Here is a 90502-nt window from a genome sequence, read left to right on the forward strand (position 1 = left end):
GTCCGGGCGGTCCCGGCCCCGAGGGGGGCGGGGCGGGGTCCGCCCGGACGGAGAGGGTGCCGGTCAGCCCGCGACGGAGCGGAAGACCGGGTAGTAGCCGCCGGACTGGCCGGCCGCGGTCGGGTGGTACGAGACGCCGAGGCTGGCGTAGTTGAGCGCGTGCAGCCACTTCTCGCCGTAGCTGCACAGCTGGTGCCCGACGAACTGCGACCGCACGTCGGCGAACTTGAAGCCGGCGGCGACGGCGGCGCTGCGGGTGATGTCGTCCACCAGGTTGATGCCCTCGTTGATCTTCGCCCGCGAGGTGGCGCTCAGGCCGACGCAGACCGTGCCGAGCTGGTAGAAGACCGGGTAGCCGACGACCACCACGCGGGCGTTGGGGGCCCGGGTCTTGATGCCGTTGTAGACGTTGCGCAGCAGGCCGGGCAGCTGGGCGCGGGCCTTGTCCTCGGCGGCCTGGACGGCGGCGACGCACTGGGTGGTGCCCTGGAGCACGCAGGTGGACATGATGCTGGCGAACCCGACGTCGTTCCCGCCGACCGTGACACTGACCAGGGTGGTGGTGGAGCTGAGCGCCGACAGCTGCGTGTTGATCACGCTGGTGGTGGTGGCACCGGAGCAGGCGACCGAGCGGTACGACGCCGGCTTGATGTTGGCGGCGTACAGGGCCGGGTAGGCGTTGGTGCTGCGCTGGCAGGAGCCGCTCTCGCTGGTGTAGCTGCCGGCGCCCACGCCCGAGGCGTACGAGTCACCGAGCGCCACGTAGCGGTCGGTGGCTGCGGCCTGGGCGGGCGCGGCCAGGGTGAGGCTGACGCCGAGAGCCGTGGCCAGGCTCAGGGCGAGGGAAACGAGACGGGTTCTCCGCACGTCGCACTCCGGGGGTAGGAGGAATCGAGTGCGAGATTGATATCACCGAATATTTGTGAACGAAAGATCTTGCCGAAAGATTTAGGGGTAGCGGCAAAGATGTACCGGGTTTCCGTACCCGGGCCGCCCGCCGGCAGGGGTGGCACGCCCCGGACCGGGGCCTCGGCCGTACGCCGGTTGCGGGGCTCACGGCTCGACGGGGGCGGCCCCGGTCCAGGGGTGCGCGGGCGGGCGGAACGTCAGCGGGACGAACCGCCCGGGCCGGCGGCCGTCGCCACGAACATCGTCTGCACCTGCTCGCTGGCGTCGAGCCCGGGCACGGCGTGCGCCTGCACGTCGACGAAGCCGGCCCGGCCCAGCGCGGCCCGCCAGCCCGCCACGTCCAGCAGCGGGGACGCCGCCAGCCGCGGCTCGTCGTCCGCGTGCCGCCACCACCCCTCGGCCAGGCCGAAGGTCAGCGTGTTGTAGTCGAGGCGGCTGGTCATCTCGTTGACCACCAGGATGCCGCCCGGCTTGAGCAACGCGTGGCAGTGCCGCAGCGCGGCGGAGATCCGCAGGGTGGCGTGCAGGACGTTGCTGGCCAGGACGACCTCCATCGAACCGGGCTCGAAGCCCTGGTCCTCGGGCGCCCCCTCCACGTTGTAGCGGGCGAAGTCGACGTGGGGCCGGGTGACGCCGAAGCGCTGCCGCCCCAGCCGCAGGAACGCGGGCCCCACGTCGGTGTAGAAGTAGCGCAGCCGCTCCGCGCGGTCCGCCAGGGCGTCCAGCACCGGCCCGGTGGTGCCACCGGTCCCCGCCCCCACCTCCATGACCTGGGCGAAGGACCGGGGATAGCGCCGCAGGAACTGCCGGACGTGCTGCTGCACACGCGCGGCACAGAGCCGGTTGTAGAAGTCGAGCTGGACGTTGTCGCGGTAGATCGCGGCGACCATGTCGGCCGAGCCGCCCGGGAAGAGCACCTCGTTCGCCGGCCGGTCGCCCCGCACCACCTCGACGAGCTGCGTCTGGCAGGCGACCAGCAGCGGCACGTACCCGGCGGCCTCCGGGTGCTCGCGCCGCAGCGCCGTCGCCGTCGCGTCGACCACGTCGTCCGAGGCGAGCCCGGCCGCCTCGGCGGCCCGTTCCGTCACGGCGAGCCGGTCGTCCCGCCGACGCAGCAGGTCGGCGCGTTCGAGCAGGTCGAGCAGGGCGTCGCCGAGCCGCTGGTAGCCGGACGCCACCGCGAGGCGGGCCAGGATCTCGTCCCGGCCGGCGGTGGTCCCGGCAGCGGGCAGTACGCCCGCGGCGGCCAGCCGGGCCGCCAGCAGCCGCCGCCCGAAGTCCGTCACCGCCTCGAAGGAGGCCCGGAACCGCGCATGGCGTTCCTGGTCCACGTCCACGAGCGGCGACGGCGTCGCCTCGACGTCCGGTGCGGTCACGATGCGCCCTCCACGGTGCTCATCCGGCGGTGCCGGTCAGGTCAGGTGCCCGGTCACGGTCGCCGCGGCACGGGGTGTGGTCGGCCGGCCGTCGAGCTGCGCGGTCAGGTCCGCGAGCAGCTCCGCCCGCGCCGGCACGAGGTAGAAGTGGTCGCCGGGGAACGCCCGCAGCCGGAAGCCGCCGGTGGTCAGCTCCGCCCAGGCGGAGACCGACTCCCGGTCGCAGGCCGGGTCCCCGGTGCCGAGGTACGCGCTGATCGGCGCGGACACGGCCCGCGCCGCGCGCGGCAGGTAGCCGTGGATCAGCCGAAGGTCGGCCCGCAGCGCCGGCACGACCAGCTCCCGCAGCTTCGGCGAGCGGAAGACCACCGGATCCACCTCGCCGAGCGCGGCGATCCGGGCGAGGAACTCCTCGTCGTCGAGGTCGTCGGGGCGCTGGTCGAGGCGGGTGACGTGCGGCGCGCCGTGCCCCGAGACGAACAGGACCCTCGGCACGACCCCGAGCCGGTCCTCCAGCCGGATGGCCACCTCGTAGGCGACCGAGGCGCCCATGCTGTGGCCGAACAGGGCGAGGGGGCGGTCCAGGTACGGCGTGAGCGATTCGGTGACCCGCTCGGCGAGCGGGTCCATCTCCTCGACGCACGGCTCGGAGAGCCGGTCCTGCCGGCCCGGGTAGCGGACGGCGAGCAGGTCGACGGAGTCCGGCAGCCGGGCCGCCCAGGACTGGAAGAAGCCGGCCGAGCCGCCGGCGTGCGGCAGGCACACCAACCGCAGCCCCGCGTGCGCGCCACCCCGGAACACCCGCAGCCACGGATCACCGCCGGCGGGGCGGGGCGGGGACATCGGGGGCACCTTCCTCGGTCGCGCCGGTCAGTCCGACATCGCCACCAGCACCCGGCGGTCACCCGTGTAGGGGCGCCGGCCGTGCGCGGTGAGCACGTTGTCGATCAGCAGCAGGTCGCCGACCCGCCAGTCGACGTCGACCGCGGCCGCCAGGCCCCGGTCGCGGATCTGGGTGACGTACTCGTCGGGGATCGGGGAGCCGTCGGCGAAGGTCACCGACTGGGGCAGCTCGTCCGGCCCCATCACCTGGGTCATCACCCTGGCGATGTCGTCGTCCAGGCCGGCCGGGTGCCACTGGTCCGCCTGGTTGAACCACACCTCGGCGCCGGTGACCGGGTGCCGGAGGGTGGCCGGCCGGAGCTGGGTCACCCGCAGTCCGTCGGCGGTCCACTCCCAGGTGGCGCCTGCGCCGGCGAGGAACTCCTCGACCTCGTCGCGGCTGTCGGTCTCGAAGGTCTCCCGCCAGCTCTTGCCCAGCCCCATGCCGTCGTGCAGGTTCTGCTGGTAGCGCAGGCCACCGGCGAAGTCGGCGCGCAGCTGCGGGTCCAGCGAGTCGAGCCACAGCGCGGCGTCGACGACCGGGGTGGCGCCGCCGGTCTCGGCCGCGATCTGGCAGAAGAAGAGCAGCCGGGCGGGCCACCGGGCGGCGTACGACAGCTCGTTGTGCATCGAGATCGTGTAGCGGGCCGGGTACTCGGTGGAGGTGTAGACGTTGCGGCCCACCTTGGTACGGGGCGAGTTGCCGTGCACGTAGGCCAGTCGCCTCGGCAGCAGCAGGTCCATCACCGGGTCCAGGGTCTCCGGGCGCACCCCGAAGCCACGGAAGACGAGCGCCTTCTCGGCGGTGAGCACCTCCGCCAGGTCCAGCTCGCGGAGGTGGCCGACCAGGCCCTCGGCGCTCGGCGCGCAGCCGGCGCTCTCCGGGGTGATCTCCAGCGGCTTCCAGCTCGCGTGCGCGGTCATTCCAGGGGGCTCCTCACCGTCTGAGGCTGTGCGATCCGTTGCAGGGTCCGTGGCGCCGCTATATTTCGTCGATATCGCCGACCGCCGGGCCGCACGGCTCACCCGGTGCGCGCCTTCCCACCACCGGCTCCCCGTCGGCCTCCGCGCGCTCCGACCCGGCCCGCCCGGCCTCGGCCCGTGCGGTCTCCGCGCGCTCCGACTCCGCGCGTTCGGTCTCCGCGCGCTCCGACTCGGCGGCGGCGCGACCGCCGAAGCCGAGCACCGCGAGCACCGCGATCACCCCCATCGCCCCGCCCACGACCAGCATGGCCGTGGTGACGTCCGTCGAGTCGAGCAGGAAGCCGGCGAAGAGCGCCCCGAGCGAGTTGGCTCCCGAGCTGAGCAGCATGACGATCGAGCCGGCCCGCCCGCGCAGGTGGTCGGGCGCGGACCGGAGCACGTAGAGCATCCCGGCCACGTTGCTGATGCCGGCGCCATAGTGGATCAACGCGAAGATCGCGCCGAGGACGACGAGGCCCGGGGCCAGCCCGATCAGCGGCATCAGCACCGCCCAGGCGATGTTGACCCCCATGATGATCCGGCGGATCCCCCAGCGGCTCAGGTAGAAGTTGCTGGTCATCGCGCCGGCCATGCCGAGCACGCTGTTCACCACCAGCAGCATGCCGACCGTGGGTGGCGACCCGCCCCGGGCCTTGACGATCACCACCAGCCCGAGCCCGAGCACCTGGAACAGGATGTTGCTCGCCGCGAAGAGGCCGAGGGCGCGGCGCAGGTAGAGCTGGCCCCAGACGAAGGCGAAGCCCTCCCGCATCCGGGCCAGCAGCCCGCCGGGCTCGTCCGCCCGCGCCTTCGGCGCCTGCAGGTCCCGCCGGACGAAGAGCAGGGTGACCAGCGAGACCACGTGCATCAGCACGGCGAAGCCGAACGGCGCCCAGCGGGTCAGCGCGTACAGCAGGGTGCCGGCCGGCTGACCGAGGATGCTGGCCGCGTTGGCCCGTGACTCGTTGGCCGCCGTCGCCGCGCCGTACCGGTCGGCCGGCACCACGTTGAACACCGCGGCGCGCTCGGCCAGGGCGTAGCAGATGCCCAGGCTGGCCTCCACGAACGCGACCGCCATCAGGTGCGGCAGCCACACCGCGTCCCGGGCGACCGCGACCGCGACGCTGCCGATCGCGACGATCCGCCCGGCGTTGCAGAGGACCATCGTGCGGCGCCGGTCCCAGCGGTCCACCAGCGCGCCGGCCGGCAGCTGGGTGACCAGGTTGGGCAGCAACGCGGCGAAGGTGACCAGGCTGGCCGCCGTGGCCGATCCCGTGGACCAGAAGACCAGCAGGGTGTAGCTGATCGAGGTGGCCCGGGAGCCCAGCGCGGAGACCCCGGAGCCGACCCAGAGCAGCAGGAAGTCACGGTTGCCGGTCAGGCGGCCCGGTTGCCGGGACGTGGCCGCCGGGCGCCCGACCGCGCTCACGACGGATACCCGGCGGGGGCGGCCCGGCACCAGTCGAGCACGGCCATCGCGCTGTAGAGCTTGTTCTCCGCCTGCTGGAAGGCGATGCTGGCCGGCCCGTCGAGGACCTCGGCGGTCACCTCCTCCCCCCGGTGCGCCGGCAGGTCGTGCATGAAGACCGCGTGCGGGCTGCGCCGCCACAGCTCCCGGTCCACCCGGAACGGGGCGAAGCGCACCCGCCAGTCGGGGTCGGGCTTGCTGGTGCCGGTGGTCTGCCAGCGGGTGGTGTAGATGGCGTCCCGGTCACCCGGCAGGTCGTCCATGTGGTGCCGCTCGACGAGGTGAGCGCCGCAGCGCTGCGCCTGCGCCCGCGCGACCGCCGCGATGCCGGCTGGCAGCCCGTACCCCGCCGGGGTGCGCAGCTCCAGCTCGACGCCGGGGAAGCGGGTCAGTGCCAGGGCCAGGGCCGTCGCGGTGTTGTTCGCCTCGCCCAGGTAGAGCAGCCGCAGCTGCTCGATCCGGCCGAAGCGGCGCAGCAGGGTGGTCAGGTCGGCCAGCGCCTGCGTCGGGTGCTCCTCGGCGCTCATCGCGTTGATCACGGCCATCCGGTGCTGCCGTGACCAGTCGCGCATCTCCCCCGGGTCGGCGGCGGTCCGCGCCACCAGCACGTCGAGCATGCCCGACAGCACCCGGCCGGTGTCCGCGCTGGACTCGCCGGTGTTGACCTGGAGGTCGTCCGGCCCGTACTGGATGGTCTTCGCGCCGAGCCGCAGCGCGGCGACGGTGAACGCGGTCCGGGTCCGGGTCGACGTCTTCACGAAGTAGGTGCCGACCACCCGGTCGGCCAGCGAGCTGGCGGACTCGCCGGCGGCGAACCTCGCCCCCCGCGCCACGATCGAGTAGAGGTCGTCGTCGGTCAGGTCGCGGATCGACACGAGGTGCCGCACCTGCCGGGTCGGTGGGTCGGTGACCGTGGCGATGCTCGGTACGGTCGTCATCACATTTCCTCCGTCAGTGCGGTGTCGGACGCCAGGCGCGACACGACCTCGTGGCCCTCGTCGCCGTTGGTCAGCAGCACCAGCCCGGACCCGTCGGGCACCCGGCCGGCGGTGAGCGCGCGGTAGCCGGGGACCCGGCCGCGGTGGGTGAACTCCACTTGCGCTCCGGCGGGCCCCTCGATGCGGTCGACCATGCAGCCGAGCCCGAAGACGCCGCCCGCTCCGGCGGTCAGTTGCGCCACCGCCAGCTCCTGGCTCAGCAGGGCCGCGCCGCCCTGGTGCGCGAGGTGGATCTCCCTGACGAGCTGCGCCAGGTCGGTGGCGGTGGTCCAGAGACCGGCCGCCGCCAGGTCCGTCCGCACCTGCCAGCCACCCGGCAGCGGCTCGCCCCGCTCGTCGTGCCCGACGGCCACCGGCCGGCCGGACGTCTCCGGGAAGCGCTGGTCGAAGCTGCTGCCGGTCATTCCCGTCGGGTCGAAGACCAGCTCGGCCATCAGGTCGGCGAAGGGCGTCGCGGTGACGTCCTCCATGAGCTGCTGCACCACCACGAAGTGGCTGTTGCGCTCCACCGCGACCGGGTCGGGCGCGTCGAACGCCCGGACCGGGCCGGTGGGCACGCCCCGGCCGTGCAGCACGTCCGACAGGGTCGGCACGGGGCCGCCACGCGGGTACCCGGTGCTGCCCGTCGGGGTCAGCCCGGCGACGTGGCAGAGCAGCTGCCGCAGGCTCACCGGCCGGTCGGTGGGCAGCTGCCAGCCCTTCAGGTACGCGTTGACGTCCGTGTCGAGGTGGAGCTGTCCCCGCCCGACGAGGACGAGCGCGCCCACCGCGGCGACCAGCTTGCTGACCGAGCCGACCTGGAAGATGGCCGCCGGGGTCACCGGCGCGTCGCCGCCGGCCGCGAGGTGCCCGGCGGTGCGGACCTCCACCAGCTCGCCGTCCGCGAGCAGGGCCAGCGACGCGCCGGGCACCCGGTGGGCGGCGAGCAGCGGCTCGACGGGCGGCAGCACCGCGGCGGTGCGCGCCACGCCGGCCCGTGCCGCCGGGCCGGCGGGCGCCGCCGCTCGGGTCGGGGTGAGCGAGGCGGCCAGCTCGGCCAGGGTCCGGTCGAGCATCGCCGCCCGCAGCGTCAGCGGGACACCGGCCTGCCGGGCCGCCGTCACCACCGGCACGACCAGCAGCGAGTGCCCGCCCAGGGCGAAGAACCGGTCGTGCCGGCCGACCCGGTCGATCTGGAGGACGCGGGCCCAGATGTCGGCGATCGACTGCTCCAGCCCCGGGCGGGGCGGGACGTGGCCGGCCGCCCCGGCCACGTCCACCGGGGGCAGCGCCCGACGGTCGACCTTGCCGTTGGCGTTGAGCGGGATGGCGGGCACCGGGACGAAGACGCTCGGCACCAGTTGGCTCGGCAGCCAGCGGGCGCAGTGCTCGGCCAGGCCCGGCGCGTCGCCGACGTGGTAGGCCACCAGGCGGGGCCCACCGGCGCCCGTCGACTCGACGGTCACCACCGCGTCCCGCACGCCCGGATGCGCGACCAGCACCGCCCTGACCTCGCCGGGCTCCACCCGGTGGCCACGGATCTTCACCTGGTCGTCGACCCGGCCGAGCAGGTCCAGCTGCCCGTCGGGCAGCCAGCGTCCCAGGTCGCCGGTCCGGTACAGCCGCGCGCCGTCCGCGTCGAACGGATCGGGCACGAACCGGTCGGCGGTCAGGGCCGGCCGTCCGGCGTAGCCCCGGGCGAGACCGGGGCCGCCGAGGTGGACGTGGCCGACCACGCCCACCGGCACCGGTTGCAGGTCGGCGTCGAGGACGTAGGTCCGCATCCCGCCCAGCGGCCGGCCGATCGGCGCGACGTCGGCCGGCAGCGGCCCGGTGACCGGGTACCGGCTGACCGCCACGGTCGCCTCCGTCGGCCCGTACTCGTTGAGCAGCACGGTGTCCGGCGCGAGCGCGTGCCAGCGGTCGCAGACCTGCCGGGTCAGCGCCTCGCCTCCCAGCACCAGCAGCGGGGTCAGGGCGGCGGCCCGGTCCGCGCCGAGCTGGCGGGACAGCAGGTCGAGGTGGCCGGGGGTCAGCTTGACGAAGCTGAACGGGCCGGCGTCGGCCAGCCGCGGGCCCAGCTCGTCCAGGCCGGCGTCGGGCGGCAGCAGCCAGAGCCGCTGCCCGGTGACCAGCGGCGCCCAGATGCTGGTGACCACCATGTCGTACGCGACCGACGAGAAGAGCGCCGCGCCGCCGGTGCGGTCGGCGACGAGTTCCTCGGCCGCCCAGCCCAGATAGTTGGCGAGGCTGCGGTGGCTGATCTGCACCCCGTTCGGCCGGCCGGTCGAGCCGGAGGTGAAGATGACGTACGCGAGGTGGTCCGGGTCGATCCGGCCGTCCGGCGGGTCGGCGGGCAGCGCGGCGATCCGCCCGGCGTCGCGGTCGAGCAGCACCAGCTCCACGCCGGTGAACCGGTCGGCGTGGCCGGTCGAGGTCACCACCACCGTCGCCCCGGCGTCGGCGAGCATCGCGGCGACCCGCTCGGCCGGGTGCCCCGGGTCGATCGGCAGGTACGCGCCGCCGGCCCGCCAGATGCCGAGCAGGGCGGCGACGAGGTCGACGCCCCGGTCCAGCAGCACCCCCACGACCCGCTCCGGGCCGATCCCCGCCCCGCGCAGGTGGTGGCCGATCCGGTTGGCCGCCGCGTCCAGCTCGGCGTAGGTCGTACCGTCGACGGCCTCCGCGTCGGGGGTCGCCGCGGCCCGCGCCGCGACCCGGTCCGGGACCGGGTCGGCGCAGCCCGGCGCGGTCGAGGAGTTCCAGCCCACCAGCACGTCGTGCCGTTCCCCGGCGGGCAGGTACGCCGCCCGGGGGTCGCCGTCGGGGTCGGCCACCATGGCCTCCAGCACCAGCCGGTACATGCCGGCCAGCCGTGTGGCGTCGGCCCGGCCCATGGCGTGGCTGTCGGTGCTCAGTTCGAGCCGGCCGGCGCCCGCGGCGACGGCGAGCGCGAACTCCGAGGTGCTCGCGCCGATCCGCGCCCCGGGCGCGGTGCGCCCGCCGTCCACCTCGGTGAAGTCGAGGTAGCTGAAGTAGACGTCGGTGAGGCGGGCCCCGCGGCCGGGGGTGCGGATGGCCGGCGCCGGGTAGCGCCGGTGCGGCCACAGGTCGGCCTCGCGGGCGTGCACCCGCTCGATGAGCTCCCGCCAGCTGGTCGCCCGCCGGTCGTGCGGGAACGGCAGGGTGTTCAGCGACATGGCGTAGACCCGCTCGCTGCCCACCACGTCGGGCCGGGTGTTGCAGACCAGCCCGCTGTAGAAGGTCGGCTCGTCGGTGAGCTGGCTGAGCACCTTCAGGTGCGCGGCGTGCAGCACCGCCTTGAGCGACACCCGGGCCGCCGAGGCCAGGGCCCGCAGCCGCGGCTCCAGGTCGGCGTAGGACACCACCTCGGCGTACGGCTCCCGCTCGGCGGGTGCCGGCGGCGCCCACGCGGCGGGGAGCAGGAACCTCGGGTGCCGTTCGACCACGTCCTGCCAGTAGCGCCGGTCGTCCTCCGAGTCCAGGGCGCGCAGCTCGCCGGCGACGAAGTCGGCGAACCGCACCCCGGGCGGGGTGGTGTCGGTGTCGGGGCCGGCGCCCGCGCGCCGCGCGTGGTAGTGGTCCAGGACCTCCATCACCAGGGCGTGCAGGCTCCAGCCCTCGATGACGACGTGGCAGATGGTGAGCACCAGCCGCCAGCTGCGGTCGGTCTCCAGGCACACGGTGAACCGCAGCAGCGGCGCCCGCTCGACGTCGAACAGCTCCTGGTACTCCTCGCCGACGAGCCGGCGCACCAGGGCCGTCCGGTCCGCCTCGGCCAGCCCGCGCAGGTCGCGGACGCCGACCGGGACGTCCACCGCGCGGTGCACCAGCTGCATGGGCACCGAGTAGCTGGTGGTGTCCACCGAGGTGCGCAGCACGTCGTGCCGGGCCACCACCTCGCCGACGGCGGCCCGCAGCGTCGCCGGGTCGAACGGCTCGTCGTCGGGGACGACGAACGAGGCGACGTTGTGGTAGTGGTTCTGGCCGTTGTCGGCCAGCATCTCCAGCAGCATGCCCAGCTGGACCCGCGACAGCGGGTACACGTCGTCCAGCCCGGCCGGCAGCAGCGGCAGGTCGGCGGGGGCGACCAGCTCGAAGGGCTCGACGGGGCGCTCGGCCGGCGCCGGCGCGTCCCGGCTCGCGAGCACCTCGCAGAGCGCCCGGACGGTGGGGTGCCGGAAGATGTCCGCGACCGTCACGTCCAGCCCGGTCGCACGCATCGTGCCGGCCAGCACCAGCGCCGTGATGGAGTGCCCGCCGAGGTCGAAGAAGCCGTCGACGACGCTCACCGCCGGCAGGCCCAGCACATCGGCCCAGGCGGCGGCCACCCGATCCTCCAGCGGCCCCGCCGCGGCGACGAAGTCCCGCCCCGGCAGCGTCGCGCCGGTGGGCGCGGGCAGCGCCCGCCGGTCCAGCTTGCCGCTGTTGTTGCGCGGCAGCTCGTCCAGCACCACAAACGCCGACGGGACCATGTACTCCGGCAGGCTGCGCGCCAGCCCGGCGCGCAGCGACCCGACCTCCGGCAGAGGCTCGTCGCCGGCCACCAGGTACGCGGTCAGCCGGGAATCGGCCGGGTCGTCCGCGCGCAGCACGACGACCGCCTCCGCGACACCGGGCAGCGCGGTCAGCGCCGCCTCGACCTCGCCCGGCTCGATCCGGTAGCCCCGGAGCTTCACCTGGTCGTCGAGCCGGCCGAGGAACTCCACGCTGCCGTCGGGCAGCCGGGTGGCCAGGTCGCCGGTGCGGTACATCCGGCTGCCGGGCGGGCCGTACGGGTCGGGCAGGAAGCGCCGCGCGGTCAGCTCGGGCTGACCGAGGTAGCCCCGGGCCACCCCGTGCCCGGCCAGGTACACCTCGCCGGGCACCCCTATGGGCGCCGGGTGGCCGTACTGGTCGAGCACGTACATCCGCACCCCGGACAGCGGCCGGCCGATGCGGCTGCCCACCCCGGGCGCGAGGTCGGCCCGGGTGATCCGGTGGTAGGTGGAGTAGACGGTGGTCTCGGTGATCCCGTACATGTTGACCAGCGCCACCCGGGCCAGCCCGAGGCGGGCGGCCCACGGCGCGAGGTCGGCGAAGTCGAGCTTCTCCCCCGCGACCACCACCGCGCGCAGCGACAGGTCCCGGATCCCGGGGGCGTCCTCGGCGGCGAGCCGGACTAGCCCGCGCAACGCCGTCGGGGTCTGCGCCAGCATGGTGACCCGCTGCGCCACCAGCAGGTCCAGCAGGTCCTGCGGCACCCGGGCCACCTCGCGCGGCACCAGCACCAGCCGGCTGCCGTGCAGCAGCGCCCCCCACAGCTCCCAGACGGAGACGTCGAAGGCGTACGAGTGGAACAGCGCCCACACGTCGGTCTCGTCCACCGCGTAGTGCTCCTGCGCGGCGTCGAGCAGGCGCAGCACGTTGGCGTCGCTCACGCAGACGCCCTTGGGCCGGCCGGTCGAGCCGGAGGTGTAGATGACGTAGAGCAGGTCGTCCGGGTCGCGGGCGATTCCCGGATCGGTCTCCGGCTGCCCGGCCAGGTCGCCGGCGTCCAGCAGCACCCGCCGCCCGTCGAAGCCGGCGAGCGACTGCGCCTGCGCGGAGGTGGTCACCACGGTCCGCGCCCCGGCGTCGGCCAGCATGTAGCCGATCCGCTCGGCGGGCTGGGCCGGGTCCAGCGGCAGGTACGCCGCCCCCGCCTTGAGCACGCCGAGCAGCGCCGGCACCAGGTCCGCGTCCCGGTCGAGGCAGACCCCGACGACGGTCTCCCGGCCGGCGCCGGCCGCGCGCAGGTGGTGCGCCAGCCGGTTGGCGGCCGCGTCGACCTGGGCGTACGTCAGCTCGACGGCGCCGGCCACCACCGCCACGGCCTGCGGGTCGCGGGCCAGCTGGGCCTGGAACAGCTCGACCATGGTGCCGGTGACCGGCTCGTCCGCGCCCGGGTCGGTGACGCCGAGCAGGCGGTCCCGCTCGCCACCGGGCACGCAGACGGCCTGGCAGTCGCCGTCGGGGTCGGCGACCATCGCCTCCAGCACCGCCCGGTACATGGCGGCGATCCGGTCCAGGTTGGCCCGGCTGACCAGCCCCGCCCGGGCGGAGAGCGCGTAGCGGCCCCGCTGCGCGAAGCAGGAGAGGTCGAACTCGGTGGCGCCCTCGCCGGCGTTGCCGGTGACCACCGGGCCGGAGCCGTCGCCGGCCCGCGTCGCGCGGGTGAAGTCCTGGTAGTTGAACAGGACGTGCAGCAGCCGGTGGCCGGCCTCGCGCTGCATCTCGGCCAGCGGGAAGCGCCGGTGCGGCCAGAGCGCGACCTCCCGGTCGAACACCGCGGCGACGAGCTCCCGCCAGCTGCGGGCGGACCGGTCGTACGGGAACGGCACCGTGTTGAGGTACATGCCCTGCACCTCGTCGGCGCCGAGCACCTCGGGCCGGGCGTCGCAGACGAGGCCGGCGTGGAAGCCCGGCTCGCCGGTGAGCTGGCTGAGCACCTTCAGGTGCGCGGCGTGCAGCACCGCCTTCACCGACACGTCGGTGTCGCGGGCCAGGGCGCGCAACGCCTCGTCCAGGTCCGTGAAGTCGACCGTGGCGTCGACCGTGGCGTCCGGCGCGTCCGGCTCGCCCCAGCCGGTGGGCAGGGTGAACGGGGCGCGCCCGTCCCACACGGACCGCCAGTGCTCCCGGTCGGCGGTCGACTCCAGCGCGGCGAGTTCGGCGGCGATGAAGTCGGCGTAGCGCACGGGCGGCACGTCGGCGGACGCGGGGGTGCGGCCGTCGACCAGCTCGGCGTAGGCGTCGAGCACCTCGGCGACCAGCCGTGCGCTGCTCCAGCCCTCGGTGACGACGTGGCTGATGGTGAAGGTGAACCACCAGCTCTCGTCGCTGTCCAGGTGCGCCGTGACGCGCAGCAGCGGCGCGGTGGAGACGTCGAACGGGCGGGCCCGCTCGGCGGCGACGAACTCCGCGAAGAGCGCGGCGTGCCGCTCGGTCGGGACGCCCCGGCCGTCCTCGACGCGCACGTCGGGCTCGGCAACGGCGTGCACGAGCTGCATCGGCACCGAGTAGCCGACCAGGTCGAACGACGTGCGCAGGATCTCGTGCCGGGCGACCACGGCGTGCACCGCGCCGCGCAGCGCCTCGGCGTCGAACGGCCGCCCGTCGCGGACCTGGTGGGCCAGCACGCTGTGGTAGACCGCGCGGTCGCCGCTGACGGCCGACTCCACCAGCATGCCGAGCTGGGTGCGCGACGCCGGGTAGGCGTCGACCAGGCCGCCGGGCAGCCGGGCCCGGTCGGCGGCGCCCATCAGCGCGTACGGCGCGACCGGGCGGAACTCGTCGGTGTCGGCGTCGCCCAGCGCGGCGGCCAGCCGGCGTACGGTGCGGTGCGCGAAGACGTCCCGCACGCTGGTGCGGTGCCCGGCGGCGCGCAGCGTGCCGACCAGGGTCACCGCGAGCATCGAGTCGCCGCCCAGGTCGAAGAAGCTGTCGGTGACGCCGACGCGGGCCACGCCGAGCACCCGCGCCCAGATCCCGGCGATCTCCGCCTCGATCTCCCCGGCCGGGGCCTGGTACTCCCCGGTGGCGTACGAACCGGTGTCGGGGGCCGGCAGTTGCCGCCGGTCGACCTTGCCGTTCGGGTCCTTCGGGACGGCGTCGACGGTGACGTAGGCGGCCGGGACCATCGCCTCGGGCAGCGCGGCCAGCAGCCGCTCCCGCAGCCGGGCCGGGGCCGGTGCCTCGCCGGTGGTTGGCAGCACGTACCCGACGAGGACGCGCCGGCCGTCCTGCTCGCGCACGGCGGCGACCGCCTCGGCCACGCCGGGGCAGGCCCGCAGGGCCGTCTCGATCTCCCCCAGCTCGATGCGTACGCCGTGCAGCTTGACCTGCGAGTCCAGCCGGCCCAGGAAGTCCACGGTGCCGTCCGGGCGCCACCCCGCCGCGTCCCCGGTGCGGTAGAGCCGCGCCCCGGGCGGGCCGTACGGGTCCGGCACGAACCTCTCGCCGGTCGGCCCCGGCCGGCCCAGGTAACCCCGGGCCAGTCCCGTCCCGCCGACGCACAGCTCGCCGGGCACGCCGACCGGCACCGGGTCGAGCCGGTCGTCGAGGACGTACAGGCGCAGGTTCGGGTGGGGCGTGCCGAGCGGCACCCGGGACAGCCCGGCCAGGGCGTCGGCGGTGCACCGCCAACTGCTCACGTCGACGGTGGCCTCGGCCGGCCCGTACGTGTTGTGCAGCTCGCAGCCGGGCAGCGCGGCCAGGAACGCCCGCGCCACGTCGACGGCGATCTCCTCGCCGCCCACCGCCACCGACCGCAGCGACCGGCACCCGGCCAGCCCCTCGGCCAGCAGCGCCGGGAGCATCGACGGCACGAAGTGGACGGTGGTGACGCCCTCGCGGGCCATCAGCTCGCACAGGTACGCGGGGTCGCGGTGCCCGCCGGGGCGGGCCACCACGATCCGGGCGCCCGCCGACAGGGCCGCGTAGACCTCTCCCGGCGAGACGTCGAAGCCGATCTCGGTCTTCTGGAGCACGACGGCGTCGGAGCCCAGCCGGTAGACCTGCGCGCCGACGTGCTCGGTGCGGTTGACCAAAGCCCGGTGCGACAGCAACGAGCCCTTGGGGCGGCCTGTGGAACCCGAGGTGTAGATGACGACGCTGCCGTTGTCCGGGCCGGTGAGCGGCTCCGGGTCGGTCGGCGGCCGGTCGGCCCAGGCGTCCGGCTCGTCGAGCAGCACCACCGTGGCCTCGACCGGCGGCAGTTGCGCCCGCAGCTCGGCGGTGGTGAGCAGCACCGGGGCCGCCGCGTCGGCGAGCATGAACGCCAACCGCTCCGCCGGGTACGACGGATCCAACGGCAGGTACACCCCACCGGCCTTGTGCACCGCCAACATCGCCACGACCTGCTCCACCGACCGGTGCGCGCACACCCCGACCAGGACCTCCGGCCCCACCCCCAGCTTGCGCAGGTGGTGCGCCAGCCGGTTCGCCCGGCCGTTGAGCTGCCCGTACGAGAAGGACACGCCCTCGGCCGTGAACGCCACCGCGTCCGGCCGCCGCGCCGCCTGCGCCTCGAACGCCGCCGGCAGGTAAGCGCCGACCTCGACGCTGCGGCCCGGGGTGAACCGGGCGAGCTCGGCGCGCTCCCCGGCCGGCAGGCGCGGCGCCGCCGCGTCCCCGTCCGGGTCGGTCACCATCGCCGTCAGCACCTCGCGGAACATCGCCCCGATCCGCACGAGGGCGGCCGGGTCGGCGGTCCGGCTGTCGCTGACCAGGCGGACGGTCCCGCCGCCCGCCCCGACCGACAGGCCGAACTCGGTGGCCCCGGGCCCGCCGACCTCGACGAGGTCGGTGCCGGCGCCGGTCGCCTCGACCGTGCCGCCGCCGTCCTGCCGGGTCTCCACGTAGCCGAAGACGACGTCGATCGGGCGGGAGCTGGCACCGGCCAGCCGCGCCACCGCCGGCAGCGGGTACCGCCGGTGCGGCCACAGCTCCACCTCGCGGTCGAACACCGACCGCACCAGCTCCCGCCACGTGCCCGCCGAGCGGGCGTGCGCGAACGGCAGCACGTTGATGTACATGCCGTGCACCCGCTCCGCGCCCCGCACCTCGGGGCGCGCGTCGCACACCAGGCCCGTGTAGAAGGCGGACTCGTTGGTGAGCTGGCTCATCACCTTCAGGTGCGCGGCGTGCAGCACCGCCTTGACGGACGTGCCGGTGTCGCTGGCGAGGCGGCGGACCGCCGCGTCCAGGTCGTGCACGTCGACGGTGTGCCGGCAGACCGCCGCCGGGCCGGACCGGTCGCCGAAGGCGTCCGGGAGGGTCAGCTTCGGCCGGCCGGTCACCACCGCCCGCCAGTGCGCGACGGTCTCCGGCGAGCGCAGCGCCTCCAGTTCGCCGGCGACGTGGTCGGCGTACCGGACGGCGGGAGGTTCGACCGGCGTCGGCGCCTCGCCCCGGCTTCGCCGGGCGTACTCGCCGAGCAGCTCGGCGAGCAGGGCGTCGAGGTCCCAGCCGCCGGTGACCAGGTGGCTCACCGCGAGGGTCAGCCACCAGGCCCCCGCGCCGTCGGCGTGCGCGGCGACGCGCAGCAGGGGCGCCGCCGAGTCCAGGTCGAAGGGGGTACGCCGCTCGGCGGCCAGGTGCTCGGAGTGAGCGGCGGCCGGGTGCACGGTGACCGGCACGGCGGTGCTCGCGCGCACCAGCTGCATCGGCACCGAGTAGCCGGTCAGGTCGACCGAGGTGCGCAGCGTCTCGTGCCGGGCGACCAGCGCGTCGACCGTCGCCTGGAGCGCGTCGGCGGCGAACGGCCGGCCGTCGTCGACCCGGACCGACTGCACGACGTGGTACAGCGACCTGCCGGGATCCTTCTGGATCTCCACGGCCATGCCGACCTGGGCCTGCGTCGCCGGGTACGCGTCGACCAGCCCGCCGGGCAGCCTGGCCCGGTCGGCGGCGTTGATCAGCGCGTACGGCTCGACGGGGCGAAAGGCCCCCTCCTTGGCGGTGTCGGCCTCGGCGAGGGCGGTGACCAGGCGGCGGATCGTGCGGTGCGCGAAGATGTCCCGCACCGTGACGTCGTGGCCCGCGGCGCGGAGCGACCCGACCAGGGTCACCGCCGTCATCGAGTCGCCGCCCAGGTCGAAGAAGCTCTCGGTGACGCTGACCCGGTCGAGGTCGAGCACCCACGACCAGACGCCGGCCATCGCCGACTCCACCGGGCCGTTGGGCCGCTCGTAGCGGCCCCGGGCGTAGGAGCGCGCGTCCGGCGCCGGCAGTTGCCGCCGGTCGACCTTGCCGTGCGGGTCCACGGGGACGGCGTCGACCGTGACGTAGGCGGCCGGCACCATCGCCTCCGGCAGCTCGGCCAGCAGCCGTTCCCGCAGCTCGCCGGGGGTGGGCGCGGCTGCGCCGTCGGTGACGAGGTAGCCGACGAGGGTGCGCCGGCCGTCCTGCTCGCGGACCGCGGCGACCGCGTCGGTCACCCCGGGGCAGGCCCGCAGGGCCGTCTCGATCTCCCCCAGCTCGATGCGTACGCCGTGCAGCTTGACCTGCGAGTCGATGCGGCCCAGGAAGTCGACCGTGCCGTCGGGTCGCCACGCCGCCGCGTCCCCGGTGCGGTAGAGCCGCGACCCGGGCGGACCGTACGGGTCCGGCACGAACCGCTGCGCGGTCGTACCGGGCGCCCCGAGGTAGCCCCGGGCCAGCCCGAGCCCGCCGACGCACAGCTCGCCGCGCACCCCGACCGGCACCGGTTGCAGGTCCTCGTCGAGCACCCGGACGGTGAGGTTGGTGAACGGGGTGCCGAGCGGCACCCGGGACAGCCCGCGCAGGGCCTCGGCGGTGCAGAGCCAGCTGGTGACGTCGACGGTGGTCTCGGCCGGGCCGTACGTGTTGTGCAGCTCGCAGTCCGGTAGCGCGGTCAGGAACGCCCGCGCCACGTCGACCGCGATCTCCTCGCCGCCCACCGCCACCGACCGCAGCGACCGGCACGCGCCGATCCCCTCGGCCAGCAGCGCCGACAGCATGCTCGGCACCAGCTCGACGGCGGTGACGCCCTCGCGGACGATCAGCTCCCGCAGGTACGCGGGGTCGCGGTGCCCGCCGGGGCGGGCCACCACGATCCGGGCGCCTGCCGACAGGGCCGCGTAGACCTCGGCCGGGGAGACGTCGAAGCCGATCTCGGTCTTCTGGAGCAGCACCGCCCGCTCGTCGAGGCGGTTGATCCGCCGGCCGGCGTACGCGGAGCGGTTGACCATCCCCCGGTGCGGCACGAGGACGCCCTTGGGCTGGCCGGTCGAGCCGGAGGTGTAGATGACGTAGCAGCCGCTGTCGGCGTGGGTGAGCGGCTCCGGGTCGGTGGCCGGCTGGCCGGCCCAGGCGTCCGGGCCGTCCAGCAGCACGGTGACGGCCTCGGCCGCCGGGAGCTGGCCGCGCAGCTCGGCGGTGGTGAGCAGCACCGGGGCCGCCGCGTCGGTAAGCATGAACGCCAACCGCTCCGCCGGGTACGACGGATCCAACGGCAGGTACACCCCACCGGCCTTGTGCACCGCCAGCATCGCCACGACCTGCTCGACCGAGCGGTGCGCACACACCCCGACCAGGACCTCCGGCCCCACCCCCAACTGACGCAGGTGGTGCGCCAACCGGTTCGCCCGGGCGTTGAGGTCCCGGTAGCTCACGCGGGTGCCGTCGCAGGTGAGCGCCACCGCGTCCGGCCGCCGCGCCGCCTGCGCCTCGAACGCCGCCGGGGCGTACCCGCCGGCCTCGGCGGTGCCGCCGGCCGACCAGGCCTCGATCTCGTCGCGCTCGGCCGACGGCAGGCGGACGGCGACCGCGTCGCCCTCGGGGTCGGCGACCATCGCCGTCAGCACCTGGCGGAACATCGCCCCCAACCGGGCCAGCGCGGCGGGACCGAAGACGTGGCTGTCGCCGACCAGGTCGAGGAAGCCGCCGGCGGCGGTCACCTGGAGGGCGAACTCGGTGCCGCCCTCCCCGGCGATGGCCTCGAAGTCGACGGACTCGTCGGCGACGACCCCGGCGCGGCGGAACTCGGTGTAGTCGAAGACGACGTCGATCGGGCGGGACCCGGCACCGGCCATCCGCTGCACCGCCGGCAGCGGGTACCGCCGGTGCGGCCACAGCTCCACCTCGCGGTCGAACACCGACCGCACCAGCTCCCGCCACGTGCCCGCACCGCGCGCGTACCCGAACGGCAGCACGTTGATGTACATGCCGTGCACCCGCTCCGCGCCCCGCACCTCCGGCCGCGCGTCGCACACCAGCCCCGTGTAGAACCGGCCCTGGTCGGTGAGCTGGCTCATCACCTTCAGGTGCGCGGCGTGCAGCACCGACTTGGGCGACACGTCGAGGGTCGACGCGAGCGCGCGCAGCTTCGGCTCCAGGTCCTGGAAGCTGACCCGGGTGCGCAGGCTCTCCCGGGGGCCGTCGGTGCGGCCCCAGCCGTCCGGCGGGGTGAAGCCGGCGTACCCGTCGACGACGCCCCGCCAGTACGCCTCGTCCTCGCCGGCCGTCAGCGCCGCCAGTTCGGCGGCGACGAAGTCGGCGTACCGGACGGCGGTCGGCTCCGGCGACTCCGGCACCATGCCGGCGCTGCGCCGCTCGTAGCAGCCGATCAGCTCGACCAGCAGGGTGTTCAGGTCCCAGCCGCCGGTGACCAGGTGGCTGACGGCGACGGTGAGCCACCAGCCCCGCTCGTCGGTGCGGTGCGCGGCGACCCGCAGCAGCGGCGCCGGCTGGTCCAGCGCGAAGGGTCGCGCCCGTTCCGCGTCCACGTACGCCCGCAGCCGGGCCTCGACGTCCCCGCCGGTCAGCTCCGTGACCCGCACGTCGACCGGCGCCTCGGCGTGCACGAGCTGCATCGGCACGGAGAAGCCGGTGAGGTCGAACGAGGTGCGCAGCGTCTCGTGCCGGCCGACCACGTCCCGCACGGCGGCCCGCAGCGCGTCGGCCGAGAACGGCCGTCCACTGTGCACCCGGAAGCAGCGGACGATGTGGTACAGCGACTTGCCGGGATCCTTCTGGATCTCCACGGCCATCCCGACCTGTGCCTGCACGGCCGGGTACGCGTCGACGAGCCCGGCGGGCAGGGCGGCCCGGTCGGCGGCCGTCAGCAGGGAGAAGGGCGCGACGGCCTGGAAGGCCGGCGCCGCCGGTGCGGCGTCCTTGGCGCCGAGGTGCCCGGCCAGGGCGGCGACCGTGCGGTGCAGGAAGACGTCCCGGACGGCCACCGGGAAGCCGGCCGCCCGCAGCGCGCCGACCAGGGCGACCGCCCGCAGCGAGTCGCCGCCGAGGTCGAAGAAGCTGTCCTGGGTGCTGACCCGCTCCAGGTTGAGCACCTGGCCCCAGATGCCGGCCAGCTGGGCCTCCAGCTCCGTGGCCGGGGCGACGTGCACCCGCTCGACCGGCACCGCGGCGTCCCAGAGGGCGGCCCGGTCGACCTTGCCGTTGGCGTTGAGCGGGATCGCCTCCACGGCCACGAACTCGGCCGGGATCATGTACTCCGGCAACTGCTCCGCGCAGCGCCGCCGCACCCGGTCAAGCAGGCCGGGGGTCGCCGACGCGGCCGGCCGGTAGAAGGCCACCAGCCGCGCGTCGCCCTCGGCGGCTGAGCCCGAGACCAGGGCGACCGCGTCGGCCACGCCATCGGTGCCCTCCAGGACCGACTCGATCTCGCCGAGTTCGATCCGGTAGCCGCGGACCTTCACCTGGTGGTCGACGCGGCCGACGAACTCCACCGCCCCGTCGGCCATCCGGCGCACCAGGTCCCCCGTGCGGTACATCCGCGCTCCCGCCGCCCCGAAGGGGTCCGGGACGAAGCGCTCCGCCGTCAGCCCCGGCTGGCCCGCGTATCCCCGGGCCACGCCCACACCGCCCACGTACAACTCGCCGACCACACCCACCGGCGACAGGTGCAGGTCCCGGTTGAGCACGTACATCGTCATGCCCGGCAGCGCCCGACCGATCGGCACCACCGGACCCGACTGCTCCGCCACGACCGGGAAGACACAGGTGCCCACACTCGCCTCGGTCGGCCCGTACTCGTTCACCAGACCACCCGCACCCAACAGCGTCAGCCACCGGTTCGCCAACGCCGCCGGCAACGCCTCACCCGCGACCACCACCACCGCCGCCAACGACGCCAACGCCTCATCCGACAACTGCCGACCAAGAATCTCCAGATGACCCGGCGTCAACTTCAAGAAACTGAACGGCCCCGAAGACGCCAACACCGCACCCAACTCGGCCAGATCCACCTCCTGACCCACCATCACCACCCGCTGACCCGCCACCAACGGCGCCCACAGATTCGGCACCTGCAAGTCGAACGCCACCGACGAGAACACCGCACAACCACCCGCACCACGCGACACCAACTCACCCGCCGCCCACCGCACATGATTCGCCAACCCCCGGTGCGTCACCTGCACACCCTTCGGCCGACCCGTCGACCCCGACGTGAAAATCACGTACGCCAAATCGTCGAGATCCGTGGCGTGGACCGGCAGCGGCGCGTCGCTCTCGCCGATCTCCTCGACGCGCACCACCTCCACGCCGACCGGGGCGAACCGGTCGGCGTACCGGTGCGAGGTCACCGCGACCCGGGCGCCAGCGTCGGCCAGCATCGCGGCGATGCGGCCCGGCGGGTACGACGGATCCACCGGCACGAACGCCGCACCCGCCTTCCACACCCCCACCATCGACGCCACCAGCTCCACACCACGGTCCAACAGCACACCCACCACCGCACCGGCACCCACACCCCGGCCGGCCAGGCGTCGCCCGATCGCCGCCGCGCGGGAGTCCAGCTCAGCGAAGCCCGCCCCCGCGCCGCCCGGCACGGAGACGGCCTCCGCCGACGGCGCCTCGGCCACCCGCGCCTCGAACTCGGCCAGGACCGAACGCGACACCGGCGCCACCGCCGACGCCCCGTCGGCCAACACCACCGACACCTCACCCGCCGGCAGACACACCACCGACGCGTCACCGTCCACGTCGGCGACCATCGCCTCCAACACCGCCCGGTACATGCCACCGAGGCGCAGGACGTTGGGGTAGCTGACCTGGTGCGGCCGGGCCAGGATGTTGAGGACGCCGCCGAGCGTGGAGACGTGCAGGCCGAACTCGCCGCTGGCCTCGTAGATCGCGTCGTCGAAGCCGACCCGCTCGGTGTCGACCTGCTCGAAGTCGAGGTAGTTGAAGAGGATCTCGATCGGCCGGCGCCCGTCGCCGAGCCGCTGCACGGCGGGCAGCGGGTAGCGGCGGTGCGGCCACAGCTCCAGCTCCCCGGCGTACGTGCCCCGGACCAGCTCCCGCCAGGTCCGCGCGCCCGCGTCGTGCACGAACGGCAGCGTGTTCAGGTGCATCCCGTAGACCCGGTCGGCGCCGGTCACCTCGGGCCGGCCGTGGCTGACCAGCCCGCTGGTGAACACGGGCTCGGCGGTGAGCTGGCTCATCACCTTCAGGTGCGCGGCCAGCAGCACGCTCTTCAGCGACGTGTCGGTCCGGCTGGCCAGCTCGCGCAGGTCGTCCATCAGGTCGTGCAGGGGGACGCGGGTACCGCACTCGTACTCCGGGACCGACTCGTCCTCGCCCCAGCCGGCGGGCAGCTCGAAGACCGGCCGGGCCACGACGCCCTGCCAGTAGTCGCGGTCCTCGGCCGACGCCAGCGCCTCGATCTCGCCGGCCACGAAGTCGGCGTAGCGGACCGGGGGCGCCTCGAACGCGGCCGGCGCGCCGGTGTCCCGCAGGCTGCGGTAGTTGTCGAGGATCTCCATCAGCAGCGAGTGGTGGCTCCAGCCCTCGAGGATGCCGTGCGACATGGTCAGCACGAACCACCACGTGTCGTCACGGCCGGCCGCCCCGGCGATGCGCAGCTGCGGAACCTCGTCGGGGGTGAACGGCCGGGCCCGCTCGGCGGCCAGGTACGCCCGCAGCCGCTGCTCGGCCTCCTCGTCCGTGCCGTCGCGCAGGTCGAGCACCGTGACGTCGACGGGCGCCTCGGCGTGCACGAGCTGCATCGGCACCGAGTAGCCGGTCAGGTCGAAGGAGGTGCGCAGGATCTCGTGCCGGTCCACCACGGTCCGCACGGCCCGGCGCAGCGCGTCGCCGTCGAAGGCGTGCTCGTCGCGGATCGGGAACGCCGACACGTTGTGGTAGGTGCGTCGCTCGGAGTCGGAGAGGGTGACCACCAGCATGGCGAGCTGCACCTGCGCGCACGGGTACGCGTCGGCGAGCCCGGCGGGCAGGGCGGCCCGGTCGGCGTCGGCGAGCAGGCTGAACGGGACGACCGCCCGGAAGGCGGGCGCCGCCTCGACGTCGTCCCCGCCGGCGAGGTGCTGCGCCAGGGCGGCGACCGTGCGGTGCACGAAGACGTCGCGTACCGAGACGGGGTGCCCGGCGCCGCGCAGCGCGCCCACGAGCGCGATGGCGCTGATGGAGTGCCCACCAAGGTCGAAGAAGCTCTCCTGGGTGCTGACCCGCTCCAGGTTGAGCACCTGGCCCCAGATGCCGGCCAGCTGGGCCTCCAGCTCCGTGGCCGGGGCGACGTGCACCCGCTCGACCGGCACCGCGGCGTCCCAGAGGGCGGCCCGGTCGACCTTGCCGTTGGCGTTGAGCGGGATCGCCTCCACGGCGACGAACTCGGCCGGGATCATGTACTCCGGCAACTGCTCCGCGCAGCGCCGCCGCACCCGGTCCAGCAGGCCGGGGGTCGCCGACGCGGTCGGCCGGTAGAACACCACGAGCCGGTCCGACTCGCCGACCAGGGCGACCGCGTCGCCGACGCCGTCGGCGCCCTCGACGACCGACTCGATCTCGCCGAGTTCGATCCGGTAGCCGCGGATCTTCACCTGGTGGTCGACGCGGCCGACGAACTCCACCGCCCCGTCGGGCATCCGGCGCACCAGGTCCCCGGTCCGGTACATCCGCGCCCCGGCGCCGGTTCCGGGCTCGACGCCGGCTGGGGCGAACGGGTCGGGCAGGAACCGGTCGGCAGTGAGCGCCGGCTGACCCGCGTATCCCCGGGCCACGCCCACACCGCCCACGTACAACTCGCCGACCACACCCACCGGCGACAGGTGCAGGTCCCGGTTGAGCACGTACATCGTCATGCCCGGCAGCGCCCGACCGATCGGCACCACCGGACCCGACTGCTCCGCCACGACCGGGAAGACACAGGTGCCCACACTCGCCTCGGTCGGCCCGTACTCGTTCACCAGACCACCCGCACCCAACAGCGTCAGCCACCGGTTCGCCAACGCCGCCGGCAACGCCTCACCCGCGACCACCACCACCGCCGCCAACGACGCCAACGCCTCATCCGACAACTGCCGACCAAGAATCTCCAGATGACCCGGCGTCAACTTCAAGAAACTGAACGGACCCGAAGACGCCAACACCGCACCCAACTCGGCCAGATCCACCTCCTGACCCACCATCACCACCCGCTGACCCGCCACCAACGGCGCCCACAGATTCGGCACCTGCAAGTCGAACGCCACCGACGAGAACACCGCACAACCACCCGCACCACGCGACGCCAACTCACCCGCCGCCCACCGCACATGATTCGCCAAACCCCGGTGCGTCACCTGCACACCCTTCGGCCGACCCGTCGACCCCGACGTGAAAATCACGTACGCCAACTCGTCGAGATCCGTGGCGTGGACCGGCAGCGGCGCGTCGCTCTCGCCGATCTCCTCGACGCGCACCACCTCCACGCCGACCGGGGCGAACCGGTCGGCGTACCGGTGCGAGGTCACCGCGACCCGGGCGCCAGCGTCGGCCAGCATCGCGGCGATGCGGCCCGGTGGGTACGACGGATCCACCGGCACGAACGCCGCACCCGCCTTCCACACCCCCACCATCGACGCCACCAGCTCCACACCACGGTCCAACAGCACACCCACCACCGCACCGGCACCCACGCCCCGCGCGGACAGCCACCGGGCGACGTTCTCCGCCCGCGCGTCCAGGCCCGCGAAGTCGACCGACCGGCCGCCCGGGACCGATACGGCCTCCGCCGACGGCACCTCCGCCACCCGCGCCTCGAACTCGGCCAGGACCGAACGCGACACCGGCGCCACCGCCGACGCCCCGTCGGCCAACACCACCGACACCTCACCCGCCGGCAGACACACCACCGACGCGTCACCGTCCACGTCGGCGACCATCGCCTCCAACACCGCCCGGTACATGCCACCGAGGCGGGCGACCTGCGCGACGCCGAGGTGGCGCAGGTTGGCCTCCAGCGTGATGAAGCCGAGCCGGCTGATCACGCCCAGCGGGAACTCGTTCGGGCTGTCGTCGATCGAGTCGGCGTAGTCGACTTCGTCGGTGTCGATCTGGTGGAAGTCGTGGAAGCTGAACCGGACGTCGAGCATCCGGCCGCCGTCGCCGACCTCCCGCTGGAGCACCGGCAGCGGGTACCGGCGGTGCGGCCACAGCTCCAGCTCCCGGGCGAACGTCCGCCCGATCAGCTCGCGCCAGGTCCGCGCGCCCGCGTCGTGCACGAACGGCACGGTGTTCAGGTGCATCCCGTAGACCCGGTCGGCGCCGGCCACCTCGGGCCGGATGTTGCACACCAGCCCGGTGAAGAAGGACTCCGAGCCTGTCAGCTGGCTCATCACCTTCAGGTGCGCGGCCAGCATCACCGACTTGAACGGCACGCCGGTCTCGCGGGCCAGCGCCCGCAGGCCCGGCTCCAGGTCGTGCAGCGGCACCCAGTGGTCGTACTGGGCGCCGGGCTCGGCGGCCGGGTCGCCCCAGCCCTCCGGCAGCACGAACCGGTCCCGGCCGGCGATCCGGTCGTGCCAGAAGGCGCGATCGGGCCCGTCGCCGGTGGAGCGCAGCTCGGCGGCGACCGCGTCGGCGAAGCGCACCGGCGGGGCCGGGCGGGGCTCGACCGGCAGCCCGTCGCGGATCCGGTGGTACGCGCCGACCAGCTCCATCATCAGGGAGTGGTAGCTCCAGCCGTCCATAATGGGGTGGCACTCGGTGAGGGTGAGCCACCAGCTGCCGTCCGCGCAGACCCGCGCGTGCAGCCGGAACAGCGCCGGCCGGCCGAGGTCGAACATGTCGGCCCGCTCGGCGGCGATGAAGTCGCGCAGCTCCCGCTCCAGGCCGGCCCGGTCGGTGGCCTGCGTCCGGTCCATGCCGACGGGCATCTCGGCGGTGGCGTGCACGAGCTGCATCGGCACCGAGTAGCCGGTCAGGTCGAAGGAGGTGCGCAGCACCTCGTGCCGGCGCACCAGCAGCGCGGCGGCCTCCCGGAACGCCTCGAACGAGAACTCGCCGGTGTCGGGGATGCGGTACGTGGTGGCGTTGAGGTAGTGGTTGCGCTCGTCGGCGAGCATCTCCGCGAGCATGCCGAGCTGCACCTGGGTGCACGGGTACGCGTCGACGACGCCGTCGGGCAGCGCGGCCCGGTCGGCCTCGGAGATCAGCGCGAACGCCTCGACGGCCGGCTCCGCGGCGGCGGGCGCGGGCCGGCCGGTGAGGAACTCCGCCAGCTCGGCGATGCTGCGGCGCTCGAAGAGGTCGCGCACCTGCACGTCGAGGCCGGCGGCCCGGATGGCGGCGGCGAGCGCCACGGCGCGGATCGAGTCGCCGCCGACGTCGAAGAAGCCGTCCTCGACGCCGACCCGCTCCAGGCCGAGCAGCTCCGCCCAGATCGCCGCGAGCCGCTCCTCCACCTCGGTACGCGGCGCCAGGTAGGGCCGGTCGGTGGCGGTCACCGTACGGTCGGGCGCCGGCAGCGCCCGCTTGTCGAGCTTGCCGTTGCCGGTCAGCGGCAGCCGGGCCAGCGGCACGAACGCCGACGGGATCATGTACTCGGGCAGGGTGCGGGCCAGCGCCGCGCGCACCTGCCCCGGCCGGGGCAGCTCCACCTGCTCGTCGACGACCGAGTACGCCACCAGCCGCCGGTCGCCGGGGCTGTCCTCGCGGACGACGACCACCGCCTCCCGCACCCCGGGCAGGGCCGAGATGGCGGCCTCGATCTCGCCCAGCTCGACCCGGTAGCCCCGGATCTTGACCTGGTCGTCGATCCGGCCGACGAACTCCAGGCTGCCGTCGGCGCGCCGGCGGGCCAGGTCGCCGCTGCGGTAGAGCCGGGCGCCGGGCGGGCCGAACGGGTCGGGCACGAACCGCTGGGCGGTCAGCCCGGGCCGGTTCAGGTAGCCCCGGGCCACGCCGGGCCCGCCGACGTGGATCTCGCCGGTGACGCCGACCGGCACCGGATTGCCGTACGGGTCGAGCAGGTGGATGCTCAGGTCGGCCAGCGGGACGCCGATCGGGTTGGCGGTGCCGGCCAGGTCGTCCGGGCGCACCTCGTAGTAGGTGGCGTGCACGGTGATCTCGGTGATCCCGTAGAGGTTGAGCAGCCGGGGCGCGGCCAGCCCGCGCCGGGCCACCCAGGGGCCGAGGTCGCCGTACTCCAGCTTCTCGCCGGCGAAGACGACCGCGCGCAGCGCGAGCCGGTCGATGCGGGGGTCGCCGTCGCGGGCCAGCCCCACCAGGCCGCGGAAGGCCGTCGGGGTCTGGTTGAGCACGGTGACCCGCTCCTCGACCAGCAGGTCGAGCAGGTCGCCCGGGGAACGGGTGACCTCGCGGGGCACGATCACCAGCCGGCCGCCGTGCAGCAGCGCGCCCCACAGCTCCCACACCGACACGTCGAAGGCGTAGGAGTGGAACAGCGGCCACACGTCGGCGGGGCCGAAGTTCAGGTCGTCCTGCGCCACGGTCGTCAGGCGCAGCACGTTGGCGTGGGTCAGGAAGACGCCCTTGGGGCGGCCGGTCGACCCGGAGGTGTAGATGACGTAGATGAGGTTCCCGGGGTCGACGACGACACCCGGATCGGTGCCGGGGCGCCCGGCGATCTCCGCGGCGTGGTCGGGGTCGTCCAGCACCACCACGGCGCCGTCGAAGTCGGCGAACCGCGCCCGGTGGGCCTCGGTGGTCACCACGATCCGCGCGCCCGCGTCGGCCAGCATGAATTCGAGTCGGTCGGCGGGGACGCCGGGCTCCACCGGCAGGTACGCCGACCCGGACTTCAGCACGCCCAGCAGGGTGGAGACCAGCTCCGCGCGACGGTCCAGGCAGACCGCGACCAGCCGCTCCGGGCCGGCGCCGAGGGCCCGCAGGTGGTGCGCCAACCGGTTCGCGGTGGCGTCCAGTTCGGCGTACGTCCAGCGCCGCGCGCCGTCCACGACGGCGGTGGCGTCACGGTGCGCGGCGGCGGTGGCGGCGAAGACGCCGTGCACCGTGCCGGTCACCGCGGCGGCGGGCCGGGCCGGGGCGGGGGTCGCCGCCGCCAGCTCGGCGTCGTCGAGGATGCGCAGCTCGGAGATCCGGGCGTCCGGGTCGGCGCCGACGTGCTCCAGCAGCCGGCCGAGGTGGTCGGCCATCCGCCGCACCGTGGCCCGGTCGAACAGCGCGGTCGCGTACTCCAGGTGCCCGCGCAGCCGGCCGTCGGCGCCCTCGACGACGTGCAGTTGCAGGTCGACCTTGGCGACCCGGGTGGGCAGCCAGAGCGTCTCGGCGGCGAGGCCGGCCGGCCAGGCGCCGCCGGGAGCGTCGTCGCCCAGGGTGAAGGCGACCTGGTAGAGCGGCGTGCGGGACAGGTCCCGCTCCGGTTCGCACTCGTCGACCAGCAGCGCGAACGGCACGTCGGCGTGGGCGAAGGCGTCCCGCACGGTGGCGCGGGTGCGGCGCAGCAGGTCGGCGAAGGTGGGGTCGCCCGTCCAGCTGCCCCGCAGGACCAGGTTGTCGATGCCGTACCCGACGAGGTCGCGCAGCTCGGCGCGGTCGCGCACGGACGTCACGCTGCCCACCGGGATGTCGGTCCGGCCGGTGTGGCGCGACAGCAGCGCCTGGAAGGCGGTCAGCAGGGTGACGAAGAGGGTGGTCTCCGCGCCCCGGGCGACCTCCCGCAGCGCGGCGGAGAGGTCGGCGGAGAGCGCGAACGGGACGGACGCGCCCCGCCAGTCCCGCACGCGGGGCCGGGGCCGGTCGGCGGGCAGCTCCAGCGGGGTGATGCCGGCGAGCCGGTCGCGCCAGTGCTCCAGGTGCCGCTGGAGCGGCTCGCCGCGCAGCCGGTCGCGCTGCCACGCCGCGAAGTCGGCGAACTGCACGGCCGGCGGCGTCAGCGGCGACCGCTCGCCCCGGACGAACGCGCCGTACAGCTGGGCCAGGTCGCCGAGGAGCACCGCCGTGGAGGGCGCGTCGCAGGCGATGTGGTGGATCACCAGCACCAGCAGGTGCTCGGCGGGGCCGAGCCGCAGCAACGTCGCCCGCACCGGCCACTCGGTCGCCAGGTCGAAGCCGGTGGCGGCCAGCCCGGTCGCCAGCTCGGCGGCCCGGTCCTCCCGCTCGGCCTCGGGCACCCCGGAGAGGTCGACCAGCGGCAGGTCCTGTGGGCGGGGCTCGTCGACGACCTGCACCGGCGTCAGGCCGGCCATCGCGTACCGGGTGCGCAGGATCTCGTGCCGGGCGATCAGGGCGTCCCACGCCCGGGTCAGCGCGGCCCGGTCCAGCGGGCCGCGCAGCCGCAGCGCCGAGGAGACCAGATACTCCGGGCTGCTGGTGTCCATCCGGTTGAGGAACCACATCTGCTGCTGGCCGAAGGAGAGCGGCAGGTCGCCCGAGCGGTCGACGGTCGGGATGCCGGCGCGCCGGCCGGCGGCCCTGCCCGCCAGCCGGCGTTGGACGAGCGACTCGCGCAGGTTGGGCTGGTTCGCGGTCGAGGTCATGCCTGGTGCTCCTTGGTCTGCCGCAGGTCTTCGGTCAGGTCGGCGTCGGAAAGCGCGTCCACCTCGGCCCGGATGAGGTCCTCCACCGCGCCCGCCATCGCCTCGACGGTCGGGTGCTCGAAGACGAGCCGGAGCGACACGTCGAGGTCGAACTCCTCCTGGAGGCCGGCGACCAGCCGGCCCGCCAGCACGGAGTGCCCGCCCATGGCGAAGAAGTTGTGCCGCACGCCGACGGGCACGCCCAGCAGGTCGCTCCAGATCGCGCAGAGGCGCTCCTCGACGACCGTGCGCGGCGCGACGAGGGCGTCCCCGTCGCCGGCGGCGCCGGTCGACACGGCCCGGGAGAGCAGGCCGAGCAGGGCGGCGCGGTCCACCTTGCCGTTGGCGTTGAGCGGGATCTCGGCCACCGGCACGAGCAGGCTCGGTGTCATGTAGTCGGGCAGCAGCCGGGCGCAGTGCGCGGCGAGGTCGGGCGCCTCGCCCCGGTGGAAGGCGACCAGCCGGTCCTCGTGGACGATGACCGCGCACTGGGTCACCCCGGGGTGTTCCTCGACGACGGCGCGGATCTCGCCGAGTTCGATGCGGTAGCCGCGCACCTTGACCTGGTCGTCGACGCGGCCGACGAAGTCCATCACCCCGTCCGGGCGCATCCGCACCAGGTCCCCGCTGCGGTACAGCCGGCTGCCCGGCGGCCCGTACGGGTCGGGCACGAACTTCTCCGCGGTGAGGTCCGGCCGGCCGGCGTAGCCGGTGGCCAGGCACACCCCGCCGATGTGCAGCTCACCGACCACCCCGACCGGCAGCAGCCGCAGCGCGTCGTCGAGCACCCGGACGGTGGTGTTCGCCATCGCCCGACCGATCGGCACGATGTCGGTCGTCTGCGGCGTCCGTACCGGGTGGGCCGTCATGACGACCGTGGTCTCGGTCGGCCCGTAGCTGTTGGTGAGCCCGCCCGGCCCGAGCCGGTCCAGCCACCGGTTGGCGGTCTCCTTGCGCAGCGCCGCCCCGGCCGTCCAGATCAGACCGGAGAGCTGTCCCGCCTGCTCGTCGTTGAGCTGCTCGGTGAGCAGCTCCAAATGCGGCGGGGTCATGATGAACCGGTCGAACGGGCCGGCCTTGACGAGCAGGCCGCCCAGCTCGGCGACGTCGAGGGCGGCGGGCAGCAGGGTCACCGCCTGACCCGAGACCAGTGGGCTGAACAGGTTGGGGATGGACAGGTCGAAGGCGATGGTGGTGAACAGCGGCGCGCCGTCGCCCCGCCCCGCGCGCGTCCCCCGGTCGCCCCGGGCCTCGGTCTCGACGGCGCAGGCGAGGAAGTTGGACACCGCCCGGTGCGGCAGGAGCACGCCCTTGGGGCGGCCGGTCGAGCCGGAGGTGAACAGCACGTAGGCCGTCTCGAGCGGGTCGGTGTCCCGCTCCGGCCGGCTGGTGGGGCCGGCGCAGAGCATCAGCCGGTGGGTGTCCACGTGCAGCGTCGGCACGGTGAACCTGGGGGCGTACGCGGCCTGGGTGACGCCCAGCTCCACGCCGGCGGTGGCGAGCATGTGCCCGATCCGCTCGGCGGGGTACGACGGGTCGAGCGGCAGCACGGCCGCCCCCGCCTTCCAGGTGCCGAGGATCGCCGCGACCAGGTCGACGCCCCGGTCCAGCAGCACGGCCACCACCGCGCCCCGGCCGACACCGGAGCGCCGCAGGTGGTGGGCGAACTGGTTGGCCCGGTCGTCCAACGCCGCGTAGGTGGTGGTGAGGTCGCCGTGTCGCAGCGCCACCGCGTCCGGCGTCCGGCGTCGCTGGGCCTCGAAGAGGTCGCAGACGGTCGCGGCGGAGCGGGGCACGGTGGGCCCGTGCACCTCGTGCAGGAGCTGGTGGCGCTCGCCCGGCGCGAGCAGGTCGAGGTCGTGGAGCGGGGTCCGCGGCTCGGCCGCCGCCGCGGCGAGCAGCCGGACGAAGTGGTCGGCCATCCGCCGGACGGTCGGCTCGTCGAACAGGGCGGTGGCGTACTCCAGGCTGCCGGCCAGGGTGCCGTCCGGGCGGGGCCAGACGTGCATGGTGAGGTCGGTCTTGGCGACCCGGGCCGCCCGGCGCAGGGCGTCCAGCAGGGCTTCGTCGTCGGTCGACTGGCCGGTGACGCCGCCCTCCTGGGCGTTGAGCATCACCTGGTAGAGCGGGGTGCGGGAGAGGTCGCGGACGTCGACGAGGTCGTCGACCACCCGCTCGAAGGGCAGGTCCTGGTGGGCGAGGGCGTCCAGGGTCCGGGACCGGACCGCCCGCAGGGCCGCCTCGAACGACGCGGCCGGGTCCAGGGTGCAGCGCACCACCACGGGGTTGAGGAAGACCCCGGCGATCTGCTCCGCCTCGGGGGGCCGTCGACCGGAGGTGGGTGCGCCGACGGCGACGTCCCACTGCCCGCTGTAGCGGGCCAGCAGCGTGGCGAAGCCCGCCAGCATGGTCATGAACGGGGTCGCCGAGCAGCGCCGGCCCAGCGCGGTCAGCTCCCGCGCCAGCCCGGTCGGCACCTCGAACTCGACGTGCGCCCCGCGCGGGTCGCGCTCGGCCGGCCGGGGCCGGTCCAGCGGGAGGGCCAGCTCGGGCACCCCGGCCAGGTGCTCGCGCCAGAAGCCGAGCTCCCGCTCGACCCGGTCGTCGGTGAGGTACTGGCGCTGCCAGGCCGCGTAGTCGGCGTAGTGCACCGTCAGCTCCGGCAGGTCGGGCTCCCGGCCGGCGGCGCTCGCCGCGCAGAGTTCCCGCAGGTCACGCTCCAGGATGCCGGCGGTGGTCGCGTCGGAGGCGATGTGGTGCAGCGCCACCAGCAGCAGGTGGTCCGCCCCGGCCGAGGTGACCAGGGTGGCCCGCCACAGCGGCCCGGTGCGCAGGTCGAAGCCCTGGCCGAGCTGCGCGTCGACGAGGTCGACGAGCGGGGCCTCGGCCGCGTCGCGGACCGTGAGGTCGACGGGACCGGGCGGGTCGATCCGCTGCCGCGGCTCGCCGTCGCGGGTCAGGTAGCGGGTGCGCAGCGCCTCGTGCCGGGCCTCGAGGGCGGTCAGCGCCGCCCGTACGGTGTCGGGCGTCAGCGAGCCGGGCAGGCGCAGGTAGAGCGGCACCACCCACTCGGGGCTGCCCGGCTGGAGCTGGTCCAGCAGCCACAACCGCCGCTGCGCCGGGGAGAGCGGCAGCGGGCCGGTCCGGGGCACCGGGAGCACCGCCGACGTCGCGGGGGCGCCGCCGCCCAGCAGGGCGGCCTGCGCCTCGACCGTGCTCGCGGCGAGCAGCTCCCTCAGCTCGACGCGCACGCCCGACTCGGCGGCGAGGCGGCTGGCGAGGCGGACGGTCACCAGCGACGAGCCGCCGAGCTGGAAGAGGTCGTCGTGCACCCCGACCCGGTCGACGTCGAGCAGGTCCTGCCAGAGCCGGGCGACCAGGCGCTCGGCGTCGGTGCGCGGGGCCAGGTAGGCCGTGCGGTCGGCGGTCCCGACCGGCGGCAGCGCCGCCCGGTCCACCTTGCCGCCGGTGGTGAGCGGGAACTCCGCCACCGGCACGAACACGGCCGGCACCAGGGCGTCGGGCAGCCGGTCGGTCAGGAAGGACCGCAGCTGCGCGGCGGTCAGGGGGCGCCGGCTGGCGACGTACGCGGCCAGCCGGGGGCTGCCGCCGGGCTCGGCGAAGCCGACGACCACCGCCCGCCGGACGTCCGGGTGGGCGGCCAGCGCGGCCTCCACCTCGCCCGGCTCGATCCGTACTCCGTTGATCTTGAGCTGGTCGTCGGCGCGGCCGACGAACTCCAGGCTCCGGTCCGAGCGCCACCGGACCTGGTCGCCGGTGCGGTAGAGCCGCGCGCCGGGTGGCCCGTACTCGTCCGGCACGAACCGCTCGGCGGTCAGGTCGGGCCGGTTGAGGTAGCCGCGGCCGAGCCCGGCCCCGCCGACGTAGAGGTCGCCGACCACGCCGATCGGCACCGGCCGCCGGTTCGCGTCCAGCACCTGGAGCCGGAGGTTGTCCAGCGGCCGGCCGATCGGCACCGGACCGGTGCGCTGGGCGAGGTCGACCTGCTGGGCGGTGACGTCGATGGCGCACTCGGTGGGGCCGTAGGTGTTCCACACCCGCACCCCCGGCACCGCCGCCAGCCGCTGGCACAGCTCGGCGTGCAGCGGCTCGCCGGCGGAGAAGACCAGCCGCAGCGAGGTGCACCTCGGCCAGTCCGGCTCCTCCGTCACCAGGTGCAGCACCGACGGGACGCCCTGGAGCACGGTCGCCCCGGACCGGATGACCGCCGCCACCAGGGCGGCCGGATCGCGTTCGGCGCCGTCCGGCGCGAGCGCCACCGTCGCCCCGCAGATCAGCGGGGCGAAGAACTCCCAGCCGGCCGCGTCGAAGCTCACCGCGGTCTTCTGCAACACCCGGTCCGCCGGCGACAGGCCGTGCTGCCGGACCGTCCAGGCCACCCGGTTGCCGATGGCCCCGTGGGTGACCACCACGCCCTTGGGCCGGCCGGTCGAGCCGGAGGTGTAGATGACGTACGCGGCGTTGTCGGGATCGATCCGGACCGGCGGCGCGGTGTCCGGTCCGGCCTCGATCCGGGACCGGTCGGCGTCCAGGCAGACCACGTGCGACGGCCCGGCCAGGGCGTCGTCGCGCAGGTCGGCCTGGGTGAGCACGACGTCCACCCCGGTGTCGGCGACGATCCACCGTCGCCGGTCCACCGGGTGCGCCGGGTCCAGCGGCAGGTAGGCGCCGCCGGCCCGCCACACCCCGAGCAGGGCGACCACGAGGTCGACCCCCCGGCGCAGGTGCACGCCGACCGTCGACTCCGGACCGACGCCCAGACCCACCAGGTGCCGGGCGAGCTGGTTGGCGCGCCGGTCGAGTTCGGCGTAGCCGACCCGTACGTCCCCGGCGAGCACCGCGGTCGCGTCGGGCGTCGCCGCGGCCTGACGGGCGATCAGGTCCGGCAGGACGACGGGACCGGCCGTGCCCGCTCCGGCGGCCGGCAGGGTGGACAGAGGGGTGCTCATCGGGGTGCTCCTCCGGGGTGGGGGTCGATCGCGGACGGCCGGGGTCACGCCTGCCGGGGGCCCGTCAGACGGACGCGCCGTCCATCCGCAGGCGCAGGCTCTTCGGCCGCATGTCGGTCCAGAGCTCGTTGATCCGGCTGAGGCACTCGTCCCGGGTGCCCTCGGTGCCCTCGGCCCGCCAGCCGGCCGGCAGCGCCCGGTCGCTCCACCAGATCGAGTACTGCTCCTCGTCGTTGAGCACCACCAGGTAGCTGCGGTCGTCGTCGCTCATGTTCTCTCCCTCGTGGGTTCCGCGGTCGCCACGGCGGCGGCCGGTACGGGTGTGAAGTCGTCGATCCGCACGCCGAGACCCCGCTCGGCCGCCGTGCGGCGGACGTGCTCGGCCAGCGCGATGTCCAGCACGCCCAGGCCGAACGGGGAGACCACCACCGGTGCGGGGACGTCGACCGGGGGCAGCGCCGCACCGCCGGCCAGCCGGCCGATGGTGGTGTGGATGAAGTCCCGGCCGCCGGTGAGCTGCTCGGCGAGGTGCAGCGAGGTGCGCTCGCGGCACACGTGGTCGGGGTCGTCGACGACGTTGCGGGCCGCCAGCACCGTCCGGGGGTGCAGGTCGCGCAGCGACAGGTGCAGCACCACGCTCTCCGGCTGGCAGGCGGTGAGCTCCAGGTGCGGTTCGCTGGCGGTGGTGGCGATCGAGACCAGCCGGTGGGCGGCCAGCGCCTGCTCGGCGTCCGCCACCACGCTGATCGTCGTGCCCGGCAGCAGGGCCGCCGCCCTGGTGGCGAACGCCTCGGCCCGGCCCGGGTCCGAGTCGTGCAGCACGAGCGAGGCCGGCGGCGCCAGGGCCACGGCCAGAAAGCGCAGCACCTGCTGGTTGATCAGCCCGCAGCCGATCAGCGCCAGGCCGTCCGGGTGGCGGTCGGCGGTCAGCAGCTGCGCGGCGAGGGCCGCGCCGGCCGCGGTCCGTCGCGCGGAGACGACCGAGCCCTCGATGACCGCCTCGGGCTGGCCGGTCTCCAGCGAGTTGAGCACGATGGCCGCGCTGGCCCGGTCCAGGCCCCGCTCGATGTTCGCCGGGAACGAGGCGATCCACTTCATGCCGGCGGCCGGCGGGTCGGTGCCCAGGTACGCGGGCAGCCCGATGATCCGGTTGCGGGCGTTCTCGGGGAAGCGCAGGAAGACCGAGTGCGGCACGCTCGTGCGGCCCTGCTCGTGCAGCAGGTACGCCTGCCGGACGAGGTCGATGACCCGTGCCTCGTCGCCGTCGAGCACGTCCCGGACCACGGCGTGGCCGATGATCAGCATTTGTCGCCCTTCCACAGGTGGCTGACCTCGCCGAACTGTTCGGTCACCCAGCGATCGGAGTAGATGGTGTCGAGGTAGCGGTCGCCGTTGTCCGGGAAGATCAGGACGCTGGTGCTCCCGGCGGGCAGGTCCGCCATCCGGCGCCGCAGCGCGGCCACCGTCGCCCCGGACGACCCGCCGGCGAGGATGGCCTCCCGGACGGCCAGCAACCGGCAGCCGACCACGCAGTCGAGGTCGGAGACGTGCAGCACCTCGTCCGGCCTGGCGTCGGCCGCCAGCGGGGGCACCACCGAGGCGCCGTGCCCGGGAATCAGCCGGGGCGCGGGCGGGTGACCGAAGATCGCGCTGCCGACGGCGTCGACCGCGACGATCCGGGTGGGGTGGCCGTTCTCGCGCAGGTAGTCGGCGCAGCCGACCAGGGTGCCGCAGGTGCCGGTGGAGCAGAACAGGTAGTCGACCCGGCCGTCCAGCTCGGTCATGATCTCGGCCATGGTCTGCCGCTGGGCCCGGGCGTTGAGCGGGTTGGTGTACTGGTCCGGGCGGTAGGCGCCGGGCACGGACTCCACCAGCTCGCGCACCCGGCGCCGCCGCACCGCGAGGTACTCGCCGGTCACCGGGTCGGGGTGCTCGATCATGTCGATCTCGGCCTGGTACGCGGCCAGCACCGCCAGGTTCTGCCGGGTGGTCTTCGGGTCCACCACGCAGATGAACCGGATCCCGAAGTACGCGCAGATCTGGGCCAGGCCGATGGCGAGGTTGCCGGAGCTGGACTCCACCACCACGGACCGTCCCGGCACCAGTTCACCGGACTCGATCTTGCCGCGCAGCATGTTCAGCGCCGCCCGGTCCTTGATGCTCCCACCCGGATTGAACTGTTCGAGTTTCGCGTACGCCCGGGCGGGAAACTCGGGAAACAACCGGTCCAGGCGCACCAGGGGCGTGTTGCCGACCGTGGAGAGAATTCCCTGATCCATTTCAACCCCCTCTCCGGGCTGACGGAAGGTCGCCCGCATCCGCCGTGCGGGCGCTGTGCGCGGCGACCCGTCGACGACGGGCGCCGGGTCGCCGAGGTGCTCAGCTCATGCCGAGTTCGAGCAGCATCCGCTGGTCGACGTCGCCCGCCAGGCAGGCGTCGGCCACCGTCGCGGCCGGGTTGGCGCAGGCCGCGCCGAGCAGGGCCAGGTACTGGTCGAAGAGCCGCTCGACGGTGGCGCGGTCGAGCAGGTCCGTGTCGTAGTTGAACTCGGTGCGCAGGGCCAGGTCGGGTAGCTGGTGGACCGTGACGGCGAGGTCGAACTGGCCCTCGTCGTAGGGCACCACCACCTGGCGGATCCGGTGCCCGACGAATCCGTTGCTGGTGTCGGACAGGGTGTCGCCGTGCTGCCGGGCGAGCAGCGTGATGGTGACCCGCACCAGCGGGTCCCGGTCCCGGCGGGCCGCCTGGACCAGGGGGAACGGGTAGGCGGCACGCGCCACCCCGTCCGACAGCTGGCGTCCCGCGGCGGCGATCGCCGTCGCGAAGGTGGTGCCCGGGGTGAACGACGAGCGCAGCACGACCGGGTTCACCAGCATCCCGACCACCTCCCGCAGCGCCCGCCCGCGCCGCACCGACACCGGGCAGCCGATGGTGAACTCGCGCTGCCCGGTGCACCGGTGCAGCAGCGCCTCGAAGACGCCGAGCAGGACGGTGAACGGGGTGACCGTCAGGGCGGCGGCCGTGGCGCGCACCTGCCGGGCGGCCTCGTCCGGCAGCGTCCGGGCGACGGCCGCGCCCCGGTAGGACCGGGTGGCGGGACGGGGCCGGTCGGTGGGCAGGGTGGCGGCGGTGGCCCCGGCGCAGGTGCGGGCCCAGTGCTCGGCCAGTTCGGTCCGCCGGGGGCCGGCCAGCATGGCCTGCTCCCGCGCGACGAACTCGTCGTAGCTGGGGTGCGTGGGCCACCGCACCGTGCCCCCGCCCCGCAGCACCCGGTACGCGTCGCCGAGGTCCCGCCAGATCAGCCACTGGGAGAGCCCGTCGGTGGCGATGTGGTGGATGACCAGCACCAGCGCGCAGTCCGTGTGCCGCCGCAGCAGCACCACCCGCAGGGGACCGTCGTGTTCGAGCCGGAGCGGCTGCTCGCCGACGGCGTGGATCAGCGTACGCAGGGCCGCGTCGTCCACGTCGCCGACATCGCGGACCTCGACCGCGCCCGAGCCGACGGGGTCGACCAGCCGCACCGGCCCCGCACCGGTCTCGGCGAACCGGGACCGGAGCAGGTCGTGCCGAGCCTGGACGGCGACGAGGGCGGCCCGCAGCACGTCGGGGTCGAGGACCGGCTCGGCGAGCACGGCCGTCACCACGTTGCTGGTCGAGCTCTCGGGCGCGAGTCGGTACAGCGCCCACTGCGCGGCCTGACCGACGGACAGCTCCCGGGTGTCCCCGTCGCCGGCGTTCACTTGGCGCCGAGCACGAAGTCGGTCAGGTCCCGGACGCGGACGAAGTTGCCGACCTCCTCGTCCGGCACCTCGATGTCGAAGTGGACCTCCGCGGCGCCGAGCAGGTCGACCAGCTTGAGCGAGTCGAGGCCCAGGTCCACGAAGGTGTCGTCGGCGGAGATCGGCCGGTCCGGCTCCTCGGTCATCAGCTTGCGGGTCAGCTGCTCGACGTCGGCGGCCACCTGGTCAACGGTCATGTCAGTGTCCTTTCGAGGGGTGTTCAGGGCATCCGGACGATCTGGCCGGCGTACGCGAGGCCGGCGCCGAAGCCGAGCAGCAGCGCCTTGTCGCCGGGCTTGGTCCGGCCGCTCTCGTGCAGCCGGCTCAGGGCCAGCGGCACCGAGGCCGCCGAGGTGTTCCCCGTGTCGACCACGTCCCGGGCGACCTTCTCCTCCGGGATCTCCAGGATCTCGGCGAGCTGCTCGATGATCCGCAGGTTCGCCTGGTGCGGCACGAACCAGTCGATCTCCGACAGGTCGATCCCGGCGCGGGCGCAGGCCTCCCGCGCGACCGGGGGGATGTTCTTGGTGGACCACCGGTAGACCAGTGGCCCGTTCATCGAGGCGTACTCCTTGCCGTCCCCGGCCCACTTCGTGCCGAGGATCGGGGCCCGCCGGCCGTCGCTGCCCCACACCACCGGCCCGATGTCCTGGCTCTCGGAGCGGGAGATCACCGCGGCCCCCGCGCCGTCGCCGAAGATGACGTAGGTCGCCGGGTCCTCGGGATCGATGAACTCGGTGAGGTGCTCGGCGCCGACGACCAGCACGTTGCGCGCCTCGCCGAGCCGGACCGCGTTGGACGCGACCGACACCGAGTAGGCGAAGCCCGCGCAGGCGGCGTTCAGGTCGAACGCGCCGGTGGCCGGGATGCCGATGCGGTGCGCGACCTCCGGCGCCCCACCCGGGATCCGGTCCCGCTTGGTGGCGGTCGCCAGGATGAGCAGGTCGACCTCGGAGGGGTCGACGTTCGCCATCGCCAGCGCCTTCGCGCCGGCCTCGGCCGACATCACCGGCACGGTCTCCCCCGGGCCGGCCGCGTGTCGGGTCCTGATCCCGGTGCGTTCCTCGATCCACTCCGGGGTCACGTCCGTTCGCAGTGCGATGTCCGGGTTGGTGACCACGCGGGTGGGCCGATAGGCGCCGAGCCCGGTGATCGCCGAACCGAAGATGTCCGACATCGTTCTCCCTTCGTCAACCCGGCCGGCAGCCGTGTCGACGACTGCCGGGAGAAAGGCTCGGGCAGCCGCCTCATAGCTTCTCTACATATCGACGCGGCATAGGAATGCCATAGCCGGCGGCGGAAGTCTGCGTCGGGCGCGGACCGCCGAGGCCCGAAGGCCGAGCGAAAAGGTCCAGGATGAGAGACTTCACTGACAGGGTGGCGGTGGTCACCGGCGCCGGCTCCGGCATCGGCCGCGCGCTCGCCGTCGAGCTGGCCGCCCGCGGCGCCCGGCTCGCCGTCTCCGACGTGGACGACGAGGGGCTGCGGGAGACCGTACGGTGCTGCGCGGGCCTCGACGGCCAGGTGCGCGGGTACCGGTTGGACGTGACGGACCGGGCCGCGGTGCTGGCGCACGCCGAGCGGGTCGACGCCGACTTCGGCCGCGCCGACCTGGTCGTCAACAACGCCGGGGTGACCCTGCTCGCCTCGGTCGCGGATGGGGCCTGGGAAGACCTCGAATGGGTGATGAACGTCGACTTCTGGGGTGTCGTGCACGGCACCCGGGCGTTCCTGCCGTTGCTGACGGCGTCGCACGGCCACCTGGTCAACGTCTCCAGCGTGCTGGGGCTGGCCGGCGCGCCGATGCAGAGCGGGTACAACGCCGCCAAGTTCGCCGTCCGGGGCTTCACGGAGGCGGTGGCGCAGGAGCTGCGGGCCGACGGGGTGCCGGTCGGGGTGAGCTGCGTGCACCCCGGCCGGATCAGGACGAACATCATGCGCAACGCCCGCAACGACGGCTTGCGCGACTACCAGGCGGTCCGGGAGCACTTCGAGCGTTCGGTGGCCGTCACGGCGGAGTACGCCGCCCGGGCGATCCTGCGCGGCGTGGCCCACAACCGGGCCAGGATCCTGATCGGGGCGGACGCCTACCGCACCGATCTCCTGACCCGGCTGCTCGGCCCCTGGTATCCCAGGGTCGTCGCCGGCTGCCGGCGGCCGGTCACATCGCGAGGCCGCCGTCCACGGTGATCACCTGGCCGGTCAGGTACGACGCGCGGGAGGAGAGCAGGAACGAGACCACCTCGGCGATCTCCTCGCTGCGCCCGAGCCGGCCCAGGGCCACCCGGTCGCGGGCGATGGCGCCCAGCTCGCCGGAGAGCGCGGCGATCATGTCGGTGTCGATGTAGCCGGGCGCGACCACGTTCGCCCGGATGTTGTACCGGCCGACCTCCTTGGCCAGCGCCTTCGTGAAGCCGATGACCCCGGCCTTGGAGGCGGAGTAGTTGGTCTGCATCGGGTTGCCGGCCACCCCGGACACCGAGGAGACCGTGACGATCGACCCGGCGCGGCGGCGCATCATCCGGCGGACCACGGCGCGGCAGAGGTGGTAGGTGCCGTCCAGGTTCACGTCCATGACCGCGCGCCAGTCGGCGTCGGCCATCAGGGCCAGCGGCTTGTCCCGGATGATGCCGGCGACGCTGACGACCGCGTCGGGGTCGCCCAGCTCCCGCTCGGTGGCCGACACGAAGTCGCGCACCGCCCCGGCGTCGGCGACGTCGACCATCATCGCCAGCACGCGCCCGCCGTCGCGGGCCGCCTCCGCGACGACCTCGTCGGCGGCGTCCTTGCTGGACTGGTAGCACATGGCCACGTCGTAGCCGTCGCGGACGAGCTGGTGCACGACCGCCCGGCCGATGCCCCGCGAGCCGCCGGTGACCAGGGCGACCGGCCGCCCACCGGCGCTCACCGCGCCGCCCCGGGGCTGCTCGCCACCGGCTGCGCGGGGGATCCCGCGTCCGCCGGAGCCGGGGCCACCGACCGGTGTTCCCGGATCGCCGCCTCCAGGGACGCCCGCAGCGAGTCCACCGACCGCATCGCCCCGACCAGCCGGCCGACGCGCAGCACCACGGTGTCCCCCACCACGCTGTCGCCGGTGACGAAGGCGGTGTCGGCGACCAGCCGGTTCATGGTGACCCGGTGCCGCACCGTCTCCCCCGGCAGCACCGGCCGGCCGAAGCGGACGTGCTCGAAGAGCCCGGCGACCGGCACACCGTCGGAGAGCACGTCCGGCATCGGGCGGTCGTGGCGCATCAGCACCAGCGCCGCCTGCCCCCAGGACTCCAGCAGCAGCGACATCGGCAGCGGCCGGTCACCGGTGACGGTGAGCGAACCCACCAGCCGCCGCCGGGGCACCAGCTCGCTGACCCGGTCGACCAGCAGCATCGGCGGGCGGTGCGGGACGATCCGCCTGATCTCCTCGATCCCCATCATGGTCGTCACTCCTCGCTCCCGTAGCGCAGCAGCACCTCGGCGACCGGGACGGCCGCGACCGTGACCTCGCCCCGCCACAGTCCGCCGGTGCGGCGGATCGTCACGACGAGTTCGTCGTCGCCCCGCACCGGCAGCAGGAAGCGGCAGCTGACGATCTCGGTCAGCTGAAGCTCCGGGGCCACGCCGCGGACCGCCCGGTGCACGTACTCGAAGATGTGCACCCCGGGCAGCAGCGGGAACCCCGGGTAGTGACCGGCGAAGACCGGATCGTCGAGGTCGGGGCGGATCCGGGCCACGAACGTGTCGGGGGCGACGCGCTCCACGTCGACCGGGACGACCGTCGCGCAGTCGCTCGTTGTCACGGTGTTCACCCGGTGACCGTGCGACCACCGGCTATATCTTCTCTACACCGCCGCCGGCTCAGTTCCCCACCGCGCTCAGCGCCCCGGCGCCGGCCACCAGCACCCGGTCGGCCTGGTCGGCCTTCTCCCGGGCGAAGACGCGGACGAGGTCGTGGAAGCGGAACCGCTGCCGCCGGCCGCCGTCGGACTCGACGATCTCCAGCAGCCGGGCGTCGACCAGCTTCTCCCCCACCTCCTCGCCGGCGTGCCGGGACACGCCCAGCACCTCCGCGGTGCACCAGCTCGGAAAGGCCGGCGCGCGCAGCAGCGCCAGCCGGCGCAGGGCGAGCTGGCCCAGGTCGGCCAGCTGGTGGTAGCTGCCGTCCAGTCGCTCCCGGACGTCCATCGAGCCCAGCCGGAGCTCGTCCAGCCGGTACCGCTCGTCGGCGAGCCGGTCCGCCAGGTACCCGAGCGACCAGTGCGGGCGCGCCAGCAGCCGGGATCCGGCGACCCGCACGCCGAGCGAGAGCCGACCGCACAACTCGACGACCCGGCCCGCCGCCTCGGCCTCCTCGACGACCCGCCGCGCCCCGATGATCCGGCCGAGCAGCGCGAGCGCCTGCTGCCGGTCGAGGGTGCCGACCTCGATCGACGTGGCGCCGGCCAGCTCGGGCATGCGCAGCCGGCTGGTCACGATGACCTGACAGCCGGGGTCGCCGGGCAGCAGCGGGCTCACCTGCGCGTAGTCCGCGGTGCCGTCGAGCATGACCAGCAGGCGCCGGCCGGCGAGCTGGCTGCGGTAGAGCCGGACCCGCTCGTCGAGCCCCTTCGGGATCGCCGACTCGGCGTGGCCGAGGCTGCGCAGGAACCAGCCGAGCACGTCGTACGGCTCGACGGCGTTGCCCCGCGCGCGGCCGAGGTCGGCGTAGAGCTGACCGTCGGGGAAGGCGGTCCGGGTGAGGTGGGCCGCGTGCAGGGCGAGCGTGCTCTTGCCGACGCCGGCCATCCCGGTGACCACGGCGACCGGCGGGCGGGCCTTCGGCTCGGCGGTCAGCACCCGGAGCAGCCCACGCAGCTCCTCCTCCCGCCCGGCGAAGTCGCCGACGCCGGGCGGGAGCATCGCGGGCCGCACACCGTGCCAGCTCGGCTCCGCGACGACCGCCGGGGCCGGGGGACCCGCGAGGATCGACCGGTACGCCTCGGTGAGCAGCGGGCCCGGGTCGACGCCCAGCTCGTCGGCGAGCACCCGGCGGCCCTCGTGGTAGGCGGCCAGCGCGTCGGCCTGCCGGTCGCTGTGCAGCAGGGCGGTCATCAGCTGGCCCCGCAGCCCTTCGTGCAGCGGGTGTTCGGCGACGAGCTGGGTGATCTCGGGGACCAGCCGGACGTGGTGCCCCAGCCGCAGGTCGGCGTCGATCCGGCTCTCCAGGACCGCCATCCGCAGCTCCGCCAACCGGTGCGCCTCGGCCGTCGCGAGGTGCTCGGTCACGTTGGACAGGGCGGGGCCGCGCCACAGCGACATGGCGGCGTGCAGCCGCTCGGCGGCCTCGGCGGGCCGCCCCTCGCGCAGCGCCTCCCGGCCGGCCCCGGCCAGGCGCGCGAACTCGTCGAGGTCGAGCCGGGCGGCGCCGATCCGGATCTGGTACCCCGACCACTGCCGGACGATGTCCACCTCGGCGCCGAGGTACTTGCGCAGCCGCGAGACGTAGTTGTAGAGCTGGGCGGCGAAGGTGGCCGGCGGGCGCTCCCCCCAGAGCAGCTCGCACAGCCGGGTGTCCGGCACCGTACGCCCCTCGGCGAGCAGCAAGGCCGCGAGGACGGTGCGCTGCTTCGCACCGTCCAGCGCCACCTCCGCGTCGCCCCTCCAGGCCCCCACCGGCCCCAGTACCCGAAACTCCATCCCTGGCTCCGTTCATCGCGCCGCCCCGGGTAGAACAGTCGCCCGAAGACTCATCGGCACCGGCACCGTCCACATCCGTGAGCGGCACTCAATTTCCCGCCGACGTCACGCTGGCCATTCAATTGATCACCGATGGTGACTAGGATGGGGTGGGTCGCGCGTCCGGCGAGAGGCGCGCGCCGGTAGGGCCGGTAGGGCCGTCCGCGGGCCCCGACCGGCCCGCTCGCACCGGCGCAGCCAGCACCGGGGCACGAATGTGAGTAGTTTCCACTCATGAACTCCGCGCCCCGCTCTGGCACCGTGCAACGGTGACCTCGACTCCCCTGGCCGGCGCCACCGAACACGCCTGCTCCGGCGTACGGCTGGCCCCGCACTGGTGGGCGTCGGGGCTCGCGCTGCACGAACGCGTGCCCGGCGGGGGCGACGCGGATGCGGCCGGCGGTGCCGACGGCGGGGACGCCGCCGACCGGCAGCTGGCCCGGTGGCGGGCCGGGCACGGGCCTGGCCTGGCGGCGCGGCTCGCCGAGGTCGGCCTGGACGAGGCGGGGTTGCGCGCGCTGCTGACCGAGGACCGGTCCGCGCTCGCCGCCAGGACGACCCGCCCGGCCTGGGCGGAGACCGTCGAGGCCGCGCTGGTCGCCGCTGCCACGCCCCGGCCGCCGGCGGACCCGGCGGACTGGCGGGCCGCGCTCACCGCGCCCCTGCGGCCGTTCGTCGACATCGCCACCGACCGGTTCCTCGCCGGAACCCGTCGACTCGCGACGGAGAGGACGGTCGACCTGGCCGCCCTCACCGACCAGTTCGCCGCGGCACTGGGTCGCCACCTGCTCGCCGTCGCGGCCCGCACGCTGGTCTCGGAGCTGCACCGACGCCGGGCGGCCGGCCTGCTCGCCGGCGCCGACGGCCGGGCCCGGTTCGCCGACTTCGTGGCACAGCTCTGCGACCCGGCCGGGCTGGCCGGGCTGGTCGACCGCTATCCCGTGCTGGCCCGCCTGCTGGCACAGGCCGCCACGGCGGCCGCCCGGTCCGCGCTCGAACTGCTGACCCGGTTCGTCGCCGACCGCGACGAGCTGGTGGAAACCCTGCTCGGCGACGGCGACCCCGGCCCGCTGGTCGCGGTCCGCAGCAACCTGGGCGACGCCCACACCGGCGGCCGTACGACCACCGTGCTGCGCTTCGCCGACGGCCGACGCGTCGTCTACAAGCCGCGCGACCTGGCCTCCCAGGTGCGCTTCACCGGGTTCGTCGACTGGCTGGAGCGGCGGGCGCCGGGGCTGGGGCTGCGTGGGGTCGCCGCCCTGACCCGGCCGGGCTACGGCTGGTCGGAGTACGTCGACGCGACGGCGCTGAGCCACCCGGAGGAGGCGGACGGGTTCTACCGCCGGCAGGGCGCCCTGGTCGCGCTGCTGCACGCCCTGCACGCCACGGACATGCACTATGAGAACCTGATCGCCGCCGGCGACACCCCGGTCGTGGTGGACACCGAGACGCTCTTCCACCCCGCGCTGGGCGAGCCGGTGGGCACCGGCGACCCGGCCGCGGACCTGCTGACCGCTTCGGTGCACCGGACCGGCCTCGTGCCGGTGATCGTCGTGGGCGACCAGGGGGCGATGGACCTGTCCGGCGTCGGCGGCGACCGGGGCGGGCCCGCACCCGCCAGCGCGCTCGACTGGGCCGACCCGGGCACCGACCGGATGCGGCTGACCCGCCGGGCCGTCGACTTCGTCGGCGGTCGCAACCGACCCCGCGTCGGCGACGACGTGGTGGACCCCGGCCTCCACGAGCCCGCGCTGCGGGCGGGGTTCCGGCTGGCGTACGAGACGATCCGGGCGCACCGGCGGGAATTCACCGACCTGGTCGCCGCCTGCGCCGACGTCCCGGTACGGCTGGTCGCCCGCCCCACCTCGGCGTACCACACCCTGCTCACCGAGACCACCCACCCGGACGTGCTCGGCGACGCGCTGGAGCGGGACCGCGCGTTCGGCGTCCTCTGGTCCGGCGCGGGCGGGCACCCGTTCCTCGCCCAGTTCCCCCGGCACGAGGTCGCCGCGCTGTGGGCGGGCGACGTCCCCCTGTTCGAGGGGACGCCGGGCAGCCGGGCCGTCCGGGTCGCCGGCGGCGGACCGCTGCCCGTGCCGCTGGCCCGCTGCGGGCTCGACGCCGCGCTGGGCAAGGTCGCCACGTTGGGCGAGGCCGACCGGCGGCACCAGGAGTGGATCGTCGCGGCGACTCTCGCGACCCGCCGCCCGGTCGACGGCCGGCACGCCGCCGCGCCGACGTCACGGCCGGTCGCGCGGGCCGACGCGTCGCCGGAGCGCCTGCTCGCCGCGGCCTGCGCGCTGGCCGACGAGATCGAGGCCCGGGGCGTGGCCGGCGGAGGCCGGGTGAACTGGCTCGGCCTGGAGCTGGTCGACGACCGGCAGTGGCTCGTCCTGCCGATGGGGGCCGGGCTGGCCAACGGGCACCTCGGGGTCGCGCTCTTCCTCGGCCAACTCGCCGCGGTGACCGGCACCGTCCGCTACGCGGAGCTTGCCCACCGGGCCGTCGGCGGGGTGCCGGGGCTGTTCCAGCTGCTCGCCGCGCGCCCGGACCTGACCGCCGCGATCGGCCCCGGCGGGCTGTACGGCCTCGGCGGCATCGCGTACGGACTCGCCCGGCTGTCCACCCTGCTGGCCGACTCCGGCCTCGCCGGGCAGGCCCGCGCGGCGGTCGACCTGGCCGCCGCCGCCAGCGCGGGGTCCCCGGCCGTCGCCTGGGCCGACGGCGGCGCGGGCTGCCTCGCCGCCATGGACGCGGTGCACGCCGAGCTGGGCCACGCGCCGGCGGCGTCGCTCGCCCGCGGCTGGGCCGACCGGCTCGTCGACGTGGTCGACCGGGACGACCCGCCGACGCAGGTGGGCTTCGCCGACGGGCTGGCCGGCATCGGCTGGGCGCTGGGCCGGTACGCCCGCACCGGCGGCGCCCGGTACGCGCGGGCCGCCCGGCTCGCCCTGCGCCGGGCCGGCGCCCCTGCCGGCGGCGGGCCGGCGGGCTACGGCTGGTGTCGCGGCGCGGCCGGCCTGGCGCTCGCCCACCGCGCCCTCGCCCCCGACGCGGCGACGCCCGGAGTTCCGCCCGACGAGGCGGTGCGGCTGCTCACCGAGCGGCCGCTGCTCGACGACCTGAGCCTCTGCCACGGCGAGCTGGGCGTCGCCGAGGCGACCGGCGTCCTCGACGGCGGCGGGAGCGCGGCGCGGCGTCAGGCCGGTCTGGTCCTCGACGCCGTCGAGCGGTACGGGGCGGCCTGCGGGACGCCGGGCGCCGTGCCCACTCCGGGCCTGCTCACCGGCCTCGCCGGCATCGGGTACGGGCTGCTCCGGCTCTCCGGGGCCGGGCCGGTGCCGTCGGTGCTGCTGCTGGAACCGACCCCTGAACCGCGCTCCTCGGGTTGAGGACCGCCGGGCGAGCGACGACGATCTCCACTGGAGCGGTCAGCTCCGGAAACGTCCCACGAAGACACCAACAGGAGGAATGACAGTTGTCCGAGAACCAGCTCTCCCCGCGCCGTGCCGACGAGATCGATCCCGCGGCGCCGATCGACGACCCGGCCGGCGCGATGTGGTTGCAGCCCGTCGTGACGTTCGGGATCCGCGCGGCGGCCCTCGCCAGCCTCGTCGTGCCCGTGGGCATGGTGATCGGCGGCCTCGTCGGTGACGGCGGCGCGGCGGCGGACGCTGCTCCTCTGACGACCTGCTGCCCCGACCGACCCCTGTGACGTCCCGGTAGCCCCCCGGGGGAGGCGGCGCCGACAGCACCGCGTTGGGCCGTGGCCTGCCTCCTCGGATAGCGTGCGCAGTGTGTACCGCTCCTCGAAGTTCATCGGTCGGGACGCCGAACTCCGCGCGGTGCTGGACAGCCTCGGATCGGCGCGGTCGGGGCGGGGCGGCGCGGTGTTCGTGGTCGGCGAGAGCGGCGTCGGCAAGTCCCGCCTCGCGTCGAGGGTCGCGGAACTGGCGACCGCGGCGGGCATGCGGGTCATGCGGGGCCGGGGCAGCACCATCGGCACCGCGGTGCCGCTGCGTCCCCTGACCGAGGCGCTGCTGTCGCTGCTCCGGTCCGGGCCGGTGGACCCCACCGTGCTCGGGCCGTACGGCCCGATCCTCGGTCGGCTCGTCCCCGACTGGGGCCACCCGCCGGCCGACCAGGAGAACGCGTCCCTGGTGATCCTCGCCGAGGCCGTCCTCCGGCTGACCGGGGTGGCCGGCGCGGGGCGGGGTTGCCTCATGCTGCTGGACGACCTCCAGGACGCCGACACGGAGACGTTGACCGTGCTGGAGTACCTGATCGACAACCTCGCCCTGCAACCGACCCTGCTGCTGGGGGCGATCAGGGCGGAGCCCTGCGCGGCGTCCACCATCGCCCGGTCGGCCGCCCAACGCGGTCAGTGCACGCTCATCGAGCTGGGCCGGCTCGACGACGACGGGCTGCGGCAGATGGTCGGCGCGTGCCTCGACGCCGACCCGGAGCGGGTCCCGGCGGCCGCGCACGCCCTGGTCTCGACGGGCAGTGCCGGCAATCCCTTCCTGATCGAGGAGCTCGTCGCCGGGATGGTCGACGGCGCGCTGCTGATCGGCGGCCCGGAGGGCTGGCGGATGTCCGAGAAGCTGCCCGCCGCCCTGCCGAGCACCCTGGCGCGGGGCATGGCGCAGGGGGTCGAGCAGCTCGGCCCCCAGGTCCGGGAGCTGCTCTCGATGGGCGCGCTGCTGGGCCAGCGGTTCCCGCTGGCCGTGGTGCAGGCGGCCACCGGGCTGAGCGACCGCGCCGTGCTCGACCACCTGTGCGGCGACGTCGCCGGGCGGCTGGTCACGGTGGACGACCAGCTCACCGACTGGTACGCCTTCCGGCACCGGCTCACCCGCGAGGCGCTGCTCACCCTCCTCGGCCCCGCCGACCGGGCCCGCCTCGCCCAACGGATGGCCGACGCGGTGGCGGCGGTCTTCCCCGGCCTGCCGGGCGAGTGGTGCCAGGTGTCGGCCACCCTGCACCTGGAGGCCGACAACCCGGAGGCGGCCGGCCGCCTGTTCACCGAGGCGGGCCGGCGGGCGATCGCGCAGGGCGGCGCCACCACCGCGGTCGCCCTCCTCGACCGCGCGATCGGCCTACTCGGCGAGAACCCCGTGGCACGCGCGGCCGCCCTGGAGGCCCTGCTGCACGCCCTGGCGGAGGCGGGACTGGTCGAGCGGGCCCTCGCGTCGGTCAGCACCCTGGACCAGATCGGTGGCGTCGACCCGCGCCGGCGCGCGCAGCTGCACACCCGGCTGGCCTGGGCCGCGACGGTCGCCGGCCGCTCGGCCGAGGGGCTGGCGCAGGTGGAGCAGGCGCGGGCCCTGCTCGGCCCGGACGCCGCCGCGGAGGACACCGCGCCGGTCGACGTGGTCGCCGCCCACCTGGTGCTGGACACCGCCGGGCAGGACCAGCTCGCCACCGCCGAGGCGCTGGCCCGCCGGGCCGCCACCGTCGCCGAGACCGTCCCGCTGCCCGTGGTGGCCTGCCAGGCCTGGCAGCTCCTCGGCGCGTTGATCCGGCACCGCGATCCGGCGGAGGCGACGCGGTGCCTGGAGCGCGCCCTGGCGATCGCCGCGCAGCATCGGCTGCCGATCTGGGAGATCCACGCGCTGATCCGGCTCGGCAACGACGACGCGCTGCGCGACGCGCGCCTGGACCGGCTCGAACAGGCCCGGGAGCGGGCCTCCCAGGCCGGCGCGGTGACCGCGCGCCACCAGGCGGAGGCGAGCCTCGCCCTGCACGCGGTGCTGCGGGGCGACTTCGACACCGCGGGCGCCCTCGTGCAGCAGGTGCTGGCCGCGACCACCCGGCTGAAGCTGCTGGAGACCACCCAGTACGTGCTGCTGGTCAGCGCGGTCCTCGCGGCGCACCAGGGGCGGCGCCGGGAGATGGAGCACGCGCTGGCCGAGTTCCGCCGGTGGAGCGGCGACCAGGCCCTGCACGCCTCCCGCGTGCACGGACTGGCCAGGGCCTTCTGCGCGCTGCTGGAGGAGGACCGGCCCCGCGCCCTCGACGAACTGGCCCGGGCGTTCCAGGCCGAGGAGCAGAGCCCGACGGTCTTCCACCTCTCCGGCCGGCACGGCCTGCACCTGCTGCTCCAGGTCACCTCCGGCGAGGCCGGCTGGCCGGCGTACGAGGCGGTGCAGGGCGACTCGGCGAGCAGGCTGCGCTGGGACCTCCAGTTCGCGCTCTTCGCGAAGGCGGTGCTGCTCGGCCGGTCCGGTCGGCCGGAGGCGGCGACGCAGGCGGCGGCCGAGGCGATGCGGGCCGGGGCGCCGTACGCGATGGGCCGGCACCTCGCGTTGCGGCTGGTGTGCGAGTCGGCCCTCGCCGACGGCTGGGGGATGCCGGTGCAGTGGTTGCGCGCCGCCGAGGAGCACTTCCACCGCAGCGACGTGCCGGCCGTGGCCAGCGCCTGCCGGGCCCTGCTGCGCCAGGCGGGCGTACGCGTGACGCAGCGCCGCTCGGGTGCGGGCGACATCCCCTCCGGGCTGCGCTCGGTGGGCGTGACGGTGCGGGAACTCGAGGTGCTGCGGCTGCTGGTCGGGCGGTTGAGCAACCGGGAGATAGCCGGCCGGCTGCACCTCTCCCCGCGCACCGTGGAACGGCACGTGTCCAGCCTGCTCGGCAAGACGGGCCTGCCGAACCGGATCGCGCTGAGCGAGTTCGCCGCCGAGGTGGCGGACGGCTGAGCGGCGACGCGGTGCAACATTCCTGCAATCGACGAACATTGACGTCGATGTCCGGGCGGCCCTAGCGTCTCGGGAGGGAAAGCCCTTTCCTGTGGTCCGGCGCCCCGTTGGCCGGCGCACCGCCGCCACCGGCCAGCCGTGACCGCTCCCGCACCGGCACAAGGAGGACCCGTGCGTGACAGGCGTATCAGACGTACCCGCGGCGCGGTCGCCGCGATCGGCGTGTCGGCGACGGCGCTCGCCCTGGCCGCGACCATGGTCCCGACGGCCCACGCCGCCACCCTCTTCTCCGACGACTTCGGCGACGGCGACAGCGGCGGCTGGTCCAAGTCGGGTGGGACCTGGGCGGTGACCACCGACGGGTCGCCGGTGCTGCGCCAGTCGAACACCTACAGCGAGCTGGCCCGGGTGTTCGCCGGGCAGACGAGCTGGACCGACTACGAGGTGCAGGCCCGGGTCAAGCCGGCCTCGTACGGCTCCGGCGGTCTCGTCGGCATCGCCGCGCGGGCCAGCGGTTCCACGAAGATGTACCGGCTGTCGCTGCTGGCCGACGGCCGCGCCGAACTCCAGGCCGTCAACGGCAGCGCGATCACCGTGCTCGGCTCGGCGGGCGGCGTCGGCTCCACCGGCACGTGGCACACGCTGCGGATCGAGGCCGCCGGCAACACCGTGCGCGGCTTCGTCGACGGCGTGCGGGTCGGCGACGCCAGCGCCACCCTCAGCGGCGCCGGGCGGATCGCGCTGGTCACCGCCCACGCCGGCGCGAGCTTCGACGACGTGGTGGTCAGCTCCGGCGGCACCGGACCGACCACCCCGCCGAGCACCGCTCCCCCGACCACCGCTCCACCGACCACGCCGCCCCCGACCACCCCGCCGCCGGCCACCGGCACCCTCGTCGTGGCCACGAACGGCGACGACGCCAACCCGGGCACCCTGACCCAGCCGCTGCGGACCATCCAGCGCGCCCACGACCTCGTCCAGCCCGGTGGGACCATCGCCGTGCGCGGGGGCACCTACGCCCCGGCCAGCACCATCAAGATCCTCAAGGACGGCAGCCAGGCCCAGCCGATCACCCTCACCGCCCACCAGGGCGAGCGGGTGGTCATCGACGGCGAGAACATGCCGTACACCCCCGGGGCCGTGGGGTCCTCGATCCCCCGCGCGGACCGGGGCGCCCTGCACGTCGAGGGCGACTGGTGGCGGTTCGTCGGCCTGGAGATCGTCAACGGCCCGTACGGCATCTTCGGGGTGGACACCAACAACGGCCGCTACGAGCGCCTGGTCACCCGGGACAACTACGAGTCCGGCCTGCACCTGCAGGGCGCCTCGTCGGGCAACCACATCATCGACCTGGACAGCCACGGCAACCGCGACCCGCGCAAGAACGGCGAGAGCGCGGACGGCCTGGCGATCAAGGAGGGCTCCGGGACGGGCAACGTCGTCCGCGGCGCCCGGCTGTGGCGCAACGCCGACGACGGCTTCGACGCCTGGCTGTTCCTGTCACCCGTGCTCATCGAGGACAGCGTCGCCTACGACAACGGCTACAACTACTGGGGGCTGCCCGACTACACCGGCGACGGCAACGGCTTCAAGAACGGCGGCGGCACGGACCCGCGTCCGGCGGTCGCCCACGTCACCCGCAACAGCATGGCCTGGGGCAACTCGGCCGGCGGCTTCATCGACAACGGCAATCCCGGCGCGCTGGTCTTCGAGCGCAACACCGCGTGGGACAACGGCAGGGACGGCTTCAACGTCTCGCGCTCCACCTCGGTGCTCACCCGCAACCTCGCCGTCGGCAACACCACCGACGTGTCGCTCGGCGGCTCCACCGGCTCCGGCAACTCGTGGAACCTCGGCGGGACGTGGCCGCTGGTCAGCACGGACCCGAGCACGATCACCGGCCCCCGTACGGCGGACGGCGCCATCGCCACCTCCTCGTTCCTGCGCCCGGCCAACGGCGCGGACGTCGGCGCCCGGATCTGAGCCGCTGCGGCTCGGGTGGCCGGCGATGGGTCGCCGGCCACCCGACGGCGTCGCGGGACCAGCGCGTCGGGCGGTCGCCCGTCGGGGCCACCGTCCGGCGCCGCGCGCTGGCAGGATGACCGGATGGACCTCGACATCGGCGCCGGGCTGCTGCACCGGCTGACGTCCTACGAGCCGGGCCGCGAGTGGGACGTGCCCGTGGACGACCCACGCGTCCGCCACGACCTCGTCCCGAACGATCCCGGGACCCTGCCGCCGCCCATGAAGGACTACCCGGACGGTCCTGCCGTCCTCGACCTGCCGCGTGACCTGCCCGACCCGGGCGTCTCCGCGACCGCCGTGCTGGCCGGCGTGGCGTCCCCCGCACAGCCCCTCGACGCGGCGCAGCTCGGCCGCGTGCTCTTCCTCGGCGCCGGCGTCGTCCGCACCGCGGAGCGCAACGGCCGCCCCGTCCTCTACCGCGCCTCCGGCTCGGCGGGGGCGCGGTTCCCCCTGGAGGTCTACGCGAGCACCCGGGGCGTCGCGGGGGTGCCGGACGGCGTGCACTGGTACGACGCGCGGCGGCACGCGCTCGTCCAGGTGGCGCCCGCCGCCAGCGGCGCCGTCACGACGCTCGTGGTCACGGGTGTGCCGTGGCGGACGGGGTGGCGCTACGCCGAGCGCGGGTGGCGACACCTCTACTGGGACGCCGGCACGCTGCTGTCCCAACTGTCGGCGGCGGCCGCGAGCGCCGGCCTGTCGCCGCGGCTGCGGTCGCTCTTCCCGGACGCCACCGTGCGCGCGCTCGTCGGCGCGGACGGGGTGCACGAGTACCCGCTGGCCCTGCTCTCCCTCGGCGACGGAGAGCCGGCGATCGGGCCCACCGGGCCCGCCGTCCCCGGTGAGCTGCCGCCGGTCGAGCTGCCGCTGTGCACCACCGCCCAGCGCGCGGGCGAGCGGGACGCGCTCGGCGCGCCCTGGCCGCAGGCGGAGCCGCTGCCGGCGTTCCCGCCGTCCGACCCGTTCGACGAGGTCGTCCGCCGGCGCGGCTCGCAACGGCGGATGGACAGATCCCGCACGCTGCCGCGCGCCCTGCTCGAATGGCCACTGGCCGCGGCCCTGCGCGGCGTGCCGGTGCCGCACTGGGTCGCCGTGCACGGGGTCGACGGCGTGCCGCCCGGCCTCTACCGGTGGCCCGACCTGTCGACGCCGCTGCGCACGGGTGACCTCCGCGACGAGCTGCTCCGGGTCTGCCTGGACCAGGCGCTCGCCGGCGACGCGGCCTACGTCGTCGTCGCCGCCACGCCGCTGTCGACCCTCGACGACCGCGGCTACCGCGAGGCCCAGCTCGCCGCCGGGCTCGTCGAGGGCCGGCTGCATCTCGCGGCGTACGCCCTCGGCGCGGGCGCCTCCGGCATGACCTTCCTCGATGCGGCGGTCCCGGGGTTGCTGGGCGAGCCGGACGACCTCGCGGCGCTGCTCTTCACCTGCGTGGGCGTCCCGGAGTACCGCTCGCGCGCGGGCGGGCGACCGGGCGCCCCGGTCGAGGTCCGGCCGGTCATGCCCCGCCTCGGCGAATCCTGACGCGGCCCGCCCGACGGGGCCGACCGGCCGGAGGGTCGGGCCGCGCGGTCGCCGCCGATCATCCGATGACCACCACCCGCGCCCATGCGGGTGGTGAGGCCGGCACGTACCCGGGACCGTCCTCGTCCCACGTGCCGCGGCTCCGGTAACGGCGCGGGAACAGCCCGACCACGGTGCGGCAGGACGGCTGCGCGGCGGGCCAGGGCGTCTGCCCGTCGGTGAGGACCACGACGACGTCCGGGCGGGGCCGGGTCCGCAGCGCCCGGGCGAAGCCCGTACGCAGGTCCGTCCCTCCCCCGCCCACCAGCGGGATCTCCCCGGCGCGGCACAGCGGGTGCACGACCCGGGCCGCCGCGTCGCACGACAGCACGCTGACGAGGTCGCGCCGGCCGCCCACGGCGCGGGAGATCGCCGCGACCTCGAGCAGCGCGCTGCCCAGCTCGGCGTCGCTGACCGACCCGGAGGTGTCGACGACCACGCAGACCCGAGGGGGCCTGCGGCGCAGGCTCGGCAGGACGACGCCGGGCACCCCGGCGGAGCGCCGCGACGGCCGGCCGTACGTGTAGTCCTCGCCCGCGCCCGCACCGGAGGCCGCCGAGCGGATCGCCGCCCCCAGCAGGTCCCGCCACGGCTGGGGCGGGTGGAACGCCTCCTCCGCCCACCTCCGCCAGCCCTGCGGGACGTCCCCGGGGCGCCCGGTGATGCCCTGCGCCACCCGGAACCGCACCGCGTCGCGTTCCTGTGCGCTGAGGCCGTGCGCGCCGTCCGCCCCCAGGTCCCACTCCCGCTCCGCCCCGTCGGCGCCGCTGCCGCAGTCCAGCCAGACCAGCCCCTGCGTACGCGGCCCGAGCCGGAACTGTCGCAGGTAGTCCTCCATCAGCTTCCCCTCGGGCAGCCCCAGGCTCGCCGGGTCGACGACGCCGTCGGGTCGGGCCAACCCGTCGCCGAACACGTCGTCGTTGATCTCGCAGTCCGCGGCGATGTTCATCCGTAGCCGCTCCCCCGACCCGCTCAGCCCCCGTTCGCGCGCCACCCGGTCGCTGCGCCCGTGATGGTCGCGGAGCAGGTGTGAGACCTCGTGCACCCACACCCCGGCGAGCTCCCCCACCGGGGTCCGGTCCACGAACACCGGGGAGGCGTAGCACCGCCAGTGCCGGTCCACCGCCATCGTCGGCACCAGGCGCGACTCCACCACGTGCAGGGCGAACAGCGCCGACGCCAGGTAGGGCCGGGCCCGGACCGCGTGCAGCCGGGCGGCGAAGAGCTTCTCGCGGTCCAGCGTCCCCGTGCCCGGACTCACCGGCCGCTCCCCGCGGCGGTCGCGAGCCGGGCCTGGTCGGCCCGCCGGGACACCGACACCACCGCGGCGAGCCGCTCGATCGCCGCCGGCACGTCCCAGTCCTCGCGCCGCAGGGCGGCGAGCGTGCTCGCGGGAACGACCACCAGGTCCGGGGGCCCGGTCTCCAGCGCCCGGACCAGCAGCGCCCACGCCGCGTCCCAGCGGGACCGCTCCGGGCGGCCGCGGACGGCCTCCACCACGCCGTCCAGCACGGCCTGCCGCAGGTCGCCCCGCTCGGGCAGGACGGCGGCGGCCGGGTCGGCCAGCAGCGCCTCGGGGTCGGGGAGGTCCATCCGGTCCATGCTGGCGAGCAGCTCCAGCCCCGCACCGTCGCCCACCGTGCCCCGCACCAGCATCGAGAGCACCTCCCGGGAGGTACCCGCCGCGGTCGCGAAGGCGACCAGGCGCAGGGTCATCTCCCAGCTGCGGGGCGAGGGCCACGGGCCGCCGCGGCGGGCCTCGTTGCCGGGCAGCCGGTGCACGAGCGCCGGGCGGGCGGCCAACAGCCCGCACACCGCACGGCGGGCGAAGGCGACGGCCTCGGGCAACCGCTCCGGGTGCAGCCGGGGCAGTGCGGTCCGGGGCCAGGTCCCGCCCAGGCCGCGCAGCACGACCTCGTGGTCGTGGGTCCACTGAAGATGGACGAAGCGGTTGGCCAGGGGTGCGCTCAGCTCCCAGCCGTCGGCCGCCGAGGATCGCGGGTTCGCGGCGGCCACGATCCGGATGCCGGGCGGCAGCCGCAGCGCGCCCACCCGCCGTTCGAGCACGAGGCGGAGCAGGGCGGCCTGGACGGCCGGCGGTGCGGTGGACAGCTCGTCCAGGAACAGCAGCCCCCGCCCGGCCCGGACCAGGCGCACGGCCCAGTCCGGCGGGGCCATCGGGACGCCCTGCGCCGCGGGGTCGGCGCCCACGACCGGCAGCCCCGCGAAGTCGGACGGCTCGTGGACGCTGGCGACGACGGTCGTCAGCGGCAGGTCCAGCGCCTCGGCGAGCTGCGTGAGGGCGGCGGTCTTGCCGATCCCGGGCTCACCGCACAACAGCACGGGCAGGTCGGCGGCCACGGCCAGGGTCAGGGCCTCCAGCTGCGTGTCGGATCGGGGTTCGGTGGTGGTGTCGCCCAGCAGGGCGAGCAGCTCGGCGGCGACGGCGAGCTGTGAGTCGGTGGCGCGGTCGACGGGGCTGACGGTGGCAGGGGGCATGGTGATCACCTGTCGTTTCTCGTGCTGGGTGAGAGGAGAGTGGTGCGGGGGCCGGGGGCCCTCGGTCAGCGGGCGATGCCGTGGCGCGGGCGCGAGCGGCGGTCGCGGGTACGGCGACGCTCCGCGGTGGCGGGGCCGGGGCCGGACCCGGCCAGTCCCGCCCGGAACAGCCCGTACGTGACCCGCCGCAGCGCGGCCGTCTCGAGTTCGTCGCGCAGCGCGCCGTCGCGCAGCCGGGCGTCGGGCCCGAGCAGGGCCTCGACGACGGCGAGCGCGCCGACGGTGTCGCCGTGGTCCAGGCGGGCCTGGACCTCGGGGAGGCACTCCGGGTGCCGGTGCGCCTCGTCGATCGCCCGGAGGCAGGGCAGCGGGGTGCCGGTCAGCGCGGCCAGGAGTTCCTCCCGGCGGACCTCGGCCGGGTCGTGGTCCAGCGCGACGAGGGTCCCGTCGACCAGGCCGATGCGGTGCCAGGCTCCCCGGCAGCGCACGCGGCGCGGCTGTCCCGCCCGGTCCCGGGGCACGGTCCCCGGCGCACGGTCGGGGGCCAGCGCCGACGCGACCAGCGGATGCAGCCGGCCGGCCTCGATCAGCCCCCCGCGGAGCAGTTCCAGGTCGGGCGACACCCAGGTCGCGGCGTCGGGCAGCACCGGCGTGGGCTGGCGCGGGCCGGCGCGGCGTCGCGAGGGCGACGACGCGATCCGCGCCTCGGGCGGTGCGGTGCCGTCCCCGGCCGACGCCACCTCCAGGAGCAGGTGACGTCCCGCCCCGATCCGTACGGCGACCGTGCCACCGGCCCGCCCCTCGGCGCGGAGCAGGAGGGCCGCCTCGGCGGGCCACCTCCGCACCGCCCAACCCTCCCGCCGGCCGACCATCCCCAGTGGATCCGGCGCGGCGGCGGGACCGTCCCCGGGTGGCCGGTCCGCCCCGCACCGGATCCGCAGCTCACCGGCCCGCCGGGCGTCCCACAGGTGGCGGTGCAGGTCGAGGCGGAACCGGCGATCGGGGTGCGGATGCGGGTGGCGACGGGGGCCGGAACCGGACCGGGCCCCGTCCCACAGCGCCAGGCTGAACCGCTGACCGGCGTCCGCCCAGGCCGGTGGCGTCCGGGCCACCAGGTGCACCGCGTCGCCACGGCGTCCGTCCCGGCCGTAGCGGGCCAGGGCGATGGTCAGGCCGGGGCGCAGCAGCCCGTCGGGCGCGATCCTCGGCAGGTGCCAGCGCAGCAGGTCGGGTGCCAGATGGCGGAGGTCGGCGCGGAGCTGGTCGGCGAGTTCCCGGCCATGGGTGCGGGCCACGGAGCGCAGGTCGACGTCGGCGTCGACGCGAGCGGCGGCGCACGCCCCGGCCCAGTCGCCGACGGCCCGACGGGCGGTGGCAACCTCGATCATGGACGGCGGCACGGCGAACTCGCGCACGCGCGGCCAGAAGGACGAACGGAAGTCCGGGTTCCCAGGTCGAGAGCGCATCAGCACTCACCTTGCGAGAACCGGGCCCCCATTCTGGTGAGAGAAGAAGTCGTCATCGCCGGGGAGCATACCGCCGCGCGCACCGGCCCGCCAGGCCCCCCACCCGGCCCCGGCGGGGAGTCCGCCGCGGGCTCGGCACCGTCCGGAATGAAGGTTTCCGCCAACGCGCCGCACCATAACGGAAGCCATTTACATCGGCGCGCGTCGCGGTGTACGGTACCGCCACCCGTCGACTCTCATCGATGTTGACGAATATCTTGAGAGGTGCAGATGACTGCTCGGCTCGTCTCGCAACGCAGGCGTGGGCTGCTCAGCGCCGCGTTGGCCGCGACTGTGGTCCTGTCTGCCGGATCAGCCCTGGCCGCCGCGCCGGTGTCCGCCGCGCCGGACGGGGGCCCATCGGCGGCCGGCCGGTTGGCCACCGCCTTCGACACCGCCGCCGGCCGCTACGACGTCCCCCGCGACCTGCTCGTCGCCCTCGGCTACGCCGAGACCCGCCTGGACGGGCACGGCGGCGCCCCGAGCGCGGCGGGCGGCTACGGCATGATGCACCTCGTCAGCAACCCCAAGCTGCGCACCCTGGACGAGGCGGCCACGCTGACCGGGCTCAGCCGTGGCGCGCTGCGCGCCGACGCCACCGCGAACATCACCGGGGCGGCGGCCGTCCTGCGCTCCTACGCCGACCAGGCCGGCCTGGACGCGGCCGAGCGCGACGACGTCAACGAGTGGTACGCCCCGGTCGCCCGCTACGGCGGGGCGGCCAGCCCGTCGCTCGCCCGGCTCTACGCGGATGCCGTCTACGACCTGCTCACCACCGGCTTCGACACCGGCCATGCCGAGGTGGCGCGGGTCCCCGCCCGCCAGGTGGCGCCCAAGCGTGACCTGCCGGGCGGCGCGTCGGACGAGGCCGGGATCCTCAGCACCGACTACGGGCCCGCCGCGTGGGCGCCGGCGAGCACCAGCAACTACACCGTCGCGAACCGGCCCAGCAGCCACCCGGTCCGGTACGTCGTCATCCACGTGACGCAGGGCAGCTACGCCGGCTCGATCAGCTGGTTCCAGAACCCGGCCGCGAAGGCCAGCGCGCACTACACGTTCCGCTCCTCCGACGGGGCGGTCACCCAGTCGGTGCGGGAGAAGGACATCGCCTGGCACGCCGGCAACTGGACGTACAACACCCAGTCCATCGGCATCGAGCACGAGGGGTACGTCGACAACGCGGCCTGGTTCACCGACGCGATGTACCGGGCGTCCGCGACGCTCACCCGCAGCCTCGCCAACAAGTACGGCATCCCCAAGGACCGGGCGCACATCATCGGCCACAACGAGGTCCCCGGCGCCACCCACACCGACCCGGGCCCGAACTGGAACTGGGCCTACTACATGCAGCTGGTCAACCAGCAGACCGGCGTCGGCTCCGGCACGGTGAACACCGAGGGGGTGAGCCTCAACGTGCGCTCCGGGCCCGGCACCGGCTACAGCGTGGTGGGTTCCGTCGCCGACGGCGCGACCGTCAGCATCTACTGCCAGGCCGTCGGCACCACGGTGACCGGCCCCTACGGCACCTCCAACATCTGGGACCGGATCGGCACCAACCGGTACGTCGCGGACGCCTTCGTCCTGACCGGCCACGACGGCTTCATCCCCGGCGTGCCGCGCTGCTGACCACCTCAGCCGATCCCGTCCGTCCGCCGCGCCGGCGGACGGACGGGGTCGGCGTCAGCACCGCGCGACGGCCCTATCGCCGCCCGAGGGGAGGAAGGTCCGTGGCGGCACAGGCCTTCCGGTCAACGGCACAGTCCAGGCGGGCGATGCCGTCAGGCTTCCAGACGTACTGCACGGCGTAGTCGTCGGGCTTGCCGGCGAACCCGGTCATCCGCAACGGCGCGCGGTCGACCGGCGGGACGACCACCTCGTGCTGGTTCCCCCGGTAGCGCAGCTTCAGGTGCAGGCGCCAGGCGCACTCGCAGCGGGTGGTCCGGGCCGTGACGGTGCCCACCCAGACCTCGCCCCGGGCCAGCGTGACACGCTTGGCGGCGAAGTAGGGCTTACCGCTCCCGGCCGCCGCCGCCACGGGGATGGCGGCGTCGAGGTTCACCTCCATCGCGCCGTTCTCCGCGTCCCCCTGCGGGGGTATGGCAAACAGGGTGCCGGTCCGCACCGGCTCACGCGCCACGACCTCCACGGTCATGTCGACGACCGCGATGCCGGCGCTGCGTCGGCCCTCCAGGGTGAGCTTCGTCGGGGAGTGACCGGCCGCCACGAACCGGGAGTCCCGCAGCGGATCCGGAGGCTGCGCGGCGACCGCCCCGGCGGCAGCCAGGTAGACACCGCCTTCCGAGGGCCCGATCTCGGTGTCGACCCGGACCAGCGGCGCGCCGAGCACGTCCAGCACGCGATCGGAGACGTACGGGATCACACCGGGGACGACCGTGGCGATGGCGGTCGTCGCCACCAGCACGGCCAGGGCCTTGGTGCCCCGGGACAGCTGCGCCCAGCCCGTTGCCTTCTCGTCCTCGCCCGTCGGCTGGGTCGTGCTCTCGGGGGCTGCGGCTGGTCGGCTCGGGCGCCGGGTGCGACGGGTACCGGATCGCGATCTGGTCATCGTGGTCCCCGTTCCAGGGTGGGCGGCTCGGCCGCCGGCAGGTCCGGCTCGGTCGGTTGCTCCTGTTCCGGCGCCGTCGGCGGGTCCGAGGTGGCGGAGAGGGCCGCGGCCGCCGCCAGCAGGGCGGCCACGAGAACGTCGTTCGGCATGCCGGCCCCGGGCGCCGCGTCTCCGGTGGGCACGGGGCCAGCCGCGACCGACCGGCCGGCTCGGGACGGGCGAGTGGGCATGAGGGCGAGGCTGAGCGCGACGGCGACCATCGTCAGGATGCCGAGCCCGTGGCCGACACCCGGCGCAAGGGCGCCGTGGCCGGCCTGGTGAGCCGTCGGGTGCAGCGGTCGCCACAGCAACAGGTATCCCAGCATCAGGCCCACGGTGACCGCGACCGCCATCGTCAACCCGGTACGCCGCAACCAACGTGCCGCGCCGGGCGCGAGCAGCGCGAGCACGGTGAGCACCAGGCAGGCGACCAGGCCGGCGCGGTAGGCGGCGATCCACAACTGGACGTCGCCGCGGTCAGGGCCGAGCGGGTTCAGGTCGGTCGAGCCGTCCAGCGCCGGGACGAGCCGGTACCAGGGCGACACCACGGCGGCGACCGCTCCGACGACAGCGAGCACGACGCTGGCCGGGAAGGCGATTCCGCGCGCCCTCCGGAACATCCTGCCGGCGTCGGCCGAGAGGTCGAGAAGCTCGAGCTCCTGCCGCGACCGGCTGGAACCGCCCAGTCCGCACGCCACCAGGCCCAGGCCCACGGCGTAGAGCAGGCAGCCCGTCGACGGGAGTACGCCGCCCACGGTCACCCGCTCCGGCAGGTAGGTGGCCGGCTCTCGCACGAGGAGGGTCGTTCCCTTGACGAGGTGGACGGTCAGGAAGAGAGCAGTCACCGCCCCGGCGGCCGCGACCGTCGAGTAGGGAAACCAGAGGTATGACGACAGCCGGCCGACCGACCCGAAACTGAGCGCGACGCCGACTCCGACGACGATCAGCACGAGAGCCGCCATCGGCGCCGCGAAGGGATGGAGGTCGGAGAGCAGTGCGACGTATCCGGAGCCGCTTTTTGAAGCCGGCGTGACGGCTGCCCACGGCAGCGTGAGGCCGGCCAGCGCGAGCGCACCGCCGGTGGCCGCGAGGACCAGCCCGCCGACCCAGAGGGCGTCGACGCTGCCCGTCGCGGCCGGCCCGGGCCGGCCGGGACCGGCCTGGAGCGCTGCCGACAAGAGGCCGTCGGCGGCCCGGTCACTCATGCCCTCACCCCCCGACGGACGGCACCGGAACCGATCCTATCGACGGCGGCCGTCCGGTCGGCCCGCGCACCGGCCGACTCGGTGACCGGCGCCGTCCGAGGACGCGGGGGTGCGACGCGGTCAGTCCCACCTGTCCTGGTTGAGGAAGCGGGCGAAGCCGCGCCACGAGTTGGGCCCCATCACCCCGTCGATCGGGCCGGTGTAGCCGTGGCCGGAGGCGAGGCGCTGCACGGCGCGCCAGGTGTTCGGGCCGGGCTGACCGTCGATGGGGCCGGTGTAGCCGTAGGCCCGCATCGCCCGCTGGAGGGCGGCGTAGGTGTTCGGCCCGGGCACGCCGTCGATGGGACCGGTGTAGCCGGCGGTGAGCCGCAACCAGTTCTGCATCCGCTGGTAGCAGACGGTGCCGGGGATGCCGTCGTACTCGGTCTGGGTCTTGGGCAGGCCGCCGGGCGCGGGCTGTTGCCCGATGTAGGCCAGCGGGTCGATGCGTACGCCGGCCGGGTCGATCATGTGCCAGTGGACGTGCGGCCCGGTGGACGAGCCCGAGCCCGGCGCGCCGGCCGCGCCGCCGGAGAGACCGACGACGGTGCCGCTGGAGACGGCCGCGCCGTTGCCGAGCAGGAACTGCGACAGGTGCATGTACTGGCTGCGGTACCCGTCGGCGTGCTGGATGGTGACCGTGTGCCCGCCCGTGCCGTTGTACGGGATGTTCTGGACGGTGCCCGCGCCGCAGGCGGGCAGGCGGGTGCCGACCGGCATGCCGAAGTCGACCCCGCCGAGCGAACCCCGGTTCAGGTGGTCCTGCCAGGTGCCGGTGACGGGGTACGCGGCGAACGGGTGGTAGATCGTGGGCGCGGCGAAGGCGCGGCCGGGGACGGCCAGCCCGGCCAGGGCGCCCGCGCCGAGGGCGGCGCCGAGCAGGAGCGCGCGGCGGTCCACGCCGGCGACCGCCCGGCCGTCGCCACAGCATCCGGGTGGGTCGAGCTGGTCCATCACATGCTCCCTGCTGGTCGGGCCGCGCCGGTCGAGGCAGTGACAATACATAGCCAAGGGTGAATCTGTCGACCGCGTCGCCGACCGTGTGCCGGCGCCCCCCGCCGGATCGCTCAGCCGCCCGGGCAGCGGTTGTCACCGCCGCTGTGTTCCTGGCAGGTCGTCGGCGCCGGGACGGGCGCGGCCGGCGGCCTGAGCGTCCGGGCGGCGTCCGCGACCGCCGGCGTGAGCGCCGCCGCGAGCACGACGGCCAGGAACAGGTAGACCAGGGCGGTGCGGGGGTACCGGCAGCCGAACGCCACCAGCGCGATGACGGCCGGCCCGCCCACCGCCACCGCGGCGAGCAGCAGCAGCGCCCGGGCGGAGCGGCGCCCGATCTCCGCCGCCCGGCCGCCCCCGTTGGAGTGGTGGTCGGCCCACCCCTCCATGCCGAGGGTGAAACACCACCACAGCAACGCCAGGGAGGTCCCCACCCAGAGCACCGTCAGGAGCACGACGGCGTAGCGGGGTCGGGCGGCGGGGGTCGACGACGTCATGCCGTACAGCCTGGCCGAGCCGGAGCCGTGGGACGTGAGCCCGGGTACTCACCCGCGGCCGGCGGGCGTGGCCACGTCAGCGACGGGCCGGGCGGGGCGGTCCGCTCACCACCCGCGGCACTGGCCGGAGGCCGGGCCGCCGACCGTGTTGGCCACCCCGTCGTCCACCGGCGGCGGCTGGTTGCCCACGCACCGCAGCGGCCCGTCGATCCGGTTGCCGGAGACCACGACCGGCGTGTCGCCGGTGCGGCTGTCGACCACGCTGACCGGGCCGGTCACCCGCGTCCCGGCGATCAGGACCCGGCCGGTGACGCCGGTGACCGACAGCGGCCCGTCGACCCTGCTGGTCGTCAGCTCCAGCACCGTCGCCCCGGTGGCGGTCACCGGCCCGTCGACGCTGGCATCGAGCGCGATCAGGCCCGCGCCCTTCGCGACGTTGACCGGTCCGAACACCGTGGCACCCGGCGCGAGGCAGGTCACCCCACCGTTGACCGGCAGCGGACCCCGGTGCTCGCCGTTCACCACCTGGCCGCAGGTCTGGTCGGTGACCTGGAGCGTCACCGGCAGCGTCACCAGCGGGTTGGCGGGGTCGTCGCTGGTGACGCAGAGCTGGGCCCGGTAGGTACCGGCGGCCAGCCCGGTGCTGTCCAACGAGAGCGTCACCTCGGTGGACCGGCCGGCACCGGTGCCGGCCGACGTGCGGGACGCCGTCAGCCACGGCACCTCGTCGGGCGTCACGCACGGCTGCAGGTCGGGCAGCCGGACGTGGGTGATGAACCGGGCAGCACCCTTGTCGTTCTCGACCTCGACCAAGCGGCCGGAGCGGTCGATCTCGTGGACCCCCTTGGAGCTGGTGGTCAGGATGTTGCCGTTACCGAGCGGGTGGACGCCCTGGTATCCGCTTCCGCCGGGCGGCGTGTAGACGCCGATCAACTTTCCGTCGCGGTCCATCTCCCAGACTCCCGGGGTGGAGCCGCTGCCCCAGCTCGCCGCGAGCACGTTGCCGTTCGGCAGCTCCACGAGCTGGCCGGGCCAGCTCAGCCCCTGGAAGAAGCGGGCATTGGCGGCGGAGCCGTCCTTCTTGAAGCTGTGGATGGCGTCACTGTCGCTGGCCGAGACGAGCACGTCGTCGCCGCGGAACAGGATGCCCCACGGTCCCTTCAACCCGTCGGCCCCTGGCGCGACGAACGTACCCAGGAACTTCCCGTCGGCGTCGAACTCGACCACCGAGTTGGCGTTCGCCTGGGAGGCGACCGTCACCAGCACGGTGCCGCGCGGCGAGAGCGCGATGCCCCGGGTGTTGCCCATGACCGTCGGATCTCCCGCACCGCCGGCGGGGGCGAAGACGCGCCGGAAGCTGCCGTCCAGGCCGTGCTCGGTGACCACCGAGTTGACCTGGTCGGACATGAGGAAGCCGCTGCCGTCCGGCTTGGCGATGACCTGGAACGGCGTGTAGAGGTTGCTGGTCGGGTCGAACTTGAAGTGCGGGATGAACTGCGGGTCGATCTGCTTGCCGGTCTGCGGATCGAACGCCATCACCCCACGGGTCGCGCTGCCCGAGTTGGGGATCAGCAGGACACCGTCACGCAGGAGCTGGATCCGCTCGTCGCTCGGGCCGGCGTCCGGATCGTCCAGCCGCCAGTCCAGCATGCCGTGCCCGGCGTTGCGTACCGCGAACTTCTGGCTGGTGACCAGCCCGGCCGGCTGCCGCGCGGAGAGCGACTTCGGTGCCACCTCGATCTTCGGCACCGGCACCACCGTCAGTTCCAGCGCGATCGTCGTCGTCGGCTGGTCCTGGTCGTTGCTGGCCAGGCACAGGTCGGCCCGGAACACGCCACCGTCGTCCAGGCCGGTCGAGTCGAGCGTGATCTGGATGTCCTGGCTCTTGAACGCGCCAAGGGTGCCCTGCGCCGGGGTCACCTTGACCCAGGTCGGCCAGGCGCAGTCGGCGCCGTCGCCGGTCGCGCGCCAGGTGAGTTCGGCGCCGCCGGCGTTGCCCACCTTGACGGTGTGGCTCTCGCTCTGCGCGACGTCCATGCTGGAGCTCAGCTCGGTCTTGTCGACCGTCAGGTCCGGGGCCGCGGGAAGGACGGCGACCGGGAAGTGAGCCTGGGCGATCGGCTGCCCGTCCGGCGCGTGCCGGGCGTCGGTGGTCAGGTTGATCGCGCCGAAGAGCCAGTTCTTGCGGGCGGTCCCGGTGACGTCCACGGTGACGGTCAACTGCTGGCTGGCGCCGGGCGCCAGGGTGAACTGCGTCGGCGCAACCGTGATCCGCGCCCCGGTCGGGGCCTGCGGCGCCACCTGGTAGGTCGCGGCCACCTTGGCCACGCTGGACACCGTCCGGGTGAAGGTGCAGACCTTGAGGCAGTGGTGCTCGACGACGGCCGGCAGGTTCAGCGTCTGCGGGTCGCCACCGGCGTCAGGGTTGGCCGCGACGAAGTTCGCGGCGGTCTCGTCGAGCACGATGCCGGTCCGGGCGGCCTGGGCCAGGTTGATCCGGCCGGAACCGATGTCGAACGCGTCGGCCGGCGTGCGGCCGTCCTCCTTGACCAACCCGTCGCGGTCCGCGGTGACCGCCAGCGCGGACCGGATCCGCGTCGGCGACCAGTCGGGGTGGAGCGCCGCCAGCAGCGCGCCGGCGCCGGCGACGTGCGGCGACGACATGGACGTGCCCTGCATGAAGGCGTACGTGGCCGGGTTGTCCTTCGCCGCCATGGTGGCGGCGAGGATGTTGCGGCCCGGGGCCGCCACGGTGGGCGCGAGCATGTCGAACTTGCTGGGTCCGCGCGAGCTGAAGTCGGCCACGACGTCGGTCCAGTCGCCGTCGCGCAGCACCTCGCTGCCGGGGTCGACGCGCACGGTGACGGGGCCGTCGGTGGCCGCCGCGTGGTCGCGCAGCCGCTGCCCGTCGGCGAGGGAGACCATCACGGCGGGGATGGTGGTCCCGGCGAGCGCGCCCATCGTGATCGGCGGGCCGCTGTACTGGTTGTGCACGACCACGCCGGTCGCGCCGGCGGCGGTGGCGTTCTTGACCTTCACGGAGAAGTCGCAGCCGCCCCGGGGCAGCAGGGCGACCTTGCCGCTGAACGCCGCTGCCGGGAACGGAACGCAGGCCTGCACGTTGTTCGCGTCGACGGCGCCGGAGTACCGGATCTCACCCTCGATGGGCGGGTTCGGCGAGTTCTCCCCGGTGACGGCGGCGATGCCGGTGAGCGCCGCCGGGACGGGCGTCGGGCCCGTCACGTCGAGCCGGTGGGCGATGACCCGCTCGTGGCTGACCGCGGCCACGGACATGTTCCACGGCGCGGTCTTCGCGACGGTGCTGGCGCCTGGGCCGCTGTTGCCGGCGGAGGCGGCGACGAAGATGCCGGCCGAGTACGCCTCCAGGAACGCCTGGTCGACGAGGTCCTTCCACGGGTCGTCGCGACCGGAGATCGAGTAGTTGAGGACGTCCACGCCGTCGGCGATCGCCTGGTCCACGGCGGCGATCGTCGCCGAGGAGAGGCAACCGAGGGCCATGCAGACCTTGTAGGAGATGACGTTGGCCCGCGGCGCGACCCCGGAAACGGTGATCCTGTGCGTGCTGGTGCCGACTGTCATGGTCGCCTCGTGCCGGTTGCCGGCGGCGGTCGAGGCGGTGTGGCTGCCGTGGCCGTTGTCGTCCCGGGCGTCGGTGCCGACCATCGACCAGGCGCCGATCAGCTTGTCGTTGCAGATCGCCTTGTGCTGGGGATGGGTCGGGGCGCAGACGCCGGTGTACGTGCCCGCGCCGTACGGGTTGGTGTGCCGGTAGCCGTCGCCGTCCACGGCCGCGAACGACGGGTGCTCGGGGTTGATGCCCGAGTCGAGGATCCCCACGATGGCACCCTCGCCACGGGTGCCGACGTTCTCCGCCGTCCTGCCCTCCCACACCGCGGGCGACTGGATCAGCGCGTTGCTGGTGTCGGTCGTCAGCTCCAGGACCTCGTCGGGTACGACCGCGCTGACCCCCGGCAGGCCGGACAACTTCGCCGCCTCGTCCGCGCTGACCGCGACCGCCAGGCCGTTGACCACGTTGCGGTAGGTGTGGGCGACGCGCACGGAGCGCCCCAGGGCGGCCTCCATCTCGTCCACCAGGGTGTCCTGCCGCTGCGCCAGTTCCCCGGCGTAGCGGGTGCTCGCCGCGGACCGGGTGTCGACCCTGCCCGCGCGCGCCCTGGTGCCCCGCGTGGCGGCCACCAACGACGGCTTGTCCATCTTGACCAGCCAGAGCCCGCTCGCCGGCTGCGGCAGGCCGGCCGCCGGTCGGGGCGGCGCCTCGGGCGCCTGCCGGCTGGCCGGCAGCGGTGCGCGGGAGGGCGCCGCGGCGGCGGGCACGGGGGCGACGGCGAGCAGCATGGTGCTCGCCGCGGCCGCCGCGACCAGACGGGCCGGTGCCCGCCAACGGGAGGGGAACGTTCTTCGGGCAGGCTGTGCCACGGTGAGCTCCTAGGTCACTTCAGCGGCGCGATGAGGGGTCCCGCTGCCTCGCCAGAGCCGGGGAGTGCTCGGTGCGGCTGGGTGCGATCGTGTGAAACCTAGGTGATCACGAGGACCGAGGCAATGGTGTACGTCCATCCGTGCACCTCACCGGGGCCGCCGGCCGGTCGTGAGGAACACCCCCGCCCGGCTGTCCGCTGGCCGGTGTCGGCGTGGCGGGCGCGCCCTCCGATAGGGTCGGGCCGACTCAGTGACGTGGCAGGCCGAGAGTGACGAGCAGGTCTTCGTGCAGCTGGAACCAGACGACGTGGTAGGACGCGAGGTCGTCCGTCACGTACTCCGACGCGCCGGACGCCGCGCGGGTGAGGGCGTGGGTGAGGCGGGCTCGGTAGCGCTGGAAGCGCGGCAGCGCCACGGCCAGCCGCACGCAGACGACGTCCGCCCGCCGGTGGAACTCGGTGAGTCGGTCCAGGACCCGGCGGTCGTGAGCGGGATCGGCGTGGTCGTTGGCAATCGCGAGCCCGTCGACGGATCGCATCTGCCAGGCGGTGCAGAGATCGAGCAGCTCGGGGTTGAGCAGCAGAAAATCGTCGTACGCCGTGGCCACGGCGGCGCGGGCGCCGGCGGTGTCCAGCTCGACGGCGACGCGTTCGGCGTCCGCGGCCCGGCCCGCCCCGGTGAGACCCCATCCGCCGAGGTCGCCCGGAACACGCGTGACCAGGCCGGCGACCGCCAGATCGATCAGCTCCGACTCGACATCGGACTCGGACAGCCCGGTCGCCTCGGCCACCCGCCCGGGACTCGCGAACCCGATGCAGCGCAGGGTGTGCAGGACCAGCAGGTCCGTACTGGTCGGATGAGGCAGGCATGGCACCACGACAGGCTACCCGCATGACCTGGATCCACCCGCTGTCGGCGGAGGTCGGCGAGTCAGCCGACGTGCTCGGCGGCAAGGGACACGGCCTCGTCGTCCTGCGACGCCTCGGCCTTCCCGTACCGCCCGGGTTCGTCATCGGCACCGCGGCCTGCCGCGCCTTTCTCCGCGACGGGCGCCTGCCCGACGACCTCGAGGCCGAGTTGGCCTCCGCCGTCGCCGGTCTGGAGTCCGCCACCGGGCGACGCCTCGGCGGGCCGGACCGGCCGTTGGTGGTGTCGGTCCGCTCGGGCGGCGGTGCCCCCATGCCCGGCATGATGAGCACGACGCTGAACCTGGGCCTCACCACCGCGGCCACGGCGGGGCTGGCGGCCGAGACGGGCGACCCACGGTTCGCGCTCGACTCGCGCCTGCGGTTCCTGTCCAGCTTCGCCTGCACCGTGCTCGGGCTGAGCGCGGAACGGCTGGACGCGGTCGTACGCGAGGCGACCCGCCGCGCGGCCGGCGGTGCGCAGGCGCGTCTCGCCGCGGCGATCCGGGGCGTGGAGGCGCTCGTTCGCGAGCAGGCCGACGCGGCGGTCCCGGACGATGCGGCGCGGCAGTTGCGGATGGCCGTCCGGGCCGTCCTCTCGTCCTGGCACACGCCGCGCGCCACGACCTACCGCGACCTGCACGGCATACCGCACGATGCCGGCACGGCCGTCACCGTGCAGGCGATGGTGTTCGGCAACCGCGACGAGAACAGTGGCTCCGGCGTCGCGTTCAGTCGGAATCCCAGCACCGGTGAGCCGGTTCCCTTCGGCGAGGTGCTGTTCGGCCGCCAGGGCGACGACGTCGTCTCGGGGAGGTCGACGACCCGGCCGCTGCCGGACCTGGCCGAGCGGGAACCGGCGGTGTGGGCCGACCTCCTGGCGGCCATGACTCGGATCGAGGGGCACCACCGCGATGCCTGTGGGGTGGAGTTCACCTACGAGACAGGCCGGCTGTGGCTCCTCCAGGTGCGCCCCGGTGGCCTCGCCGGACGCGCCGCCGTTCGTGCCGCCGTCGACCTGGCCGACGAGACGGTGATCAGTCGCCGCGAGGCCGTGCTCCGGGTGTCCCCGCAGCATCTCCACCACGCTCGCGCGCCCCGGATCGATCCGACGGACGGGATCGACGTGGTCGTCCGTGGGCTGGGCGCCTGTCCGGGCGTCGCGGTCGGCAGGGTGGTGACCACCTCCGACCGGGCGGTCCGGATGGCTGGCGGCGGCCCGGTCATCCTGGTCCGTCCCCACACGTCCCCGCTGGACATGCACGGCCTCGCCGCCGCCGCGGGAATCGTCACCGCCCGCGGCGGCCCGGCCAGTCACGCCGCGGTGGTGGCGCGGGCGATGGGCAAACCGGCGGTCGTGGGAGCCACCGGTCTCACGGTCGACGTCGCCGGCGCCTGCGTGCGCGCCGGCGGACGGACCTTCCCGGAAGGCACGCTCGTCACCGTCGACGGGGCCGGCGGAGAGGTCGTCGTCGGCAGCCCTCGTGTCGTCACGGCCCCGGACGCCCACCTGCACCGCCTGCTCGAATGGGCCGACGAGTGCTCGGGGGACGACTCGGACCGCGACGACACGCAGCGCCTGGCGGCGGCCCATGCCGCCCTTCGGCACGCCTGACCCCGGTTCCGGCGCGACCGGTCCGCCGGCGGCTCCTGACGGCGGGGTCGGTCGGCACCGGAGACTTCCTGGCGGCACCCGCCTCCCTCATGCGACGGTCCGCGCTCCTAGTGAGGGCTCGGCTGTCGGGCCACCTGGTCGCCGCGGCCGACGCCGGCCTCGAGCTCTCTCATTCTGAAGCGGAAGTCCACCAGGTCACTGTCGTGGAACCGCCAGAAGAACCAGGACGGCATCCGTGGCTGCTGCCGTCGGATGTGGAACAGCACGTCCTGGATCTGCCGGGCGAACCCGACGAACTCCGGCCCGGACACCGCCGGCGGGGAGCCCGCGTCCGCGCTGACGGCCCGCAGCAGGCCGAGGACGCGGGTGCGCTCGTCGGTGTTCGACATCTGCGCCCGGTAGGTGTCCACGCACAGCAGCAGCAGGCCCAGCGACGGGATCAGCCACCCGCTGATCAGCTGGACGACCGTGCTGCCCTCGGCGATGGCCAGCAGGACTCCGACCGCGCACCAGAGCACCACCACGGCGATCATGAGGTGGGCGAACCGGCGACGCACGCGCGAGCCCCAGGCGAGGTTCTGCTCCAGACAGAACAGGACGTCGAGGGGAGCGGGAAGCGCCGCGACGAGGTAGTAGTCGCGTAGTCGTTCCTCCCGGCCGCGGAACCGGCGGCTCAGCCGACTCACCTCGTCCTCGGACAGCCGGTCGCCGACCGCCACCTGGTTCCACGGCAGGTCGAACAGCCGGACGTCGAACATCTCCTGGAGGGTGGCGCTCGTCCGCAGGTGCCGGCCCGCCCACGGGACGATCGCCGTCGCGTAGACCACCGCCCATGCCGCGCCGACGAGCGCCACCGGCGCGGCGGCGGCCGGGAACGCCACGGTCAGCAGGCCCAGGGCGGCGACCACCGCCGAGAGCACGAGGCTCAGCGCCTGCGCGTGCTGGGTGCTCCGGTGGACCACCGCGATGGCGCGGAGCAGGGTCAGGGACGGCTCGTCGTTCTGCCGTCGCGCGATCGGCCGAGAGACCGACACCTGCCCTCCCCGGAGCCCGACACCGCCTGCGATCTCCGAACCGGCGCGCCGGCGCCGGCCGACGACGAGCCGGGCTCGACGAGCCCCGCACCCATCGCGACCGTCACGGTACCGTCTGTGCGCAAGGGTTGTACATCATCGCCCTGCGCCGCCGTCGTCGTCCGCGCGGTCGCCGCGTCCGTCGCCCGCGCGCTCAGCCGACGGGCTTCCGGCGCGTCCTCATTGCCGCGTCAGGTCGGCCAGCCAGCGGTCCAGGGCCGCCGGGGAGCGGAACAGCAGCACCGGCGGGCCGGCCGGGTCGGCCTGCCAGGCGCGCATTCGCCGCCGGGCCCGGCCGAACGCGGTGACGTGCCACACCAGGATCGAGTCCCGGGACAGCACGCTGCCCAGCGACTCGCGGTTGCCGTTGCAGATCTCCTCGCCGCTCAGCAGCCGGCGCACGGTGCGCCGCAGCAGCCGCCAGAAGGAGAGCCAGCGCGGGTAGTCCAGGCCGACGACCAGGTCGGCGCGGGCCAGCACCACGTCCCGCCACCCGTGGTACGCCCCGTCCAGGATCCAGCGGTCGCGCCGGCAGATCGCCTCGATCCGGCTGCGCTGCTCCGCGACCGGCACCTCGACCCAGCCGGGCCGCCACAGCAGGTCGTCGACCGGATACCACGGCAGCCCGAGCCGCTCGGCCAGCCGTGCCGCCAGGGTGGACTTGCCGGCGCCGTAGACCGCGTAGACGAGGATGCGGGCCGGTGCGGTCATCGCGGCAGCGTACGCCGTCGGTTGGTCGGGGGCGCGGCGCGATCCCGCCGCGCGCCCGGTCGTCCGCCGCGACCCACCGGCACGTGGCCGCACGGCGGGCCGCGGCCGGACAGTGGGACCCGGGCCATACACTCACCCCCTGGTCACGCGGCTGGACGCGGTCGACGTCGAGGACCGGCGAGCCACCGGAGCGGGGGCGGCCGAGGGGCCGGTCACCGGCGCCCCGGTCGGCCAGGAGGGGTGGCCGGTTCGCGGACCGGCACCGGTGCGCCAGAGGGGCGGGCCGGCATCGAAGGGACTGCTGGTGGGGCGACGAGGCAACGGGACCCGGCGGCTACGGGTCGCGGCGGGGGCGGTCGTCGTCCTGGCGGCCACGACGGCCCCCGGTGCGGCCGCGGCCGATCCGTCACCCGCTCCGGTCCCCGGGACGCCGGTGTGCGAGGTGCGTGGTGGCCGGCTGAGCGAGATCTCCGGGATGGCCGCCACGGACGGCGGGTTCGTCATGGTCAACGACGGGGCGGACGACGAGGCCCGCCGCCGGATCTTCTTCCTGGACGACCGGTGCGCCGTCGTGCGGACGGTGTCCTATCCGTCCCGTCCGCGCGACACCGAGGATCTCGCCGTCGGCACGGACGGCACGGTCTGGGTGGCGGACATCGGGGACAACGACCGCTCCCGGCAGACGATCGCGGTGTGGAAGCTCCCGCCGGGTGCGGACCGGCCGGTGTTGTACCGCATGGCGTACCCGGACGGCCCGCACGACGCCGAGGCCCTGCTCGTGACCGGCGACGACCGCCCGGTGGTGGTGACCAAGTACTCGGCCAACCTCTACGCCCCGAGCGCGGCCCTGCGCCCCGGCACGACGGCGCCGCTGGTGAAGGTGGGGCAGGTCCGGCTGCCCGCCTCCACCACGAGCAACCCGTTCGGGGCGCTCGGCCGGACGGCGGTCACCGGCGGCGCCACCGCACCGGACGGCCGCAGGGTGGTCCTGCGCACCTACGCCGACGCGTACGAGTTCGACGTCGCCGACGGCGACGTGGTGGCCGCGCTGACCGGCGGGACCCCCCGGGTCGTCGCGCTGCCCGATGAGCCGCAGGGCGAGTCGGTCACCTACGACCGCGACGGGCGGTCCCTGCTCACCGTCTCCGAGACCGCCGGCCGGCCGCCGGGAACGATGCCCGGGATCCTGCGCTACCCGCTGCCGGCGGCCGGCCCGTCCCCCGCGCCGACCGCCACGCCCGGTCCGACGACCCCCGCCGTCGCCGGCGCCGGGGCCGCCCGCTCCGGCGGCGGGACCTACCTGGTGGCGGCCGGAGCACTAGGACTGGCTCTGGTCGCCGTGGGGCTGGTCGCGCTGGCCCGGGCACGGCGCGCCAGGTCGCGCCGGCCGTCCCGGCTGCCGAGGACGCGCGCCGGGTCAGGCGCCGTCCCCAGGTGACGGGCCCGCGGCGTGGAGTCCGGTGAGCAGGGCGGCCAGCAGGTCGCTGCGCGCACCGATGCCGGCGGCCGAGACCCACTCCTGCCGGGCGTGCGCGCCTCCACCGGGCGGGGCGAGCCCGTCGATGGTGGGACGGCCGAGCGCACCCGTCGTGTTGGTGTCGGCGGCGCCGTCCGCCGGGCGGCCGGCGAGGCGCTGACCGAGGCCGGCGGCGATGCCCACGACACGGTCGAGCAGGTCCGCCCCCGCCTCGTCCGGCCGCCAGGTGGGCCGGTGCGAGAGCAGCCGGGTGGCCAGCCGGGCGCGATCGCGCACCGGTCGCAGCGACTTCAGGCCGGTGAGGACGGCGTCCTCGTTCTCGGGGTCGGTGAAGCGCAGCCCGAGGTCGGCGTGGGCCTCGCCGGCGACCACGTTGGTACGCCCTCCGCCCGCGACGGTGCCGGCGTTGAGCAGGACCGGCCGGTCCGCGACGAGTGCGCGGACCCGCACGAGCTGGTCGACGAGCTCGTCGATGGCGTTGACGCCGGCGTCGGGGTCGAGCGCGGCGTGTGCCTCGACCCCGGTGACCTCGATGCGGACCCGGGTGCTGCCGCGCCGGCCGGTCTTGAGGTCGCCGCCGGGATGCGGCGGTTCCAGGCCGAGCACCGCGCGGGCCCGCGCCGCCTCGGCCCGGACCAGCCCGGTGGCGGTGGGCGAGCCGGTCTCCTCGTCGGCGACGACGACGACCCTGATCTCGGGGTGCGGGGCGCCCTGCCGGGCGACGCGGGCCGCCGCCGCGAGCAGTGCGACGATCCCGGCCTTGGTGTCGTACACCCCCGGGCCACGAACGGTGTCCCCCTCGACGGACCAGGGCATGGTGGACAGCGTGCCGACCGGCCAGACGGTGTCGTAGTGGGTCAGCAGCAGCACCGGGTCGCCCGGGACCCCCCGCGCCGGAAGGGTCCAGACCAGATGGTCGCCGCCGGGGTGCGACTCCCGGGCGGTGTCGAAGCCGGCGTGCGCGGCGTCCGCGTCGAGCACGTCGGCCAGCGCGGCCAGCGCCCGGCGGTCACCGGTCGGTGACTCGTGCAGCGTGTAGCGGTGCAGCGCGGCGAGCGCGTCATTGAGATCCGGCGATGAGTACGACACATACGGACACTATGTTCGACTCGACACCTTGTCAACGAGCGATTCGTGCGGCAGCATGAGCGACATACGATCGCTATCTTGTTGAGGGGTGAGGTCGATGGTCGGTGGCACCCGCAGGATCGTGGCCCGTGACCTCGCCGGGCTCGCCGAGTGGACGGCGGCATCGGCGCTCTACCGGAGCGTCTTCGGTTACGAGGGCCCCGAGCACGCCGTCAGCCCCCGCCTCCTGGCCGCGCTGCGCGAGAACGCCGGGACCGCGGTCGGCGCGTTCGACGAGGACGGCTTGCTCGTCGGCTTCTGCTACGGCTTCACCGGCGTCGAGCACGGCGAGCTCTACCACTACTCGCAGGCCGCGGTCGTCGACGCGCGGGCGCAGGGGCGCGGCGTCGGCCGCCTGCTCAAGCACGCCCAGGCCGACGCCCCACGCCGCGCGGGCGCGCACACGATGCGGTGGACCTTCGACCCGTACGCGCTGCGCAACGCCCACTTCAACCTGAACGTGCTGGGCGCCGTCGGGATCCGGTTCCTGCCCGACTTCTACGACGACGGCGGCAGCGACCGGGTCCTGGTCCGGTGGGACCTCGACCGGGCCGGGGGCGCCACCCCGGCGCCCGCGCCCGGGCACGCGGCCGTGGACTCGCCCGCCGACGACCGTACCGCCGCGTCGGGGCCCGACGACCGCGCGCGGCTGCGCCGGGAGCTGGCCGGCCGGTTCGCCGCGGGCGGGCGGCTCGTCGGCGTCACGCGGCGGGCGGACACCCCCGGCCGCGTCAGCTACCTGTTCGAACGGGACGAGGCATGACCACGACGAGATCGACGCCCGCGGAGCGCTTCGACCGCAACGTGCAGCGCAGGTCGGCGCAGGTGCTCAAGCAGCGGGTCCTGGAGCAGCAACGCGCCGAGTTCGCCAGGGCGCTGGCGTGGGCCGCCGAGCAGGACGCGATCGAACGGGCCGCGGCGCTCATCGTGTCGGCCCGACGCCGGTACCTGCTCGGCCACGGCAAGTCGCTCGGTTACGCGTCCCTGCTCGCCGCCGACCTCAGTGCCGGGCTCTCCGGCGTCCACCTCGTCGACGGCGCGGCGCTGCGCTCCCTCGACGTGCTCAGCGACATCCGGCAGGGCGACCTGCTCGTGGCCGTCTGCATGGCGCGCTACCGGCGCGAGACCATCGACGTCGCCTCCGCGTACGTCCGCCACGGCGGCCGGCTGGTCCTCGTCACCGACGCCGAGGACGCGCCGTTGGCCGACAGCGCCGCCGCCCGCATCGTCATCGGCACCGACAGCGCCTCGTACGCCAACTCCCCCACCTCGGTGGTGCTCGCGCTGCACCTGCTCGCCACCCTGACCATCGCCAGCTCGAAGGGGGCCGGGCGCCGCCTGCGCGAGCGCGACGCCCTCGCCGCCGAACTCGGCCTCTACGCGGAGCAGCCGTGACCGGCCGGAGGCGGATCGAGGTGGTGGAGCTGCGCCGGGTCCGCCTGCCGCTCGTGCGCCGGTTCCAGACCAGCTCCCACGCCAAGCGCGAACTGGAGCACGTCCTGGTCACGCTCACCGACACCGACGGCGCCGTGGGGTGGGGCGAGATCGCGTCGCCGAGCGGCCCGTTCTACGGCGCCGAGACCGTCGAGAGTTGCTGGGCCGTCGCCCGGGACTACCTCGCGCCGCTGGTCCTGCGGACCGCCTGGGAGCACCCGACGGACCTGGCCGCGGCGCTCGGCAGGGTCCGGGGCAACCACTTCGCCCGCGCCGGGTTCGACGTCGCCGCCTGGGCACTGTGGTCGGCCGCCGAGGGCACCTCCCTCGCGCACGCGCTGGGCGGCACGCGCGGCAGCGTCGAGGCGGGCGTCTCCCTGGGCATCGAGCCCACCGTGGACGACCTCCTCGCGCAGGTGCGGCTGCGGGTCGACGAGGGCTACCGCAGGATCAAACTCAAGATCGCGCCCGGCTGGGACGTCGAACCGGTGCGGGCCGTCCGCGCGGCACACCCGGACGTGCCGCTGCACGTCGACGCCAACGGCGCCTACCAGGACGTCCCCGAGCACCGGGCGGTCCTGGCGGAACTCGACGGCCTGGGCCTGCTGATGATCGAGCAGCCGTTCGCCCCCCGGGCCCTCGTCGCGCACGCCGCCCTCCAGGCCCGCATCGACACCCCCGTCTGCCTCGACGAGTCGGTGGAGGAGGTGGACGACCTCGTCACCGCGCTCCGCCTGGGCGCCGTACGCGTCCTCAACGTCAAGGTCTCGCGGATGGGTGGGCTGACCCACGCCGTCCGGGCGCACGACCTCGCACGCGAGCACGGCGTCCCGGTCTGGTGCGGCGGCATGCACGAGTTCGGGATCGGCCGGGCCGCCAACGTCGCGCTGAGCGCACTCGCCGGCTTCACGCTCCCCTCGGACGTCTCCGGCTCCGACAAGTACTACGCCCGCGACGTCACCACCCGCCCGATCGTGAGCACCGACGGGCTCGTCGGGGTGCCCGCCGTGCCCGGGCTCGGGTGGGACGCCGACCTGACGTACATCGGGGAGAGGACCACCGACCGGCTCGTGCTGCGCGCGGACGGCGCGGCGTGACGGTCCCGGCGCGACCGCCGTCCGGGTAGCCTGACCGGCACCATGGACGGTCACCGATTCGCCGTGTCCCGGCTCCTGCCGCCGCCCGGGCTGCCCCGGGCCATCGCGTACCAGTCCGCCATGGTCGCCGTCGGCAGCGGCACCTTCCTCACCGGCAGCATCGTCTTCTTCACCGAGGTCCTCGGGCTCAGCGCGGTGCAGATCGGGGTGGGCTTCTCGATCGCCGGGCTCGCCGGGGTGGTGACCTCGCTGCCGCTGGGCGCGCTGGCCGACCGGATCGGTGGGCAGCGGTCCTGGGCCGTCGGCGCGCTCGGTTCGGCGCTGACGTTCGCCGCCTATCCGCTCGTGACGTCGTTCGCGGGCTTCGTGGTGCTGATGGTGGTGGCCGCCGCCACCGACTCGTTCGCCAACGCCGGACGCACCATCTACACCGCCGACGCCATGCCAGCCGGGGACCGGGTGCGGACGATGGCCTACGCGCGCTCGTACCTCAACGCCGGGTTCACCGCCGGCACCGGGCTCGGCGCCCTCGCGCTGGCGTTCGACTCCGCCGCCGCGCTCGTCGCCATGGTGCTGCTCAACGCGGCGTTGTCACTGCTCAACGCGGGCCTGGTGACCCGGCTCCCGGCCGCCCCGGTGGTGCGCCACGGCCGGGCGGCCACCGCCTCGCGGTGGGCGGTCCTCAAGGACCTCCCCTACGTCACGACCGCCGCGCTCCTCGCCGTCATGATGTTCCACGCGGTGATCCTCGTCGAGATCCTGCCGCTCTGGGCGATCACCCACACCGACGCCCCCAAGCCGCTGCTCGGCGCGATGCTGGCCCTCAACACGGTGCTGGTGATCACGTTACAGGTGCCGGCGGCGCGCGGCGCTGACTCGCTTGCCGGCGCGGCCCGCCTGATCCGCCGGGGCGCCCTGGTCACCGCGGTCGCCTGCCCGGTGGCCGCGCTCGCGGGCCGGACCGGCGGCGCGTGGACCGTCGTCGCGCTCCTCGGCGTCGTGGTGCTGGTGACCACCACCGAGTTGTGGTTCTCGGCGGCGCTCTGGTTCGTCCAGACCAACGTGCCGCCCGCCGCGTCGCGCGGGGTGTACCTCGGCACGGCACAGACGATCAGCTCGACGGCGGACGTGTTCGCGCCGGTCGGCCTCACCCTCCTCGCGATCCAGACCGGCGGCTGGGGCTGGTGGGTCGTCGCGGCGATCTTCGTGGGTTGCGCGCTCGCCGCCGGCCCGGCCGTCGGTTGGGTCGCCCGCACGCCCCGGATCGGCGGGGGCGACGCCGCGCCGCCGGGGGCGTCCACACCGGACTCCGAGCACGCCGTACGACCCACCTCCGCCTGACGTCGGAAGATCGACCGATCCTTGACACGGAATCGACGCGGCTGAAATCCTTTCCCGGCGAAGGGGGTCCGATGAGCGCTGACGACGACGACACCCGGACGTATGCCGTGGTCGTGAACGACGAGGAACAGTTCTCGATCTGGTGGGACGACCGGGAGCTGCCCGCAGGCTGGCGGCGCGAGGGCTTCACCGGGTCGCGCGGCGAGTGCCTCGCCCGGATCGACGAGGTGTGGACGGACATGCGGCCGCTGTCGTTGCGGCGCTGGATGGACGAAAACGCCGCCACCGGCTGACGCCGCCACCGGACGAGGGCGCATGAACGACAGCTTCCAGCGGTATCCGGCCCTCGCCGTGCAACGCGGGATGGTGCTGCAGACCCTCCGGCAGCCCGCCGGCGGGGTGGACGTCCAGCAGGTCACGATGAGGTGGGACGCCCCGCCGGACCGGGACGCGTTCACCGCCGCCTGGCAGGCCGCGACCCGGCGGCACGCGGTGCTGCGCACGGCCTTCGAGATCGACGGCGACCACGGCGTGGTGCAGGTCGTCCGGCCCAGCGTGGCGCCGGACCTGCGGTGGCGGGAGACGGCGCTCGCCGACTTCCTGCCCACCGACCGGCACGAGCCCTTCGACGTCGCCCGGGCACCCCTGCTCCGGGTCACCACGCTGGGCGACCACCACGTCGTACTCACCTTCCACCACGCGATCCTCGACGGCCGCTCCACCCGGATGCTGCTCGACGAGGTCCTCGCCGACTACGCCGCGCGGCGCGCCGGCCGGCTGCCGGACCCGCCACGCCGGCCGCCGTTCGCGGACTTCGTGCGCTGGTGGGGCAGCCGCGACCCGAGCGTCGGCGACACCTTCTGGAAGGGGTACCTCGTCGGCGCCCCGACGCCCCGGGCGCTCCCGGGCCGCCTCGACGCGGACCCCGGCGCGCGCGGCGTGCCGGCCTCGCACGAGGTCGCCCTGAGCCGACCGGACTCCGACCGGCTCCGCGCCACCGCCGCCGCAGTCGGCGTCGGGGTCGGCGCCGTGGTCCACGCGGCCTGGGCGCTGCTGCGCGGCGGCTACGGCGGGGTCGACGACGTCACCTTCGCGGTCACCAGGTCGTGCCGGTACGACAGCGTCCCGGACGCCGACCGGATCGTCGGGCTGCTGCTCAACACGGTGCCGCTGCGGGTCCGGCTGGATCCGGGATGGACGGTACGGCGGCTCCTCGCCGACGTGGCCGACCGGATCCGGGGAATCCGCGAGCACCAGCTCACGCCGATGCACACCATCCTCGACCAGGCGGGCCTGACACCCGACACGCCGCTGCTGGACAGCCTGCTGGTGTTCGAACGGCAGCGGCTGGCCAACGCCCTGGCCGAGGGTGGGCCGGAGGCGGCCCGGCGCTCGGCGCGGGTGCACCGCATGCCCGGCTACCCGCTGACGGTGCACGCCTTCGACGAACCGGAACTGCGCCTGGGCGTGGTGTGGGACGACACCAGGCTGCTGGCCGCCTCGGCGCGGCGAATCCTCGCGCAGTTGCACCACACCGTGCGCGAACTGGCCCAGCGGCCGGACGCCCGCCTGGCCGACCTGGATCTCGGCGCCGCCGGGGAGGCGCCGCTGCGCGCCGCGTGGAACGCCACCCGGCGGCCCTACCCCCGCGACGCCTCGGTCCCCGAGGTCTTCGCGGCCCGCGTGGCCGACGATCCGGCCGCCACCGCGCTGGTGGTCGGCGACCGCTCGGTCGGGTACGCGGAGCTGGACCGGGCGGCCGACCGGCTGGCCTGGACGCTGCGCCGGTACGGGGTGACCGGGGAGGCCCCCGTCGCCGTGCTGCTCCCCCGGGGCGAACCGCTGATCCGGGCCCTGCTGGGCGTGCTCAAGGCCGGCGGGGCCTACCTGCCCGTGGACGCGGCCGCCCCACCGGCCCGGATCGCCGGCCTCCTCGCCGCCAGCGGCGCCCGCCTGCTGCTGACCACCGGCGAGGCCGCCGCCGGCCTGCCGGACCTGGGCCCGGTCCGGGTGCTGGACGTCGACGCGCGGGCCGCGGAACCGGCGCCGCCCGGCCCGCCACCGGGGCGGATCCACCCGGCGCAGCTCGCCTGCGTCCTGCACACCTCCGGCTCGACCGGGACACCCAAGCGGGTCGGGATCACCCACCGGGGCGTGGTGCGGCTGGTGACCGGCCCGGACTTCGCCACCCTCGGCCCCGGCGAGCGGGTGCTCCAGTTCGCCCCGACCGCGTTCGACGCATCCACCTGGGAGATCTGGGGCGCGCTGCTGACCGGCGCCACGGCGGTGGTCGCGCCGCCGGACCCGGTGGACCTCGCCCGGCTGACCGCGCTGATCCGCGCCGGCGGGATCACGGTCGCCTTCCTCACCGCCGGGCTCTTCCGGCAACTCGCCGAGGAGGACGTCACCGCGCTGGCGGAGGTCCGGCAGTTGCTCACCGGCGGGGACGTGGCCGACCCGGGCGCGGTCCGCGCCGTGCTCGCCGCGCGCGGCGGGCTGCCGCTGGTCAACGCGTACGGGCCGACCGAGAACACGACGCTGACCAGTTGCCACCTGATGAGCGGCCCCGGCCCGGTGGGCGACCGGGTGCCGATCGGCCGTCCCGTGCCGCAGACCACCGTCCACGTGCTCGACGACGGCGGTCGGCCGGTGCCGGTCGGGGTCGCGGGCGAGCTGCACACCGGCGGCGACGGGCTGGCCCGCGGCTACCTCGGTGACCCGGCGGCGACCGCCCGGGCGTTCGTGCCGGATCCGGAGGTGCCCGGCGGGCGCCTCTACCGGACCGGTGACGTCGTCCGCTGGCGCGCGGACGGGGTGCTGGAGTTCCTCGGCCGCCGCGACGACCAGGTGAAGATCCGGGGGTTCCGGGTCGAGCCGGGCGAGGTGGAGGCGGTGCTCAGGGCGCACCCGCAGGTCGCCGCGGCGGCGGTGTGCGTCCGGGGCGACGGGCCGGAGCGGCACCTGGTCGGCTACGTCACCCCGGCCGGCGCGGCGGTCCCGACGCCGGCGAGCCTGCGTGACCACGTCGCCGCCCGGCTGCCGGCCCACCTGGTGCCGGCCGCGTTCGCCGTCCTCGACCGGCTGCCGCTGACCGCGTACGGGAAGGTCGACCGGGCGGCGCTGCCGGCGCCCGACCCCGCCGAGCGGGATCCGGACGTCGCCGGGCCCGCCTCGCCGACCGAACACCGACTGGCCGGGGTCTGGGCCCGGCTGCTGCCCGGCGGGCGCCCGCCGGAGAGCATCGGGCGGGAGAGCAGCTTCTTCTCCCTCGGCGGCAACTCGCTGACGGTCACCCGGCTGATGTTCCGGATCCGCGAGGCGTTCGGCGTGGAGCTGGGCGTGGGCCCGTTCTACCGGGCGCCGACGCTGGCCGCGACGGCGGCGGCGATCGACGCGGCGACCGGCGGGCGGGTGGCGACCGGGCCGGCCCTGCGCCGCCGCGACCGGGCGGCGCACCGGACCGGGCAGGACCGGCCCGCGCACCTGGCCCGGCTGACCGACGGATGGGCCCTGTGGCGGACCGTCTGCCTGCGGGGCGCGGGACTCCCGGTCGACCTGCTGGCCCCGCTCGGTGACGCGGAACTCGCCGCCGCCGCGGACGGCGTGGTGGCGGCCCGGGCCGCCGGGGACCCGGCCGGCATCGCCCACGCCGAGGCGGCGTACGCGGCGGCGTACCCGGAGGCGGTCGGCCGGCTCGCGGGCGCGCTGCACGCGGTGGCGTCCCACCCCCGGTTCCGCGAGGCGGTGGCCTGGCAGAACCCGCACGCGCTGCGCACCGGCGTCGACGCGCTGCTGCGCCGGGGCCCCGGCGCCCCGACCCGCAACACCAAGCACCGCCAGCACGAGGCGCTGGTCACCAGCTACCTCCAGCGCTACTGCGCGAAGAACGACACGATCGGATTCTTCGGGCCGGTCGGCTGGGCGCGGATCGAGCCGGGCGCCGGCGTGCGGGTCGACCCGGCGGACCCACCGGCGCTCCTCGCCGGGCGGACGGTCTACCTGGAGGGGTGGGCGGTCGCCGCGGTGCTGGCCCCGTACGCGGTCCGGCTGCGCCCGTGGCTCGTGCCCCGCCTCATGCCCTTCCTGGAGCTGGCCGGGACGACGCTGCGGGTGCCGCTCGCCCCGCCGGTGGCGCTGACCGACGCCGAGGCGGCGGTGCTGCGCGCCTGCGACGAGGTCCGCGACGCGAACGAGGTCGCCAGCGCCGTGCTGGCCGACCCGGGGTCGGGACTGCGCTCGACGCGGGAGGTGCACGAGGTGCTGGAGACGTTGGCCGCGGCCCACCGGATCGCCTGGCAGCCGGAGGTGGCGCCGCACGACACCCGGCCGGAGCGGACCATGCGGGCCCGGCTCGGCCGGGTCACCGACGAGGCCGTACGCGGGCCCGCGCTCGCCGCCCTGGACGAGCTCTGCGCCGCCCGGGACGCGCTCGCCGCGGCGGCCGGCGACCCGGACCGGCTGACCGCCGCGATGGCCGACCTGGAGGCCACCTTCACCCGGCTGGCCGGGGTTCCCGCCACCCGGCGCGCCGGCACGATGTACGCCGGGCGCACCCCCGTCTACGAGGAGTGCCTGCGGGCCGGCACGGTCGGCGTCGGCGAGGCCGGCCTGGACGGGATCCGCGACGCGCTGGGCCTGGTGCTGGAGAGCGCGCGCTGGTTCACCGCCGCCGGCGCGGCGCTCTACCAGCGCCTCTGCGCGGACATCCACCGACGCCGCGCCGCCGAGCTGGGCACCGACGTCGTCCCGCTGGCCGACTTCTGGCTGCTGGCCGGCGAGGCGCTGTTCCACCCGCCGCAACGGCTGACCGCGCTGCTGACCGCCGCGCTGCACCGGCGCTGGGCCGACGTGCTGGCGCTGCCGGCGGACCGGCGGCGGATCCGGCTCACGGCGGCGGAGCTGGCCCCGGCCGTGGCCGCCGCCTTCCCGCCGGGACGGCCCGGTTGGCCGACCGCGCGGCAGCACAGCCCCGACCTGATGCGGGCCGGCGACGAGTGGGTCCTCGGTGAGCTGCACCCGGGCGTCAACACCCTGCGGTACGCCACCTGGGTGGCCTACCACCCGGAGGCGGACGCGCTGCGCGCCGCGCTGGCCAGGGACGTGGGCGCCGGGGCGGTCTATCCCGCCGAGACCGGCCAGGAGGGCGGCGTGCCGACCAGGCAGAGCAACGCGTTGACCGGGCCCGACGACATCCGGTTGGTGTTCGCGCACGACTCGTTCGGGCACGACCCCCGCCGGAGCCTGCGCGTCGGCGAGTGCGACCTGGTCGCCACGGCGGGCGGGCTGCGGGTACGGTCGCGCGACGGGCGGTTCGACGTCGACCTGATGCACGTCCTCGGCGACGTGGTCGGCGCCGGGCTGTCCCAGCTCTTCCGCGTCCTGCCCCCGGCGGCGCACCAGCCGAGGGTCACCATCGACTCCCTCGTGGTCAGCCGCGAGGCGTGGACGTTCACCGCCGCCGACCTGGCCTTCGCCGACACCCGCGACGAGGCGCTGCGGTTCCGGCAGGCGCGGGCCTGGGCCGCCGCCCACTGCCTGCCGCGCCACGTGTTCCTGCGCTGCGCGGGCGAGCGGAAGCCGGTGCACGCCGACCTGACCAGCCTCGCCTCGGTCGACCTGGTGTCCCGGTCGGTCCGCCGGGCCCGCCGGCACGCCGGCGACGACGCCACCGTGAGCGTGGTGGAGATGCTGCCGGCGCCGGACCAGCTCTGGCTCACCGGGCCCGACGGCCGGTACACCGCCGAACTGCGGGTCGTCGCGGTCGACGGGCGGGGGCGCTGAGATGGCCGTCTTCGAGTTCCCGACGTCGGCCGCGCAACGACGGATGTGGCTGCTCGACCAGCTGGACCCGGGCCAGCCGACCTACCACGTCGGATGGGCGGTGTGGCTGGACGGCCCGCTGGACGTGGCCGCGCTCGACGGGGCCTGGGCCGCGGCGGTCGCGCGGCACGAGATCCTGCGCACCACCTTCCGGGCCAACGGCGGGCGACCGATCCAGGTGATCGACGACGACGTCCCCGCGACCGCCCTCGAGGTCGTGCCCCTGGACCGGCTGCCGGAGGCGGACCGGGAGGCGGCGGCCCGGGCCGCGCTGCGGGAGCACGCCCGCACCCCGCTGCCGCTCGACCGTGGCCCGCTGACCCGTGCCACGTTGCTGCGGCTCGCCCCGCAGCGGCACGTCCTGGCGCTGGTGGCGCACCACGCGATCGTCGACGGCTGGTCGTTCCGGCTGCTCTTCGACGAGATCTCCGCCGACTACGAGGCGTTGCGCGCCGGCCGGCCGGCCGTGTCGGTCGAGCCGCCCCTGCAGTACGCGGACTTCGCCCTCTGGGAGCGGGAGCACGCCGACGCGGGCGGCCACGCCGAGGCGGAGGACTTCTGGCCGGCCGAGCTGGCCGGCGCCCCGCCGGAGGTGCCGCTCCCGGTCGACCACCCGTACCCCGACCGGCTGTCGCCGGCCGCCGGCGAGGTGGCGGTGCCGGTCGACGGGGAGCTGGCCGGGGCGCTGCGCCGCCTGGCCGGGGCGCGGGGCAGCACCCTCTTCACCGTGCTGCTGACCGCGTACGCCGCCCTGCTGTCCCGGCTCGGCGGCGCGGACGAGGCGCTCGTCGGCGTGCCCGTCGCCGGGCGCACCCGGATCGAGACCGAGCCGATGCTCGGTCTCTTCGCCAACACCGTCGCGATCCGGGCGGCGCTGCACGGCGACCCGACGCTCGCCGAGCTGCTCGACCGGCTGCACGCCGCCACCGCGCGCGCCCAGGCCCACCAGGACCTGCCGTTCGCCCGGGTGGTCGAGCTGTGCCGGCCGCAGCGGCACCCGTCGCGGGCGCCGCTGGTGCAGGTGATGTGCACGGTCGAGGAGGCCCTGCCACCGCTGGAGCGGGGGGCGCTGCGCTGGCGGCCGGAGCTGGTGCCCACCGGCACCGGCAAGTTCGAGCTGGAGCTGGCCGCCGTCGCCGGCCCGGACGAGCTGACCGTGCGCCTGCGGTACCTCACCGACCTCTTCACCCCGGACAGCGCGGGCCGGTTCGCCGACGCCCTGGGCGCGATCCTGACCGCGCTGGCGACCGCCCCGCAGACCCGCGTCTGCGACGTGGACCTCCTCTCCCCCGCGACGGCGGACCTCGTCACCCGGGTGTGGCCGGCCGCCCGGTCCGGGTCGGTCCCGCCGCCGGGCAGCACCGCGGCGGCGCTCGTGACCGGGATCGACGCCGGCGACCGGGTGGTCATCGCCGGCGACGACGCGACGCTGACCGGCGCCGCGCTGCGCGGGCTCGCGGGCCGGATCGCCACGGGGCTGCGCGGACTCGGCGTACGGGTCCAGGAGACCGTGGGCATCGTCCTGCCCCGGGGAGCGCGTCCGCTCCCGGCGCTGCTGGGCGTCTGGTGGGTCGGGGCGGCGTACCTGCCGCTCGACCCGACCCATCCGCCGGGGCGGCTGCGCGGGATGCTCGCCGACGCCGGGGTGCGGGTGGTCGTCACCGACAGCGGCGCCGTCCCCGCGCCGCTGCTGGCCGAGCTGGCCGCGTCGGTGACCCTGCTCGACCTGGCCGGACCGGAACCGACCGGCGCGGGGGCCGAGCCGGCGGTCGCGCCGCCGTGTGCGGTGCCGGCGACGGCGGCGGCGTACGTGCTGTTCACCTCGGGGTCCACCGGCCGGCCGAAGGCGGTCACCGTCACCCAGGGCGCGGTGGCGCACCTGCTGCACGCGTTCCGCGAGATGGTCCCGCTGGGGCCGGCCGACCGGGTGCTCTCGGTGAGCCCGTTCGCGTTCGACATCGCCCTGCTGGACCTGCTCCTGCCGCTGCTGTGCGGGGCGTCGGTCGTGGTCGCGGGCGACGACGACGTGATCGACGGCAACCGGCTGCGACGGCTGCTCACCACGGCCGGGGCCACGATGCTCCAGGCGACGCCGACGACCTGGCGGATGCTGGTCGCGGCCGGTGGGGTGCCGGCGGGGGTGCGGCTGCGCCTCAGCGGCGGGGAGGCGCTGCCCCGGGCCCTCGCCGACGCCCTGGCCGAGCCGGGCACCCGCCTGTGGAACCTCTACGGCCCGACCGAGACGACCGTCTACTCGACCGGGGCCGAGGTCGAGCCGGGGTCGGCGCCGCCGGACCTGGGCCCGGCCCTCGCCGGCAGCCGCGTCTACGTGCTGGACCGGTGGCTGCGGCCGGTGCCGCCGGGCGTCGTCGGCGAGGTGTGCATCGGCGGCGCGGGGGTCGGCCGGGGCTACGCCGGCGCGCCCGGCTGGACCGCCGAGCGGTTCGTGCCCGACCCGTTCACCCCCGGTGGGCGGCTCTACCGCAGCGGCGACCTGGGCCGGTGGCTGCCGAGCGGCCGGATCGAGCCGCTGGGGCGGGCCGACCGGCAGGTGAAGGTGCGGGGGTTCCGGGTCGAGACGGCGGAGGTCGAGGCGGTGCTGCGCGGCCACCCGCAGGTCCGCGACGCGGTCGTGACGACCGTGTCGGACGTGGAGCACGACGGCGTACGGCTGGTCGGGTACGTGGTCACCGACCCGCCCGCGACGGACCCGCCGCCGGGGCTGCCCGGGCACGCGCGCCGGTTCCTGCCCGCGCACATGGTGCCGGCGGTCTTCGTGGCGCTGCCCGAGATGCCCCGGACCTCCCGCGGCAAGCTGGACCTGCGCGCCCTGCCCCCGCCCGGCAGGGGCGCCGGCTCCGGCGAGGCGCCGGTCGCCCCGCGTACGCCGTTGGAGCGGGAGCTGGCGGGGCTGGTGGCCGACCTGCTGGGCCTGCCCGGCCCGGTCGGCATCGCCGACAACTTCTTCGTGCTGGGCGGGCACTCCGTGAAGGCCACCCAGCTGATGGCCCGGGTCTGGACGACGTACGGGGTCGACCTGCCGGTCCGGACGCTCTTCGACGACCCGACCGTGGCCGGGCTGGCCGCGGCGGTCGCCGCCGCCGGGGCGGCAGGGCGCGCGGGGCTCGACGCGAGCTCCGCCGGCGTCCTGGCGGGGGGCGGCCCGGCGGTAACCGGCGCTCCGGCTCGGCCCGACGGCGCGGGATATCTCGACACGCTGACCGACGACGACGTCGACGACCTCCTCGCCGGGATGGACCGGCCGTCGAGGTGGGACGGGTGAACGCTCCGCCACGGCCACCGGCCTGGCTGGCGGCGGTGCTCGCCGCGCTCGCCGAGGGCCACGATCCGGCCACGCTGGCGGCCTGGCGGCGGCGGGTCGACGGGGAGCTGGACCGGCTCGCCGGCCGGGTGCCGTTCCGGGTGGTGTACGACTGGCACGCACGCGTGCTCGCCTCGACGCCCGGCGGTGAGGCCGGCCGGATGGTGGGCGACCTGCTCCGACGGGCGCTGGCCGGTGACCCGGCCGGGGCGGACGAGTGGCGCGGCGCGCTCCGGCCCGCCCTGCGCGAGCTGTACCGGGCGGCCTACCCGTACGCCGACGCCCGGGCGGTCGCGTACGCCAACGCCCACGCCTACGCGACCGCCCACGGCTACGGCCCCGACGAGGCGGTCGGGTTCGCCACGCACTACGCCGACCTCAGCACCGGCGCCAACGCGGAGGCGTTCGCCGACGCCAACGCCATCGCGAACGCCGACGCGCTGGCGGGCGCCCTGGCGCTGGCCGACGCGCCGGCGTACGCCGAGACGCACCCCGCCGCCCTGGTACGCGCGTACGCCCTGGCGGCGGCGCACCGGGCCGGCGCGGCGGGCGCGCCCCGCGTGCTCCGGGCGGCGTACGGACGGCTCGCCGACGCGCTGGCCGAAAGTCTGAGTCGGGTGTCGGACTGAGGTCCACGGACCCGTCCGTCGGTCCCTGGTCTCGGCCTGTCGAGTCGTCTACTGTGGATCCACTTCGGCCGATGTCAGGTGGCGGGACGGGCCAGCGGGGAATCGAGGGGGCACACTTGCCGGACGACAACGCGATCCGTGTCCCGGCCCCCGGTCGCGTCCCACCGGCGCGGACATCCGCCGAGGTCGAGCGTCTGCCGGATCGCTCCGGCCTCCTGCCGCTCTCCTTCGCGCAGCGGCGGCTGTGGTTCCTGGAGCGGCTCGGCAGGGTCGGCCACGCCTACCACATGCCCCTCGCCCTCCAGCTCGACGGCCGACTCGACCGGGACGCGCTGCGGGCGGCCCTGGACGCCCTGGTCGCCCGGCACGAGGTCCTGCGCACCCGCATCGTCGCCGACGGCGCGGAGGCGGGCCAACGCATCGACCCGCCCGGGGCCGCGTTCCCGCTCGGGCTCGACGACCTGACCGGGCACGCCGATCCCGCCGCCGCCCTGGCCCTGCTCCAGCAGGAGGAGAGCACCGCCCCGTTCGACCTGGCGGCCGGCCCGCTGTTCCGGGGCCGTCTCGTCGTCCTCGCCCCGGACCGGCACGTGCTCCTGCTGACGATGCACCACATCGTCTCCGACGGCTGGTCGCTGGGCGTCCTGACGCGTGAGCTGGGGGCGCTCTACACCGCGCACCACGAGGGCGAGCCCGACCCGCTGCCCCCACTGCCGGTCCAGTACGCCGACTACGCCGCCTGGCAACGCCGCTGGCTCACCGACGGCACCCTGCAACGCCAGGAAACCCACTGGCGACAGGTCCTGACCGACGCCCCCACCCTGCTCGAACTACCCACCGACCGACCCCGCCCCACCGAACAGGACCACCACGGCGCCCACCTACCCGTCACCCTCGACACCCACCTCACCACCGCCCTGAAAACCCTCACCACCCGCCACGGCGGCACCCTCTACATGACCCTGCTCACCGCCTGGGCCATCGTCCTGTCCCGCCTCTCCGGACACCACGACCTCGTCATCGGCACCCCCACCGCCAACCGCCGCCGCGCCGAACTCGAAAACCTCATCGGCTTCTTCGTCAACACCCTCGCCCTACGCATCGACCTCACCGGCCACCCCACCGCCACCCAACTCCTGCACCGCGTCCGCGACCTCACCCTCACCACCCTCGACCACCAGGACCTCCCCTTCGAACAGGTCGTCGAAGCCGTCAACCCCACCCGCAACCTCGCCCACACCCCCCTGTTCCAGGTCATGTTCGCCTGGCAGAACAACGAGGACGTGGACCTGGACCTGCCCGGTGTCGAGGTCACCGCCCTGCCCAGCCCGTGGACCAGCGCGAAGTTCGACCTCACCCTCTCCCTGGCCGAGCACGACGGCCGCATCACCGGCAGCCTCGAGTACGCCACCGCCCTCTTCGACACCGCCACCGCGCAGCGGCACGTCCGCTACCTGCGCCACGTCCTCACCCAACTCGCCGAGGACCCCGACCGGCCGATCGACCAGCTCACCCTGCTCGAC

General features: G+C 75.1%; 48 protein-coding genes. 18 read left to right on the forward strand and 30 right to left on the reverse strand.

The window, feature by feature from the left end:
- Positions 1-63: 63 nt before the first annotated feature.
- From ACSNN9_RS03085 to ACSNN9_RS03150, 14 genes are all read right to left on the reverse strand, one after another.
- The gene (locus ACSNN9_RS03085; RefSeq protein WP_436671088.1) at positions 64-867 is read right to left on the reverse strand and encodes an SGNH/GDSL hydrolase family protein; all 804 of its coding nucleotides are present in this window, start codon (positions 865-867) and stop codon (positions 64-66) included.
- A 239-nt stretch (positions 868-1106) separates the two neighbouring features.
- The gene (locus tag ACSNN9_RS03090; RefSeq protein WP_436671089.1) at positions 1107-2285 is read right to left on the reverse strand and encodes a class I SAM-dependent methyltransferase; all 1179 of its coding nucleotides are present in this window, start codon (positions 2283-2285) and stop codon (positions 1107-1109) included.
- Between the two features lie 36 nt (positions 2286-2321).
- On the reverse strand, positions 2322-3128 hold the full coding sequence (locus ACSNN9_RS03095; RefSeq protein ID WP_436671090.1) for a thioesterase II family protein: 807 nt from the start codon (positions 3126-3128) through the stop codon (positions 2322-2324).
- A gap of 27 nt (positions 3129-3155) precedes the next feature.
- Positions 3156-4091, reverse strand: a complete 936-nt coding sequence (locus ACSNN9_RS03100; RefSeq protein ID WP_436671091.1) for a TauD/TfdA family dioxygenase — start codon at positions 4089-4091, stop codon at positions 3156-3158.
- A gap of 58 nt (positions 4092-4149) precedes the next feature.
- Complete coding sequence (locus ACSNN9_RS03105; protein ID WP_436671092.1) at positions 4150-5559, reverse strand: MFS transporter; 1410 nt, start codon at positions 5557-5559, stop codon at positions 4150-4152.
- Complete coding sequence (locus ACSNN9_RS03110) at positions 5556-6536, reverse strand: ornithine carbamoyltransferase (protein ID WP_436671094.1); 981 nt, start codon at positions 6534-6536, stop codon at positions 5556-5558. Before ACSNN9_RS03110 ends, ACSNN9_RS03105 begins: the two co-directional genes overlap by 4 nt.
- Positions 6536-29845: a non-ribosomal peptide synthase/polyketide synthase gene (locus tag ACSNN9_RS03115; protein WP_436671095.1), complete on the reverse strand. Its 23310-nt coding sequence runs from the start codon at positions 29843-29845 to the stop codon at positions 6536-6538. Before ACSNN9_RS03115 ends, ACSNN9_RS03110 begins: the two co-directional genes overlap by 1 nt.
- The gene (locus tag ACSNN9_RS03120) at positions 29842-34854 is read right to left on the reverse strand and encodes an amino acid adenylation domain-containing protein (protein ID WP_436671096.1); all 5013 of its coding nucleotides are present in this window, start codon (positions 34852-34854) and stop codon (positions 29842-29844) included. Before ACSNN9_RS03120 ends, ACSNN9_RS03115 begins: the two co-directional genes overlap by 4 nt.
- Positions 34855-34918: 64 nt before the next feature.
- Positions 34919-35125, reverse strand: coding sequence for an MbtH family protein (locus tag ACSNN9_RS03125; RefSeq protein WP_121401347.1), 207 nt, complete (start codon positions 35123-35125; stop codon positions 34919-34921).
- The gene (gene sbnB / locus ACSNN9_RS03130) at positions 35122-36159 is read right to left on the reverse strand and encodes a 2,3-diaminopropionate biosynthesis protein SbnB (protein WP_436671097.1); all 1038 of its coding nucleotides are present in this window, start codon (positions 36157-36159) and stop codon (positions 35122-35124) included. Before sbnB ends, ACSNN9_RS03125 begins: the two co-directional genes overlap by 4 nt.
- Entirely contained in the window at positions 36153-37133 is a 981-nt protein-coding gene (sbnA, locus tag ACSNN9_RS03135; RefSeq protein WP_436671098.1) for a 2,3-diaminopropionate biosynthesis protein SbnA, read from the reverse strand. Before sbnA ends, sbnB begins: the two co-directional genes overlap by 7 nt.
- Before the next feature lie 100 nt (positions 37134-37233).
- Positions 37234-38595 carry a condensation domain-containing protein gene (locus ACSNN9_RS03140; RefSeq protein ID WP_436671099.1) on the reverse strand — a complete coding sequence of 454 codons (1362 nt, stop codon included), beginning with the start codon at positions 38593-38595 and terminating at the stop codon, positions 37234-37236.
- Positions 38592-38831, reverse strand: a complete 240-nt coding sequence (locus ACSNN9_RS03145) for an acyl carrier protein (protein WP_101410848.1) — start codon at positions 38829-38831, stop codon at positions 38592-38594. The genes ACSNN9_RS03140 and ACSNN9_RS03145 overlap by 4 nt, the downstream gene beginning before the upstream one ends.
- Positions 38832-38854: 23 nt before the next feature.
- A complete protein-coding gene (locus ACSNN9_RS03150; RefSeq protein WP_358093345.1) occupies positions 38855-39811 on the reverse strand; it encodes a beta-ketoacyl-ACP synthase III in 957 nt (318 codons plus the stop codon).
- A gap of 179 nt (positions 39812-39990) precedes the next feature.
- Here ACSNN9_RS03150 and ACSNN9_RS03155 point away from each other — a divergent pair, with 179 nt between their 5' ends.
- Complete coding sequence (locus ACSNN9_RS03155; protein WP_436671100.1) at positions 39991-40824, forward strand: SDR family NAD(P)-dependent oxidoreductase; 834 nt, start codon at positions 39991-39993, stop codon at positions 40822-40824.
- On the opposite strand, the gene ACSNN9_RS03160 is transcribed toward ACSNN9_RS03155, so the two are convergent.
- The 4 genes from ACSNN9_RS03160 to ACSNN9_RS03175 are packed head-to-tail and all read right to left on the reverse strand — an operon-like array spanning position 40796 to position 44304.
- The gene (locus ACSNN9_RS03160) at positions 40796-41542 is read right to left on the reverse strand and encodes an SDR family oxidoreductase (RefSeq protein ID WP_436671101.1); all 747 of its coding nucleotides are present in this window, start codon (positions 41540-41542) and stop codon (positions 40796-40798) included. The genes ACSNN9_RS03155 and ACSNN9_RS03160 overlap by 29 nt on opposite strands.
- Positions 41539-42075, reverse strand: coding sequence for a 3-hydroxyacyl-ACP dehydratase FabZ family protein (locus tag ACSNN9_RS03165; protein WP_436671103.1), 537 nt, complete (start codon positions 42073-42075; stop codon positions 41539-41541). Before ACSNN9_RS03165 ends, ACSNN9_RS03160 begins: the two co-directional genes overlap by 4 nt.
- The gene (locus ACSNN9_RS03170; protein ID WP_436671104.1) at positions 42072-42437 is read right to left on the reverse strand and encodes a hypothetical protein; all 366 of its coding nucleotides are present in this window, start codon (positions 42435-42437) and stop codon (positions 42072-42074) included. The genes ACSNN9_RS03165 and ACSNN9_RS03170 overlap by 4 nt, the downstream gene beginning before the upstream one ends.
- Before the next feature lie 49 nt (positions 42438-42486).
- On the reverse strand, positions 42487-44304 hold the full coding sequence (locus ACSNN9_RS03175) for a BTAD domain-containing putative transcriptional regulator (protein WP_436671105.1): 1818 nt from the start codon (positions 44302-44304) through the stop codon (positions 42487-42489).
- Between the two features lie 308 nt (positions 44305-44612).
- Between ACSNN9_RS03175 and ACSNN9_RS03180 the strand changes: the two genes are divergently transcribed.
- From ACSNN9_RS03180 to ACSNN9_RS03200, 5 genes are all read left to right on the forward strand, one after another.
- Positions 44613-47735 (forward strand): type 2 lanthipeptide synthetase LanM family protein, encoded by a 3123-nt coding sequence (locus ACSNN9_RS03180; RefSeq protein WP_436671106.1) that lies wholly within the window; start codon positions 44613-44615, stop codon positions 47733-47735.
- Positions 47736-47821: 86 nt separating this feature from the next.
- Positions 47822-48058 carry a hypothetical protein gene (locus tag ACSNN9_RS03185; RefSeq protein WP_436671107.1) on the forward strand — a complete coding sequence of 79 codons (237 nt, stop codon included), beginning with the start codon at positions 47822-47824 and terminating at the stop codon, positions 48056-48058.
- 82 nt (positions 48059-48140) lie between these two features.
- Positions 48141-51041: an ATP-binding protein gene (locus ACSNN9_RS03190; RefSeq protein WP_436671108.1), complete on the forward strand. Its 2901-nt coding sequence runs from the start codon at positions 48141-48143 to the stop codon at positions 51039-51041.
- A 171-nt stretch (positions 51042-51212) separates the two neighbouring features.
- Complete coding sequence (locus ACSNN9_RS03195) at positions 51213-53024, forward strand: right-handed parallel beta-helix repeat-containing protein (protein ID WP_436671110.1); 1812 nt, start codon at positions 51213-51215, stop codon at positions 53022-53024.
- A 123-nt stretch (positions 53025-53147) separates the two neighbouring features.
- The gene (locus tag ACSNN9_RS03200; RefSeq protein WP_436671112.1) at positions 53148-54587 is read left to right on the forward strand and encodes a hypothetical protein; all 1440 of its coding nucleotides are present in this window, start codon (positions 53148-53150) and stop codon (positions 54585-54587) included.
- Positions 54588-54645: 58 nt separating this feature from the next.
- Here ACSNN9_RS03200 and ACSNN9_RS03205 read toward each other — a convergent pair whose 3' ends face one another.
- The 3 genes from ACSNN9_RS03205 to ACSNN9_RS03215 all read right to left on the reverse strand — a co-directional run bounded on the left by ACSNN9_RS03205 (position 54646) and on the right by ACSNN9_RS03215 (position 58591).
- A complete protein-coding gene (locus ACSNN9_RS03205) occupies positions 54646-55887 on the reverse strand; it encodes a vWA domain-containing protein (protein WP_436671113.1) in 1242 nt (413 codons plus the stop codon).
- Entirely contained in the window at positions 55884-57125 is a 1242-nt protein-coding gene (locus ACSNN9_RS03210) for an AAA family ATPase (protein ID WP_436671114.1), read from the reverse strand. Before ACSNN9_RS03210 ends, ACSNN9_RS03205 begins: the two co-directional genes overlap by 4 nt.
- A 65-nt stretch (positions 57126-57190) precedes the next feature.
- A complete protein-coding gene (locus ACSNN9_RS03215; RefSeq protein WP_436671115.1) occupies positions 57191-58591 on the reverse strand; it encodes a hypothetical protein in 1401 nt (466 codons plus the stop codon).
- A 270-nt stretch (positions 58592-58861) separates the two neighbouring features.
- Here ACSNN9_RS03215 and ACSNN9_RS03220 point away from each other — a divergent pair, with 270 nt between their 5' ends.
- Entirely contained in the window at positions 58862-60256 is a 1395-nt protein-coding gene (locus ACSNN9_RS03220; protein WP_436671117.1) for an N-acetylmuramoyl-L-alanine amidase, read from the forward strand.
- A 73-nt stretch (positions 60257-60329) separates the two neighbouring features.
- On the opposite strand, the gene ACSNN9_RS03225 is transcribed toward ACSNN9_RS03220, so the two are convergent.
- The 6 genes from ACSNN9_RS03225 to ACSNN9_RS03250 form a co-directional block, all read right to left on the reverse strand.
- Complete coding sequence (locus tag ACSNN9_RS03225; protein WP_436671118.1) at positions 60330-61196, reverse strand: hypothetical protein; 867 nt, start codon at positions 61194-61196, stop codon at positions 60330-60332.
- Positions 61193-62440, reverse strand: coding sequence for a hypothetical protein (locus ACSNN9_RS03230; protein WP_436671120.1), 1248 nt, complete (start codon positions 62438-62440; stop codon positions 61193-61195). Before ACSNN9_RS03230 ends, ACSNN9_RS03225 begins: the two co-directional genes overlap by 4 nt.
- Before the next feature lie 120 nt (positions 62441-62560).
- Complete coding sequence (locus tag ACSNN9_RS03235) at positions 62561-63433, reverse strand: peptidoglycan DD-metalloendopeptidase family protein (protein WP_436671122.1); 873 nt, start codon at positions 63431-63433, stop codon at positions 62561-62563.
- A gap of 113 nt (positions 63434-63546) precedes the next feature.
- Positions 63547-63969: a hypothetical protein gene (locus tag ACSNN9_RS03240; RefSeq protein ID WP_436671123.1), complete on the reverse strand. Its 423-nt coding sequence runs from the start codon at positions 63967-63969 to the stop codon at positions 63547-63549.
- A gap of 105 nt (positions 63970-64074) precedes the next feature.
- Complete coding sequence (locus ACSNN9_RS03245) at positions 64075-68427, reverse strand: S8 family serine peptidase (RefSeq protein WP_436671125.1); 4353 nt, start codon at positions 68425-68427, stop codon at positions 64075-64077.
- A gap of 247 nt (positions 68428-68674) precedes the next feature.
- Positions 68675-69301, reverse strand: a complete 627-nt coding sequence (locus ACSNN9_RS03250) for a transcriptional regulator (RefSeq protein WP_436671126.1) — start codon at positions 69299-69301, stop codon at positions 68675-68677.
- Positions 69302-69318: 17 nt separating this feature from the next.
- On the opposite strand from ACSNN9_RS03250, the gene ACSNN9_RS03255 reads away from it, so the two are divergent.
- Entirely contained in the window at positions 69319-70947 is a 1629-nt protein-coding gene (locus tag ACSNN9_RS03255; protein ID WP_436671127.1) for a pyruvate, phosphate dikinase, read from the forward strand.
- 107 nt (positions 70948-71054) lie between these two features.
- Here ACSNN9_RS03255 and ACSNN9_RS03260 read toward each other — a convergent pair whose 3' ends face one another.
- Positions 71055-71981, reverse strand: a complete 927-nt coding sequence (locus ACSNN9_RS03260; RefSeq protein ID WP_436671128.1) for an S-4TM family putative pore-forming effector — start codon at positions 71979-71981, stop codon at positions 71055-71057.
- Between the two features lie 219 nt (positions 71982-72200).
- The gene (locus ACSNN9_RS03265; RefSeq protein WP_436671130.1) at positions 72201-72731 is read right to left on the reverse strand and encodes an adenylate kinase; all 531 of its coding nucleotides are present in this window, start codon (positions 72729-72731) and stop codon (positions 72201-72203) included.
- Positions 72732-73173: 442 nt separating this feature from the next.
- Between ACSNN9_RS03265 and ACSNN9_RS03270 the strand changes: the two genes are divergently transcribed.
- A complete protein-coding gene (locus ACSNN9_RS03270) occupies positions 73174-74169 on the forward strand; it encodes a hypothetical protein (RefSeq protein WP_436671132.1) in 996 nt (331 codons plus the stop codon).
- Here ACSNN9_RS03270 and ACSNN9_RS03275 read toward each other — a convergent pair.
- Positions 74149-75297 carry a M20/M25/M40 family metallo-hydrolase gene (locus ACSNN9_RS03275; RefSeq protein WP_436671133.1) on the reverse strand — a complete coding sequence of 383 codons (1149 nt, stop codon included), beginning with the start codon at positions 75295-75297 and terminating at the stop codon, positions 74149-74151. The genes ACSNN9_RS03270 and ACSNN9_RS03275 overlap by 21 nt on opposite strands.
- Before the next feature lie 97 nt (positions 75298-75394).
- Here ACSNN9_RS03275 and ACSNN9_RS03280 point away from each other — a divergent pair, with 97 nt between their 5' ends.
- The 9 genes from ACSNN9_RS03280 to ACSNN9_RS03320 form a co-directional block, all read left to right on the forward strand.
- Complete coding sequence (locus ACSNN9_RS03280; RefSeq protein WP_436671134.1) at positions 75395-76099, forward strand: GNAT family N-acetyltransferase; 705 nt, start codon at positions 75395-75397, stop codon at positions 76097-76099.
- Positions 76096-76731: a MurR/RpiR family transcriptional regulator gene (locus ACSNN9_RS03285; RefSeq protein WP_436671135.1), complete on the forward strand. Its 636-nt coding sequence runs from the start codon at positions 76096-76098 to the stop codon at positions 76729-76731. Before ACSNN9_RS03280 ends, ACSNN9_RS03285 begins: the two co-directional genes overlap by 4 nt.
- Positions 76728-77867 carry an o-succinylbenzoate synthase gene (gene menC / locus ACSNN9_RS03290; protein WP_436671136.1) on the forward strand — a complete coding sequence of 380 codons (1140 nt, stop codon included), beginning with the start codon at positions 76728-76730 and terminating at the stop codon, positions 77865-77867. The genes ACSNN9_RS03285 and menC overlap by 4 nt, the downstream gene beginning before the upstream one ends.
- A gap of 42 nt (positions 77868-77909) precedes the next feature.
- Entirely contained in the window at positions 77910-79208 is a 1299-nt protein-coding gene (locus ACSNN9_RS03295; RefSeq protein WP_436671137.1) for an MFS transporter, read from the forward strand.
- Between the two features lie 71 nt (positions 79209-79279).
- Positions 79280-79501 (forward strand): MbtH family protein, encoded by a 222-nt coding sequence (locus tag ACSNN9_RS03300; RefSeq protein WP_357876239.1) that lies wholly within the window; start codon positions 79280-79282, stop codon positions 79499-79501.
- Positions 79502-79523: 22 nt separating this feature from the next.
- Positions 79524-84989: an amino acid adenylation domain-containing protein gene (locus ACSNN9_RS03305; protein WP_436671138.1), complete on the forward strand. Its 5466-nt coding sequence runs from the start codon at positions 79524-79526 to the stop codon at positions 84987-84989.
- 1 nt (position 84990) lies between these two features.
- A complete protein-coding gene (locus ACSNN9_RS03310) occupies positions 84991-88311 on the forward strand; it encodes a non-ribosomal peptide synthetase (RefSeq protein ID WP_436671139.1) in 3321 nt (1106 codons plus the stop codon).
- Complete coding sequence (locus ACSNN9_RS03315; RefSeq protein ID WP_436671140.1) at positions 88308-88979, forward strand: hypothetical protein; 672 nt, start codon at positions 88308-88310, stop codon at positions 88977-88979. The genes ACSNN9_RS03310 and ACSNN9_RS03315 overlap by 4 nt, the downstream gene beginning before the upstream one ends.
- A gap of 116 nt (positions 88980-89095) precedes the next feature.
- Positions 89096-90502: condensation domain-containing protein (locus ACSNN9_RS03320; RefSeq protein WP_436671141.1), on the forward strand; the 1407-nt coding region annotated here is incomplete at its 3' end.

This window comes from Micromonospora sp. URMC 107, assembly GCF_051386315.1.
Classification (GTDB): Bacteria; Actinomycetota; Actinomycetes; order Mycobacteriales; family Micromonosporaceae; genus Micromonospora.

What these genes read in the sequence shown, in the direction of transcription:
- ACSNN9_RS03285 (WP_436671135.1), top strand. Translation starts at nt 76,096, where the DNA reads ATGACCACGACGAGATCGACGCCCGCGGAGCGCTTCGACCGCAACGTG.
- ACSNN9_RS03115 (WP_436671095.1), bottom strand. Translation starts at nt 29,845, where the DNA reads ATGACCTCGACCGCGAACCAGCCCAACCTGCGCGAGTCGCTCGTCCAA.
- ACSNN9_RS03095 (WP_436671090.1), bottom strand. Translation starts at nt 3,128, where the DNA reads ATGTCCCCGCCCCGCCCCGCCGGCGGTGATCCGTGGCTGCGGGTGTTC.
- ACSNN9_RS03125 (WP_121401347.1), bottom strand. Translation starts at nt 35,125, where the DNA reads ATGAGCGACGACGACCGCAGCTACCTGGTGGTGCTCAACGACGAGGAG.
- ACSNN9_RS03120 (WP_436671096.1), bottom strand. Translation starts at nt 34,854, where the DNA reads ATGAGCACCCCTCTGTCCACCCTGCCGGCCGCCGGAGCGGGCACGGCC.
- ACSNN9_RS03145 (WP_101410848.1), bottom strand. Translation starts at nt 38,831, where the DNA reads ATGACCGTTGACCAGGTGGCCGCCGACGTCGAGCAGCTGACCCGCAAG.
- ACSNN9_RS03265 (WP_436671130.1), bottom strand. Translation starts at nt 72,731, where the DNA reads ATGACCGCACCGGCCCGCATCCTCGTCTACGCGGTCTACGGCGCCGGC.
- ACSNN9_RS03295 (WP_436671137.1), top strand. Translation starts at nt 77,910, where the DNA reads ATGGACGGTCACCGATTCGCCGTGTCCCGGCTCCTGCCGCCGCCCGGG.
- ACSNN9_RS03230 (WP_436671120.1), bottom strand. Translation starts at nt 62,440, where the DNA reads ATGAGTGACCGGGCCGCCGACGGCCTCTTGTCGGCAGCGCTCCAGGCC.
- ACSNN9_RS03215 (WP_436671115.1), bottom strand. Translation starts at nt 58,591, where the DNA reads ATGCGCTCTCGACCTGGGAACCCGGACTTCCGTTCGTCCTTCTGGCCG.
- ACSNN9_RS03100 (WP_436671091.1), bottom strand. Translation starts at nt 4,091, where the DNA reads ATGACCGCGCACGCGAGCTGGAAGCCGCTGGAGATCACCCCGGAGAGC.
- ACSNN9_RS03305 (WP_436671138.1), top strand. Translation starts at nt 79,524, where the DNA reads ATGAACGACAGCTTCCAGCGGTATCCGGCCCTCGCCGTGCAACGCGGG.
- ACSNN9_RS03225 (WP_436671118.1), bottom strand. Translation starts at nt 61,196, where the DNA reads ATGACCAGATCGCGATCCGGTACCCGTCGCACCCGGCGCCCGAGCCGA.
- ACSNN9_RS03175 (WP_436671105.1), bottom strand. Translation starts at nt 44,304, where the DNA reads ATGGAGTTTCGGGTACTGGGGCCGGTGGGGGCCTGGAGGGGCGACGCG.
- sbnA (WP_436671098.1), bottom strand. Translation starts at nt 37,133, where the DNA reads ATGGATCAGGGAATTCTCTCCACGGTCGGCAACACGCCCCTGGTGCGC.
- ACSNN9_RS03300 (WP_357876239.1), top strand. Translation starts at nt 79,280, where the DNA reads ATGAGCGCTGACGACGACGACACCCGGACGTATGCCGTGGTCGTGAAC.
- ACSNN9_RS03150 (WP_358093345.1), bottom strand. Translation starts at nt 39,811, where the DNA reads ATGTCGGACATCTTCGGTTCGGCGATCACCGGGCTCGGCGCCTATCGG.
- ACSNN9_RS03280 (WP_436671134.1), top strand. Translation starts at nt 75,395, where the DNA reads ATGGTCGGTGGCACCCGCAGGATCGTGGCCCGTGACCTCGCCGGGCTC.
- ACSNN9_RS03235 (WP_436671122.1), bottom strand. Translation starts at nt 63,433, where the DNA reads ATGGACCAGCTCGACCCACCCGGATGCTGTGGCGACGGCCGGGCGGTC.
- ACSNN9_RS03220 (WP_436671117.1), top strand. Translation starts at nt 58,862, where the DNA reads ATGACTGCTCGGCTCGTCTCGCAACGCAGGCGTGGGCTGCTCAGCGCC.
- sbnB (WP_436671097.1), bottom strand. Translation starts at nt 36,159, where the DNA reads ATGCTGATCATCGGCCACGCCGTGGTCCGGGACGTGCTCGACGGCGAC.
- ACSNN9_RS03310 (WP_436671139.1), top strand. Translation starts at nt 84,991, where the DNA reads ATGGCCGTCTTCGAGTTCCCGACGTCGGCCGCGCAACGACGGATGTGG.
- ACSNN9_RS03200 (WP_436671112.1), top strand. Translation starts at nt 53,148, where the DNA reads ATGGACCTCGACATCGGCGCCGGGCTGCTGCACCGGCTGACGTCCTAC.
- ACSNN9_RS03155 (WP_436671100.1), top strand. Translation starts at nt 39,991, where the DNA reads ATGAGAGACTTCACTGACAGGGTGGCGGTGGTCACCGGCGCCGGCTCC.
- ACSNN9_RS03240 (WP_436671123.1), bottom strand. Translation starts at nt 63,969, where the DNA reads ATGACGTCGTCGACCCCCGCCGCCCGACCCCGCTACGCCGTCGTGCTC.
- ACSNN9_RS03255 (WP_436671127.1), top strand. Translation starts at nt 69,319, where the DNA reads ATGACCTGGATCCACCCGCTGTCGGCGGAGGTCGGCGAGTCAGCCGAC.
- ACSNN9_RS03210 (WP_436671114.1), bottom strand. Translation starts at nt 57,125, where the DNA reads ATGCCCCCTGCCACCGTCAGCCCCGTCGACCGCGCCACCGACTCACAG.
- ACSNN9_RS03110 (WP_436671094.1), bottom strand. Translation starts at nt 6,536, where the DNA reads ATGACGACCGTACCGAGCATCGCCACGGTCACCGACCCACCGACCCGG.